Origin of the sequence: Paracoccus tibetensis, from assembly GCF_900102505.1 — a bacterium.
Classification (GTDB): domain Bacteria; phylum Pseudomonadota; class Alphaproteobacteria; order Rhodobacterales; family Rhodobacteraceae; genus Paracoccus; species Paracoccus tibetensis.
Window position 1 is genome coordinate 438,455 of the sequence record NZ_FMVT01000001.1, and the last position, 110,453, is coordinate 548,907.

Sequence of the window (110,453 nt, forward strand, 5' to 3'; positions counted from 1 at the left end):
CGAGGTCATGACCGCATCCGCCCGCACCATCCGCGTCAGCAGCGCGCCCGCGGCATAGGTGAAGGCGCCCGCCAGCGGCAGCAGCGCGGCCGGCTGGAAGACCCCGAGGCCGGGGCGGATGATGATCAGCGCCCCCACCAGCGCCACCGCGATGCCGAGGACGCGGCGCGGCCCGATCCGCTCGCCCAGGAACAGCGCCGCGCCGAGCGTGATCAGGACCGGGTTCAGGTCCATGATCGCGGTTGCCTCGGCCAGCCCGATATAGGCGAGCGAGGAAAAGAACAGCCCGACCGAGCCGAGCTGCATCAGCGCGCGGGCCGCCTGCAGCCCCGGCTGCCGCGTCCGCATCATGGCGGGCAGGCGGGTGCGGAAGATCAGCGCCAGCAGCGCGAGGTTGCCGACGAAGCGCGCCCAGATCACCTGGCCGACCGGGTAGCTTTCGGACAGGTGCTTGGCGGTCGCGTCCATCAGCGTGAAGCCGAGGATCGCGGCCAGAAGAAGGCCGATGCCCGCGCCTTGCCCGCTGAGGGCCGGTTCGCGCGCGGGCAGGGCGACCTCGGGCGCTGGCGCCCGCATCAGGGCGCCGCGCAGTGGGTATTTGAGCAACGAAGAAGCCCCTTCTCCGTTGCCCAAATACCCCCGCCGGAGGCGGCCTTGCGCGTCAAGCCAGCGACTTGGCGCGGGTGACGACCGCCTCGGCCGTGATGCCGAAATGCTTGTAGAGCTCGGGCGCGGGGCCGGAACGGCCGAAGCCCTCCATGCCGATGAAGGCCGACTTGGCTTCCGCGCCGCGCTCGCCCATCAGCAGCCAATCCCAGGGCTGGCGCACCGCCGCCTCGATGGCGATGCGGGCCGGGCCTGCGGGCAGGACGCTTTCGCGATACGAGACATCCTGCTGGCGGAACAGCTCCATCGAGGGGACCGAGACGACGCGGGTCGGCACGCCGTCCGCCTCGAGCGTCTCGCGCGCGTCCACGGCGATCTCGACCTCGGAGCCGCTGGCCAGCAGCACGACGGCGGGGGCGCTGGAGGCCTCGCGCAGGATGTAGGCGCCTTTGGCCGAGAGGTTCTCGCCGATCTCCTCGCGCAGCGTCGGCAGGTTCTGGCGCGACAGCGCGAGGACCGAGGGGGTGTGCATCTGCGAGAGCGCGATCTCCCAGGCCTCGGCGGTCTCGATCTGGTCGGCGGGGCGCAGGGTCAGCGTGTTGGGCGTCGCGCGGCAGATCGCCAGATGCTCGACCGGCTGGTGGGTCGGGCCGTCCTCGCCAAGGCCGATGCTGTCATGGGTCATCACGTAGACGACCGGCGCGCCCATCAGCGCCGAAAGGCGCATCGAGCCGCGGGCGTAGTCGGTGAAGGTCAGGAAGGTCCCGCCATAGGGGCGGAAGCCGCCATGCAGCCAGATCCCGTTCATCGCGGCGGCCATGCCGTGTTCGCGGATGCCGTAATGGATGTAGCGGCCCATGCGGTTCTCGGGCGAGAAGATGCCCATGCCGCCGGTCTTGGTGTTGTTCGAGCCGGTGAGGTCGGCCGAGCCGCCGAAATTCTCGGGCATCTCGGCGTTCAGCACTTCCAGCGTGTTCTCGCTGGCCTTGCGCGTCGCGACCTTGGGCTTGCTGGCGAGGGTCTGTTCCTTGAAGGCGGCGATGGTGGGGGCGAGCTTGGGGCTGACGCCGTTCTCGCTGCGGCGGATGAACTCGTCCTTCGCCGCGAGCTGCTCGACCCGCGCCTTCCAGCCCTCATGGGCCGCGGCGCCGCGGGCGCCGATCTCGCGCCAGGCGGTCAGGATCTCGTCCGGGATCTCGAAATTGCCCGAGACCCAGCCATAGGCATTGCGGGTCGCGGTGATCTCGTCGGCGCCGAGAGGCGAGCCGTGGGCCTTGCTGCTGTCGGCCTTGTTCGGGGCGCCGAAGCCGATGATGGTCTTGCAATCGACCAGCGTCGGGCGGCCGTCGCTGTTCTTGGCCTCGGTCAGGGCGCGGTCGATGTCGGCGGCGTCATGGCCGTCGCAGGAGAGGACGCGCCAGCCGGCCGCCTCGAAGCGCTTGCGCTGGTCGGTCTTGTCCGACAGGCTCACGCGGCCGTCGATGGTGATGTCGTTGTTGTCCCACATGACGATCAGTCGGCCCAGCTGCTGGTGGCCGGCCAGGCCGATGGCCTCGTGGCTGATGCCCTCCATCAGGCAGCCGTCGCCGGCGATAACCCAGGTGCGGTGATCGCAGACCTCGGCCCCGAACTCGGCGCGCATCGCTTCCTCGGCCATCGCGAAGCCGACCGCGTTGGCAATGCCCTGGCCGAGCGGGCCGGTCGTCGTCTCGACGCCCTCGACCTCCTCGGCCTCGGGGTGGCCGGCGGTGATCGCGCCCAGCTGGCGGAAGTTCTTGATCTGCTCCAGCGTCATCTGCTTGTAGCCGGTGAGGTAGAGCAGCGCGTAGATCAGCATCGAGCCGTGGCCCGCCGACAGGATGAAGCGGTCGCGGTCGAACCAGTGCGGCGCGGAGGCGTCGAACTTGAGGTGGTTCTTGAACAGCACCGTCGCGACATCGGCCATGCCCATCGGCATGCCGGGGTGACCGGAATTCGCGGCCTCGACCGCGTCCATCGCCAGCACGCGGATCGCGCTGGCCAGGTTCCAGTGGTCGGGGTTGGCGGTGCGGCGGGCGGCGATGTCCATGCGGGGCTCCCTTGGCGGCAGTTTCCGTGCCCTGTTAGGGGCGATGGGGCGCCGTTGCAAGCGTGAGCGCTATCCGTCCGCCCCGCTTGGCGCCAGCGGGCGCACGCGCAGCCGGGTGATCCGGTTCTCGCGCCGGGTGACCACCTCGAAGCGGTAGCCGTGGAAGCTGAAGACCTGGCCCTGGTCCGGGATCGACTGCGCCATGTGGATGACGAGGCCGGCGACGGTGTTCGCCTCTTCGTCCGGCAGGTGCCAGTCCAGCTGGCGGTTGAGGTCGCGGATCGTCATGCCGCCCTCGATCAGGTAGTCGCCGTTGGGGCCGGGGCGCAGGGTCTGGTCGGCTTCGGTGTCGTGCTCGTCCGCGATCTCGCCGACGATCTCCTCGAGGATGTCCTCCAGCGTGATGAGGCCGCGCAGGCTGCCATATTCGTCCACGACCAGCGCGAAATGGGTGCGGCGCTTGAGGAACTCGCGCATCTGCTCGTCGAGCGCGGTCGTCTCGGGGACGAAATAGGGCGGCATCGCGACGGCCAGAACGTCGAAGCGGCGCGCGGCGGCGGGATCGCCGGCCTCGCGCACGGCACGGTTCACCGCCCGCAGCAGATCCTTGGCGTGGATGACGCCGACCACGTTCTCGCGCTCGTCCTTGAAAACCGGCAGGCGGGTGTGGGGGCTGGCGAGCACGCTTTCCAGGATCTTCTCGGGCGGCAGGGCGGCGTCGATCATCTCGATCTCGCTGCGGTGGCGCATGATCTCCTCGACCGTGCGGTTGCCAAGGTCCAGCGCGCCCAGAAGGCGGTCGCGGTCCTCCTTGTGCACGGCGCCGGCGGCGTGGCCGATGGAGAGGGCGCCCGCGATCTCGTCCTCGATCGAGAACATGTGCTGGCCGGGGTCCGTCCTGAGGCCGAAGATCGCCAGGATGCCGCGCACGATCAGCCGGACAACCGAGACGATGGGCGACAGCAGGATCGTGACCAGCCGGATTGGACGCGCGACGAGCGAGGCGACCTTCTCGGGGGCCGAGATGGCGTAGGTCTTGGGCATCACCTCGGAGAAGATCAGCACCAGCACCGTCATCACCAGCGTCGCGATGGCGACGCCGCTGCCGCCGAGGATGCGGGTGAAGGCCGCTGTCGCAAGGCTGGCCGAGAGGATGTTGACGACGTTGTTGCCAAGAAGGATCGCGCCGATCAGCCGCTCGCTGTCGGCGGTCACCTTCAGGGCGGCGGCCGCCCCGGTCTCACCCCGGTCGGCCTGCGCCCTGAGCTTCGCGCGGCTGGAGGCGGTCAGTGCCGTTTCCGAGCCCGAGAAGAAGGCCGAGATGGCAAGAAGCACCGCAATGGCCGCGCAGGTCAGCCAGAAGGCGGCGTCGAGACTACTGGAAGGGTCGTCCATAGGGTCCTGTAAGGGTTGGGATCAGCCGGTCGGCTTGGCGGCAACGCGGGCCAGCGGGTGGTGGTTCAGCACCAGCTCGCGCATCCGCGCGTCGACGACGTGGGTGTAGATCTCGGTCGTGCCCAGATCTGCATGGCCCAGCAGCGTCTGGATGGCCCGCAGGTCCGCCCCGCCCTCCAGCAGGTGGGTGGCGAAGGCGTGGCGGATGACATGGGGGGTCACGCGCGTCGGATCGAGCCCCGCCGCGACCGCGATCTGTCCCAGAAGCCGCGAGAAGCTCTGCCGGGGAAGGTGGCCCGCGGCGCCGGGGGCGGGAAACAGCCAGCGCGCGCCCTTGCCCGCGACCAGCCGGGCAAGGGCGCTGCCCTCGGGCGCGTTGTCGCGCCAGCGCAGCCAGTCCGTCAGGGCCGCGCGCGCGGGGTTCGTCAGCGGAACCAGCCGCTCCTTGCTGCCCTTGCCGCGGATCAGCAGCACCGCGGGATCGCCCCGGCAGCCGGCGGCGGGCAGGCCCACCAGCTCGCTCACGCGCATGCCCGTGGCATAGAGCAGCTCCATCAGGCAGATGTTGCGCGCGCGTTCCGCCTCGCCGCGCCCAAGCCGGGGGGCGGCGGTCAGAAGCGCCGCGACCTCGTCCTGCGACAGGCTGCGGGGCAGGCGGTGGGTGCGGCCGGGCCCCGAGATGCGGATAGCCGGATCGTCGGGCCGCCAGCCTTCCTCCAGCGCGAAGCGGCAGAACTGGCGGATCGCGGACAGGCGCCGCGCCCGCGTCGCCCGCGACAGCCCCTGCGCGTCGCAGAAGGTCAGGTAGTCCTCGATCACCTCGCGCGTCAGGCCGGCGAGCGTCAGGCTTCGCCGCGACAGCCAGTTCGACAGGTCCTTCAGATCGCGCCCATAGGCCAGAAGCGTGTTGCGGGCGGCGCCGGCCTCGGCGGCCTGAGCGTCCAGGAAGGCGGAGATGGCCGCGCCGTCCGCCATCAGAACTCCTGCCTGACCTGGGGCAGAAGCGTGATCTGCGTCTCGGCCCGCTTCGCGTCCTCGAGAAGACCGAGCGCGCGCAGCATAGCGATGCCCCGGCCGGCGCGCGCCAGATCCCCCTCCAGCGCCGCGTCCACGTCGGCCATGGCCGTCAGCAGGGCCTCGCCGAGCCGCGTCTCGGGCAGGGGCGGCGCCTCGGCCGCCAGTTCGGGGGCGGGCGTCACCGCGAGGCCGGAGGGCAGCCCGTGCCAGAGCCGCAGAAGCCCGGCCAGCTCGGCCGCGCGGCCGTCGCCGGGATAGGCCTCGGGCAGGTCGGGCGCCACCATCGCGGCCAGAAGGTCGGCCATGCCGGCGGCGCGGAACTCGTCGAAGGCGCGGGGCAGGGCCTGCGACAGCTCGCCCGTCTGCAGCGCGGCCTCCAGCGTCCGCATCACGGCCGCCCGCTCCCACACCCCGCCCGAGGCGGCGGGGCGCTGCTCGCCATAGATCGCGCGCAGCCGCGCGGCCGGGATGGCGCCGGAGCGGGCCAGCCGCTCGGCCGCCTCCAGCCGGGCCTTGAAGCCGCTGTTCATCCTGAGGTCGGACTGCGCGAAGGCGACGGGCAGGGTCGGGGTCGGCAGGGGCTGGCCGATCGCCTCGTGGATGCGGAAGTCCAGGGGCGTCATCCGCTCGGCGCCCTCCAGCATGTCGTCGGTGTCGACGAAGGCGTCGTCGAGGAAATGCGTCAGCATGATCGCCTGCCGCTCGTCGATCAGGCCAAGGCTCTCCGCGCCGTGCAGGCTGACGGCGGCCGCGGCCCAGTCCCCGGTCTGCGCCAGGCAGAAGATGCGGGCGGCGAAGCTGGGCGCGATGCCGGGGGTGCCGTTCATGATCGCGCAGGCGCGGATCTCGTCCCCCTCCAGCAGCGCGATGTCGAAGAGGCGGCGGAAGACCTCGGGCTCGCCGGGTCCCGCGGCCAGCAGAAGCGCCTGCGCCTCGTCCAGCGCGCCCATGTCCAAAAGCCGGTCGGCGCGGGCGAGAAACAGCTGGCCCTTGCGGGGCTTGCCATTCGCCTCTGCCCCTGCCGCCGCCGCGGGCGGCAGCAGCTGGGCCGTCAGCACGCGCTTCATGAGCGCCTGCATGGCCTGAAGCCGGGCGGGCGTCGCCAGCAGCATCTGCGCCAGCTCTTCGGGATCGCTGCCCTGCCACAGGTCGGGCGGCAGCCCCGCGCGGCGCGGCGTCAGCGTGCCGGTGCTGTCGGGATCGCCCTGATCCAGCCGCGTGACCTGCACCGGGCCGACCTCGCCCGTTTCGGCGACCGGCTGCGGCTGTGCGGGGCGGCGGGGGGGCGGGGCATCGTCGCCGGGCCGCCAGGCCGAGCTTTCGCGCTGCGGTCCGCGCACGCTACCCGACAGCCAGTCGCTGGCCGACAGCGGCTGCTGCGCCGCGGCGGGCAGGGCCGTCGCCGCGCTCAGCGCCAGAAGCGCCGCGCCAAGGACCTGCGCCGCGCCGGGCGCGCGGCGCGTCACCGGCTCTCCAGCGCCAGGGGCGTGCGCACCTCGCGCCGCACCGGCTCCATGTCTCCCAGATAGGCGTAGCCGGCGAGGCCCGCCGCCACGGCCAGAATCACAACCGCCAGAACCTTGAGTGTGCGCATCGTCTTGCCCCTGCTCGCCTGCTTCCGATCCCGCCCCTCGGGCAGGTGGCCGGTCTGACGCCGGCTCTTCCCGAATATATATGGCATTTTCCGAAAGATCACGCCATTCAGTCACCCGGTCGAGGGGAGTCGCGATGACGAGATCGCTGGCGCGTCATATCGTGCTGATCGGGATGATGGGGGCGGGCAAGTCGGCGCTCGGCGCCGAACTGGCGCGTCGCCTGCGCGTGCCCTTCACCGATTCCGACACCGAGATCGAGACCGCGGCGGCCATGAGCATCGCCGAGATCTTCGCCCGCGACGGCGAGCCCTTCTTCCGCGCGCGCGAGACCGAGGTGCTGCGCCGGCTGCTGGCCGGCCCGCCCGCCGTCATCTCGACCGGGGGCGGCGCCTTCGTGCAGGCGCAGAACCGCGAGTTGATCGGCCGCGCGGCGATCTCGGTCTGGCTGGACTGCGATCTCGAGCTGCTTTGGCAGCGCGTGCGCCAGCGCAGCACGCGGCCTTTGCTAAAGACTGCCGATCCGAAGGCGACGCTGGCCGCGCTGCTGGCCGAGCGCGCGCCGGTCTATGCCCAGGCCGAGCTGCACTTCGAGGGCCGCGCCGGCGATAGCATCGAGGCCGCGACGACCCGGCTTCTGACCGCCCTCCGCGCGGCCGACCCGCAGCTGATCCAGGAGAACGCCCGATGAGCGCCCCCCAGACCGTCCATGTGCCGCTCGGCGCCCGCGCCTATGATGTCCGCATCGGGCCAGGCCTGATCGCGGATGCCGCCACGCATGTCGCGCCGCTGCTGGCCCGGCCGCGCGTCGTGATCGTCACCGACGAGGCGGTCGCGCGGCTGCACCTGCCGGCGCTGGAAGCGGCGCTGGCCGCCAGCGGGATCACCAGCGCGGCCTTGACCCTTCCGGCGGGCGAGGCGACGAAGTCCTGGGCGCATCTGCAGCAGGTCGTGGAATGGCTGCTGGAGCAGAAGGTCGAGCGGCGCGACGTGGTGCTGGCGCTCGGCGGCGGGGTGATCGGAGATCTCGTGGGCTTCGCGTCCGCCATCCTGCGGCGTGGTGTGCGCTTCGTGCAGCTGCCGACGACGCTGCTGGCGCAGGTGGACAGCAGCGTCGGCGGCAAGACAGGGATCAACAGCCCGCGCGGCAAGAACCTGATCGGCGCCTTCCACCAGCCGGCGCTGGTGCTGGCCGATACGGGCGTGCTGGAGACGCTGCCCCCGCGCGATTTCCTGGCCGGCTATGGCGAGGTGGTGAAATACGGCCTTCTGGGCGATGCGGCCTTCTTCGCCTGGCTCGAGGAGAACGGCCCGCGTCTGCGCGAGGACGCTGCGCTGCGCCAGCAGGCCGTCGCGCATTCGGTCGCGATGAAGGCGGGGATCGTGGTGCGCGACGAGACCGAGCAGGGCGAGCGGGCGCTGCTGAATCTTGGCCACACCTTCGGCCATGCGCTGGAGGCGGCGACGGGCTATTCCGACCGGCTGCTGCATGGCGAGGGCGTGGCGATCGGCTGCGCGCTGGCCTTCGACCTCTCGGCCCGCATCGGCCTGTGCAGCCAGGAAGAGCCGAGCCGCGTGCTGGCGCATCTGGCGCGGATGGGGATGCCGGCGCGGCTGTCGGACGTGCCGGGCAGCCTGCCCGACGACGCGGCGCTGATTGGGCTGATGGGCCAGGACAAGAAGGTGGTCGACGGACGCCTGCGCTTCGTTCTGGCGCGCGGCATCGGCGCCGCCTTCGTCTGCGACGATGTCGCGACCGAGGATCTGGCGCAGGTGCTCGCGGCGGCCCGCTGAGAGGGGCGCCGCCCCGTCCCCCATCGAGGGGGACGCGGCGGCGGGGCCGCGCGGCGGCCCGGCGCCAGCCCGGCGCGGCGCGGACCGGCTCTGCCTCAGGCCGCGCGGCGGGGCAGGGCCAGCATCTGCTCGACCATCCCGTCCGCGACCGCGGTCGTCTCGCGCCCTGTCGCGGCCGCCTCCGCGAGCATCTCGGACACGCGGCCCGCGATCGCGCAGAGCCGCTCCAGCCGCCAAGCGTCGCTGTGGCCGTGGATCTCGCTGGCGACGCTGATGATCCCGCCCGCGTTCACGACATAGTCGGGCAGGTAGGTGATCCCGCGGGCGGCCAGCAGCGCCGCCACGTCCGGGCTTGCCAGCTGATTGTTCGCCGCCCCGCAAACCAGCCGCGCGCCGAGCGCGCCGGCCGTCTCGGCCGTCAGGACGCCGCCCAGGGCGCAGGGGGCGAAGATGTCCATCTGCTGCGCGAAGACCTGATCGGGCGCGCAGACCGCTGCGCCGAGCCGCGTGGCGGCCTCGGTCATCGCGGCCTCGTTGATGTCGGTCACCATCAGGCGCGCGCCCGCCGACGCCACCTTCTCGGCCAGCGACAGGCCGACATGGCCCAGCCCCTGCACCAGCACCCGCTTGCCGGCGAGGTCATCGGCGCCGAAGACCCGCGTCGCACCGACGCGCAGGCAGCGGAAGACGCCCTCGGCCGTCCAGGGCGAGGGATCGCCCGAGGCCCCGGCCAGACCCACGGCATGACGCGTCTCGGTCGCGGCATGGGCCATGTCCTCGGGCGAGATGCCGACATCCTCGGCTGTCCAGTAGCTGCCCTTCAGCGCCTCGACGGCGCGGCCGAAGGCGCGCATCATCGCCGGCGTCTTGTCGCGGCGCGCGTCCCCGATGATGACCGCCTTGCCGCCGCCCAGCCCCAGCCCCGCCATCGCGTTCTTGTAGGTCATGCCGCGCGCCAGCCGCGTCACGTCATGGATCGCCGCCTCGCGGCTGGCATAGGGCCACATGCGGCAGCCGCCCGCCGCCGGGCCGAGCGCGGTCGAGTGCAGGCAGATGAGCGCGGTCAGCCCGGCCTCGGCATCCTCGGCCAGAACCAGCCGCTCGAAGCCCTCGGGGCGCTGCAGATCGGTGAGTGTCAGGGCCATCGCGGGCCGTCCTTTCTGTGATCCTCCGCGGGCGCCGCAGCGCCCGGATCAGACCAGAAAGCGCCACCGCGGGCCTGTTGCAAGCGCCGGATCATCCAGAAAGCGCGGGCGCGGGCCGGCGCAACTTCTGCCGCGCGCCCGGGGGCCGGCGCGCAATCTTGCACCCGCGCCGCCCGGCGCGGCACCAAAGAAAAGGGCGGCCGAAGCCGCCCTGGTTCCACTGATTCGCCCGCGGCGATCAGAACGGGATCTCGTCGTCGTAATCGCTGCGCCCGCCGCCGCCCTGGCCGCCGCCGGTGCCGCCCTGGCCGCCGCCCTGACCGCCGCCGCGCCGGTCCATCTCGTCATAGCCGCCGCCATAGCCGCCCGTCCCGCCGCTGCCCTGGCCGCCGCCTTGCCCGCGGCCGTCCAGCAGCGTCAGCTCGCCGCGATAGGGGCGCAGCACGACCTCGGTCGAATAGCGGTCCTGGCCGGACTGGTCCTGCCATTTGCGCGTCTCGAGCTGGCCCTCGATATAGACCTTGCTGCCCTTCTTCAGGTACTGCTCGGCGATCTTCGCCAGCGGCTCCGAGAAGATCGCGACCGAGTGCCACTGCGTGCGCTCCTGCCGCTCGCCCGAGTTGCGGTCCTTCCAGGCTTCCGAGGTCGCGATGCGCAGGTTCACGACCTTGCCGCCGTTCTGGAAGCTGCGCACCTCGGGGTCCTGCCCCAGATTGCCCACCAGAATGACCTTGTTGACGCTGCCTGCCATGACGGAAGTTCCCCGGATCTGTGTTTCCTGCCCGCGGGTGTAGCCTTGCCGCGCCTCCGCTGCAACCGCGCCGGATGGGCGGGCTTCTGCCGCAGGCCGCGGAGCGCGCGAACGCTTCGGCTGGCAGAGCGGCGTTGTTCATGTATAGTCCTGACCAAGAGGCAGCCGGCAAGCTGACAGGAACGAGGGGCGGAAGGATGAGATTTTCCCGGATCGCGAGGACGCTGGTCTGTGCCGGCATGGTGGCCGCGATGGCCGTTCCGGTCTCGGCCGAGGGGCTGCGCCTCTCGGGCAGTTCCTCGAAATCCCGCGCCGACCAGTTCGCGCGCCAGACCCGGCTGATGGACAGCCGCCTCTCGACCCAGTACCAGCAGTCCTCGCGCCTCCAGCCGGCGGGCCGAGAGCAGGCGGTGGCCCTGGCGCCCGAGACGCGCATCCCGCGCTACACGGGACGGCGCAGCGAATACCTGCCCCATGCCCGCGCCGCCGCGCAGCGCCACGGCATCCCCGAGGACCTGTTCCTGCGCCTCGTCCAGCAGGAATCGGGCTGGAACCCGAACGCCCGCTCGCACAAGGGCGCGATGGGGCTGGCGCAGCTGATGCCGGGCACCGCGGCCAAGCTGGGCGTCAACCCGGCCGACCCGGTCCAGAACCTGAACGGCGGCGCGCGCTATCTCAGGATGATGTACAACCAGTTCGGCAACTGGACCTTGGCGCTGGCCGCCTACAACGCAGGCCCCGGCGCCGTGCAGAAATACGGCGGCATCCCGCCCTATCGCGAGACGCGCAACTACGTCCGGATCATCGCCGGCAGCTGAGGCCGGCCGCTCCGTGCGATCAGCCGCGCAGCCCCGTCTGCCGCAGCAGGCCCTTTCGCTTGGCCTCGTAATAGTAGCCGCGCGAATACCATGTCAGCGTGCGGTCGGGATCGCCCTCCGCCACCAGCCAGGCCCCGCGCAGATAGCGCACGCCGTAGCGCAGGTTGGTGTCCGCATCCAGCAGCCCCTGGTCCGGCCCGCGATAGCCCATCGTGCGCGCGGTCGCGGGGTTCAGCTGCATCAGCCCGTAATAGGGCCCGTTGCGCGCCCCGGGCCGGTGCTGCGATTCGCGCAGCACGACCCGCTGCACCAGCGCCGAGGGCAGCTCGTAATGGCCTGCCCAGAAGTTGATCCGCTGACGCAGATAAGGCGTCTCGTTGGGATAGAGGCCGTTGGCCCCCAGCCCCGCTGGCATCTCCGGCCCCCGCCCGCCGCCGCCGCAGCCCGCCAGCGCCAGCGCCCCGAGGATCAGCGCCCGCCGCCCCATCTTCTGTGCGAAAATATCCCGGGGGGAGTCGCCGCAGGCGACGCGGGGCTGGCCCCCCGCTGCCTTGGCCACAAGGGCCTCACGCATGGATCGCCCCGCCGCCGCAGGCCAGCGCCGCCTCGCGCACCGCTTCCGACACGGTCGGATGCGCGTGGCAGGTCAGCGCCAGATCCTCGGCCGCCGCGCCGAATTCCATCGCCACGCAGACCTCGTGGATCAGATCGCCCGCCGAGGGGCCGATGATGTGGCATCCGAGGATGCGGTCGGTCTCGGCATCCGCGATCAGCTTCACGAAACCCTCGCCGAGAAACTGCGCCTTGGCGCGGGCATTGCCCATGAAGGGGAACTTGCCGATCTTGATCTTGCGGCCGTCCTCCTTCGCCTGCTCCTCGGTCAGGCCGACGCTGGCAACCTCGGGGGTCGTGTAGATCACGCCGGGGATGACGTTGTAGTTCACGTGGCCATGCTTGCCGGCGATGACCTCGGCGACGGCCATGCCTTCGTCCTCGGCCTTGTGGGCCAGCATCGGGCCGGGCACCGCGTCGCCGATGGCGTAGATGCCCGCCACGTTCGTCGCCCAGTGCGCGTCGATCTGCACATAGCCGCGATCGGTCATCGCGACGCCCAGTTCCTCCAGCCCCAGCCCGCCGACATGCGGGCGGCGGCCGGTCGCGACCAGGACCGTCTCTGCCGCGACCTGCTGATCGCTGCCGTCCTTGTTCAGCTTGTAGCTGACCTGGGCCCCCGTCTCGGTCGCATCGACACCCTGCACGGCGGCGCCGAGGACGAATTTCAGCCCCTGCTTCTGAAGCATCTTCTGGAACTGCTTCTGCACCTCGCCGTCGAGGCCCGGGGTGATGACGTCCAGATATTCCAGCACCGTCACCTCGGAGCCAAGGCGCGCATACACCGAGCCAAGCTCCAGCCCGATGACGCCCGCGCCGATGACGACCATGGTCTTCGGGATCTTCGGCAAAGCCAGCGCGCCGGTCGAATCGACCACCACGCCCGCCTTGTTGTCGATGTTCACGCCCTTCAGCTGGCTGGGGACCGAGCCGGTGGCGATGACGATGTTCTTCGTCTCATGCACCTCGTCGCCGACCTTGACCTTGCCCGGCTCGGGAATGCTGGCCCAGCCCTTCAGCCAGTCAATCTTGTTCTTCTTGAAGAGGAACTCGATCCCCTTGGTGTTCCCGGCGACGGTCTCGTCCTTGTAGGACTGCATCTTCGACCAGTCGACTTCGACATGGGCGCCCATCAGGCCCATCTTCTCGAAGTTCTCATGCGCCTCGTGCAGCATGTGGGTGCCGTGCAGCAGCGCCTTCGAGGGGATGCAGCCCACGTTGAGGCAGGTCCCGCCAAGGGTGTCCCGCCCCTCGACGCAGGCCACCTTGAGGCCCAGCTGCGCGGCGCGGATGGCGCAGACATAGCCGCCGGGGCCGGCGCCGATCACGATGAGGTCATACATGTCTCGTCCCTTCTTGTTCGGGTCTTGATGGCGAGGCCGCGCCGGGGGTTTTGCACCCCCGGACCCCCGCAGGATATTTGGACACAGGTGATATCACAAAAGGCTCGCCGCGATCATGATCAGCGTCGCCGTCGCCCCGGCCGCCCAGATGACCGAGCGCCAGGGCGTCCAGCCGAAGAGATAGGCAGGCACGTAGAGGATGCGGGCGATCAGGTAGATCCAGGCGCAGGCGGCGGTGAGGCCGCTGGCCTGCCCGCCGAGCGTCACCACGACGACGGCGAGGGTGAAGAGGATCAGCCCCTCGAAATGGTTGTTCAGCGCCCGCTGCGCCCGGCCGGCCTGACCGGTCAGGGCGGGGGCGTGATCGCGCGGGCCCATCGCCACGCGCGGGCCGACCTGCAGGTTCGCCAGCACCGAGAAGATCGCGAATTGCGCGACCTGCAGGAGGCCGGCCAGCGCCAGCACGGTCAGTTCGGGCGTCATCAGGCGGTCTCGACGAAATGCGCCTTGGCCGAGGACACGCCTGCCAGGCTGTTGAAGACCTGCGCGTTGCCGCCGAGCCAGTCCTTCGCCGCCTTCGCGTCGGTCACGGTGAAGAGCGCCCAGGCATTGCCGGCGTCCTCGCGCCAGAGCTGGAGCAGCGAGAGGCCGTGGCGGCCGCGTTCCTCCGCGGCGGCGTCGAAGGCGCGGCGGAAGCTGTCGTAGTCGGCGATCTGGTAGTGGAGGATCAGCTGCATGGGCGTGCCCTTCGCGAAGCGTGGTGCCCGGCCCCAGGAAGGGCCGGGCGACAGGCGGGATCAGAGATCCATCAGCAGGCGGCGGGGGTCTTCCAGCGCCTCCTTGACGCGGACGAGGAAGGTGACCGCGCCCTTGCCGTCGACGATGCGGTGATCGTAGGAGAGGGCCAGGTACATCATCGGGCGGATCACGATCTGGCCGCCGACGACCATCGGACGCTCCTGGATCTTGTGCATCCCGAGGATGCCTGATTGCGGCGGGTTCAGGATGGGCGAGGACATCAGCGAGCCGTAGACGCCACCGTTCGAGATGGTGAAGGTGCCGCCCTGCATCTCGGCCATGGTCAGCTTGCCGTCGCGGCCCTTCGCGCCCAGCTCGCCGATCTCCTTCTCGATCGCGGCGAAGCTCTTCTGGTCGGCGTCGCGCACGACCGGCACGACGAGGCCCGATGGCGTGCCGACCGCGACGCCCATATGGACGAAGTTCTTGTAGACGACGTCGGTGCCGTCGATTTCCGCGTTGACCTCGGGGACTTCCTTCAGCGCGTGGCAGCAGGCCTTCACGAAGAAGGACATGAAGCCCAGCTTCACCTTGTGCTTCTTCTCGAAGGCGTCCTTGTATTCGTTTCTGAGCGCCATGATGCCGCTCATGTCGGCCTCGTTGTAGGTCGTCAGCATCGCGGCGGTGTTCTGCGCGTCCTTCAGGCGGCGCGCGATGGTCTGGCGCAGGCGGGTCATCTTGACCCGCTCTTCGCGGCCGGCATCGTCCGCCGAGGAGGGCGCGCGCGGCGCCTGCGCCGGGGCGGCGGGGCGGGCCTGGGCGGGGGCCTGACCGGCCTTCGCCACGTCTTCCTTCATCACGCGGCCATCGCGGCCCGAGCCCTGGACCTGGTCGCGGCTGACGCCGGCCTCGGCCATGGCCTTCTTGGCCGAGGGCGCATCCTCGACATCCTCGCGCGGCTTCATCTCCTCGGGGCCGGCATTCTTCAGCACCGTGTCCTGCGCGGTCTTGGTGGCATTGTAGGCGGCGCCTTCGCCCGAGGGCGCTTCGGCCTTGGGCGCGCCGGCGTTGCCGGAGGCGCCTTCGGTGATGATGGCGAGGCGGGCCTTGGCGTCCACGGTGGCGCCTTCCTCGGCCAGGATCTCGGCCAGCACGCCGGCGGCGGGGGCGGGCACCTCGACCGAGACCTTGTCGGTTTCCAGCTCGCAGAGCATCTCGTCCGCGGCCACCTGATCGCCGGGCTTCTTGAACCAGGTCGCCACCGTCGCCTCGGTCACGCTTTCGCCGAGGGAGGGGACCATCACATCGACGTTCTTGCCGCTCATCTTGCCTTGTCCTTCCGGAATCGCTTGGGCCGGCTGCGCGGCCTCTTGGTCATGTGCCGCGGTCGCGGCGGGTGCTTTGTCCTTGGCCGGGGCGGCGGCGCCGCCCTCGGAGATCTGCGCGAGCAGGGCGTCCGGGCCGACCGTCTCGCCCTCGGCGGCGACGATCTCGGACAGGGTGCCGGCGGCGGGGCTGGGAACCTCGACCGTGACCTTGTCGGTCTCCAGCTCGCAGAGCATCTCGTCGACCTCGACACGGTCGCCCGGCTTCTTGAACCAGGTGGCGATCGTCGCCTCGGTCACCGACTCGCCCAGGGCGGGCACGCGGACTTCGGTCATCGGATCAACCCTCCAGCGCCAGGGCTTCGGTCACCAGCGCCTCCTGCTCGGCCTTGTGGCGCGAGGCGAGGCCGGTGGCGACCGAGGCGGCGGCGTTGCGGCCGACATAGCGGGCGCGCTTGGCCTCCGAGCCGATCCGTTCCAGCACCCATTCGAGGTTCGGCTCGACGAAGCTCCAGCCGCCCTGGTTCTTGGGCTCTTCCTGGCACCAGATGATCTCGGCACCCTTGAAGCGGCCCAGCTCCTTGGCCATGGCCTGCGCGGGGAAGGGGTAGAACTGCTCGAGGCGCAGCAGGTAGATGTCGGTGATCCCGGCCTCGTCCCGCGCCTTGAGGAGGTCGTAATAGACCTTGCCCGAGCAGATGACGACGCGCTTGATCTGCTCGTCGGCCACCAGCTGGGTCGAGGAGGTGCCGCGCTCGGCATCGTCCCAGAGGACGCGGTGGAAGGTGCTGCCGGTCTGGAACTCCTCGGCGCGGCTGATCGCCTGCGGATGGCGCAGCAGCGATTTCGGGGTCATCAGGACCAGCGGCTTGCGGAACTGCCGCTTCAGCTGCCGGCGCAGGATGTGGAAGTAGTTGGCCGGCGTCGTGCAATTGGCGACGATCCAGTTGTCCTCGGCGCATTGCTGCAGGAACCGCTCGAGCCGGGCCGAGCTGTGCTCGGGGCCCTGGCCCTCGAAGCCGTGGGGCAGAAGCATCACCAGGCCCGACATGCGCAGCCATTTCTTCTCGCCGGACGAGATGAACTGGTCGAACATGATCTGCGCGCCGTTGGCGAAGTCGCCGAACTGCGCTTCCCACAGGGTCAGGGTGTTCGGCTCGGCCAGCGAGTAGCCGTATTCGAAGCCCAGCACCGCGTATTCCGAGAGCATCGAGTCGATGACTTCGTAGCGGGCCTGACCCTCGGCGATGTTGTTCAGCGGGTAGTAGCGGTCCTCGGACTTCTGGTCGATGAAGGCCGAGTGGCGCTGGCTGAACGTGCCGCGGGTGCTGTCCTGGCCGGCCAAGCGCACGCCATGGCCTTCCTGCACCAGCGAGCCGAAGGCCAGCGCCTCGCCCGTGGCCCAGTCAAAGCCCTCGCCGGTCTCGAACATCTTCTTCTTGGCCTCGATGAGCCGGCCCACGGTCTTGTGCAGGTTCAGCCCCTCGGGGACGGTGGTCAGGGCGCGGCCGATCTGGGTCATCGCCTCGGGCGAAATGCCCGTCTCGCCGGCGGTGTATTCGGCGCCCTCGCGGTCCAGGCCCGACCACTTGCCGTCCAGCCAGTCCGCCTTGTTCGGCTTGTAGTTCTTGCCGATCTCGAACTCCTCGTTGAGGTGGTTCTGGAAGGCGGCCTTCATGTCCTCGATCTCGCCCTCAGGGATCAGCCCGTCGGCGGTCAGGCGCTCGGTGTAAAGCTGAAGAGTCGTCTTCTGGCTCTTGATGCGGGTGTACATCGCCGGGTTGGTGAACATAGGCTCATCGCCCTCGTTGTGACCGAAGCGGCGGTAGCAGAAGATGTCGATGACGACATCCTTCTTGAACTTCATCCGGAACTCGGTCGCGACCTTGGCGGCGTGGACCACAGCCTCGGGATCGTCGCCGTTGACGTGGAAGATCGGCGCCTCGACCATCAGGGCGATGTCGGTCGGGTAGGGCGAGGTGCGGCTGAAGGCCGGCGCGGTGGTGAAGCCGATCTGGTTGTTCACGACGATATGGATGCAGCCGCCCGTCCGGTGCCCGCGGATGCCCGAAAGCTGCAGGCACTCTGCCACGACGCCCTGGCCGGCGAAGGCCGCGTCGCCGTGCAGCAGGATCGGCAGGACCGAAGTCCGCTCGGTCGTGTCGCCCAGCTGGTCCGACTTGGCCCGCGCCTTGCCCAGCACGACGGGGTTCACCGCCTCGAGGTGCGAGGGGTTCGCGGTCAGCGACAGGTGCACGCTGTTGCCGTCGAACTCGCGGTCCGAGCTGGCGCCGAGGTGGTATTTCACGTCGCCCGAACCGTCCACGTCCTCGGGCTTGAAGCTGCCGCCCTGGAATTCGTGGAAGATCGCGCGGTAGGGCTTCGACAGCACGTTCGCCAGAACCGACAGGCGGCCGCGGTGGGGCATGCCGATGACGATGTCCTTCACGCCAAGCGCGCCGCCGCGCTTGATGATCTGCTCCATCGCCGGGATCAGCGCCTCGCCACCGTCAAGGCCGAAGCGCTTGGTGCCCATGTATTTCACATGGAGGAACTTCTCGAAGCCCTCGGCCTCGACCAGCTTGTTCAGGATGGCGCGGCGGCCTTCGCGGGTGAACTGGATCTCCTTGCCGTAGCCCTCGATCCGCTCCTTCAGCCATGCGGCTTCCTCGGGGTTCGAGATGTGCATGTATTGCAGCGCGAAGGTGCCGCAATAGGTCCGCTCCATCAGCTCGCAGATCTGGCGGATAGAGGCAACCTCGAGGCCCAGGACGTTGTCGATGAAGATCGGACGGTCCATGTCGCCCGGCCCGAAGCCGTAGGTCGAGGGCTTCAGCTCGCCATGGTCCGGCACGTCGCGCAACCCGAGCGGGTCCAGCTTCGCGTGCAGATGGCCGCGGATGCGGAAGGCGCGGATCAGCATCAGCGCGCGGATGCTGTCCAGCACCGCCTGGCGCATCTGGTCCTCGGAGAGGGTGACGCCCTTCTCCTCGGCCTTGGCGGCGATCTTCTTCATCGCGGCCTTGGCCTCGTCCTTGCCGGACTGCGGCCACTCGCCGGTCAGCGCCGCGAAGGTGTCGCCCGTCGGCGCGGGCGGCCAGTCGGCGCGCTTCCAGCTGGCGCCCTCGGCCTCGCGCGCCGGCGTTCCCTCGTCGTCACCGAGGCCGCGGAAGAACGCGTCCCATGCCTGATCGACCGCTTCGGGGTTCCGGGCCCACTGGCCGTAGAGCTGTTCCACATAGGCGGCGTTCGCCCCTTGCAGGAACGATGAGTCGTGGAAGTCGGTGTTCTTGGGTTGCTCGGTCATGTCAGTCCCCGGTTCAGGGCAGGAGAGGGCGCCTCAGGCGCAATAAATGTCGAAGATCCGCGCGCCGGGATCGGCGGTCGGGTCGAGGCGGGGCAGTTGTTCAATGCGCAGCGGCGCGCGACGTTCCAGCCCGCAGAGGGCGACGGCCGCCCTGCTCTCGGGATTGGGGCCCGCCGCGGCCGGCTGGTAGATCACGCGCCAGCCGTATTGGCGGCGGGCGACGGTGCGCATGGCCTCGGGCGGAAGGCCCGTCGCGGCGTGCAGATCGGTGCGGGCGGGGATGCCGCCCGGCAGGACATCCGTGGTCATGCGCTGGCCGCAGGCGGTCAGGGCCATCAGCGCGGCCAGCGAAAATGGCACGGCGCAGCCGCTGGCGCGGATGCCGGTCCCTTGCTGCCCCTGCGCCTCGGCGCGATGTTCCACGAATGCCTCCCTCGTCCGTTGGCCCGCCCCCTACTTAAGTCGCAGGGGCGAGCCGTTCAAATCATCAACCCTTGATCGCCTTCAGCACGGCTTCGCCAAGGCCCGCCGGGCTGTCGGCAACGACGATGCCGGCCTTCTTCATGGCTTCGATCTTGCTTTCCGCATCGCCCTTGCCGCCCGACACGATCGCGCCGGCATGGCCCATCCGGCGGCCCGGAGGCGCCGTGCGGCCCGCGATGAAGCCAGCGGTCGGCTTCCAGTTGCCCTTGGCCTTCTGCTCGGCCAGGAACTCGGCGGCCTCTTCCTCGGCCGAGCCGCCGATCTCGCCGATCATGATGATCGACTCGGTCTCGGGATCGTCGAGGAACATGCGCAGCACGTCGATATGCTCCATCCCCTTGATCGGATCGCCGCCGATGCCAACCGCGCTGGACTGGCCGAGGCCCACATCCGAGGTCTGCTTGACGGCCTCGTAGGTCAGCGTGCCCGAGCGCGAGACGACACCGACGCTGCCGCGGCGGAAGATGCTGCCCGGCATGATGCCGATCTTGCACTCGTCCGGCGTCATGATGCCCGGGCAGTTCGGCCCGATCAGGCGCGACTTGCTGTTCGCCAGCGCGCGCTTGACGCGCATCATGTCGAGGACCGGGATGCCCTCGGTGATGCAGACGATCAGCGGCACCTCGGCGTCGATGGCTTCCAGGATCGAGTCCGCCGCAAACGGGGGCGGGACATAGATCGCGCTGGCATTGGCGCCGGTCTTGGCCACGGCCTCGTGGACCGAGTTGAAGACCGGCAGGCCCAGATGCTCGGACCCGCCCTTGCCGGGGGTCACGCCGCCGACCATCTGCGTGCCGTAGGCGATCGCCTGCTCGGTGTGGAAGGTGCCCTGGGACCCGGTGATCCCCTGGCAGATGACTTTGGTATTCTTGTCGACGAGAACGGCCATCATGGCCTCCTTGCGTAGGCGGCGCCCCTGCGCCGCGATGTTCCAGAGGAGGGCGCGCCTGCCGCGCGCCCGGATGGATCAGCCCTTGACGGCCTTGACGATCTTCTGCGCGCCGTCCTTGAGGTCATCGGCCGCGATGACGTTCAGGCCGGAATTCGCGATGATCTCCTTGCCAAGGTCCACGTTCGTGCCTTCCAGGCGCACGACCAGCGGGACCTGCAGCCCGACCTCTTTCACGGCGGCGATGATGCCCTCCGCGATGATGTCGCAGCGCATGATGCCGCCGAAGATGTTGACCAGGATGCCCTTCACGTTCGGGTCCGAGGTGATGATCTTGAACGCCTCGGTGACCTTCTCCTTGGTGGCGCCGCCGCCGACGTCGAGGAAGTTGGCCGGCTCGGCGCCGAACAGCTTGATGATGTCCATCGTCGCCATGGCCAGGCCCGCGCCGTTCACCATGCAGCCGATCTCGCCGTCCAGCGCGATGTAGTTCAGGTCGAACTTCGAGGCGGCCAGTTCCTTGGGGTCTTCCTCGGTCTCGTCGCGCAGCGCCATGATGTCGGGCTGGCGGTAGAGGGCGTTGTTGTCGAAACCCATCTTGGCGTCGAGGCACTTGATCTGCCCCTCGGGGGTCACGATCAGCGGGTTGATCTCCAGCATCTCCATGTCCTTCTCGATGAACATGCGATAGAGGTTCTTGACCAGCTGGACACATTGCTTGACCTGCGCGCCCTCAAGCCTCAGGGCGAAGGCGACGCGGCGGCCGTGGAAATCCGACAGGCCCGAGGCCGGGTCAACGCTGAAGCTGACGATCTTCTCGGGCGTGTGGGCCGCGACTTCCTCGATGTCCATGCCGCCCTCGGTCGAGGCGACGAAGCTGACGCGCGAGGTCTGGCGGTCCACCAGCAGCGCCAGATACAGCTCGCGCGCGATGTCGCTGCCGTCCTCGATGTAGATGCGGTTGACCTGCTTGCCGGCGGGGCCGGTCTGGTGGGTGACCAGCGTGCGGCCCAGCATCTGGCGGGTCAGTTCCTCGGCCTCTTCGACCGACTTCGCCAGGCGGACGCCGCCCTTCTCGCCGGCTTCGGCTTCCTTGAAGCTGCCCTTGCCGCGGCCGCCCGCATGGATCTGCGCCTTCACGACCCAGAGCGGGCCGTCCATCTCGCCGGCAGCGGTCTTCGCCTCGTCGGCCTTCATCACGATGCGGCCGTCGCTGACCGGCGCGCCGTATTGACGCAGCAGCGCCTTGGCCTGGTATTCGTGAATGTTCATCGGAACCCCCTCATTCGGTTCGGCAGATTTGCGGCCTATTGGCACAACCGGTGCGGGGGAAGAAATGAAAAGCAGGGAAAATGCGAGAAAGCGGCGGTTACCTGCTGATCGTGATCACAGCCAGATTTGCTGTGATCACAAAGCATCTGTGGCGTCGAGTCGCGTGAGCGCAAACGGAAAAAGCGCGCCCTGAACGGACGCGCTTTTCCTTCAGGATCAAGCCGGATCAGGCGAGCGAGCCGTCGATGCCCTTGCAGGCCTCGACAAGGCCCTTCACCGCGTTCACCGAGTTGTCGAACATCGTCTGCTCGTCCTTGTCGAGCTTGATGTCGATGACCTTCTCGACGCCGTTCGCGCCGATCACGGTCGGAACGCCGACATACATGCCGTTCAGGCCGTAGGCGCCTTCGACATAGGCCGCGCAGGGCAGGACGCGCTTCTGGTCCTTGAGATAGGCCTCGGCCATCTCGATCGCGGAGGTCGCGGGAGCGTAGAAGGCCGAGCCCGTCTTCAGCAGGCCGACGATCTCGGCGCCGCCGTCGCGGGTGCGCTGGACGATGGCGTCCATCTTCTCCTGCGTGGTCCAGCCCATCTTCACGAGGTCGGGCAGCGGGATGCCAGCCACGGTCGAGTAGCGCACCAGCGGCACCATCGTGTCGCCATGCCCGCCCAGCACGAAGGCGGTGACGTCGCGCATCGAGACGCCGAACTCGAGGCTCAGGAAGTGGCGGAAGCGGGCCGAGTCCAGCACGCCGGCCATCCCGCAGACCTTGTTGTGCGGCAGGCCCGAGAATTCGCGCAGCGCCCAGACCATCGCGTCCAGCGGGTTGGTGATGCAGATGACGAAGGCGTCGGGGGCGTGCTTGGCGATGCCCTCGCCGACAGACTTCATGACCTTGAGGTTGATGCCCAGAAGATCGTCGCGGCTCATCCCCGGCTTGCGCGGAACGCCTGCGGTGACGATGCAGACATCGGCGCCGGCGATGTCGGCATAGTCGTTGGCGCCCTTCATGACGGCGTCGAAGCCCTCCGAGGGACCCGATTGCGCGATGTCCAGCGCCTTGCCCTGGGGCGTGCCCTCGGCGATGTCGAACAGGATCACGTCGCCCAGTTCCTTCATCGCGGCCAGATGCGCCAGCGTGCCGCCGATCTGCCCCGCACCGATGAGTGCGATCTTGGGTCGGGCCATGGAGTACCTCCGATTGTCCAGTGGATTATGCCGCGCTGGTTAGAGGCAGACGGCACGAATCGCAAGCCTTCCCGCCGCGCTGCAGCACCGGTAACGCCAACACTTGTCTTTTCTTTCGCACCCGGCCACAGCTTGCACGTTCTGCAGGAGGGCGCATGCTGCACCTGACCCCCGAAGGCTGGGCCATCGCCGCCATTGCCGCCTTTCTCATCGGCCTGTCGAAGGGCGGGCTGGCGATGGTGGCCGTGCTGTCGGTGCCGATCCTGTCGCTGGTGATGTCGCCGGTGCAGGCGGCGGGGCTGCTGCTGCCGATCTACATCGCCTCGGACGTCGGCGGGCTGCTGATCTATCGCCGGCAGGTGGATCTGGGGGTCTTGCGCTCGGCCCTGCCGGGCGCGGTGGCGGGCATCGGCGTGGGCTGGGCGACGGCGTCCCTGGTGCCGACCTGGGGCGTCACGCTGATCGTGGGGGTCATCGGGCTCGTCTTCGCGCTGAACGCGCTGCGGCGTCGGGGCTTGCCGCCGGTGCGGACCATCTCGCCCGTGCGGGGGAATATCTGGGGCAGCCTTGCGGGCTACACGAGCTTCGTCAGCCATTCCGGCGCCCCGCCCTGGCAGGTCTATGCCCAGCCCCTGCGGCTGCCCTCGCTGGTCTTCGCGGGCACGACGACCTGGTTCTTCGCGGTGGTGAACTGGATCAAGCTGATCCCCTATGCCGCGCTTGGCCAGCTCTCGCCCGGCAACCTGACGGCGGCCGCGATCCTGACGCCGCTGGCGCTGCTGGCGGTCTGGATCGGCCAGCGCCTTGTCCGCATCATCCCCGACCTCATCTTCTACAAGCTCATCACCTGGGGGCTTCTGCTGGTCTCGCTGCGGCTGATCTGGCAGGCCCTGTCGTAATGGAGGCTGCGATGACCCGTCCCTGCCGCTCGGCGCTCTATATTCCTGCGGCCAATGCCCGCGCGATGGAGAAGGCGCGCGATCTGCCGGCCGACGCCATCATCTTCGATCTGGAGGACGCGGTCGCCCCGGCCGAGAAGGAGGCCGCGCGGGCTCTGCTGGAAGCGGCGCTGAAGGCCGATTACGGCCGCCGCCTGAAGATCCTTCGGATCAACGCGCTGGAGACGGAATGGGGGCAGGGGGACGCGGCGCTGGCCACGCGCTTGCCGGTGGACGCGGTGCTGCTGCCCAAGGTCGGCGGCCCGGCCGATCTGGACGCGCTGGCCGGGCTGGTCGAGGCGCCGTTCTGGGCGATGATCGAGACCCCGGCGGGCGTGCTGAACGCCGCCGCCATCGCCGCGCATCCGCGGCTGGAGGGGATGGTCATGGGCACCAACGATCTGGCCAAGGAACTGGGCGCCCGCTTCCGCCCCGACCGGCTGCCGATGATCGCGGCCCTGGGCGCCTGCCTTCTGGCGGCACGGGCGGAGGGGCGGGTGATCCTCGACGGCGTCTACAACGCCTTCCGCGACGAGGAGGGGCTGCGCGCCGAGGCCGAGCAGGGCCGCGACATGGGCTTCGACGGCAAGACGCTAATCCACCCGTCGCAGCTGTCGGTCGCCAACGCGGTCTTCGCCCCAACAGAAGCCGAGCTGGACCTCGCCCGCCGCCAGATCGCCGCTTTCGAGGCCGCCGAGGCCGAGGGGCGGGGCGTCGCCGTCCTCGACGGCCGCATCGTCGAGAACCTGCATGTCGCGGCGGCCCGCCGCAGCCTCGCGCGTGCCAAGGCAATTGAAGAGGCGGGTTTTTAGGAGCAAGGTGCCGGCGACAGCCTCCAGCGGAGAGACAGCCAGATGCCCATTCTGATCCTTGGTGTTGCCCTCTGGTGGGCCGCCCATTTCTTCAAGCGCTATGCCCCCGAACGGCGGGCGGCGATGGGGGACCGCGGCAAGGGCCTCGTCGCGATCGCTCTGGCGGTCTCGGTCGTGCTGATGGTGATCGGCTATCGCGGCGTGCAGGACGATCCCTTCTTCTGGGGCCGCACGGCAGCCACGACGGGGATCAACAACCTCCTGGTGCTGGTCGCCTTCTACCTCTACGCCGCCGACGGGATGAAGACGCGGATCACGGCGCATCTTCGCCATCCGCAGCTGACCGCCTTCTCGCTCTGGGCCTTCGCGCATCTGCTGGTCAACGGCACGCTGGCGGGGGTGATCCTCTTCGGCGGCCTGCTGGCCTGGGCCCTGACTGAGATCGTGGTGCTGAACCGCACCACCGCCTGGACCCGCCCTGCGGGCCCCTTCCCCCCGCGCAAGGAGGCCATGGCGGCCGCCGGCGCGGTCATCGTCATGCTGGTCGTCGGCCTGATCCACGGCTGGATCGGCCCTTGGCCCTTCGGAGGTGCCTGACATGCCGACGATCTTCCGCTTCATCACCGAGGACGACACCTCGCAGTTCTGCCACCGCGTCAGCGAGGCGCTGTCCAAGGGCTGGCAGCTTCACGGCAGCCCCAGCATGGCTTTCGACACGGCGCGCGGGGTCATGCGATGCGGGCAGGGGGTCACCAAGGAGGTCGCGGCCGAGTATCATCCGGACATGAAACTGGGGCAGCAGTAACCGCGGGCGCTAACGGCCGAAGGGGCTGTGATCACAGCGCCCGCGCGTGTGATCACGGAGCCGCAGAACCGCGTTCTTTCGTCGCGCGGACTGGAAACTGCGCGTGACAGAGGTCACAAAAGACGACAGACACACGCCGAATGCCAGCCAGGCGGGTCAGCCGCGCCACCGGCGCCTGACCCGCCTGGCTCTGATCGAACCGACAAAGGAGGGCCGCGTCATGGCCGATGTGAACCGGGGTAACCGGCCGCTTTCCCCCCACCTGCAGGTCTACCGCCTTCCCATCCCGGCGGTGACGTCGATCATGACGCGCATTACCGGGCAGGGCCTCGTGGCCGGCCTCGTGCTGCTGGTCTGGTGGCTGGTCGCTGCCGTCGCCAGCCCGGGCGCCTTCGCGGCGGCGGACTGGGTGCTGCGGTCGTGGATCGGCTTCATCGTGATGACCGGCGCCACCTGGGCGCTGTGGTTCCACGCGCTGTCGGGCCTGCGGCATCTGGGCTACGACGCCGGCTACGGGCTGGAGATCGACCACGCCAAGCAGGGGTCCTGGGCGATCATCATCGGCTCGGGCGTGCTGACGCTGCTCAGCCTTGTCATCTTCTTCGTCTGAGCGAGGGTTCATCATGCGCTACATCACCCCCCGCAAGGCAGCCCTCGGCATGGGCTCAGGCCGCTCGGGCACGCAGGAGCACTGGAAGATCACGGTCAGCTCGGCCGCGCTGCTGGTCCTGACGCCGCTCTTCCTGATCGCCGTCGGCGGCGCCATCGGCCTGCCGCGCGAGGGCGTCATCGCCCATTTCGGCCGGCCCTTCCCGGGCATCATCACCGCGCTGTTCATCACGGTGGGCATGATCCACTTCATCAAGGGCACGCGCATCATGCTGGACGACTATCTGCACGGCAACGCGCATCGCGTGGCCATCGTCGTCTCGCACATCTTCGGGTGGGGCATGATCGCCACCGCGCTCTTCGCGCTGGCAAAGATGGCCTTCGCCACCCCCGTGATCTGAGGACGACATGGCAGCTTATCAAACGACTACGCATGACTACGATGTCGTCGTGGTGGGTGCCGGCGGCGCCGGCCTCCGCGCGACGCTTGGCATGGCCGAGCAGGGCCTTCGCACGGCCTGCGTGACCAAGGTCTTCCCGACCCGCTCGCACACCGTGGCAGCCCAGGGCGGCATCGCCGCCTCGCTGTCGAACATGGGGCCGGACAGCTGGCAGTGGCACATGTACGACACCGTCAAGGGCTCGGACTGGCTGGGCGACACGGACGCGATGGAGTACCTCGCGCGCGAGGCCCCCAAGGCTGTCTACGAGCTCGAGCATTATGGCGTGCCCTTCAGCCGCACCGAGGACGGGCGCATCTACCAGCGCCCCTTCGGCGGCCACACCACGGAATATGGCGAAGGCCCCCCGGTGCAACGCACCTGCGCTGCTGCCGACCGGACCGGCCACGCGATCCTGCACACGCTCTATGGCCAGTCGCTGAAGAACAACGCCGAGTTCTTCATCGAGTATTTCGCGCTGGACCTGATCGTCACCGATGGCCGCTGCACCGGCGTCGTCTGCTGGAAGCTGGACGACGGCACGATGCATGTCTTCAACGCCAAGATGGTGGTGCTGGCGACGGGCGGCTACGGGCGCGCCTATTTCAGCGCGACCTCGGCCCATACCTGCACCGGCGACGGCGGCGGGATGGTCGCGCGGGCCGGCCTGCCGCTTCAGGATATGGAATTCGTGCAGTTCCACCCGACGGGCATCTACGGCTCGGGCTGCCTCATCACGGAAGGCGCGCGGGGCGAGGGCGGCTACCTGACCAACTCGGAAGGCGAGCGCTTCATGGAGCGTTACGCGCCGACCTACAAGGACCTCGCCAGCCGCGACGTGGTCAGCCGCTGCATGACGCTTGAGATCCGCGAGGGCCGCGGCATCGGCGCGGACAAGGACCACATCTTCCTGAACCTGATGCACCTGCCGCCGGAAACGCTACACGAGCGCCTGCCGGGCATCAGCGAAAGCGCCAAGATCTTCGCCGGTGTCGACGTGACGCGCGAGCCGATCCCGGTGCTGCCGACGGTGCATTACAACATGGGTGGAATTCCCACGAACTACTGGGGCGAAGTGCTTGCTCCAACGGAAGAAAATCCCGACGCGATCTTCCCCGGCCTGATGGCCGTGGGCGAGGCGGGCTGCGCTTCGGTTCACGGGGCGAACCGGCTCGGCTCGAACAGCCTGATCGATCTGGTGGTCTTCGGCCGCGCCGCCGCGATCCGCGCGGGGCAGGTGGTGGACCGCGAGGGCGCGGTGCCGCCGACCAACCAGGCCGAGGTGGACCGGGCGCTCGATCGTTTCGACGGGCTGCGCCATGCGACGGGCACCGTCTCGACCGCCGAGCTGCGCGACGAGATGCAGCGCACCATGCAGACCGACGCCGCCGTCTTCCGCACGGACAAGACGCTGGCCGAGGGGGTCGAGAAGATGGAGGCCATCGCGGCCAAGCTCGATGACCTGAAAGTGACGGATCGTGGTTTGATCTGGAACACGGACCTGATGGAAACGTTGGAGCTGACGAACCTGATGCCCAACGCCCTGACGACGATCGTCGCGGCCGAGGCCCGCAAGGAAAGCCGCGGCGCCCATGCGCACGAGGATTGGCCTGAGCGGGATGACGCCAACTGGCGCAAGCATTCGCTTGCTTGGGTCGAGGGCAACCGGGTTAAACTTGCCTACCGCCCCGTCCATCTGGAGCCGCTTACCAAGGCCGAGGAGGGCGGGATCGACCTGAACAAGATCGCTCCCAAGAAAAGGGTTTACTGATGCGCTTCAACCTGATCGCCGCCTTCGGCCTCGCCGCTGCAACCCTGTCCGGCTGCGTCGCCGCGGTCCCCGTGGCCGGACCCGCAGTTCCCACCGCCCCGGTGGTGACCGCCCCGGTGACGCCGACTGTGCTCGACGCGGCCTCGCGCCAGGTGGCGACGAACGTCATCAACGCCGAGATGCAGCGCCGCCTGCCGGGCGTGAACGTGCAGCCCTATACCAACTGCGTCGTCAGCAACGCCACCACGGCCGAGCTGATCGACATCGCGCAGGCCTCGCGCGCCGGCGCCTCGGGCACGGCGGACAGCGTGGCCTCCATCGTCTCGCGCCCGGCGACGACGCAGTGCATCGCCGCTGCGGCGCGCACGGCTTAAGGGCCGCATCATGGGCATCGTGCGGACAGTCGCGCTGATCCTGCCCCTGGGCCTGGCCGCCTGCGGCCCGGTCCCGGTGGAGCAGGCCGAGCGCACGTGCCTGCGCGATGCCGAACTGGCGCAGCGTCCGCGCGGCGAGGTCGCCATCGGCGTCGGCACCGGCGGGCGCGGCGGCAGCAGCACCTTCGGCCGCGTCGGGATCGAGATGACGAGCGACTACATCCTGCAGCGCGACCCGTCCGAGGTCTTCACCCGCTGCGTCGTGAACCGCTCGGGCCAGATGCCGACCCGGCCGCTGGTCTCGCAGCCGGGCTGGCGCGGCTGATCATGGCCGAGCGGGGCCCTGCGGCGGACGGACCTGGCGGCGCGCGCCGCCTGATCCTGCATCTGGGGGTGCAGAAGACGGGGACCACCTCGCTCCAGCGGTTCCTCGAAGGCAACGCTGCCGGGCTTGCCGACATCCTCATCGTGAGAACGCCGCGCGATGCGGCGGTGATGCGCCCCCTAGGTCGAGCCTGCATCGCCTACAGCTTGGGGCCGGAGAAGGATCTGGCGGTGCGTCTGCGGGTGGCGTTCGAGGATGTGCTCGATGCCTTACCGGCGGGGCCGCAGACGGTGCTGGTCAGTCACGAGAACATGGCGGGCGCCATGCCCGGCAATGGCGGCGAGACGCGGCTTTTTCCGGCCCTGCCGCGGATCGTGCGGCTTCTGGACGAGGTGGCACGAGAGCGCGGCTTCGCGGCCGAGTTCGCGTTCTACACGCGGCGGATGACGATGTGGAAGCCCTCGGTCTGGGCGCAGGCCATCCGCACCGACGGCTATTGCGGCACCCGGGCCGAGTTCGACCAGGCGACCGCCGCGCTTCCGGGCTGGGGCGATCTGGAGCGGCGCCTTGGCGATGTCGTCGGCCCGGGCCGGCTGCACCGCCTGCGGCTCGAGGACGAGACCGACCCGCACCGCCCCGGCCGGCAGCTTCTGGCCCTCGCCGGCGTGCCGGCCGAGCGGCAGGCGGCCTTGGCGCCCATCGCCGCGCCGGCGATGGAGCGGCTCTCGGAGGCCTCGACCGAATTCCTGCGCCGGCTGAACAAGCTGTCGCTCGCACCACCCGCGCAGCAGAAGGTCGTCGACCTAGTGTCGCGGGCCCAGGATCTGTTCGCGGCCGACGGGCCGCCCAAAGGCACCCTCTGAAAGGAGCATCCCATGGTTCAGTTCACCCTTCCCAAGAACAGCCAGATCCGGGTCGGCAAGACCTGGCCCCGGCCCGAGGGCGCAACCAACGTCAAGAAGTTCAAGATCTACCGTTGGGACCCCGACACGGGCGAGAACCCGCGGCTGGACACGTATTTCGTGGACCTCGACCGCTGCGGGCCGATGGTCCTGGACGCGCTGATCAAGATCAAGAACGAGATCGACCCGACCCTGTCCTTCCGCCGCTCGTGCCGCGAGGGGATCTGCGGCTCCTGCGCGATGGTCATCGACGGCGGCAACCGCCTGGCCTGCATCTACGGCATCGACGAGGTCGCGGGCGACATCGCCATCTACCCGCTGCCGCACATGCCGGTGATCAAGGACCTGGTGCCGGACCTGACGCATTTCTACGCCCAGCACGCCTCGGTGAACCCCTATCTGCAGACCAAGTCGCCGACGCCGGGCAAGGAGTGGAAGCAGTCCATCGAGGACCGCAAGAAGCTGGACGGGCTCTACGAGTGCATCCTTTGCGCCTCGTGCTCGACCGCCTGCCCGAGCTACTGGTGGAATGGCGACCGTTACCTGGGGCCGGCCGCGCTTCTCCACGCCTATCGCTGGATCATCGACAGCCGTGACGAGGCGACGGGCGAGCGGCTGGACGAGCTGGAGGATCCCTTCAAGCTCTACCGCTGCCACACGATCATGAACTGCACCAACACCTGTCCGAAGGGGCTGAACCCGGCCAAGGCGATCGCGGCGATCAAGCACATGATGGTCGAGCGGGCGGCCTGACTGCGTCCCGCGGGGGAAGGGCGGGGGGCCAGCCCCCCGCACCCCCCGCCGGGGGGACTTTGCGTCCCCCCGGACCCCCTGCAGGATATTTTCATGAAGAAGAAGAGCCGGGGGCGGGGGCCTCCGGCTCTTTTCGTTGAGGGATGGGTCGGGGTCAGCCTTCGATTTTGGTGAAGTCGGCGATCTGGCGGCCGGCCTCGCGGATGCGGCTGAGGAGGTTCAGGCGGTTGCGCCGGATGATCTGGTTGTCGCTGTTGACCTGCACCGCCTCGAAGAAGGCGTCGATGGGGGCGCGGAGGGCGGCGATGGCCGACATGGCGGCGGGGTAGTCCTGCGCCTCCATCGCGCGGCGGATCGCCGGGTCGGCGGCGTCGAGGGCGGCGAAGAGGGCGCGTTCCTCCTCGGTCTCGGCGAATTTGGGGTCGGCGCCGAAGCTGTATTCGACGCCGTCCTTTTCCTCGGCTTGGGCGAGAATGTTGCCGGCGCGCTTGAGGCCCTGAGTCAGGTTCTTCCCGTCCTCGGTCTTCAGCATGTCGTTCAGCGCGGTGGCGCGGGCGACCACCTGCACGAGGTCGTCGCTGCCCTCCTGTGCCAGCACCGCGTCGATGATGTCGTGGCGGATGCCCTGCTCGCGCAGGTGGACCTTGAGGCGGTCGTGGAGGAAGGAGAGGAGGTCACGGACCAGTACTTCACCCTTCAAGAGACTGACGGACCATAGGTTCGCGAACGGCCTTTCTAGGCTCGTCACAGCCGCAGCACCCTTTTCGACCGTTTCCGCGACTAGACTTTTCTTCAAAAGATGTCCCTTTAACTCGGCTTCTTTAACAGCGAGAGGCTTGTCGAGTTGAGCGTCCGCATAGTCATCTGGCGCTTCGACCAGACGACCCTGCTCTTTCCAAATGGAAAGCATTTTGTGATAATGATGGGACAGCAGTGCAGCTAACGCTACTTGAGATCTGCTCTGTTGAATCAACCGTATAACGCCCAACGCCGCGCGTCGCAGCGCGAACGGGTCCTTGGACCCCGTCGGCTTCTCGTCGATCGCCCAGAACCCGGTCAGCGTGTCCAGCTTGTCGGCCAGCGCGACGGCCACCGAGACCGGCGCGGTGGGCACCTCGTCCGAGGGGCCGAGCGGCTTGTAGTGGTCGCGGGCGGCTTCAGCGACGGCTGCGGGCTCGCCCGCTTCCAGCGCGTAGTAGCGGCCCATCGTGCCCTGCAGCTCGGGGAACTCGCCGACCATGGCCGAGCGGAGGTCTAGTTTCGCGAGGCGCGCGGCGCGTTCGGCCTGGTCAGGATCAGCGCCGACCAGCGGGGCGATCTCGCGGGCGAGGGCGGCGATGCGCGCGATGCGGTCGGCCTGGGAGCCGAGCTTGCTCTGGAAGGTCACCGACTTCAGGCCTTCGGCCCAGGCCGTCATGCCGGACTTCGCCTCGCGCAGGTCGTTCTGCCAGAAGAAGGCGGCGTCGGACAGGCGGGCGGCCAGCACGCGCTGGTTGCCGGCGAGGATGGTGGCGCCGTCGTCGGGCGTCTCGATGTTCGCGACGGTGACGAAGCCCTCGATCCGGCCGGTGGCGGGGTTCAGGGCCGAGAAGAACTTCTGGTGTTCTTTCATCGATGTCTGCAGGACCTCGGGAGGCAGGGTGAGGAAGCGGTCCTCGATCACGCCCATCAGGGGAACCGGCCATTCGACGAGGCCGGCGACCTCGGCCAGCAGGGCCTCGTCGGAGACGATGTTCCAGCCGCGGGCGAAGGCGAGGTTCTCGGCCTGCGAGCGGATTTCGTCCGCGCGCTCGGTGGCGTCCAGCATGACCTTGGCGCGACGGAGTTTCGCGGCGTAGTCCTCGAACGAGGTGACGGTGAAGGCGTCAGGGGCCATGAAGCGGTGGCCGCGGGTCTGGTTGCCGGCGGTGATGCCCTCGACGGTCAGGGGCACGATCTCGGCGCCGGCCTCGTCCGTGAGGATGCAGAGCACCCCGTGCAGCGGGCGCACCCAACGCAGGGGGCCAGCGCCCCACCGCATGGATTTGGGCCAGGGGAAGGTGCGAATGGCGGCTTCCAGCACCTCGGCCACGATGGCGGCGGCGGGGCGGCCGGGCTTCTCGATCACGGCGAACCAGACCTGGCCTTTCTTGTCGTCCCGCGCCTGAAGCTGCTCGCGCGTCAGGCCTGTGGAGCGCAGGAAGCCCTCCAGCGCGGCCTCGGGGGCGTCTAGGCGGGGGCCCTTGCGTTCCTCGCGGGTGGTCGGGCTGTGGGCGGTCAGGCCCTCGACGGTCAGCGCGAGGCGGCGCGGGGTCGAGAAGGCGCCGGCCGAGGCGTAGGTCAGGCCCGCCTCGACCAGCCCGTCGGTGATCAGGCGCTTGAGGTCCTCGCGGGCGCGGGGTTGCATCCGGGCGGGGATCTCTTCCGAGAAAAGCTCGATCAGAAGGTCGGGCATCAGTCCATCACTCCGCGTTCCGGGTTCTTGTCGTTGTATTCGTGCCAGCCATAGACGCGGCCGTCGGGATAGACCGCCAGGATGCGGTCCACGTTCGGGCGCACCTCGGCCTCGGCCAGATAGGCGGTGGCGGCGCCCGAGACGAGGTCGGCGCCGATGCGCGGCGCGTCGTAGCAGGAAAACCACCGCGGCCCGTTCAGCGGCTCGGAGGCGGGGGCGGGGGCCATGCCTTGCGGCAGGTCCGTCGCCTGCCCGCAGATGCGCCAGCGGATGGGCGAGCTGTCGGCGTTGATGCCTTCGAACCCGGTCAGGTCCAGCGGAACGGGGCCGGCCTGGGTCTCGACGGTGATCCGCGCCTCGGGCGAGGCAGGATCAATGCGGTCGAAGAAGGCGTATTCCTGCGTGTACCAGACGCCCGCGCCGGCCGCGAGGCCGCCGCCGATCAGGACTACCGCCGCGATCTTGCCCCAGTTCATGCCGCTTGGTCCGACCCGGCGCCCGCCGCGTCCGTGGTCAGGAACAGGTCGGCGCAGCCCTTGGCCAGCGCGCGCACCCGGCCGATATAGGCCTGCCGCTCGGTGACCGAGATGACGCCGCGCGCGTCCAGCAGGTTGAAGAGATGGCTGGCCTTGATCGCCTGGTCATAGGCCGGGTGCGCCATCGGGATGCGGCGGCCGGCGCTGTCCTCGGGCGCTGCCTCCAGGATGCGGGCACATTCGGCCTCGGCGTCCTTGAAGTGCTGGAGCAGCATTTCCGTGTCCGCCTGATCGAAGTTCCAGCGGCTGTATTCCTGCTCGGTCTGGCGGAAGATGTCGCCATAGGTCAGCGCGATGGGCGCTTCTGGGTCGTTGAACGGCATGTCCATGACATGCTCGACGCCGAGCACATACATCGCCAGCCGCTCAAGCCCGTAAGTCAGCTCGCCCGAGACGGGGCGGCAGTCATGCCCGCCGACCTGCTGGAAATAGGTGAACTGGCTGACCTCCATCCCGTCGCACCAGACCTCCCACCCGAGGCCCCAGGCCCCAAGGGTCGGGGACTCCCAGTCATCCTCGACGAAGCGGACGTCGTGGATCATCGGGTCAAGCCCGATGGCGCGGAGGCTGCCGAGGTAAAGCTCTTGCAGGTCGGGGGGCGAGGGTTTGATGATGACCTGGTACTGGTAGTAGTGCTGCAGGCGGTTGGGGTTCTCGCCGTAGCGGCCATCTGTCGGGCGGCGCGAGGGCTGGACGTAGGCCGCCGCCCATGCGCGGCCCCCGAGCGAGCGCAGGGTGGTGGCCGGGTGGAAGGTGCCCGCGCCGACCTCCATGTCGTAGGGCTGGAGGATGGCGCAGCCCTGCGCGGCCCAGTAGGATTGCAGCCGCAGGATGATCTCCTGGAAGCTGCGGGGGCGGTTGGGGCTGGTCATCGTGCCATCCTTTTGCGTAGATCGGGCATGCTTGCGCGACTTCTAGGCGCGGGGCAGGGCAGGGTCAATAAAGCCTGGCGGGCGACGGACCTGCGGGCAAGAAGCGGGCAAGGAGACCGGCGATGCGGCGCATGGCAGTGATGGTTCTGGCGGCGGCTCTGCCGGCCGCGGCATGGGCCGAGGACGTGGTGATCCGGCTGGAGGCCAAGCGCACCGCCGAGGCGGCGGCGCAGGCGGCGGCGGCCTATGCCGCGCGGTTCGAGAACGTGGTGACGCTGGACCTGCCCGGCGGCTGGACCGGCATCGCCATCGGTCCCCTGGAGCGTGAGGAGGCGGTGGCCCGGCTCGCGGAGCTGAAGGCCGCCCGTGCGGTGCCCTCTGACGCCTTCGTCAGCGCGCCCCCGACCAGCACGGTGCTGGTGCCAGCGGGGCAGGAGGCAGGCACGACTGCCGACGACGCGGCGGATACGGCGAACGATGCGGCGGAGGCAGAGGAAGCTGCCGCCGCGGATGATGCGGCGGAGGCGGAGGAGATTGCCGCCGACGCCGATCCGGCGGATGCGGGGGCGGATGCGCCGGAACCGGAGCCCGCGGCAGAGCCGGAGCCTGCACCCGAGCCGGAAGCGCCAGCGCTGCCGGAGGGCAGCTTCCTGCGGCTCGAGGCCTATGCGGATGAGGCCGAGGCCCGCGCCGCCCTGGCGCGCTGGTCCGATGCGTTCGGTTCGGCCTGGATGTGGCAGCTGCCGGACGGCTGGTTCGCCATCGCGATCGGGCCGCTGCCGGCCGAGGCCGCCTCGGCCTGGCTGCCGGTCCTCAGGTCGGCCGAGGTCATCCCCTCGGACGCGCTGGCCACCGAGGCCGCCGCCCTCGGCACGCCGGTCGAGGAGGGCGCCGCGCCGAACGGGCTGGAGGCGCCCGGCGAGGCCCAGCCCCTACCGCCCTTGGACGAGGTGCAGCGCGCGCTGCGTTGGGCGGGCCATTACGAGGGCGAGATCGACGGCAAGGACGGGCCGATGACGCAGGCCGCGATCCGGGCGCAGATCGCGACGGCTCGCGCCTCGACCGATCCCGGCACGGCGCTGCGGCTGCTGATCGAGCACCGCAACGCCTGGCGCGCCGAGCTGGGCCTGCGCGAGCTGCGCGACGAGGCGACGGGCCTGTCGGTCACCGCTCCGATGGAGGCGCTGGCCTTCGACCGCGCCGAGCGCGCGCTGTCGATCTACGGGCCGGCGAACGACTCGGGCGCAGCGATGATCCTCTTCAGCCAAGAGGGCGGGCAGCAGGAGCTGCTGGACCTCGCCGGGCTGGTGACCGCGCTTGGCTGGGTGCCCCAGCCCCGACGCGCCATCTCGCAGGGGCGGGTGCGCCTGGACGGGGCCAATGACAGCCATGTCGCCAGCGCCGAGGGCTGGGTGAGGGACGGCCGCGCCGAGGGGTTCGTGCTGATCTGGCCGGCCTCGGACCCCGACACGCAGCGCCGCATCGCCGCCGAGATGTCCGACAGCCTGGCGCGCTTCGCCGAGGCGGGCGAGGATGCCGGCGCTCCCGCCTTACCGGTCAGCGAGTGACGGGGTGACGCTCAGCCGCGCCAGAAGCGTGGCAGCAGCAGCACGAGGACCGAGACCAGCTCGAGCCGGCCCAGATACATCCCGAGGATCATCATCCACTTGGCGGCGTCGGGAAAGCCGGTGACGCTGCCATTGGCGCTGACCTCGGGGCCCCAGACCGGGCCGATATTGGCGATGGCCGTCCAGGCCCCGGTCAGGGCAGTGCGCGGATGCAGCCCGGTCAGCGAGAGGCCCACGATCAGAAGGCCGAAGGTCAGCATGAACAGCGTGAAGAAGGCCATGACCGAGTCGACGACGTCCTTCTCGAGCGGCCGGCCCTCGTAGCGCAGCGGATAGATCCGGTGGGGCGAGTGCATGCGCCGGATCTGCGCGCGCACGGCCTCGAACAGCACGAGGTAGCGGAACACCTTGACCGAGCAGCCGGTCGAGCCGGTGCAGCCGCCGATCAGCCCGACGACGATCAGCAGCGCCAGCGGCAGGTGCCCCCAGGCCAGCATGTCGGTCGAGGCGTAGCCCGTGCCCGAGAAGGTCGAGATCGTGTTGAACACCGTCTCGCGGACCAGCTCCAGCGGGTGCTGGTCCTGGTGCATGTAGAGCAGCCGGTAGAGGGCGATGATCGCGCAGGCGTAAAAGATCCAGCGCAGGTAGGTCCGCACCTGCCGGTCCTGCCAGATCGAGACGTAATCCCCACGCATCGCCTGCACCAGCCGGATGAACGGCACCGAGGCCAGGATCATGAAGACCGAGGCCGCCCATTCCGGCCCGCCCAGATAGGCGCCGAAGCTGGCGTCGTAGTTGGAAAAGCCCCCGGTCGAGCAGGTGGTCATCGCGTGGACGATGGCGTCGAAGCCGGTCATGCCCAGCATCATGTAGGTCAGCGCGCAGGCGACGGTCATGAGCACGTAGATCACCGTCATCTCCGAGGCGATGGCGCCGGCGCGGGGCAGCACCTTGCCGAGCGTGTCGAAGCCCTCGGACCGGAAGAACTGCATCCCCCCGATCTTCATCACCGGCAGGAAGACCATCGCGACGACGACGATCCCCAGCCCGCCCATCCATTGTAGGATCGCGCGCCACAGGTGCACGCCTCGCGGCAGCCCGTCGAGGACCGGAAAGGCGGTGGTGCCGGTGGTGGTGACGCCCGACATGGATTCGAAGAAGGCATCGACCAGCCGCGCGCCGGGCTGGCCCAGAACGAAGGGCATCGCGCCGAAGACCGGGATGACGATCCAGATCCCCGAGGTCAGTAGGAAGGCCTGCTGCAGCTTCAGCGAGGTGTAGCGCCCCCGCGTGACCACCGTGACCAGCATCCCGATCACGACCGTCACCAGGCTGCATTCCAGGAAGACCATCCAGTGCGGATCGCCGTTCCACCAGTCCACCAGCATGGGCGCCGTCATGGCGGCGCCCAAGGCGATGACGATCTTTCCAATAGGATGGGCCACCGGGCGCAGGTCGATCATCCCGCCTGCTTGCCGCCTTGCCCCCGCGCCGTCAAGCGGGCCGCGCGCGGCGCGGCGCCATGACCCGCGCGCCGCCTGCCGGAGGGCCGGCCGCGCTGCCCGCACAAGCGGCTGCGGCGCGCGGCGCGGGGTCACGCTGCGGCAGCGCCCCTTGAACCAGCGCATCCGGCAGGTTACGTTTTGTGCAACTTGTCATCGGAGGGCGTGTGTCATGACGCCCAAGCGTCCTGCGGGTGCGGACGCGTTCCCGAGAAATGCGGTCGAGCCGTCAGGCACCCGACAACCCGAGGAAGGAGCGCTCTATGCCGCGCTCGATCTCGGGACCAATTCGTGCCGGATGCTGATTGCCCGTCCGGCGGGCAGTCAGTTTTCGGTCATCGACAGCTTCTCCAAGCCGGTTCAGCTTGGCCAGGGGCTGGAAGCTTCGGGACGCCTGTCCCGCAGCTCGATGGCGCGCACGGTCCATGCGCTGCAGGTCTGCAAGCGCAAGCTGGAACAGCACAAGGTCCGCAAGATGCGGCTTGTGGCCACCGAGGCGTGCCGCAGGGCCAAGAACAGCCGCGACTTCATGCGGACGATCCGGCGCGAGACGGGCCTTCCGGTCGAGGTCATCGACGCCGAGGAGGAGGCGCGCCTCGCCGTCATCTCCTGCGCGCCGCTGGTCAGCCACAAGACCGAGACGCTGATGGTCGTCGATATCGGCGGCGGCTCGACCGAGCTGGTCTGGATCGATCTCGAGGATGTCGAGCCGAAAGAGCGCCCCCGCGCGATCATGCGCCTGTCGGACGGCTTCGGGAACCCGCAGCCGGGCGGGGCGCGCGTGGTCGACTGGATCAGCGTTCCCCTGGGCGTCGCGACGCTGCGCGACCAGTTCGCCGATGTCGAGGACGACCAGGGCCGCTTCGCCCTCATGTCCTGGTTCTTTGAGGAGGCGCTGTCGGGCTTTGCCCCCTATGCCGACGGCGCGCCGGACGAGGGGTTTCAGATCATCGGCACCTCGGGCACGGTCACGACTGTCGCCGCCAGCTTCCTCGGCCTGCGCCGCTACGACCGCACCAAGGTCGACGGGCTCGAGATGACCTCCGAGCAGATCGACCGCGTCATCCATTCCTACCTGCAACTCGGCCCCGAGGGGCGCCGCACCGATCCGCGCATCGGCCGAGAGCGGCACGCGCTGATCATGTCCGGGGCCGCCATCCTGCAGACCCTGATGCGGGTCTGGCCGACGACGCGGCTCTCGGTGGCGGATCGGGGGCTGCGCGAGGGGTTGCTTTACGCCCAGATGGTGCGCGATGGGGTGCTGGCGCCCGAAGGACTGAACGGAGTGGCCTGATGACGAAACAACCCACCAGCCGCGAGGGCAAGACCAGCGGCCGCGGCACGCGCGATCTGAAGGTGCGCGTGAAGACCGCCAAGGGCCGCAAGATGTCCTCGAAGCTCTGGCTCGAGCGGCAGCTGAACGACCCCTATGTCGCCCGCGCGAAACGCGAGGGCTATCGCGGCCGCGCCGCCTACAAGATCATCGAGCTGGACGACAAGTACCGCTTCCTGACCCCCGGCGCCCGCGTCGTGGATCTCGGCTGCGCGCCCGGCGGCTGGTGCCAGGTGGCCGTCGCCCGCGTCAACGCGCTCGGCGAGAAGTCCGGCAAGAAGATCGGCCGCGTCCTCGGCCTCGACCTGCAGGAGGTCGATCCGATCGCAGGCGCCGAGATCCACCAGCTCGATTTCCTCTCGGAAGGCGCCGACGACCAGGTGAAGGAATGGCTCGGCGGTCCCGCCGACGTCGTGATGTCCGACATGGCCGCCAGCGCCTCGGGCCACAAGGGCACCGACCACATCCGCATCGTGGCCCTGGTCGAGGCCGCCGCCCAACTCGCCTTCGACGTGCTCGAGCCCGGTGGCACCTTCGTCGCCAAGGTCCTCGCCGGCGGCGCCGAGACCGAGATGCAGGCGATGCTCAAGCGCAACTTCGACAAGGTCGCGAACGTCAAGCCGCCCGCGAGCCGCAGCGACAGCTCGGAAAAGTTCGTCGTCGCCACGGGCTTCCGGGGCCGCCCTGACAGCGCAGCCGGCAGCGAAACGGCTGTTTCTCTGTTGTAGAAATACCCCGGGGGTCCGGGGGCGCGAAGCCCCCGGCTTCCGCCTGCCCGGCACGGGCAGGCCATCAAACGTCCAGCTCCTCCACGAAGCGCGCGTTCTCCTGGATGTACTCGAACCGCAGCTCGGGCTTCTTGCCCATCAGCCGCTCGACCAGATCGCCCGTCTCGCCGCCCTCGTCGTCGTCGATGCTGACCCGGATGAGCTTCCTCGTCTTGGGGTTCATCGTCGTGTCCTTCAGGTCCTTGGCGTCCATCTCGCCCAGCCCCTTGAAGCGCTGCACGTCGATTTTGCCGCGCCCGCCAAGGCCCTTGGCCATCATCCGCTCCTTCTCGGCGTCGTCCGAGACGTAAAGCCGATGCGCCCCCTGCGTCAGCCGGTAGAGCGGCGGGCAGGCGAGATACAGGTGCCCCTTGTCGATCATCGGCCGCATCTGCGTGAAGAAGAACGTCATCAAGAGCGAGGCAATATGCGCCCCGTCCACGTCGGCATCGGTCATGATGATGACCTTGTCATAGCGCAGATCGTCCACGTTGAACTTGCTGCCCATGCCCACGCCAAGAGCCTGGCAGAGATCGTTGATCTCCTGGTTCGCGCCCATCTTGCTGGACGCAGCCCCCAGCACGTTCAGGATCTTGCCGCGCAGCGGCAGCAGCGCCTGGTTCACCCGGTCGCGGGCCATCTTGGCGCTGCCGCCCGCCGAATCGCCCTCGACGATGAACAGCTCGGTCCCGTCCCGCGCCGTCGCGCTGCAATCCACCAGCTTGCCCGGCAGGCGCAGCTTCTTGGTCGCGGTCTTTCGGGCCGTTTCCTTCTCCTGCTTGCGGCGCAGCCGCTCCTCGGCGCGCAGCACGAGGAAATCGAGGATCGCGCCCGCCGATTTCGTATCCGCCGCCAGCCAGGTGTCGAAATGATCGCGCACCGCGTTCTCGACCAGACGCGCGGCCTCGGTGGTGGCCAGCCGGTCCTTGGTCTGGCCGACGAATTCCGGCTCGCGGATGAAGCACGACACCAGCGCGCAGCCGCCCGTCAGCAGGTCCTCGCGGGTGATGTTCGCGGCCTTCTTGTTGCTCACGCGCTCGCCATAGGCGCGCACGCCCTTGAGGATCGCGGCCCAGAAGCCTGCCTCGTGCGTGCCGCCCTCGGGGGTCGGGACCGTGTTGCAGTAGGACTGGATGAAGCCGTCGCGGGCCGGGGTCCAGTTGATCGCCCAGTCCACCTTGCCCGGCGCCTTGAAGCGGGCGAAATCGACGGTCCCGGCGAAGGGGCGGTCGGAATAGGTGCTGGCGCCGGACAGCGTCTCGGCGAGGTAGTCGGCAAGGCCGCCGGGGAAGTGGAACGTGGCCTCGCGCGGGGTCTCGCCGTCGTCGATCTCGGTCTTCCAGCGGATCTCGACGCCGCTGAAAAGATAGGCCTTCGACTTCACCATCTTGATCAGCCGCGCGGGCTTGAAGCGGTGATGGCCGAATATCTCCTCGTCCGCGTGGAAGGTCACGGTGGTGCCGCGCCGGTTCGGCGCCGCGCCGATCCGTGCCACCGGCCCGGCCGGAACGCCGCGCGAGAAGCGCTGCTCGTAAAGCTCCTTGTTCCGGGCGACCTGCACCACCATCAGGTCCGACAGCGCGTTGACGACCGAGGCGCCGACCCCGTGCAGCCCGCCCGAGGTCTGGTAGGCATCGCCCGAGAACTTGCCCCCCGCATGCAGCGTGCAGAGGATCACCTCCAGCGCCGACTTGCCCGGAAACTTCGGATGCGGGTCGATGGGGATGCCCCGGCCGTTGTCGCGGACGGTGACGCTGTAATCGGCGGCCAGTTCGACCTCGATCCGGGTCGCGTGCCCCGCCACGGCCTCGTCCATCGAGTTGTCGAGGATCTCGGCCACGAGGTGATGCAGCGCGCGCTCGTCCGTGCCGCCGATATACATGCCGGGGCGCTTGCGGACAGGCTCCAGCCCCTCCAGCACCTCGATCGAGGATGCGGAATAGCTGTCGGCGCCCAGATCGCCCGAAAGAAGGTCGTCGGCCATGTGCTGCTTGTCCTGTCGTCTTGTCTGGGGGGCGTTATCTCACGCAGCAGGGCCATGCGGCAAGGGCTGGTGTCCCGCGCGCGGCCGGACGCCACAGATTGCGCGGGCCTTGAGCAGGCTCAAGCCGGCTCGGCCTCGCGCGCGGCCCACATCGTCTTGAACGCCGGGCGGGACTGGCAGGCGTCCAGCCAGCGGCTGACGGCCGGCCAGGCCGCGCGCAGGCGGTTGTCGGTCCAGCCGTAGCGCACGATCTCGGCCATCATCAGGTCGGCGGCGGTGAAGCGGCCGCCCACCAGATGACCATGCGCGGCCAGGTGATCCTCGAGCACCTTCAGCGGGCGCTTCAGGCGGTCGATGGCGTCGGTGACCAGCGCGCGGTCCTCGGCGCCGGCCGCGGGGCGGTTCAGCATCTGGATGGTCAGCGCGTCCGGCTCGATCGAGGTCGCGGCATACAGCGCCCATTGCAGCATCAGCGCGTCCTCTGCGGCATCGGCGGGCGCCAGATTGCCGCCATGCTTGCGCGTCAGGTGCATGACGGCGGCGAGGGATTCCGAAAGGACCAGCCCCTCGTCCTCGATCACCGGGATCGCGCCGGCGGGCGAGAGCGCCAGGAAGGACGGGCTGCGCGTGTTCGGCGGCGCGCCCCGCGCGTCGGCATTGGCGAGGCGGTAGGCCTGGATCACCGGCTCCTGCCGGAAGGGCAGGTCCAGCTCGTGGCAGAGCCAGATGATGCGCGAGGCGCGCGAGCGGGTGACCCCGTGGATGACAAGCATGTGCGGCCCTTCCGTGGCTTTTGCGGCATGGAAGCCCGCCGGGCCGACCGGCGCAACCCCGCCCATCTGGCGCAGCGGTGATTTGCCAAGCGGCGCGCGCGGCCCTAAACGCACCCCATCCCTGACCAGCCACGGATGGTGCCGATGCCGCGCGTCCCGCTTGCCGCACTTGCCCTTTCGCTTCTGCCCGCCGCCGCCGGCGCGCATCCGCATGTCTTCATCGATGCAGGGCTGGTGCTGAACTACGACCAGCGCGGCCGGCTCGCCTCGGTCGAGGTGGAATGGGCCTATGACGCCTTCTACTCGATGCTGATCCTCGAGGATCACGGCATCGTCCCCGGCCCGGCCGGGCTGGCGCCGGACGAGGCCGCCGCGCTGAACGGCTTCGATTCGGACTGGGAGCCGGGCTTCGAGGGAAGCCTCTATCTGGGTGTCCAGGGGCGGCGCGTGGCACTGGCCCCGCCGCACGGCTTCACGGCCGAGCTTCGGGACGGCCGGCTCGTCTCGCGCCATGTCCGACCGCTGGCCGAGCCGCTGCCGGGCGATCTGCCGCTGCTGGTCGAGGTCTACGATCCCGAGTTCTACGTCGACTTCTCGATGCCGGCCGCCCCGGTCATCCGGGGCCGCGCCGACTGCCGGGCCGATTTCCGTCCCGGCGACAGCTATGCGGCGGCCGACGCCTATGCCGCGGCGCTGCGCGACGCCCTGAGGCGCGAGCTGGGGGCGATGGCCGACGAGGGCGCCGAGGAGATGGTGCAGGTCGACATCGGCTCGGTCGGCGCGGACGAGGTGCGGGTCAGCTGCGCGGGCGCCTCGTGACCGGCGCGGCGGGGCGCGTGCTGGCGCTGGCCGGCCTGGGCGTCGGGCTGGCGCTGATGGCGCTGTGGCTCTCGGGCGGGCTGGCCGGGATCGAGCACTGGGCCGCCGACCGGCAGCGCGAGGTGCAGAACCTGATGGCCGGCGCCCTCGGCCGCCTTCGGGCGGGCGAGCCGGGCGCGGCCCTGTCGCTGATGGGGCTCTGCTTCGCCTATGGCTTTGCCCATGCTGCGGGGCCGGGGCACGGCAAGCTGGTCATCGGCGGCTACGGCTATGGCAGCCAGGTGCCGCTGGCGCGTCTGGCGGGTCTGTCGGTGGCGGCCTCGCTGGCGCAGGCGGGGGTGGCGGTCGCCGTGGTGGCGGGCGGCATCGCGATCCTCGATCTCTCGCGCCAGCAGCTGACCGCGCTGAGCGAGCGGCACATGGCCGATTTCGGCACGCTGATGATCGGCCTCGTAGGCCTGTGGCTGGCCCTGCGCGGGGCGCGGATGCTGCGGGACGCGGGCCGCGCCGCCCCCGCGCAGGGCCATCACCACGGGCATCACCACGGGCATCACCACGCGCACGCTTATGACCATGGCGATCACTGCGGCTGCGGCCATGCGCATGGCCCGACACCCCGGCAGCTGGCCGAAACGCGCAGCTTCCGCGACGGGCTGCTGGTCGTCGCCGGCATCGCCCTGCGGCCCTGCACCGGCGCGCTGTTCCTGCTGATCCTGACCTGGCGGATGGAGATCTTCGCGATGGGCGTGGCCGGCACCTTCGCGATGGGTATCGGCACGGCCTCGGTCACGCTGGCGGTCGCCGTGCTGTCGGTCTGGGCGCGCCGCGGCAGCCTGGCGCTGGCACCCGAGAGCGGCCGCTTCGGCACGCTCGCCCGGGTGCTGCCGGGGGCGATGCAGCTGGGCGCGGGGCTGCTGATCGCGACCGTCTGCGCCGCGATGCTGCTGCGCGTCACTTGATTCAGGTCAAGGAAGCGGGTCCGCCGCGGGCCTAGAAGGGTCCTGCGAAACAGGAGCCTGCCTTCATGGCCAGCGAACAATCCGACGTGCCGAGTCTCTACGCGGCGCGCGAGCCGATCTTTCCCAAGCGCATCTCGGGCCGCTTCCGCAGCCTGAAATGGGCCATCATGGCCGTGACGCTGGCGATCTACTACGTCACGCCCTGGATCCGGTGGGACCGGGGCCCGGCCATGCCCGACCAAGCGGTGCTGGTGGACCTGGCGAACCGCCGCTTCTTCTTCTTCTGGATCGAGATCTGGCCGCACGAATTCTACTTCGTCGCCGGCCTTCTGGTCATGGCGGGGCTGGGCCTCTTTCTCTTCACCGCGGCCCTGGGCCGGGTCTGGTGCGGCTATGCCTGTCCGCAGACCGTCTGGACCGACCTCTTCATGACCGTCGAGCGCTGGATCGAGGGTGACCGCAACGCCCGCATCCGCCTGCATCGCGCGCCCTGGTCGCTGGCGAAGGCCCGGCTGCGCGGGGCGAAATGGGCCGCCTGGCTGCTGATCGCCGTGGCGACGGGCGGGGCCTGGGTCTTCTACTTCACCGATGCGCCGACGCTGGCGCGCGACCTGGTGACGCTGAACGCCCATCCGGTCGCCTGGCTCACCATCGCGATCCTCACCGCGACCACCTTCGTCTTCGGCGGCTTCGCGCGCGAGCAGATCTGCATCTATGCCTGCCCTTGGCCGCGCATCCAGGCCGCGATGATGGACGAGGACACGCTGACCGTCGGCTATCGCGACTGGCGGGGCGAGCCGCGCGGCAAGGCCGCGCCAAGCACGACGAAAGGCGACTGCATCGACTGCATGGCCTGCGTGAACGTCTGCCCGATGGGCATCGACATCCGCGACGGCCAGCAGCTGGAATGCATCACCTGCGCCCTCTGCATCGACGCCTGCGACGAGATGATGGACCGCACCGGCCGCCCGCGCGGGCTGGTCGGCTATCTCGCCCTGTCGGACGAGACGGCCGAGCGGGCGGGGGCCGCGCCGCGCCCGCTGCTGCGCCATGTCCTGCGGCCGCGGATGATCGTCTATGCCGGGCTCTGGTCCGGCATCGGCGCGCTTCTGGTGGCGGGGCTGGTGCTGCGCTCGGCCGTGGACATGAACGTGACGCCCGTGCGCAACCCGCTCTTCGTCACGATGAGCGATGGCGGCGTGCGCAACGCCTACGAGCTGCGGCTGAGGAGCAAGCAGCACGATCCGCGCAGCTACGTCTTCGCCGTGACGGGCGAGGGCGCCGAGGCGCTGACCCTGACCGTCGAGGGCGAGCCGGCCGGCGCCGTCACCGTGCCGGCTGACCAGACCCTGACCCGCCGCATCTACCTGACCGCCCCGCCGGGCGCCGCGCTCGCCGGTGGCGAGACGAGCCCGATCACCCTCACAGTCGCCGATACCGACGGACCCGCACGCAGCAGCGTCCAGACCGTCTTCCACGGAAGGAACCTGCAATGACCCGCGAACTGACCGGCCGGCACGTCCTGGCCATCACCCTGGCCGCCTTCGGGCTGATCATCGGCGTGAACCTCATCATGGCCGTCAAGGCGGTCGGCAGCTTCCCCGGACTGGAGACCAAGAGCAGCTACATCGCCTCGCAGCACTTCCAGGCCGAGCGCGACGCCCAGCAGCAGCTGGGCTGGGAGGCGGGGCTGCGGCTGGTCGAGGGGATGCTGGTCCTGACCCTCGTCGACGCCACCGGCGCGCCCGCCAGCCCCGGGGCGATCCGCGTCCAACTGCGCCGCCCGACCCATCAGCGCGACGACATCGAGCTTGAGCTGATCCCCGAAGCCGCGGGCCGTTGGTCCGCGCCCGCGCGGCTGGCCGGCGGCAACTGGAATGCCGACGTGACCGCCGCCGCGCCCGGCGGGGTCCACTTCCGCCAGCGCCTGTTCCTCGACATCGAGGCGCCGCGCGGCGCGGTCACGGGCGGGCTCTGACATGGCCGAACTTTCCGCCGCCCCCTCTGCCGCGGTCTTCGCCCCCCGCCTCGGCGCCTGCCCGGCCTGCGACGCCGTGCCGCTGGCGCAGAGGCTGGCCGACCGGGCCGAGGCGCAGGCCCCCGCGCGGCTGATCCTGTCGCTGCCGCAGGCGCATTGCGCCATCTGCATCACCGACATCGAGGACGCGCTGGCCGCCCATCCCGGCGTCCGCGGGGCGCGGGTCAACCTGACGCTCCGTCGCGTGACCGTGGACGCGCCGGGCCTGACGGCCGCCGACCTGATCCCCGTCCTCGCCCGCATCGGCTACGAGGCGCACGAGCTGGACCCCGACGCCCTCGCCACGACCACCGCCGACCGGGCCGGGCGCGACCTGCTGATGCGGATCGGCGTCTCGGGATTTGCCATGATGAACGTCATGGTCCTCTCGGTCGCCGTCTGGTCCGGGGCCGAGGCCGCGACGCGCGACCTCTTCCACTGGATCAGCGGCGCCATCGCGCTGCCGACCGTCGCCTTCGCCGGCCAGCCGTTCTTCGCCAGCGCATGGGCCTCGCTGAAGGCGCGGCGCCTCGGCATGGACGTGCCGATCTCGCTGGCGCTGATCCTCGCCAGCGCGATCAGCGTCTTCGAGACCGCCCATTCCGGCCATCACGCCTATTTCGACGCCGCCGTGATGCTGTGCTTCTTCCTGCTGATCGGCCGCTATTTGGACCACCGGACCCGCGCCATCGCCCGCTCGGCCGCGGCCGAGCTGACCGCGCTCGAGGTGCCGCGCGCCACGCGGCTGCAGGGCGGCGCCGAGCATGTCGTCCCCGTGGCCGAGCTGCGCGCGGGCGATCTGATCCGCGTGCGCCCCGGCGGCCGCATCCCGGCCGATGGCGAGGTCGTGGACGGCGCCTCCGAGATCGACCGCGCCCTCCTAACCGGCGAGACACTGCCGGTGCCGGCCCAGCCCGGCATGATGCTCTCGGCGGGCGAGGTGAACCTGACCGGCCCGCTGGTAATCCGTGTGACGGCGGCGGGGCAGGACAGCTCGCTCGCGCGCCTGACCGCGCTGGTCGAGGCGGCCGAGAACGCGCGCGGCCGCTACACCTCGCTGGCCGAGCGGGCGGCGCGCGGCTACTCGCCCGCCGTGCACGCGCTGGCCTTTTCCTCCTTCCTCGGCTGGTTCTGGTTTTCCGGCGACCTGCGGCTGGCGGTGAACATCGCCGCGGCGGTGCTGATCATCACCTGCCCCTGCGCGCTCGGACTTGCGGTGCCGGCGGTGGCGACCTCGGCCTCGGGGCGGCTCTTCCGGCGCGGCCTCCTGATCAAGGACGGCACCGCGCTGGAACGCCTGGCCGAGGTGGACACGGTCGTCTTCGACAAGACCGGCACGCTGACCATGGGCCAGCCGCAGCTTCTGGCCGCCGACCTGCCCGAGGGCCTGCGCCCTGTGGCCCGCGCGCTGGCTCAGGCGTCCTCGCATCCGCTGGCGCAGGCGCTGGCGGCCGGGCTGGCCGAGGTGGAGCCGGCCACGCTGACCGAGGTGACCGAGATCCCCGGCAAGGGCATCACGGCCTGCTGGAACGGGCGCATGGTGCGCCTCGGCCGCGCCGACTGGCTGGACGCACCCGAGGGGCCGGAGGACGCGCTCCTCTCCAGCTGGTTCGGGATCGAGGGCGGCGCGCCCTGCCGCATCACCTTCAGCGACCGGCTGCGTCCGGGGGCGGCGGAATGCGTGGCGGCTTTGGGCGCGGCGGGCAAGCGGGTGATCCTGCTCTCGGGCGACCGCCCGGCGGCGGTCAGCCATCTGGCGGCCGAGCTGGGCATCGCCGAGTGGCAGGCCGGCGTCAGCCCGACCGGCAAGGCCGAGCGCGTCGGCGCGCTGTCGGAGGCCGGCGCGAAGGTGCTGATGGTCGGCGACGGGCTCAACGACACGGCGGCGCTGGCGCGGGCCCATGCCTCGGTCTCGCCCGCCTCGGCACTGGACGCGGCGCGGGTCGCCAGCGACATGGTGCTGACGGGCCAGGACCTCGCTCCGGTGGCCGAGGCCATCGCCATCGCGCAGCGGGCCACCACGCGCATCCGCGAGAACTTCGTGATCTCCTTCGGCTACAACGTCCTGGCCGTGCCCATCGCACTCGCCGGCTTCGCGACGCCGCTTCTGGCCGCGCTGGCGATGTCGATCAGCTCGGTCACGGTCACGCTGAACGCGCTGCGATTGAACAGGTAGGCGGCAATGGACATCCTGACGATCCTCATCCCCGTCTCGCTCGGCCTGGGCGCCGCGGGTCTTCTCGCCTTCATCTGGGCGCTGCGCTCGCGCCAGTTCGAGGACCCCAAGGGCGACGGCGAACGCATCCTCAGCGACCGGTGGGACGACCGGCCGCGCCCGGACTAGGGCTCGATCCTCAGCTGCGCGAGGAAGGCGTCCATCTGCGGCCCCATCGCCGCCCGCGCGGCGAACAGCGTCGCCTGCGAGCGCAGGATGGGCGCCTCGTCCAGGATGCGCAGGTTGTTCGCCCTGAGCGTCTCGCCGGACGAGGTGATGTCTGCGATCGCCTCGGCCGTCTGGTTCGCCACGGTGCCCTCGGTCGCGCCCTGGCTGTCGACCAGCTGGTAGTCGGCGACCTCATGCGCGGCGAGCCACGCGCGGACCAGACGGTGATACTTGGTCGCGATCCGCAGGCGGAAGCCATGCGCGGCGCGGAAATCACGGGCGATGGCGGCGAAATCATCCAGGTCGCGGCAGTCGCGCCAGCAATCCGGCACGGCAAGGATCAGATCGGCATGACCAAAGCCCATCGGCGCCAGCTCGGCCACGTCCGAGGACCAGCCGGCCAGCTTCTCGCGCACGAGGTCCGTGCCGGTCACGCCCAGCTCGATCCGCCCCGCTGCCAGCTCGCGCGGAATCTCGCCGGCTGACAGAAGGACCAGCGAAACGCCCTCGGCGCCCTCGACCCGGCCCGCATATTCCCGGTCCGACCCGGCCCGCGACAGGCGCACGCCGCGATCCGCGAACCAGTCGAAGCTCTGCTCCATCAGCCGGCCCTTCGAGGGGATGCCAAGCCGGATCATGCCGCGCCCTCCAGTTCGGCCAGCAGGCCCGGCCGGATGATCCCGCCCACCGCCGGGATCTCGCGCCCCTTGCCCAGCACCCGCGTCAGCGCGTCATAGCGTCCGCCCGAGGCGATGGGCGGCCAGCCCTCGCGAGAAGCGTGGAAGTTGCCCACATGAAAACTGAACGTGAAGCCGTCGTAATATTCCAGCGTGGTGCGGCCGTGGCTGGCGTCGAAGATCACCGCCTCCGGGTCGATCCCGTGCCCGGCGATGGCCGCCATCTGCGCGCCGATGCGTGCCACGGCGCCCGCGATGGCGGGCATGTCCTCGGCCAATTCCGCCAGCTGCGCCTGCACCTCGGGTGCGGGGCCGCGCAGGCGGAACAGGCGCTCCAGCCGCTCGGTCCAGATGGCGGGCAGGGGGGCGACGGCGGCGTCGGCGTTCAGCCGGGCGATGCGCCGGATCATCTCGGCCTCGGACCGCATCCCGGCCCAGGGCGCGTCGGCCTCGGGGAAGTGGCGCGGCACCGAGGGGGTCGAGAACCGCGCCAGCATCCGCCGGAAGCGGCCGGGCCGCCAGACGTGATGCAGCAGCGCCTCGCGCCGCGCCTCGGGCAGGGGCAGGCCGCGCACGGCGTCCAGCACGAGGCCCATGTCGCCGATTTCGGCCCTCAGGCGGTGCGGCGCCAGCAGGCGGTGGAACAGCGCGAAGACCTCGGCATCGGCGGCCGGATCGCGGCTGAACAGCTCGAAGCCCGCCTGAAGATACTCGTTGTCGCGAAGGGTTGCGGGGCGCTGATCGCCCATGTCCTGCTTGCGGAAGACCTCGCCCAGATAGCAGTAGCGCGCAGGCTCGGCGCCGTTCGTCATATGCGCCTCGACCACCGGCACCGTGAAGTCGGGCCGCAGCATCATCTCGCCCCGGATCGGGTCGGCGGTGACATAGGCGCGGGCGCGGATATCCTCGCCGTAAAGGTCCAGCAGGCTGCCGGCGGGCAGCAGGATGTCCGGCGCGACCTCCTCGGCCCCCGCCGCGCGGAAGGCCTCCAGAAGGCGCTGGCCGACGGCCTGCTTGGCGCGCTTGGGGATCATCCGAGGATCCGCCGCACTTCTGCGACGAGATCCGCGCGCGCGACCTCGGTCTGCGCCGGCTGCGCCTTCCACTCCTCGACCGAGGCCTCGGCGGCGATCTTCGCGCCAAGGATCAGGTCCTTGACCTGCACGACGCCGCGCGCAGCTTCATCCCCGCCCTGGATAACGGCCACCGGTGCACTGCGCTTGTCGGCATATTTCAACTGGTTGCCGAAGTTCTTGGGGTTGCCCAGATAGACCTCGGCCCGGATGCCGGCGGCGCGCAGCTCGGCCGCCATCGTTTGGTAATCGGCCATCCGGTCGCGGTCCATCACCGTCACGACGACCGGCCCCGCGGCTTCCGCCCCCGCCAGCCCCTTGGCCCGCAGCGCGGCCAGCAGCCGGTCCACGCCGATGCTCACCCCCGTCGCCGGCACCTTCTGCCCGGTGAACCGCTCGACCAGCCCGTCATAGCGCCCCCCGCCCGCGACGCTTCCGAACTGCCGCTTGCGGCCCTTTTCGTCGAGGATCTCGAAGGTCAGCTCGGCCTCGAAGACCGGCCCGGTGTAATAGCCGAGGCCCCGCACGACCGAAGGGTCGATCACCGCCCGGTCTTCGGCGACTCCCGCCGCCGCCAGCAGCGCGGCGATCTCGGCCAGCTCGTCCACCCCCTCGGCACCGATGGCCGAGCTGCCGATGGCCGCCCGCAGGTTCGCCAGCGTCTCGGCATTCCCGGCGCCTTTCGAGGTCAGGAAGGCCAGCACCGGCGCCGCCTGCGCCTCGCTGAGGCCCACGCCGTCGATCTGGGCGCCGCTGTCGTCGCGCCGCCCGGTGGTCAGCAGGGCCAAGACGCCGTCCCGCCCTACCTTGTCGAACTTGTCGATCTGCCGCAGCACGTCCTCGGCCTGATCAGGACGGACCTCGGCGGCCTCCAGCACCCCGTTCAGCACCTTGCGATTGTTGATCCTCACCAGATAGTCGCCGCGCGCGATGCCGACCGCCTCCAGCGCATCCCCCAGCATCCCGCAGATCTCGGCATCCGCCGCGACCGAGGCCGCCCCAACCGTGTCCGCATCGCACTGATAGAACTGCCGGAAGCGCCCCGGGCCTGGCTTCTCGTTGCGCCACACCGGCCCCATCGCATAGCGGCGATAGGGCGTCGGCAGATCGTTGCGAAACTGCGCCGCCACCCGCGCCAAGGGCGCCGTCAGGTCGTAGCGCAAGGCGAGCCAGTCGCCCGAGCCGCCGCCCGGCACCGCCTCCTCCTGCCAGGCGAAGACGCCGGCATTCGGCCGGTCCACGTCGGGCAGGAATTTCCCCAAAGCCTCGACCGTCTCGACGGCGCTCGTCTCCAGCGGATCGAAGCCATGGCGGTGATAGACCTCGGCGATGCGGTCCAGCATGGCCTTGCGCTCGGTGACGTCCGCGCCGAAATAGTCGCGGAAGCCCTTGGGCGTCTCGGCCTTGGGGCGGGGCTGCTTCTTTTGATCTTTCGCCATGGTCTTGCTTGCCTTTTGGGGGCCAATTCCGTGGCTGCTCTAGCGGAAGGACGGAACATGGACAAGGACGCAACAGGCCGCCTGACCGCGCTGGAGGAAACCCTGGCCCACCAGGCCCGCATGATCGACGACCTCTCCGAGATCGTCGCGCGCCAGGGCGCGGAGCTTGACCGCCTCGCCCGCCGCCTCGGGATGCTGATGGAGGCCGAGGCGCAGCGCCAGCTCGACACCGGCGGCACCATCCCCCTGGCCGACCAGCGCCCGCCGCATTACTGACGGACGCCCCATCTTCTGTGCGAAAATATCCCGGGGGTCCGGGGGCTGGCCCCCGGCCGCCGCCGCCGGCAAGCTCTGGACAAAGCCGCTTTCACCCAAGCCCGCGATGCGCTAGAGGCGGGGCGAAAAGAGCTGGCGGAACGGAAGGATCGCTTCAATGGCCAATGTGGTGGTTGTCGGCGCGCAATGGGGCGACGAGGGCAAGGGCAAGATCGTGGACTGGCTCTCCGAGCGGGCCGACGTGATCGCGCGCTTCCAGGGCGGCCATAATGCGGGCCACACGCTGGTCATCGGGGACAAGGTCTTCAAGCTGTCGCTGCTGCCCTCGGGGATCGTGCGCGAGGGCAAGCTGGCCGTGATCGGCAACGGCGTGGTGCTGGACCCCTGGGCGCTGTTCTCCGAGATCGACAAGCTGGCGGCGCAGGGCGTGAAGATCTCGACCGAGAACCTGATGATCGCCGAGAACACGCCGCTGATCCTGCCGCTGCACCAGGATCTCGACAAGCTGCGCGAGGAGGCCGCGGGCAAGGCCAAGATCGGCACCACCGGCCGTGGCATCGGCCCCGCCTACGAGGACAAGGTCGGCCGCCGCACGATCCGCGTCGCGGACTTGGGCGACGAGGAGACGCTGGACGCGCGTCTCGACCGGCTGCTCGCGCATCACGACGCGCTGCGCTCGGGCCTCGGCGCGACGCCCATCGACCGGGAGGAGCTGAAGGCCAAGCTGCTGGAGATCGCGCCGAAGCTGCTGCCCTACGCCCAGCCCGCCTGGAAGATCATGGCGGATGCCCGCAAGGCCGGAAAGCGCATCCTCTTCGAGGGCGCGCAGGGCTCGCTGCTGGACATCGACTTCGGCACCTATCCTTACGTGACCTCGTCCACCACGACGTCTGGCGCGGCGGCCTCGGGCACCGGGATGGGACCGGGCGCGATCGGCTTCGTACTCGGCATCGTCAAGGCCTACACGACCCGCGTGGGCGAAGGGCCCTTCCCGACCGAGCTGCATGACGCGGACGGCCAGCGCCTCGGCGAGCGGGGGCACGAGTTCGGCACCGTCACGGGCAGGAAGCGGCGCTGCGGCTGGTTCGACGCGGTGCTGGTGCGCCAGACCTGCGCCATCTCGGGCGTGAACGGCATCGCGCTGACCAAGCTCGACGTGCTGGACGGGTTCGAGACGCTGAAGATCTGCACCGGCTACGAGATCGACGGCACGCGCTACGACTACTTGCCCACCGCCGCGGCGCTGCAGGCGAAGGTGACGCCCATCCACGAGGAGATGGAGGGCTGGCAGGAATCGACCGAGGGCGCGCGCAGCTGGGCTGATCTGCCGGCGGCCGCCATCAAGTATGTGCGCCGGGTCGAGGAGCTGATCCAGTGCCCGGTCGCACTGCTCTCGACCTCGCCCGAGCGCGACGACACGATCCTGGTCACGGACCCCTTCGCCGATTGAGTTGCGTCCCGCGCCGCCGGGGGGCGATGCCCCCCGGACCCCCCGAGGATATTTGGACACAGAAGATGAAAGGGCGGCCGTCATGGATCTGAAGACGCGCAAGCGGCTGTCGATGCTGGTTCTGGTCGTGTTGCTGCCGGTCTACATCATCGTCGCGGTGACGCTGATGAACTGGCTTGACGCACGCTTCGGGCGCCAGCCGATCCTGATCGAGGTGCTGGTCTATCTGGGCCTCGGCATCCTCTGGGCCCTGCCGTTCAAGCGGGTCTTCTCGGGGGTCGGCCGGGGCGAGGAATGAGCGGCGCCGCGCGGCCGGCGCTTCGCAGCGCCGGTGGCGTCACGGTGATCGGCGGCGGGGCGGTCTCGCAGGCCGATCTCGCCGAGGCGCTGGAGGCGGCGCCGCTGCTGGTCGCGGCCGATGGCGGGGCGGACCGGGCCCTGGCCCTGGGGCGGATGCCCGACCTGGTGATCGGCGATCTCGACAGCCTGACGCCGGAGGCGCGGCGGCTGATCGCAGCGGACCGCATCCTGCATGTGGCCGAGCAGGACAGCACCGATTTCGCCAAGTGTCTGCAGCGGATCGAGGCGCCCTTCGTGATCGCGGTCGGCTTCACCGGGCTGCGGCTCGATCACACGCTGGCGGCGCTGACGGTCATGGCGGGGCATCGCGCCTGCCCGGTGCTGCTTCTTGCCAGCGACGACGTGGTCTTCCTGGCGCCGCCCGTGCTGCGCCTGCCGCTCGGGGCGGGCACGCGGGTCTCGCTGTATCCGATGGGCCCCGTGCGGGGAAGCAGCGCGGGGCTGGAGTGGCCGATCGACGGGATCGAGATGGCGCCCGGCGGGCGGGTCGGCACCTCGAACCGCGCGACAGGGGAGGTGACGCTTCGCAGCGAGGGGCCGCTGCTGGTGATGCTGCCGCGCGACAGTCTGAGCGTCGCTCTGTCGGCGCTCGGTCTGCCGGGGGCGGCCATCGCGGGGCTTTGAGGCGGGGCCTGTTGTAGGACCCGGCCATCTGGCCTATCTCTGGGCCGTAGCTGCGAGAGGGCTCCCATGTCGCTGAACCCCATCCGTCCCTGGCGCAACATCGAGCGTCGCAAGTCGCGCCAGATCATGGTCGGGAACGTCCCCGTGGGGGGCGACGCGCCGATCAGCGTGCAGACCATGACCAACACGGACGGCCATGACGTGAAGGCGACGCTGGCGCAGGTCATCGCCAGCGCCGAGGCCGGGGCCGACATCGTCCGCATCAGCGCGCCCGACCAGGAGACGACGCGCGCGCTGCGCGAGATCTGCCTCGAAAGCCCGGTGCCGATCGTGGCCGACATCCATTTCCACTACAAGCGCGCCATCGAGGCGGCCGAGGCGGGCGCGGCCTGCCTGCGGATCAACCCCGGCAACATCGGGGACGAGAGCCGCGTGCGCGAGGTGATCCGCGCAGCCAAGGATCATGGCTGCTCGATCCGGATCGGGGTGAACGCAGGCAGCCTCGAGCGGCACCTGCTGGAGAAATACGGCGAGCCCTGCCCGGATGCCATGGTCGAGAGCGGCCTCGATCACATCAAGATCCTGCAGGACAACGATTTCCACGAGTTCAAGATCAGCGTGAAGGCCAGCGACGTGTTCCTGTCCGCGGCGGCCTACCAGATGCTGGCCGATGCCACCGATGCGCCGATCCACCTGGGGATCACCGAGGCGGGGGGGTTCGTCGGCGGCACCGTGAAGTCGGCCATCGGCCTCGGGAACCTGCTGTGGATGGGGATTGGCGATACGATCCGGGTGAGCCTCTCGGCCGATCCGGTGCAGGAGGTGAAGGTCGGCTTCGAGATCCTGAAGTCGCTCGGCCTCAGGACGCGGGGCGTGCAGATCATCAGCTGCCCCTCCTGCGCGCGGCAGGGTTTCGACGTGATCAAGACAGTCGAGGCGCTGGAGCAGCGGCTGGAGCATATCAAGACGCCGATGAGCCTGTCGATCATCGGCTGCGTGGTGAACGGGCCGGGCGAGGCGCTGATGACCGATCTCGGCTTCACCGGCGGCGGGGCGGGCAGCGGCATGGTCTACGTGGCCGGCCGGCAGAGCCACAAGATGTCGAACGAGCAGATGATCGACCATATCGTCGGCCTCGTGGAGGCCCGCGCCGAGACGCTGGAGGCGCAGGCGGCGGCGGATCAGACCGCCGCCGAGTAGGTGCTACTGGCTGGGCGCCGGGGCGGCCGGGGCCGTGCCGGCCTCGCCATCGGGCGTCGCGCCGGGGACCGGTTCCTGCAGGGCGGGCGGGGCCTGGGCGCCGGAATGGTCCGGACCGTCGCTGGTCCGCGCCAGCAGCAGCATCGCCGCCACCAGCAGCAGGAAGCCCGCAGGCACGAGCACGAACAGCAGGCTGCGCAGGGTGTTGCGCTTGGGCTGGGGATCCCTCAGACCGCGGTCATGGGGGTTCGGCTGCTTGGCGTGCGGCGTGTTCAGGTTGGGGTCATGTGTCATGGAGCCTCCGGGCTGTGGATGACCCTCAACCCGTCAGGAGCCGCGATGTTTCCGCCTGCGCGCATCGGCCGCCCGTTTGCGGCCTGCCGGTGGCCGCTCAGCCGCCCGTATGGCTCATGTGGCGGCTCATCTGGCCGCCCACGCCCTGCCGTGAATAGTCGAAATCGTGACCCTTTGGCTTGCGGGCGATGGCCGCGCGGATGGCCTCGTGGAGCGGTGCGTCCGCGGCGCTGGCCCGCAGCGGGGCGCGCAGGTCCTTCATGTCCTCCTGCCCGAGGCACATGAACAGCTCGCCCGTGCAGGTCACGCGCACGCGGTTGCAGCTTTCGCAGAAATTGTGGGTCAGCGGGGTGATGAGGCCGATCTTCTGCCCGGTCTCGGCCAGGCGCAGGTAGCGGGCCGGACCGCCCGTGCGTTCTGCCAAGTCGATCAGGGTGAAGCGCTCGGCCAAGCGCGCCCGCAGGTCCGACAGGGGCCAGTACTGGTCCAGCCGGTCCTCGGCGCCCAGATCGCCCATTGGCATGACCTCGATGAAGGTCAGGTCATGCCCCTCCTCGCCGCACCAGCGTACGAGGTCGAACAGCTCGCCGTCATTGACGCCCTTCAGCGCGACGGCGTTGATCTTGACCTTGAGGCCCGCTGCGGTGGCGGCGCGGATGCCCTCCAGCACCTGCGGCAGGCGGCCCCATCGGGTGATGGCGGCGAACTTGTCCGCGTCCAGCGTATCCAGCGAGACGTTCACGCGCCGCACGCCGCAATCGGCCAGCTCGGCGGCGTAGCGCGCGAGCTGGCTGCCGTTCGTGGTCAGCGTCAGCTCGTCGAGCCCCGCCCCCAAGTGGCGCGACATGCCACGGAAAAAGCCCATGATGCCGCGCCGGACCAGAGGCTCGCCGCCCGTGATCCGCAGCTTCCGCACCCCCAGGGAGATGAAGGCGGTGCAGAGCCGGTCCAGCTCTTCCAGGGTCAGCAGCTCGGCCTTGGGCAGGAACTGCATGTGCTCGGCCATGCAGTAGACGCAGCGGAAATCGCAGCGATCCGTCACCGACACCCGCAGGTAGGTGATCGGGCGGGCGAAGGGATCGATCAGGGGCGCGGCGCTATGGGTCATCCCCTTATCTTAGGCATGCGGTGCTCCGCCCACAAGCGCGAGAGGCGCGCGTGCGCCCGTGGACCTTTGCGTCCGCGCCGGGCTAGGCTTTTCCGAGACGCCATGAAGGAGACCCAGATGGTCCGACTGCCCCTTGCCCTGCTGCTGCCCGCCGTCGTGGTCCTGGCCGCCTGCCAGCCGATGACGCAGGACCAGCGCCCCGGCGCCGCCCCCGCCGCCACCGCGACGCCCGAGCAGGTCGCCGCGGCCACCGCCGTCACCCGCGCGCCGGCGCCGCGGCCCTCGGCCCGCGCGACGGCCGCGCAACTGGACACCACGACGCCCGAGCAGCGCGCCGCCGCCGCGGCCCGGCCGACGACGGCCGAGGCGCGGCTCGGCACCACCGTCGCCTCGCTCGGCAACCCGACCGAAAGCGGCCTGTGGATCCGCACGCCCTTGGTGCGCGAGCGGGCGATGGGCCGGATCGTGAACCCGGCCAACGGCCGCTCGGCCCAGGTCGAGCTGATCCCGCTGACCTCGGGCGGCAGCGGCAGCCAGGTCTCGCTCTCGGCCTTCCAGCTGCTGGGCGTGTCGCTGACCGACCTGCCGACGCTGGAGGTCTACCGCTCGGCCTCGGGCGCCTGAGGAAGACCGGCCGCGCGGCGGGCGGCCGGCTTCAGCCCATGCGCGGCCGCGAAGGCCTCGGCGCGGGCCGGATCGCGCCGCGCGAGGTCCCTGAGCCAGGCGCCGAGCGCCTGCTGGATGGCGCCGTGCCCGGCCCCGGCCAAGGGCGCGGCGGCGTCCAGCACCTGGTCGCGCAGGGCGAGATCGACGGGCTTGGGATGCGGCATCCGCGCCAGCGGCTGCGTCATTGTCAGAAGGCTGCGCCGCGCCCAGGGGTTCGGATGCGCGGCCCAGGCCAGCATCGCGGGCAGCCGCTCGGCCGTGACCCGGCGCTGGCCGGCGGCGCTGACCGCATCCGCGAGGGCCGACCCGTCCAGCTGCGGCACCCAGGCCTCGATCAGCGCCCAGACCCCCTCGTCGGGGCGAATGCGCGCCTGCGTCAGCAGCTTTGCAGCCGCGATCCGCGCCTCGTGGAGGTCCGCCTTCCACAGCGCGTCCGCCAGCGCCACGCGCCCGTCGACATCGCGGGCGGCGCGCCATTCGGCGACCAGCGTGTCGATTTGCGCGGGGCGCAGGCCGAGCGTCTCGCGCCCCGACTTGTGCTGGGCGGCGATCTTGGCGGCATGGGCCGGATCGGCAAGGGCGCGCATCTGCGCGAGTTCTTGGGTCGCATCATGTTCCATGGCCGCGCTTCTAGGGCAGGGGCCCGCGCCGGGCAAGAAGCGGTGGCAGGCGCGACGTGGTGGCGCTAAAAGGCGGCAAACGCATGCCGAGGGACCCCATGTCGCATGATGCAGAACCCCGCCCGATGACCTCCCGCGCCAGCGGCCCCCTGACGGGCGAGGCGCAGGTGCCCGGCGACAAGTCGATCAGCCACCGCGCGCTGATCCTGGGCGCGCTGTCCGTGGGCGAGACGAAGATCACCGGGCTTCTGGAGGGGCAGGACGTCCTCGACACCGCCGCCGCCATGCGGGCCTTCGGGGCCGATGTGGTGCAGCACGGACCAGGCAACTGGTCGGTGCATGGGGTTGGCGTCGGCGGCTTCTCCTCGCCCGAAGGGGTCATCGACTGCGGCAACTCCGGAACCGGCGTGCGGCTGATCATGGGCGCGATGGCGACGACGCCGATCACCGCGACCTTCACCGGCGACGCCAGCCTCTCGCGCCGCCCGATGGCGCGGGTGACTGACCCGCTGTCCCAGTTCGGCGCCCGGATCACCGCGCGCGAGGGCGGGCGGCTGCCGATCACCATCGAGGGCGCGGCCGACGCCCTGCCCATCCGCTACCGCAGCCCCGTCGCCAGCGCGCAGATCAAGTCGGCGATCCTGCTGGCGGGCCTGAATGCGCCGGGCGAGACGGTGGTGATCGAGCCCGAGCAGACGCGCGATCACTCCGAGCGGATGCTGGCGGGCTTCGGGGCGCAGGTCCATGCCGAGACCGCCGCCGAGGGTCATGTGGTGACGCTGCAGGGCCAGCCAGAACTGCGCGCGCAGGCCGTGGCGGTGCCGCGCGATCCCTCTTCGGCGGCCTTTCCGGTGGCGGCGGCGCTGATCGTGCCCGGCTCGGACATCCTCGTGCCCGGCGTCAGCCGCAACCCAACGCGGGACGGGTTTTACGTCACTCTGCTGGAAATGGGCGCCGACATCAGTTTCGAGAACCCGCGCGAGGAGGGGGGCGAGCCTGTCGCCGACCTCCGCGTGCGCCATTCGCGCCTCAGGGGCGTGACGGTGCCGGAAAGCCGCGCGGCGAGCATGATCGACGAGTTCCCGATCCTCTCGGTCGTCGCGTCCTTCGCAGAGGGGAAGACCGTGATGAACGGCGTCTCCGAGCTGCGCGTGAAGGAAAGCGACCGCATCGACGCGATGGCGCGGGGCCTGGAGGCGAACGGCGTTACCGTCGAGGAGACGCCGGACAGCATGACCGTCCACGGCGCGAGCGGCGTCCGGGGCGGGGGACGCGCGGTGACGCATCTCGATCACCGCATCGCCATGTCCTTCCTGGTGCTGGGCCTCGCCGCCGACCAGCCCGTCGAGATCGACGATGCCGGGCCGATCACGACCTCCTTCCCGGATTTCGTGCCGCTGATGACCCGGCTCGGCGCGCGCTTCGACTAGCTGTCGGCGCGGGCGCGTTCCAGCAGCGCCTCGACCTCGGGGCCGATGGCCTCGACGATCTGGCGCACGCCTTCGGCATTGGGGTGGATGCGGTCGTCCTGCATGAGGTCCGCGAGCGACAGGCCCTGCGTGGCCTTCTCGCCGATCGGGCCGAGGAAATCCGGGTAGAGGATCGCGTCGTATTCGGCGGCGAGATCCACATACATCCCCTCGAAGTCGCGGGTGAAGTCCGGGCCGTAGTTCCCCGGCGCGGGCAGCCCGGCCAGCAGCACCGGCACGCCGGCCGCATCAGTCGCCTGCAGGATCGCGTCCAGATTGGCGCGGCTGGCCGCAGGGTCCACTCCGCGCAGAAGGTCGTTCCCGCCGAGCGCCACGATCATCGCGTCGGGCTGCTCGGCCAGCGTCCACTCGATCCGCGCCGCACCGCCGGCCGTCGTGTCGCCCGAGACGCCCGCGTTGATCACCCGCACGTCATGGCCCCGCGCTGTCAGCCATCCCTCCAGCACCGGCACGAAGCCGTCAGCCTGCGGCAGGCCGTAGCCCTGCGTCAGACTGTCGCCAAGCGCGGTCAGCACCAGCGGCTCGGCGGCAGCGGGGGCAGGGCCGGCGACGAGCAGCGCGGTCACGACTGCGGCAGCAGCGGCGGGCGCGCGGTTGCCTTTCCGCAACGCGCCGCCATATGGTCGCGCAGGACCGACACCGCCCCGCACAACCCCGCGCCCTGTGACCCCCCGCCACCAGCCGAGGACCTTGCCGATGCCCGATCCCGTCATCTCCCTGACCGATGCCCGCCTCACCCTGGCCGGCAATGCCGGGCCGGTCGAGATCCTGAGGGGCATCACGCTGGACGTGGCCAAGGGCGAGACGGTGGGCTTGGTCGGGCCTTCGGGGTCGGGCAAGTCGTCACTCCTCATGCTGATGGGCGGTTTGGAACGCGCCACGGGGGGGCGGGTTTCCGCGCTCGGCCGCGACCTGACGGCGCTGGACGAGGACGCGCTGGCCCGCTTCCGCCTCGGCAATATGGGGGTGGTGTTCCAGTCCTTCCACCTTATCCCGACGATGACGGCCCTTGAAAATGTCGCGACCCCGCTGGAGCTGGCGGGCAAGCGCGACGCGTTCGACCGCGCCGCCGACGAGCTGCGCCGCGTCGGCCTCGGCGCCCGCATGGACCATTATCCCGGCCAGCTGTCGGGGGGCGAGCAGCAGCGCGTGGCGCTCGCCCGCGCCGCCGCGCCGCGTCCGGCGCTGTTTCTGGCCGACGAGCCGACGGGCAACCTGGACGGTGCCAACGGTGAGGCGATCATGGAGCTGCTCTTCGATCTGCGCCAGCAGCACGGCGCCACGCTGGTCCTTGTCACCCACGCGCCCGAGCTGGCTGCCCGCTGCGACCGCGTGATCCGCCTGCGCGACGGGCAGATCGACGCCGAGGACCTGCGGAGCGCGGCGCAATGAACCTGCCCCTCGCATGGCGCCTCGCCCGGCGCGAGCTGCGCGGGGGCCTAGGCGGCTTCCGCATCCTGCTGATCTGCCTCGCGCTTGGCGTCGCAGCCATCGCCGGCGTCGGCTCGGTCCGCGCGGCCATCGAGGCGGGGCTGGCGCGCGAGGGCCGCGCGATCCTCGGCGGCGACATGCAGGTCAGCCTGACCTACCGCTTCGCCGAGCCGCCCGAGCGCGAATGGCTCGAGGAACGCAGCGCAACCCTCTCGGGAATCGTGGATTTCCGCTCGATGGTCGTCGTGGGCGAGGGCGAGGTGGCCGAACGCGCCCTGAGCCAGGTCAAGGGCGTGGACGATGCCTGGCCGCTGGTCGGCAGCGCCGAGTTCGACCCGCCGATGAGCGTCGCCGAGGCGCTCGGGCCGACCCCGTCCGGCCTGCCGGGCGGCGTCATGGACCCGCTTCTCATCAACCGTCTCGGCCTCGCGCCCGGCGACACCTTCCGCCTTGGCGCGCAGGAGTTCCAGCTGACCGCCGCCCTGACGCGCGAGCCCGATGCCGGCTCGGCCGAGTTTGGCCTCGGCCCGCGCACGCTGGTCCTGCGGCAGTCGCTGGAGAACAGCCAGCTTCTCGGCGCCGGCACGCTTTTCGACAGCCGCTACCGCCTGCTCCTGCCCGAGGGCACCAGCGCCGCCCAGGTCCGCGAGGACTGGCGCGCGGCCTTCCCGGACAGCGGCGCCCGCTGGCGCGACAGCAGTCGGGGCGCGCCGGGGATTGAGCTGTTCGTCGAGCGCATCGGCGCCTTCCTCGTGCTGGTCGGGCTGACGGGCCTCGCCGTCGGCGGCGTCGGCGTCTCGGCCGCCGTGCGTGCCTATCTGCAGCGCAAGACCGAGGTGATCGCGGTCCTCAAGACCCTCGGCGCGAGCGGCGGCACCATTCTGGCGCTCTACTTCATCCAGATCGGCCTCCTGTCGCTGCTCGGGATCGCGGCGGGTCTCGTGCTTGGCGCGGGCGTTCCGCTGGCCCTCGCCCCGCTGCTGGAGGAGGGGCTGCCGCTGCCCGCCATCTTCGCGATCTACCCCTCGGCCCTGGCCGAGGCGGCGCTCTACGGCCTGCTGACCGCCTTCATCTTCACGCTCTGGCCGCTGGCGCGCACGCAGACCATCCGGGCGGCCGCCCTGTTCCGCGGGGGCTTCGGCGAAAGCCGCGCCCTGCCGCGCCTGCCGCTGCTGGCCGTGCTGGTCCTGTCGGTCGCCGTCCTGATCGGCGCCGCCGCCTGGTTCTCGGGCGTGCCGGAACTGGCGGTCGGGACGGCCATCGGCATCCTCGGGGCCTTCGGCATCCTCGTCCTCGCCGCGCTTCTGGTGCGGCTGCTGGCGCGCATTCTCGCCCGTTCGGGCGCGCTGCGCGGCAAGCCGTCGCTGCGGCTGGCCCTGTCGGCCATCGGCGGGCCGCGGGAAGAGGCGCTGCCGGTGATCCTGTCGCTCGGCCTTGGCCTGACGGTGCTGGCGGCGGTGGGGCAGGTCGGCTCGAACCTGCAGCGCGCCATCTCCGAGGAGCTGCCGGACCGCGCGCCGGCCTATTTCTTCCTCGACATCCAACCTGATCAGCTGCCGGTCTTCCTGCAGCGGCTCGAGGATGACCCGCTGGTCACCAACGTCGAGACCGCGCCCATGCTGCGCGGCATCATCACCCAGATCAACGGCCGACCCGCCGCCGAGGTGGCGCCGGATCACTGGGTCATCCGCGGCGACCGGGGCATCACCTATGCGGCCAGCCCGCCCCCCGGCACGACCCTGACGCTTGGCGAATGGTGGCCCGAGGATTACGACGGCCCGCCGCTGGTCAGCCTGTCGGACGAGGTCGCGACCGAGATCGGCCTCGGGCTTGGCGACACGATCACCGTCAACATCCTCGGCCGCGACTTCACCGCCGAGATCGCCAGCCTGCGCGAGGTCGACTTCTCGACCGCCGGCATCGGCTTCGTGATGGCGCTGAACCCCTCGGCCCTCGCCGGCGCGCCGCATACGCATATCGCGACCGTCTACGCCCCGCCCGAGGCCGAGGCGCCGATCCTGCGCGACCTCGGCAGCCGTTTCCCGAACATCACCGCCATCCCCGTGCGCGAGGCCATCGACCGCGCGGCCGAGGCGTTGGCGGGGATCGCGGCGGCGACGTCGTGGGCGGCGGCGGCGACGCTGGCGACGGGCTTCGTCGTGCTGATCGGCGCGGCGGCGGCGGGCGAGCGGGCGCGGGTCTACGAGGCGGCGGTGCTGAAGACGCTCGGCGCCTCGCGCGGGCGCATCCTCTTCAGCTTCGCGCTGCGCTCGGCGCTGCTGGGCGCGGCGGCGGGCGCGGTGGCGCTGGCCTGGGGCGCGCTGGCAGCCTGGGCGGTCATGCACGGCGTGATGGAGGCGCCCTTCACCTTCGACCTGCGCTCGGCCCTGTCGATCATCCTCGGCGGGATCGCGGCGACGCTGCTGGCGGGCCTCGCCTTCGCCTGGCGCCCGCTGGCCGCGCGCCCGGCGCAGGTGCTGCGGGCGCAGGACTGAGGCGGCTCAGCCGAAGACCTCGGGCCGGTCGATCTTGAGCCGGGAGATGATGTCCTCGATCCGGCTCAGGTGGTCGCGGATCGCGGCCACGGCGGCCTCGGGGTCGCGGGCGCGCAGGGCCGCGAGGATCTGCCCATGCTCGATCCAGGCGGTCGAGGCGCCGTAGGAGAGCGAGAGGTAGCGCGCCCGGTCCATGTGGCCCTTGTTGTCGCGCACCAGCGTCCAGACAAATTCAAGCCCCGCGGCCGCGCAGATGTCGTGGTGGAACTGGTCGTCGAGCGCGTGGAACTGCGCGCGGTCACCGGCGGCATTCGCCGTCTCCTGCAGTTCGATCAGCCGCTCCAGCCCGTCCCAGTCCGCGGGCGTCAGCCGCAGCGCCGCCTCGCGCATCGTCGCCTCTTCCAGCGCGCGGCGGATGAAGTAGGCCTGCATCACCGCCTCGACCGAGATCGGCGTCACCGTCGTCGCCCGCTGCGGCCGGATCTGGATGAAGCCCAGCTGCGACAGGCGGTAGAAGGCGTCCCGCACCGGCTGGCGCGACACGCCCATCTGCGCGGCGACCTCGGCCTCGGAAAGCTTCGCGCCCGGCGGCAGGCTGAGGTTCACGACCCTCTCGTAGAGCACGTCGAAGACTTGGTCGGTGACCGTCGGCGCACGCTGCTCGTCCAGCGTCGGCAAGGCGTCGGGCTGGCGCAGCTGCATCTGGTGGCTCCTGTTGACCGCTCCTGTAAACTAGCATATTAGCTGACCAGAAGCTTGGCAAGCGAGTCGGGGAGGACGCATGGCGCTGCTGGATGAAGACCGCCTGTTCCCTCTGGAAGGCCGCGCCAGGGACTTGGCGCGCGCGCTTTACAACGAGGTCCGCGACCTGCCGATCCTGTCGCCGCACGGCCATACCGACCCGCGCTGGTTCGCCGAGGACCAGCCCTTCCCGGACCCCGCGCAGCTGTTCGTGACGCCCGACCACTACGTCTTCCGCATGCTCTGCTCGCAGGGCATCGCGCTGGCGGATCTGGGCGTGCCGCGCGTCGATGGCGGCCCGGTCGAGGCCGACGGGCGCAAGATCTGGCGGCTCTTCGCCGAGAACTACCACCTGCTGCGCGGCACGCCCTCGCGGCTGTGGCTGGATCACGGCTTCCAGCATGTCTTCGGCATCGACCGGCGCCTGACGGCGGAGACGGCGGACTGGTATTACGACCACATCGCGGACTGCCTTGCCCGGCCCGAGTTCCGGCCGCGCGCCCTGTTCGACCGTTTCGGGATCGAGGCCATCGCCACGACCGAGCCTGCCACCGACGATCTGCGCTGGCACCGGATGATCCGCGAGTCGGGCTGGCAGGGTCGGGTTCTGACCGCCTACCGCCCCGACGGCGTCATCGACCCCGAGATGGCGGGCTTTGCCGAGAACGTCGCGCTGATGGGCGAGCAGACCGGCTTCGACACGACGACCTGGGCGGGCTATCTGGACGCCCACCGCGCCCGCCGCGCCTTTTTCATCGAACACGGCGCGACCTCCAGCGATCACGGCCACGCCTCGGCGCGGACCGAGGACCTGCCGCAGGAGGACGCCGCCGCGCTTTTCGAGAAGGCCCTGCGCGGCCAGTTCACGACTGACGAGGCCGACGCCTTTCGCGGGCACATGCTGACCGAGATGGCGCGGATGAGCCTCGAGGACGGGCTGGTCATGCAGATCCATCCCGGCTCGCGCCGCAACCATTCGGATCAGGTCCTGGCGACCTTCGGCCGCGACAAGGGCTTCGACATCCCCGGCCGCACCGATTACGTCGCCGCCCTGCGCCCGCTTCTGAACGCGGTCGGCATGGACCCGCGCCTGACCGTGATCCTCTTCACGCTGGACGAGACAGCCTACGCGCGCGAGCTAGCGCCCTTGGCCGGCGTCTGGCCCTGCCTGCGCCTCGGCCCCGCCTGGTGGTTCCACGACAGTGCCGAGGGGATGCGCCGCTTCCGCGAGATGACGACGGAAACGGCGGGCTTCTACAACACCGTGGGCTTCAACGACGACACCCGCGCCTTCTGCTCGATCCCGGCGCGGCACGACGTCGCCCGGCGGGTGGATTGTTCCTATCTGGCGACCCTGGTCGCCACGGGACGCCTCGCAGAAGACGAGGCGCCCGAGGTCGCACGCGACCTGACCTATGGCCTGGCGAAACGGGCCTACAAGCTCTGAGCTTCACACTGGGAGGATAAGATGAAGTTCCTGACCACGACTGCCCTGGCCCTTGTGGCTTCTGCCAGCTTTGCCGCCGCCTGCGAGGTGACGCTGCGCTCGTCCGACACCCACCCGGATGGCTATCCGACCGTCGAGGGCGTGAAAGCCATGGCCGAAGAGGTGCGCGAGCGCACCGAGGGCCGCGTTTGCATCGAGGTCTTCCCCTCGGCCCAGCTGGGCGAGGAGCGCGACACGATCGAGCAGACGCAGTTCGGCGTGATCGACATGGTCCGCGCATCCTTCGGCACGTTCAACGACATCGTGCCGGTGACGCAGACCTTCTCGCTGCCCTACCTCTTCCGCGACGTGAACCACATGCATGCGGTCATGGACGGCCCCATCGGCGAAGAGATCGGCGCGGCCTTCGAGGAGCGCGATCTGGTCGTCCTGGCCTTCTACGACGGCGGCGCGCGCAGCTTCTACAACTCGCAGCGCCCGATCAACGGCATCGAGGATCTGGCGGGCATGAAGATCCGCGTCATCCAGAACGACGTCTTCGTGGACATGATGGACGCCCTCGGCGCTACCGCGACCCCGATGCCCTATGGCGAGGTCTACTCGGCCATCCAGACCGGCGTCATCGACGGGGCGGAAAACAACTTCCCCAGCTATGACAGCTCGGGCCATGCCGAGGTCGCCAAGTACTACACGCTGGACGAGCACCTGATGGTGCCCGAGCTGGTGGCGATGTCGAAGACCACCTGGGACGGCCTGTCCCCGGAAGATCAGGAGATCATCCGCGAGGCGGCGCGCAACTCCTCGACCACGCAGCGCCAGCTCTGGGCGGATGCCGAGGCGGCGTCGCGCGCGAATGTCGAGGCCGCGGGCGCCGAGATCGTCGAGGGCATCGATAAGCAGCCCTTCATCGACGCGATGGCCCCGGTCTACGAGAAATACGCGACCTCGCCCGAGTCCCAGGACCTGGTCGAGCGCATCCGCGCGACCGAGTGACGCCTTCGGGCCGTCCCGCCCCCTAGCAGGCGGTGGGGCGGCCCTTTTCCTTGGGGGGCGCGATGCGCAACGCCTTGATCTCGATGGCCCGCGCGACGGGTGCCTTGGCGCAGCTTGGCCTGTGGCTGGCCGGCATCGGCCTCGTGCTGATGTGCGCCTTCGTCTTTGCGCAGGTCGTCTCTCGCTACCTGCTGGGCTTCAGCCTGTTCTGGGCCGAACCCGCCGCCGTCATGCTGATGGGCTGGTTCATCTTCATCGGCGCGGCCGTGGGCGTGAAGGAGGGCTATCACCTGTCCTTCGACGTCGGCCTGATGGTGGTGCCGGAAAGCTGGCGGCCGTGGTTTCACACGCTGTCGGACCTGGTGGTCACCGCCTTCGGCGTCGGCATGGTCTGGTTCGGCTGGCAGCTCGCGGTGCGTGCCTCCAGCGGTCTCGTGCCGGGCCTCGGCATCTCGCGCCTGTGGGATTTCGCGCCGCTGATCGGGGGCGGCGTGCTGCTGGTCCTCTTCTCGATCGAGCGCATCCTGCGCCGGGCCGCGGGCCTGCGGACGCGGCGCTTCGGGGACATGGACGATGCGGGCGACGGCGCCCGCGACGCGCAGGGCGAGCCCGGCCGGGCCGAGGCCATGCTGGAGAGGAAGAAGTAGGATGGAATACTGGATTCTCTTCGGCAGCTTCGCCGGCCTCCTGCTGATCGGCACGCCCGTCGCCTTCTGCCTGGGCGCGGCCAGCTTCGCGACGGTGCTTTATCTGGGCCTGCCGCCGGTGGTGGTCTTCCAGCGCCTGAACTCCGGCATCTCGGTCTTCGCGCTGATGGCGATCCCCTTCTTCATCTATGCGGGCGACCTGATGGTGCGCGGCGACATCGCGCGCCGGCTCGTGGCCTTGGCGGGCGCGCTAGTCGGGCACATGCGCGGGGGCCTCGGGCAGGTGAACATCACCGCCAGCCTGATGTTCGGCGGCGTCTCGGGCTCGGCCGCGGCGGATGCCAGCGCAGTGGGCGGCCTGATGGTCCCGCAGATGAAGGCCAAGGGCTATGACGTCGACTACGCGGTCAACATCACCGTGGTCAGCTCGATCATCGCGCTGATGATCCCGCCCAGCCACAACATGATCATCTACTCCATCGCCGCGGGCGGGCGCCTCTCCATCGCGGACCTCTTCACAGCCGGCATCATTCCGGGCCTCGTTCTGGCGGGGATGCTGATGATCGCCGCCTGGTGGGTTGCCCGCAAGAAGGGCTACCCGACCGAGCCTTTCCCCGGCCTGCGGATGCTGGGCATCCTTTTCGTCTCGGCACTGCCGGGCCTCATCCTCATCGCGATCATCTTCGGCGGCGTGCGCTCGGGCGTCTTCACCGCCTCGGAAAGCAGCAACATCGCGGTGGTCTATGCGCTGGCGATCACCGCGCTCGTCTACCGCAGCCTGCCCTGGTCCGAGTTCGTCGAGGCCACCAAGGGCGCGGTCCGCACCACCGCGATGGTGCTGCTGGTGATCGGTACGGCGGCCTGTTTCGGCTGGCTGCTGGCCTATCTGCGCGTGCCGACCCAGCTGGTCGAGATGCTGCAGAACGTGTCCTCGAACCCCATCGTGATCCTGCTTCTGATGAACATCATCCTGCTGATCCTCGGGACGTTCATGGACATGTCGCCGCTGATCGTCATCACCACGCCGATCTTCCTGCCCGTCGCGATGGCCTTCGGCGTGGACCCGGTCCATTTCGGCGTCATCCTGATCCTGAACCTCGGCATCGGCCTCTGCACCCCGCCGGTCGGCGCGGTCCTCTTCGTCGGCTGCGCGGTCGGGCGGATCAGCATCTGGCAGGCGATGCGGACCATCTGGCCCTTCTACGGCGCCGCCTTCGCGACCCTGATGCTGGTCACCTACATCCCCGCGCTGTCCCTGTGGCTGCCGTCGCTCTTCCGCTGAGGTTTTTCCCAATGCCCGATCCCGTCCGCACCGTCCTGGCCCATGCGCCGGACCTCATGGTCGTCCGCTTCGCCTTCAACCAAGGCGACGCGGGCGCGCTGCACAGCCACCCGCATGTGCAATCGACCTATGTCGAAAGCGGCCGCTACCGCTTCACCATCGACGACCGCGATTTCGAGATCGCGCGGGGCGATGCCTTCGTTATCCCGTCGAATGCGGTCCACGGCTGCCTCTGCCTCGAATCGGGCGTGCTGATTGACAGCTTTACCCCCCGCCGCGACGACTTCCTCTGAAAGGACCACCCATGACCCATGTCGAGACCCGCCACGCGGTTCACCCTGACCACGCCAAGGCCATGGACACCGCCCAGCTGCGCCGGCATTTCCTGGTCGAGGGCCTCTTCGCCGTGGGCGAGATCCGCCTGACCTACAGCCATTACGACCGCTTCGTCGTGGGCGGCGCGGTGCCCAATGGCGCCAGCCTGACCCTTGACCAGATCGCGGAGACGAAGACGCCGTCCTTCCTCGACCGCCGCGAGATGGGAATTGTGAACATTGGTGGCCCGGGCCGTGTCGAGGCCGCCGGCGAGACCTGGGACATGGCCGAGGGGGACGTTCTTTATCTCGGCATGGGCGCGGGCGCGGTGAGTTTCTCGGGGCAGGGTCGGTTCTACATCACCTCGGCCCCCGCGCACCGGGCGCTGCCGCATCGGCTGGTGACCGTGGCCGAGGCCAAGCACGTTCACATGGGCGCGGTGGAGACGAGCAACAAGCGCACCATCAAGCAGTTCATCCACCCGCTGGTGATGGAGAGCTGCCAGCTGGTGCTCGGCTACACGACGCTGGAGGACGGCTCGGTCTGGAACACCATTCCGTCTCACCTCCACGACCGCCGGATGGAGGCCTATCTCTACCACGGCATGGCCCCCGAGGCGCGCGTGCTGCACCTGATGGGCGAGCCGCAGGAGACGCGCCACCTGTTCGTCGCGAACGAGCAGGCAGTGTTGTCGCCCTCCTGGTCGATCCATTCGGGCGCGGGAATCGGCGGCTACACCTTCATCTGGGCGATGGCCGGCGACAACGTGGACTATACCGACATGGACTTCATCCAGCCGGAGGACCTGCGGTGAGCCCCTTCTCGCTGGAGGGTCGCACCGCGCTGGTCACGGGCGCCAATACCGGCATCGGGCAAGCCATCGCGGTGGCCTTGGCGCAGGCGGGGGCCGAGGTCATCGCATCGGGCCGGCGCGACTGCGACGAGACGGTGGCGCTGATGGGCTCTGGCCGCTCGCTGCGTCTGGACTTCGCCGACCCGATGGCCGCGCGCGACGTCTTCGCGAGCGAGCGCATCGACATTCTGGTGAACAACGCCGGCATCATCCGCCGCGACGATGCGGTGAACTTTTCCGAGGCCGATTGGGATGCCGTGATGGACACGAACCTCAAGGCGCTGTTCTTCACCTGCCAGGCCTTCGCCAAGGCGGCCCTGCCGCGGGGCATGGGCAAGATCGTCAACATCGCCTCGCTGCTGTCCTTCCAGGGAGGCATCCGGGTGCCGTCCTACACGGCATCCAAGCACGGCGTCGCGGGGCTGACGAAGCTGATGGCGAACGAATGGGCCGCGCGCGGCCTCAACGTCAACGCCATCGCGCCCGGCTATATCGAGACCAACAACACCGAGGCCCTGCGCGCCGACCCGGACCGCAGCCGCGCGATCCTCGAGCGCATCCCCGCCGGCCGTTGGGGCCGCCCCGAGGACATCGCCCAGACCGCCGTCTTCCTGGCCGCCCCGGCCTCGGACTACGTCAACGGCGCGATCCTCAATGTCGATGGAGGCTGGCTTGCCCGCTAGACTGACCCGCACCCCGTCCGAAGCGCCTGCCGGCATCGTCCATCTGGGCCTCGGCGCCTTCTTCCGCGCGCATGGCGCGATCTTCGTGGCCGAGGCGATGGAGGCCTCCGGCGGGGACTGGGGCATCATCGGGGTCTCGCTGCAATCGACAGGCACGCGCGACAAGCTGGCCCCGCAGGGATGGGCCTATACCGCGCTGGAGCTGGGGCCGCAGGGCGAGACGCCGCAGGTGGTGAGCGTGCTGCGCGACGTGCTGGTCGCGCCCGAGAACCCGCAGGCCGTCCTTGACGCGATGGCCGCGCCCGAGGTGCGGATCGTCAGCCTGACGGTGACGGAGAAGGGCTACTGCCATGAACCCTCGACCGGCCGCCTGAACGAGCACCACCCCGACATCCGGCATGATCTGGACAACCCGCTGCCGAAGTCGGCGCCGGGCTTCCTTGTGCGCGCGCTCCAGGCGCGGCGCGAGGCGCGCCTGCCGCCCTTCACTGTCCTCTGCTGCGACAACCTGCCGGAAAACGGCCGCGTCGTGCGGGGCGTCGTGCTGGACCTGGCGCGGCTGATCGACCCGGCGCTGGCCGACTGGATCGCGGCGAACGGCGCCTTCCCCTCGACCATGGTCGACCGCATCGTGCCGGCCACCACGCCGGCCGATCTGGACCGGCTGGAGGCGCTGACGGGCGCGCGCGACGAGGCGCCGGTGATGCACGAGCCCTTCCGGCAATGGGTCATCGAGGACGACTTCTGCGCCGGCCGCCCGGATCTGGGCGCGGTGGGGGTGCAGCTGGTCGCGGACGTGACGCCCTTCGAGCACATGAAGCTGCGGATGCTGAATGGCACCCATTCCAGCCTCGCCTATCTGGGCTATCTGGCCGGGCACGAAACCATCGCCGACACGGCCCGCGACCCGGTCTTTGCCGCTTTCGTCCGCCGGCTCTGGCAGGACGAGATCATTCCCGCGCTGGCGCCCCCGCCGGGCGAGGACCTTGGCGCCTATGCCGAGGCGCTGGCCGCGCGCTACGAGAACCCGGCGATCCGGCACCGGACCTGGCAGATCGCGATGGACGGCAGCCAGAAGCTGCCGCAGCGCATCCTCGGCACCATCGCCGAGGGGCGGGCGGCGGGGCGGGAGGTCGCCGGCCTGACGCTCGCGGTAGCGGCGTGGATGCGCTACGCCTCGGGCACGGACGAGAAGGGCGCGCCGATCGAGGTGAAGGACCCGCTGGCCCCGCGCCTTGCCGCTTTGTGGCGGGACGACCCGGCCGAGACGGTGGCGGGCTTTCTGGCGTTGAGCGAGGTCTTCCCGCCCGCGCTGCGCGAGGATCAAGGCTTTGCCGCCGAGCTGACGGCGGCGCTGGACGGGCTGGTGCGGCGCGGCGCGCGCGAGATGGCGGCCGCGATCTAGCGCTCGGGCGGCGTCCGCGGGGCAGGGGGCACGGCATCCTGTTCCGCATCGGTTGCCGGCTCGACCCGGGGCGCGGACGCGGCGGGCAGGGGCGACGCCGCCTCGGGCAGGGGCGGGGTGGCCTGCGGCCGCTGCGCCGGCGAGGCGGTCACCGGGTATTCCGGCATCGGCCGGGCGGCCTCGGGCGCCTCTCGGACGGCCAGCGGGCGGCGGAAGACCAGCAGGTTGTGATAGATGGTCGTGCGGCCGGTCAGACCGCTGCGCTCTTCGCTCGGCAGCACGTCGGCGCGGACATACTCCCAGCCTTCGCGCGCCATCCGGTTCAGCTCAGCCGCCACGGCCAGGGCGTAGCGGTCCGTCGGCGTCTTCGCGCCCGGCGCCTTCTCGGCGCGCAGCGGCGCCGGAAGGACGGTGTACTCGTAGCTCATCGCATGTCCCCCGGGCGGCGGCGCATCAGAGGCCGAGCTTCTTCGCGACCAGCTCGTTGACGGCGGCCGGGTTGGCCTTGCCGCCCGTCGCCTTCAGCACCTGGCCGACGAACCAGCCGGCCAGCTTGGGATTGGCCTTGGCCTTCTCGACCTGCGCGGGATTGCCGGCGATGATCTCGTTTACCGCCGCCTCGATGGCGCCGAGATCGGTGACCTGCTTCATCCCGCGCGCCTCGACGATGGCCGCCGGATCGCCGCCCTCGGTCCAGAGGATCTCGAAGAGGTCCTTGGCGATCTTGCCCGAGATGTCGCCCTTGGCGATCAGGTCGATCACGCCCCCCAGCTGCGCCGCCGAGACCGGGGATGCCGCCACCGACAACCCCTCCTTGTTGAGCCGGCCGAACAGCTCGTTGATGACCCAGTTCGCGGCCATCTTGCCGTCGCGCCCCGCGGCCACGGCCTCGAAATAGTCGGCATTCTCGACCTCGGCGGTCAGCACGCCCGCGTCATATTCCGACAGGCCCAGCTCCTTGACGAAGCGCGCCTTCTTCTCGTCCGGCAGCTCGGGCATGAGGGTCGCGATGTCGTCCACCCAGGCCTGCTCGATCTCGAGCGGCAGCAGGTCGGGATCGGGGAAGTAGCGGTAGTCATGCGCCTCTTCCTTCGAGCGCATCGACCGCGTCTCGCCCTTGTCGGGATCGTAGAGCCGCGTCTCCTGCACGATGGTTCCGCCATCCTCGATGATGGCGATCTGCCGACGCGCCTCGTATTCGATGGCGGCCTGGATGAAGCGCAGCGAGTTCATGTTCTTGATCTCGCAGCGCGTGCCCAGATGCGAGAAGTCGCCCGTCGCCTGATACCGCTCGTAGGCGCCGGGCTTGCACACGGAGACGTTGACGTCCGCGCGCAGGTTGCCGTTCTGCATGTTCCCGTCGCAGGTGCCGAGGTAGCGCATGATCTGGCGCAGCTTCGCGACATAGGCAGCCGCCTCCTCGGGGCCGCGGATGTCGGGGCGGCTGACGATCTCCATCAGCGCGACGCCCGTGCGGTTGAGGTCCACGAAGGACATCGTCGGGTCCATGTCGTGGATCGACTTGCCTGCGTCCTGCTCCAGGTGGATGCGCTCGATCCGGACGCGGCGGGCGACGCCCGGGCCCATGTCGACGATCACCTCGCCCTCGCCGACGATGGGATAATAGAGCTGGCTGATCTGGTAGCCCTGCGGAAGGTCGGGGTAGAAATAGTTCTTCCGGTCGAAGGCCGAGCGCAGGTTGATCGCGGCCTTCAGCCCCAGCCCCGTGCGCACCGCCTGCGCCACGCAGAACTCGTTGATCACCGGCAGCATCCCCGGCATCCCGGCATCGACGAAGGCCACGTTGCTGTTCGGCTCGGACCCGAACTCGGTCGAGGCGCCGGAGAACAGCTTGGCGCGGGAGGAGACCTGCGCATGCACCTCGAGCCCGATCACCAGCTCCCAATCGCTTTTCGCGCCCTGGATCACCTTGGGCTGGGGTTCGGCATAAGAGAGGTGGTCAAGCATCGGCGGGCCCTTTGTCTGCGCTGCGGCGGCTGGTCCGCCTTCTAGGCCAAGGCTGCGGCCTTGTCACGGGTCGCGGCGCGCCCGTGGCGCCGCCTGCGGGAAGGGCGGCGAATCATGCCGGCGGCGTTCACGCCTCGTTAAGGAAGCTGACTTGTGCGTGAGAAGAAGCTGAAGATGACCCGCCCGGCCGGCCATCGGCGGATTCCCGATCATGCGAAATGGCGCAAGGGCGTGATCCCGCGCACGTTTTGGAGGCCGGCTTGCCAGATCATCTACCTAGGGTAATGCAGACGCGACGAAACGGTTCCCAAGGCCACACATGCGCGTTCTCCCGTCCCTTGCCGCAATCGCCGCCCTCGCCCTGATGGCCGCCTGCTCGACCCCTGCCATGCAGGACGATGTCGCCGCCGCCGAGCAGATGTCGCTGGCCGAGCAGCCGCCGATGCGGTGGGACGAGCGGCGCGGCTCGGACGAGTGGACGCGCGCGACGCTGGCGGCGCTGGACCGCGAGGGCGTGACGATGCTGTCGAACGTGCCCGCCGATATCTCGGAATTCTGCCCCAACTACCGCCAGCTGGCCGAGCCGGGCCGCAAGGCCTTCTGGGCCGGCCTGTTGTCGGCGGTGGCCAAGCACGAGAGCACCTACAACCCGCAGGCCGCCGGCGGCGGTGGGCGCTGGCTGGGGCTGATGCAGATCGCGCCGGCGACCTGGCGGCATTACGGCTGTTCGGGCAACATCAAGGACGGCGCGGACAACGCGGCCTGCGCGGTCAAGATCATGTCGCGCCAAGTCGGCCGCGACAATGCCGTGGCCCGCGACGGCAGCGGCTGGCGCGGCGTCGCCCGGGACTGGGCGCCGATGCGCAACGCCTCCAAGCGCGCCGACATCGCGGCCTGGACCTCGAGCCAGAGCTACTGCGCGCCGCGGGCCTGAGCCGCCGCGCCGACGGGCGGGGCCGGTGACCTCGGCCCGTGCCGGACCTCACCTAGGACATGACCGTGACGACGAAGGGGCGTGCCGCGGGGCTCGCCCTTCTGCATTGGCGCGGCGGGGAACAATGGGGGGGCCGCGCCGTTGAGCCGGGGAGATGGCAGGGGCGCGCCGCCCCGGCCGCCGCTTGCCCCAGCCAGCCGCGAGGTGCCCCATGAGCAACGACCATCCCATCGAGACCGCCGAATACGAGGGGCCCGTGGGTGGCTGGGGCTCGATGCGCGGCATGGCCGCGATCGCGCGGATCGCCAAGGCGCGGCCCTCGGCGATGGAGACGCTGAAGAACCAGAACAAGCCCGCCGGCTACATGTGCAGCTCCTGTGCCTGGGCCAAGCCGCCGAACCCGCACCCGGCCGAGTTCTGCGAGAACGGCGCGAAGGCGACGCTGTGGGACCTGACCACCGCGCGCTGCACGCCCGAGGTCTTCGCGAAGCACAGCGTGGCCGAGCTGGCGACATGGTCCGACCACGACCTCGAGATGCTGGGCCGGCTGACCGAGCCGATGCGCTATGACGCCGCCACCGACCGCTATGTCGCGGTCAGCTGGGCCGAGGCCTTCGCTGACATCGGCGCCAGGCTGAAGGCCTCGACACCGAAGAAGACCTGCTTCTACGTCTCGGGCAAGGCGGCGCTGGAGCCGTCCTTCCTCTTCGGCCTCTATGCCCGCGCCTACGGGCATCACAACCTGCCCGACAGCTCGAACATGTGCCACGAGACGACCTCGGTCGGGCTCAAGCAGAAGGTGGGATCGCCCGTCGGCACCTGCACCTTCGACGATTTCGAGCATGTGGACGCGATCTTCTATGCCGGCCAGAACCCCGGCACCAACAGCCCCCGCATCCTGCACCCGCTGCAGAAGGCGGTCGAGCGGGGCTGCCGCATCATCGCCTTCAACCCCCTGCGCGAGAAGGGCCTGCTGGAATTCGCCAGCCCCCAGAACCCGTGGCAGATGACCCTCGGCGCGCCGACCGAGATCGCGGACTGCTACTATCAGGTGAAGCCGGGCGGCGACATCGCGGCCCTCACCGGGGTCGCCAAGCACGTCCTGGCGCTGGAGGAGGCCGAGGGCGGCATCCTCGACCGTGCATTCCTCGCCGAGCACACGCACGGGATGGAGGAATGGATGGACTGGGTCCGCGCCACCTCGTGGGACGATCTGGAACGGGTCAGCGGCATCACCCGGCGGCAGATGGAGGCCGCGGGCGAGGTCTATGCCCGCGCGGGCGCGGTGATGGGCATCTACGGCATGGGCCTGACGCAACATGTCCACGGCTCGGACGCGATTGGCGCGCTGGTGAACCTGCTGCTGCTGCGCGGCAATATCGGCCGCAAGGGCGCGGGCTGCACGCCGATCCGGGGCCATTCCAACGTGCAGGGCCAGCGTACCGTCGGAATCACCGAGAAGCCCGAGCTGGTGCCGGTGGACAAGCTGCGTGAGCTCTTCGGCGTCGAGACCCCCGAGGACGAGGGCTGGACCACCGTCACCTTCCTCGAGGCGCTGCTGAAGGGCGAGGTCGAGGCCTATATCGGCTTTGGCGGAAACCTGGTGCGCGCGGTGCCCGACCAGGACCGCGTGACCGAGGTCTGGGGCAAGATGCCGCTGACCGTCCATGTCGCGACCAAGCTGAACCGCACGCACCTGTTGCCCGGCAAGGTCTCGTACATCCTGCCCTGCCTCGTGCGGGCCGAGGAGGACATCCAGGACAGCGGGCCGCAGCAGGTCTCGATCGAGGACAGCTTCAGCCATATCTACGGCTCGATCGGCAAGCGCAGCCCGGCGAGCGAGGACCTTCTGTCCGAAACCGCCATCGTGGTGGGGCTGGCTAAGGCCACCCTGGCGCCGGACCCGCGCCTGCCCTGGGACGCGTGGCTTGCCGATTACAGCCGCATCCGCGCGGACATCGAGAAGACCTGGCCCGACATGTTCGCCGACTACGAGGCGCGGATGAACCAGCCGGGCGGTTTCTACCGCGGCAACCCGGCCAACCAGCGCATCTGGAAGACCGAGAGCGGCAAGGCCGAGTTCACCGTGCCGGAATGCCTGGACGCGACGGGGCTCGAGGACGCGCCGGGCCTTTACAGGTTGGTGACGCTGCGCTCGAACGACCAGTTCAACACCACCGTCTACGGCATGTCGGACCGGCTGCGCGGGATCGAGGGCGAGCGGACGATCGTCATGATGTCGCCCGAGGACATCGCGGCCGAGGGGCTGCAGGCAGGCCAGCGCATCGCGCTGAAGACGGATGCCGATGACGGGATCGACCGGCAGGTGGGCGGGCTGAAGATCGTGGCCTACGATCTGCCCCGCGGCTGCGTCGTCGGCTATTTCCCCGAACTGAACCCGCTCTCGCCGCTCTCGCGCTACGACCTCGCCTCGCACACGCCGGCGGCCAAGGGGATTCCGGTTCGGCTGGTGCCTTAGCGTCCCCACGCCGGCCGGGGGGCGCTGCCCCCCGGACCCCCCGGGATATTTGGGGACCAAAGCAGGAGGAAGGCTGGACTTCCGCGGCGCGGGGGCGTAGGGACCCCTCTTTGGCTCCGCAGCTTCGGGGCGGCCGGGAGGGTGCTGGGCCGCGATCCGCGAAGAGGGGTGCCGTTCACCGGGTGATCCGCACCCCCGTTCTTGGCGAGACCATGACAGAGATGACCATTCCCGCGCCGCTTCAGGCGGCGCTGGCGGGCAAGGGCTATGACAGCCTGACCGCCGTTCAAACCGCCATGCTGGCGCCTGAACTTGCCGGGCGCGACGCGCTGGTGTCGGCGCAGACCGGCTCGGGCAAGACCGTGGCCTTCGGCCTAGCCATCGGGCCCGACCTGATGGAGGGCGATGTTCTGCCGCCCTCGGACCTTCCCTTGGCCCTTGCCATCGCGCCGACGCGCGAGCTGGCGCTGCAGGTCGCGCGCGAGCTGGAATGGCTTTACGCCGGCACCGGCGCGCAGATCGCCACCTGCGTCGGCGGCATGGACTATCGCAACGAGCGCCGGGCGCTTCAGCGCGGTGCGCAGATCGTCGTCGGCACGCCCGGGCGCTTGCGCGATCATATCGAGCGGGGCAGCCTCGACATGACGGCGCTGCGCGCGGCCGTGCTGGACGAGGCGGACGAGATGCTGGATCTGGGCTTCCGCGAGGATCTGGAGTTCATCCTGGGTTCTGCCCCCGCCGAGCGGCGCACGCTGATGTTCTCGGCCACCGTGCCCCCGGCCATCGAGGCGCTGGCTCGCGACTTCCAGCGCGATGCGCTGCGGATCGCCGCGATGGGCGAGGCGCGCCAGCATGGCGACATCTCCTATCGCGCCTATTCCGTCACCGCCCGTGACCGTGAGCCCGCGATCTTCAACCTCTTGCGCCTGCATGACGCGCAGACGGCGATCATCTTCTGCAAGACCCGCGCCAACGTGAACCACCTGCTGGCGCGCATGTCGAACCGCGGCTTCAAGGTCGTGGCCCTGTCCGGCGAGCTGAGCCAGTCCGAGCGCAACCACGCGCTTCAGGCGCTGCGCGACGGGCGGGCGCGGGTCTGCATCGCGACCGATGTCGCGGCGCGCGGGATCGACCTGCCGGGGCTGGAGCTGGTGATCCATGCCGACCTGCCCACGAACCCCGACACGCTGCTGCACCGCTCGGGCCGGACGGGTCGGGCCGGGGCCAAGGGCGTCTCGGCGCTGATCGTGCCGGCGGCGGACCATCGGCGGGCGCAGAGCATCCTGAAGCGGGCGCAGGTCGTGGCCGAATGGGGCAACGCGCCCTCGGCCGACGAGGTGCGGGCCGAGGATGACCGGCGAATGCTGGAGCATCCGGCGCTGCGCGCTGAGGCCGGCGAGGAGGCCGAGCTGGCCGGCAAGCTGCTGGCCGAGCTGTCGCCGGAGCAGGTCGCCGCCGCCTTCATCCGCCTGTGGCGCGAGGGGCGCCCGGCGCCCGAGGAGCTGATGGAGCCGCAGGCGGCGCGCGTGCGTGAGCCCGCCGCTCCGCGCGAGCCGCGGGAGTTCGGCGAATCGGTCTGGTTCAGCCTGTCGGTCGGCCATACCGGCCGCGCCGAGCCGCGCTGGCTGCTGCCCAAGATCTGCGATGCCGGCGGGATCGGCCGCGAGAGCATCGGCGCCATCCGCATCCGGCACGAGGAGAGCTTCGTCCAAGTCGCGGCGGATGTGGCGGACCGCTTCGGGGCCGAGGCGGCGATCAACGACGAGATCACGATGACGCGGCTCGACGGGCAGCCCTCGCTGGATGCGCCCGCGCCGCGGGGGGAGCGGGCCGACCGGGCCGAGCGTCCGGCGCGCAAGCCCGCCCCGCGTCCGCGCGATGCGGGCCACGAGGCACGGGTGAAGTCGGCCCGCGGGGGCTGGGTGCCGGACGACGCGCCCGTGCCCGAGGCCGACCGGCCGGTGAAGGCCTGGAAGAAGAAGGAGGGTGCGGCGGCGCCCAAGGGCAAGGTGGCATGGGCCAAGCCCAAGCCCAAGGCGGCGGCCAAGCCGCATCGCAAGGGCACCCGCCGCCCCGAGTGATCCCAAGCCCTGCCTTAAATTCAGGCAGGGCTTTTTCTTTGCCGTTTGGGCCGGAGCACGGTGCACGAACGGTGCACAGTCGGTGCATCCTCGGGGGACCGGAGGTGCAGGCGGGCGGGGCAAGGCCGCTGCGCGACATGAACAGGTCGCAAATGGGATTGCCAGCTTCATGATCCGGTGCGTAACCTGACCGGGCGCTGAATAACCATATAAACCCAGGGAGAGCGCTTTTGCTGGACGACCGCCATGGCGACGCTTTCGTCGCCTTTGAGCATGTGCAAAAAAGCTATGACGGACAGACACTTGTCGTCAAGGATCTGAACCTCGCCATCGGCAAGGGAGAGTTCCTGACCATGCTCGGGCCGTCCGGCTCGGGCAAGACGACCTGCCTGATGATGCTGGCCGGCTTCGAGACCGCCACCCATGGCGAGATCCGCCTGGCCGGCCGCCCGATCAACCAGGTCCCGCCCCACAAGCGCGGCATCGGCATGGTGTTCCAGAACTACGCCCTGTTCCCGCACATGACGGTCGGCGAGAACCTGTCCTTCCCGCTGGAGGTCCGCGGCATGGCCAAGCCCGACCGCGAGGCGCGGGTCAAGCGCGCGCTCGACATGGTACAGATGGGCCGCTTTATCAGCCGCCGCCCGGCGCAGCTGTCGGGCGGGCAGCAGCAGCGGATCGCGCTCGCCCGCGCGCTGGTCTTCGATCCCGAGCTGGTGCTGATGGACGAGCCGCTCGGTGCGCTGGACAAGCAGCTGCGCGAGCATATGCAGTTCGAGATCAAGCACCTGCACGAGGAACTTGGAATCACCGTCGTCTATGTCACGCATGACCAAGGCGAGGCGCTGACCATGTCGGACCGGATCGCGGTCTTCAACGACGGCCGCATCCAGCAGCTCGCGCCGCCTGCCGAGCTTTACGAGCGGCCCGGCAACAGCTTCGTCGCCAGTTTCATCGGCGAGAACAACAGCTTGCCGGGCGTTATCGAGGAATTTCAGGGCGACAAGGCGCTGGTGCGCCTGGACGGCGGCGGGGTCATCGACGCCACGGCCGTCAACATTCGCGAGAAGGGGCAGCGCACCACCGTCTCGATCCGGCCCGAGCGGGTCGAGTTCAAGCCCGAGATGATGCCGCCCGGCGCCCACACGATCGAGGCGAAGGTCGCCGAGGTCGTCTACATGGGCGACATCCTGCGCGCGCGGCTGGCCGTCGCCGGCAGCGACAATTTCGTGATGAAGATGCGCAACACGATCGGCCAGACCCGGCTGGAGCCGGGGCAGGTCATCCGCATCGGCTGGCACCCGCAGGACGCGCGGGCGCTGGAACCGACCGCCTGAGCCAATACAGCCACCAATTACCAAGGGCGAAAATGCCCGATCAAGTCCAAGGGGAGCTACCAACGTGAAGACCACTCTGATCCTGTCCACCGCCCTTTCCGGCCTCGCCTTCGCCGCCACCGCGCAAGAGGTGAACGTCGTCTCCTGGGGCGGCGCCTACGAGACCAGCCAGGTCGAGGCCTACAACAAACCCTTCACCGCCGAGACCGGCATCCGCGTCAACATGATCGCGGCCGACAACCCGGCGACCCCGCTGAAGGCGCAGGTCGAGGCCGGCAACGTCACCGGCGACGTGTTCGACGTCGAGGTCTCGGACGCCATCCGCCTGTGCGACGAGGGCGCGCTGATGGAGATCGATCCGGCCATGCTGCCGGCCGCGCCGGACGGAACGCCCGCGGTGGACGATTTCGTGCCGGGCGCGCTGCAGGATTGCGCCGTCGCGAACATCGTGTGGGGCACGGTGATTTCCTACAACACGACCAAGTTCGAGGGCGAGATGCCCCAGACCGCGGCCGACTTCTTCGACACCGAGACCTTCCCCGGCAAGCGTGGCCTGCCCCGCAACCCCAAGCGCACGCTCTACCTGGCGCTGATCGCCGACGGCGTGCCCGCCGCCGAGATCTATGACGTGCTGGGCACCGACGAGGGCGTGGACCGCGCCTTCGCGAAACTCGACACGATCAAGAACGATGTCGTCTGGTGGGAGGCCGGCGCCCAGCCCGTGCAGCTTCTGGCCGATGGCGAGGTCAGCATGACCACCGTCTATAACGGCCGCGTCTTCGACGCGATGGTCGCCGAGAACCAGCCCTTCGAGATCATCTGGGACGGGCAGTACATGGACATGGACATGTTCGTGATCCCGAAGGACGCCCCGAACCTGGACGCCGCCGTCGAGTACCTGAAGTTCGCGACGGACACGCAGCGGCTGGCCGATCAGGCGCGCTACATCGCCTATGGTCCGGCGCGCCAGTCCTCGGCCTCGCTGGTGGGGCTCTACCAGGACGGCGTGACCGAGATGGCGCCGCACATGCCGACCTCGCCCGAGGCGCTTGAGAACGCCGTGATGGACGATCCCGAGTTCTGGGCCGACCGCGACGCCGAGATGGTCGAGCGGTTCAACGCCTGGCTCGCCTCGTCCTGATCACGCGCCGCCCCTGCGCGCGGCGCGGGGGCGGCCTCTCTTGCCGGAAGAACGGGCCCCGACGCTGATGGCGAATGTCGCTCTTGATCCCCATGCCGCCGTTGTGTCCACCGCTTCGGGCGGGCCGGCGGCGCTGACCTCTGCCGACGGAACGCCGCTGGCCCGCGCCCTGGCCCGCAGCCAGCGCCGCGCCCGCCGCCGCGCCTTCCTGCTGGTGCTGCCGCTGCTGGCCTTCATCCTGATCACCTTCGTGGTCCCGATCGGGCAGATGCTGCAGCGCTCCTTCTACAACGCGGGCTTCTCGGCCAACATGCCGCAGGTCTCGGCCTGGTTCGCCGAGACCGAGCGCGGGACCGATCCCGATGACGCGGCCTGGGCCGCGCTGGCCGCCGACCTGACCGCCGCGGCCGAGGCGCGCACGGTCGCCATGGTCGGCACACGCATCAACTATGACCTGTCGGGGACGCGCTCGCTTTTCACCTCGACCGGGCGGGCGCTGCGGGGCGGGATCGAGCCGCCCTATCGCGAGAACCTGCTCGAGATCGACCAGAAATGGGGCGACCCGCAGCTGTGGTCGGTGATGCGCGAGGCCTCGCGCCCCGTCACCGCGAACTTCTACCTGGCGGCGGTGGACCGCGCCCGCGACGCGGAAGGCAACATCGTGCAGGTGGACGAGCGGCAGCGCGTCTACACCATGCTTTTCGGGCGGACCTTCTGGCTGTCGCTGGTCATCACCGCGCTGACCTTCGTGCTGGGCTTTCCCATCGCGCATCTTCTGGCGACGCTGCCGCTGCGGAAGTCGAACCTTCTGATGATCCTGGTGCTGCTGCCCTTCTGGACCTCGCTTCTGGTGCGGACGACCAGCTGGATGGTGCTGCTGCAGCAGCAGGGAGTGGTGAACGACCTGCTGGTCTGGACGGGCATCATCGGCGCCAGCGGGCGGCTGCAGATGATCTACAACCAGACCGGCACGATCATCGCGATGACGCATATCCTGCTGCCCTTCATGATCCTGCCGCTTTATTCGGTGATGCGGACGATCAACCCGTCCTATGTCCGGGCGGCGCGCAGCCTCGGCGCCTCAAGCTGGACCGCGTTTCGGCGGGTCTATTTCCCGCAGACGCTGCCGGGCCTCGGGGCCGGGGCGCTTCTGGTCTTCATCCTGGCGGTCGGCTACTACATCACGCCGGCGCTGGTGGGCGGCTCGTCCGGGCAGCTCATTTCCAACATGATCGCGATGCACATGACCTCGACCCTGAACTGGTCTCTGGCGGCGGCATTGGCGGCGCTGCTTCTGGCGGCGGTGCTGGTGCTCTACTGGGTCTACGACCGCATGGTCGGCATCGACAACCTGAAGCTGGGATAGCGCCATGGCCCTTCCGTCCTATGCAAGCCCGCTGGAGCGCGCCTGGCACTACGCCTACCTGGTGATCTGCGGGCTGATCTTCTTCTTCCTGATCGCGCCGATCATCGTGATCATCCCGCTGTCGTTCAACGCCGAGCCGTTCTTCACCTTCACCCCCGCCATGCGCGCGCTTGACCCCGACGGCTTCAGCCTGCGCTGGTATCAGAGCCTGCTGCATTTCGGGATGGAGAACCCGCAGGCCGAGGGTTGGGCCTTCTGGTCCGATGCCTGGGCGAACGCCAACTGGATCAAGGCCGCGAAGAACTCGATCATCATCGGCTTCTTCTCGACGCTGGTCGCGACGGTGCTGGGCACGCTGGCCGCGCTCGGCCTCGCGCGGCCCGAGATGCCGTTCCGCCGGACGATCATGGCGATCCTGATCTCGCCCATGATCGTGCCGCTGATCATCACGGCCACGGGGATGTTCTTCTTCTACTCGAACCCGTGCGACCTGCTGGTGCTGATCGGGCTCGAGCCGCAATGCGGGCGGCTGGCGGGCACCTATCTGGGCGTGATCCTGGCCCATGCGACGCTTGGCATCCCCTTCGTCATCATCACGGTGACGGCGACGCTGATCGGCTTCGACCAGTCGCTGAACCGCGCCGCCGCCTCGCTCGGCGCCAATCCGCGGGTGACCTTCTTCCGGGTGACCATGCCGCTGATCCTGCCGGGCGTGATCTCGGGCGCGCTTTTCGCCTTCGTCACCTCGTTCGACGAGGTGGTGGCGGTCCTGTTCATCGGCGGGCCCGAGCAGCAGACCATCCCGCGCCAGATGTGGAACGGCATCCGCGAGCAGATCAGCCCGGCAATCCTGGCCGTGGCGACGCTGCTGGTGGTCTTCTCGATCGCGCTTCTCACCACGGTCGAGCTGCTGCGGCGGCGGTCCGAGCGGATCCGCGGCGTCACGCCGCGATGACCCCCGAAGAACTGGAAGACGAGGCCGCGCGGCCCCGCCCGCCGGCCTATCCCGGCATCACCACGACCGAGCGTGCGCATGGCCGGCGCCTCGCCGCGATCCACCAGATGTACCGGGCCGAGTTGTCGGCGCTGGCGCGGCTGATGGGCGAGATTCGGGATGAGCTGGCCGGGCCCGAGGCGCTGGCGCCGGCGGTAGCCGGCACGCAGCTGGCGCGGAACTTCGCGCTGTTCGGCACCGCCTGCGGACGGGACTGCGCGCTCTTGCAGAACCACCACGACATCGAGGAGGGCTGGATGTTCCCCTCGCTGGCCGAGCGGGGCGGGGCGGTGCTGGCCCCGGTCATCGCCCGGCTGAAGGCCGAGCACGAGGTCATCCACCGCCTGATCGGCGATCTGCACGCGGCTGCGCAGATGCTGGTGGCGAACCGCAGCGCCGACGTCTTCGCGAACTGCGCGGCGCGGTTCGAGGCGCTGGACCGGGCGATCCGCTCGCATTTCGGCTACGAGGAGACGGTGCTGGAGGAGCCTCTGGGGGCGCTTCGGGTGCCGATCTGAGCTGGTCCTTGCGTCCCGCGGCGGCCGGGGGCGCTTCGCCCCCCGGACCCCCCGAGGATACTTCCGCACAGAAGATGGGCGGCGTCAGGGCAGGAGGGTGAGCCACATCCAGATGCTGAGGGTCGAGAGGGCGGTCGCGATGAGCACGGCCGAGGCCGCGACGCGGCGGGCGGCGCCGTAGATGTTGGCGAAGAGATAGGCGTTGACGCCGGGGGCCATGGCCGCGGTCATCACGGCCGAGCGCAGGCCGTTCGTGTCGAGGCCGAGGGCGAGGGCCGTGCCGAAGGTGATCGCCGGGTGCAGGATCAGGCTGGCGGCGCAGCACATGGCGATGGCGCCCATGTCGCCCTCGGGGCGGTAGCGGTAGAGAACGCCGCCGAGGCCGAAAAGCGCGGCGGGCAGGGCGGCGCGCGCGATCATGTCCACCGCGTCCCAGAAGGCCGCGGGCATCACCAGGCCCGCCTGCATCAGGAGGTTCATCGTCAGCCCCGCCATGATGCCGATGACCAGCGACGTGCGCAGCACGCCCGTCAGCGCGCGCAGCGCCACGCGGCCGGTCGAGAGGTTCTGGCCGCGGGCGCGGGTGAACTCCATCACCGTGATGCCGAAGGTGTAAAGGAGCGGCGAGTGGATCGCGATGATCGCCCAGTTGCCGTCGAGGGCGGCGGTGCCGTAGGCGCGCTCGGTGATGGGGATGCCGAGGAGCAGCGAGTTGGAGAAGAGGCACACGAAGCCGATCGCGACGCAGTCCATCGGCGGGCGGTGGAAGAGGTAGCGGGCGCCGCTCCATCCAAGGGCGAAGCTGGCGAAGGCGCCGAGATAGAAGGGGATGAGCAGCGTGGCGCGGAACTCGGTCCCGAGGTCGAGCCGCGCCATCGAGGCGAAGAGCAGGACCGGGACGGCGAAGTTCTGGGCGAAGTTCATCAGCCCGTCGACGGCGCTTTCCTTGAACCAGCCGCGCCAGGTCACGAGATAGCCGAAGCCGACCACCAGGAAGACCGGCAGGATGATTGTGACGAGCGCGCTCACAGGGCCGGCGGCAGGTCGGGACTCTCGGCGGGCGCCTCGATCTGCATGCCGTCGAAGGCGGGGTCCACATGGAGCGGCGTCTGCCGGGCGACGGTGGCGTAGTCCATGTCGAAATGCATGTTCGTCAGGATCGCGCGGTCGGGCCGGGCGCGCGCGATCCAGTCCAGCGCCAGCGCCAGATGGGCATGGCTGGGATGCGGCTGCGGGCGCAGGGCGTCGATGATGAAGACCGAAGCGCCCTCGATCAGCGGCCAGGCGGCGTCCGGGATGGCCGAGACGTCGGGCAGGTAGACGAGGCCGCCGATGCGGAAGCCGAGCGAGGTGATGTCGCCATGCTGGACGCGGAAGGGGATCAGGGTGATGGCGCCGCCGGGGCCGTCCACGGTGACGGGCCCCTCGATCAGGTTCAGGGCGCAGATGGGGGGATATTGGCTGCCCTCGGGCGTTGCGAAGACGTAGCCGAAGCGCTTGACCAGCGCCTCGGCCGTGGGCGCGTCGGCCCAGAGCGGCAGGATGCGGCGGGCGTTGAAAACGACCTGCCGGAGGTCGTCGATGCCGTGGCAGTGGTCCGCATGGGGGTGGGTGTAGACCACCGCGTCCAGCCGGCCGACACCCGCGTCCAGAAGTTGCGGGACAAGGTCGGGGCCGGTGTCGATCAGCACAGTGGTCGTGCCGCGCGGGCCCTGACGCTCGAGCAGAAGCGAGCAGCGGCGGCGGCGGTTCCTCGGCTCGGACGGATCGCAATCGCCCCAGATCCCGCCGAGCCGCGGCACGCCGCCCGATGAGCCGCAGCCGAGGATCGTCGCGCGGATCATGCCGCCTTCCAGAACAGGCGGTCGAAATTGGCGCTGCTATGTGCGGCGAACTCGGCGGGGGTCAGGCTGAACAGGTCGGCGGCAACAGTGGCGGTGTGGGCGACATAGGCCGGCTCGTTGCGCCGGCCGCGTTGGGGGGGCGGGGCGAGGTAGGGGCTGTCGGTCTCGACCAGGATGCGGTCGAGGGGGGCGGCCCTGAAGATCTCGCGCAACTCGGCCGAGCGGGGAAAGGCCGCGATGCCGGACATCGAGAGGTAGAAACCGAGGTCGAGCGCCGCCTCGGCCAAGGCCGCGGTCGAGCTGAAGCAGTGCATGACGCAGGTGTAGGCGCCGGCGCGGTGCTCCTCGGTCAGGATGCGGGCCATGTCGTCATCCGCGTCGCGGGCGTGGATGATGAGGGGCAGGCGGGTCTGGCGCGCGGCCTCGACATGCAGGCGCAGGCTCTCCTGCTGGGCGCCCGCGCTTTCGGCGGTGTAGTGGTAGTCGAGGCCCGTCTCGCCGATGCCGACCATCTTTGGGTGCTGCGCGATGGCGACAAGCTGGTCCACCGTCGCCATCGGCTCGTCCGCGACGCTCATCGGGTGGGTGCCGGCGGCATAGAAGACGCCCTCATGCGCCTCCGCGATGGCGCGGACGGCTGGCTCGTTGCGCAGGCGCGTGCAGATCGTGACCATGCGGGTGACGCCGGCGGCGCGGGCGCGGGCGATCAGGGCGTCGCGCTCTCCGTCGAAGTCGGGGAAGTCGAGGTGGCAGTGGCTGTCCACGAGGGCCGGGCCATTGTCCATGTCCTATCCTTTGCCGGGTGGTGCCGAGCGGGCGGGCGGCAGCTGCGCGAGCCCGAGGACCATATCCATCACCAGCGCGGCAGGGTCAAGGTTGACCGCCCGGCCCGTGCGGGCCCGTGCCGACAGATGCGCCTGCGTCTCGGCCCAGGCCCGCGCGGCCAGATCGTCGGGCGCCAGCCGCGCCATCAGCGCGGCCTCGCCGCGCGCCGCCTGGATCAGCGGCGCGCCCATCAGCCCGGCACGGGCGAGGCGGGACAGGAAGCGGTCGAGGATGGTGATGGTCAGATCGAAGGGATCGCCCTCGGCCGTGGCGCGGCCCGCGGCGCCCTCGGCGAACTTTGCCGCCGCCATGCGGTCGAAGCGGGGCAGGGTGGCGAAGAGGTCGACGAGCTGCTGGTAGCGGTCCAGCCCGTCCTGGCCCGCGAGCCGCAGCGCCTCGCCGACCGAGCCGCCTGACAGCTCGGCCAGCGGCTCGGCATCCTCGTGAATGCCCAGATCGCCGAGGATGCCGCCCATCTGCGCCGGGTTCAGCGGCGACAGGCGCAGGGTCCGGCAGCGCGAGCGGATCGTGGGCAGCAGGCCCGCCGGCTGATGGGCGATCAGCAGGATAACGGCGCCGGCCGGGGGCTCCTCGAGCACCTTCAGCAGCGCGTTGGCGGCGGCGGGGTTCATGTCGTCGGCGGCGTCGACGATGGCAACGCGGCGCCCGCCTTCGGCCGCGCTCATGTGGAAGAAGGACAGCAGCTTGCGGATCTCGTCCACGGTGATCTGGGCCGAGAGGCGCCCGGCCTTCTCGTCCCAGGGCCTGCGGACGAGGTGCAGCCGCGGCTCGGACAGGGCCGAGACGCGCCGCGCCTCGGGCGCCTCGGGATCGGTGCGCAGGTCGGGCGAGGTCGCATCCGCCAGCAGCCAACGGGCGATGGCCCAGGCCAGCGTCGCCTTGCCGGTGCCGCGCGGGCCGGTCAGCAGCCAAGCGTGGTGCAGCCGGTCGTCGCGCGCGGCCTGGGTGAAGGCGGCAATGGCGGCGTCCTGGCCGATTACGCGCGGCGCATGGCGCGGATGCGGCGCGCCGGGCACGCGGTCGGCTTCGGGGATGTCCTCGACGGCGGTCTTCACGAAAAGGGCCTCACAGCGCGGTGCGGACGCGGGCGGCGACCTCGGCCTGGCTGCCGCGGCCGTCGACCAAGCGCACGCGGCCCGGCGCCTCCAAGGCGAGGGCGTGAAAGCCCGCGGCGAGGCGGCGCTGGAAGTCGAGGCCGAGGCTCTCGAACCGGTCCTCGGCTCCGCCGCGGGCGCGGCCGCGGCTGAGGCCGGTCTCGGGGTCGATGTCGATGACGAAGCTGCGGTCCGGCTCGATGCCGATCATCAGCTCGTGCAACCGGTCGACCATCTGCCGCAGATCGCCCCGCGCCGCGCCCTGGTAGACGCGGGTGCTGTCGGCGAAGCGGTCGGTGATCACGGTCTTGCCCGCCGCCAATGCGGGGCGGATCGTCCGCTCGAGGTGGTCGCGGCGGGCGGCGGTGAAGAGCAGGCATTCTGTCTCGGGCGACCAGCGTTCGCCGGCGCCCTCGACCAGAAGGCGGCGGATCTCCTCGGCGCCGGGGCTGCCGCCGGGCTCGCGCGTCAGCACGACCTCGCGCCCCTCGGCCGTCAGCGCCTCGGCCAGAAGCCGGGCCTGCGTGGACTTGCCGCTGCCGTCGATCCCCTCGAAGCTGATCAGCATCAGATGCCAGTGGCGGCGACGGCGCGCTGGCCCAGCTGCATCACCGCGCCGCGCATCCGGCCGACGAAGCCGGCCTCGGGGACGTCGGTATTGGCGATGAGCGGGGTGATCGCGTCGCGGCTGCCGGGCACGGTCACGACCAGCCGGCCGACGGGATCGCCCTTGGCGATTGGGGCCGGGATGGGGCTGTCATAGACGACCTCGACCCGCACGCGGTCCTGCGCGCCGGCCGGGACAAGAACGTTCACCCCCGCCTCGGTCGTCAGCGGCACGCGCGAGGCCGAGCCCAGCCAGACCGGCGCCTCGACGACGGTCGAGCCCGCGGGAACCAGCGTCTGCATCGTGAACTCGCGGAAGGCCCAGTTGACCAGCCGCTCGGATTCGGTGGCGCGGGCGCGGTCCGATTGCAGGCCGCTGATCACGAAGATCACCCGCCGGCCGTCCTGGATGGCCGAGCCGACGAGGCCGTAGCCGGCCTCCTGCGTGTGGCCGGTCTTCAGCCCATCGGCCGTCCACTCGCCGGTGCCGATGGCCAGAAGCGGGTTGCGGTTGCGCGCATTTGAGGGGACGCGGTCCTTGTAGTTGAACTCGGTCTCGGCAAACAGGGGATAGAGGTCGGGGAACTCGCGGATCATGTAATCGGCCAGAAGGCCCAGATCCTCCATCGACATGCGGTGGCCGGGATCGGGCCAGCCCGAGGAATTTGTCAGATGCGTGTGGGTCAGGCCCAATTCTGCCGCGCGCTCGTTCATCTGGCGGGCGAAGGCCTCCTCGGTGCCGGCCAGGCCCTCGGCCACGGCCACGCAGGCGTCGTTGCCCGAGTTGATGATGATGCCCTTGATCAGCTCCTCAACGGTGGGCCGGTCGGCGGGCTCGATGAACATCTTCGAGCCGCCCATGCGCCAGGCCCGCTCGGAGACGGGGAAGGTCGTGTCCATGGTGACGCGGCCGTCGCGGACCGCCTCGAACAGCATGGTCAGCGTCATCAGCTTGGACATCGAGGCCGGGGGCAGGGGGATGTCGGCATCCTTCTCCATCAGCACCGTCCGCGAGGCCACGTCATAGACCCAGGCCGAGGTCGCGGTGGTCTCGAAGGCGCGCGCCGGCGCCGCCAGGCAGAGCGAGGCTGAAAGCCACAGAAGAAATGCCCGCATGAGGTGTCCCTTTGCCCCGTTTTCGTGGAATGGTTACATCAAGCCCCGCCACCTCGCAACGCGCGCGAGGTCGCAGCCGGCAGATTTGATGTCACGGATCTGTTGTCACGGGTGCGGTGTCATCGTCCGACCGCCTCGCGCCAGTGGCGGCGGCAGAGCGAGACATAGGTCTCGTTTCCGCCGACCTGGACCTGCGCGCCCTCGGTGATGGCGCGCCCGTCCTCGCCGCGCCGGATCACCATCGTCGCCTTGCGCCCGCAATGGCAGATGGTGCGGACCTCGCGCAGGTCGTCCGCCAGCGCCAGAAGCGCGGCCGAGCCGGGGAACAGCTCGCCCCGGAAATCGACGCGCAGGCCATAGGACATGACCGGGATGGAGAGGTCGTCCGCGATGCGGGCAAGTTGCCAGACCTGCGCGGCCGAGAGGAACTGCGCCTCGTCCACGAAGACGCAGGCGCAGCCGGCGCAGTCCGCCTGGACCAGCGCGAAGAGGTCGGTCTCGGGGTGGAAGACGGTGGCGTCGGCGCCGATGCCGATGCGGCTGCCGATCCGGCCCGCGCCCGCGCGCCCGTCGATGGCGGCGGTCAGCAGCAGCGTCTCCATCCCGCGTTCGCGGTAGTTGTAGGCGGCCTGCAGAAGCAGCGTGCTCTTGCCGGCATTCATGGTCGAGTAGTGAAAATAGAGCTTGGCCATGGCGCTGCGCCATAACGCCCCGGCGCCGGCTCCTCAAGCGAAAGCGGCCGGAGCATCTCCCCCGGCCGCTTCCCTGTCGTCTTCAATGCGCGTCAGCCGCGACGCTTGGCGTTGCCGCCCTGCTGCGGCTTGCGCGCCGGGCGGGCATTGCCGGCGCCGAAGGGGCGCCCGCGCTGCGGACGGCCGGCCGGCGCCGGAGCCGAGGCCCAGGGCTCGCCGCCGATCACGGGGATCGTGGTCTTCATCGCCTTCTCGATGGCGCGCAGCTCGTCCATCTCGGCCGGCGCGCACAGCGCCACGGCCCGCCCGTCACGGCCGGCACGCGCGGTGCGGCCGATGCGGTGGACGTAGTTCTCGGGCACGTTCGGCAGGTCGTAGTTGTAGATATGCGCCACCTCGGGGATGTCGAGGCCGCGCGCGGCCACATCCGTCGCCACCAGCACCTTGGTCTGGCCCTGGCGGAACGCTTCCAGCGCGCGCTCGCGCTGGCCCTGGCTCTTGTTGCCGTGGATCGCGGCGACGGCGAAGCCCCACTTCTCCAGCAGCTTGGCCAGCTTGTCGCAGCCGTGCTTGGTGCGGCCGAAGACCATCGCCAGCTCGTTCGTGTGCTTGGACATGTATTCGGCCAACAGCGTGGCCTTGTCGCCTTGCCCGACGAAATGGACGCCCTGCTCGATCTTCTTGGCTGCCTGCCCCGGAGGGTTCACGGCCACGCGGACCGGGTCCGTCAGATAGGTGTCCGACAGTTCCTGCATCAGCTTCGGCATGGTGGCCGAGAACATCAGCGTCTGCCGGTCCTTGGGCAGCATCCGCGCGATCTTGCGCAGCGCGTGGATGAAGCCGATGTCCAGCATCTGGTCGGCCTCGTCCAGCACCAGGTAGGTGGTGGCCGAGAGGTCGATCGCGCGGCGTTCGATCAGGTCCATGAGCCGGCCCGGCGTCGCGATGAGCACGTCGACGCCCTTGGACATCCGCTCGGTCTGCACGTTGATCGAGGCGCCGCCGACGACGCGGAAGCTGCGGATCGGCGTGCCCTCGGCATAGGCGTCGATGTTGGTGGCGATCTGGGTGGCCAGCTCGCGCGTCGGTGCCAGGATCAGGGCCCGGCAGGTGCGCGGGTCGGGCTTCTTGCCGTACTTGATCAGGCGCGTCAGCATCGGCAGGCCGAAGGCGGCCGTCTTGCCGGTGCCGGTCTGCGCCAGGCCCAAGACGTCGCGGCCCGCGACGACCGAGGGGATGCCCTGCGCCTGGATCGGCGTCGGCGTGGTCAGGCCCATCGCCGTGATGTTGGCGTTGATGCGGTGATCGATGCCCATGTCCGCGAAGGGACCGGTGGGCAGCGGCTCGCGCGCCGTCACGCGGCGGCCTTCATTGGCGGCCAGGGGCGCGGCCGGGCGGGGGTTGCTGTTCTGGCCGCGGTTCGGGCGGCGGCGGGTCGTGGTCTGTTCCATGGTCAATGTCTTTCGTCCCTCGCATCCCCCGTATCGGACGCAAAGGCAGGGGCCGCGCATCGTGGCGCGGCTCGTGGCAGGGGTGCAGGCGCTATACGAGGATGCCTGCTGCCTCCCCGCGTGAATGGGAAACTGGAAAATGCCGCGCCTTCTGGCAGGAACCTGCGGCTGCTCACGCGGCAGCAAGGGGCGACAGCCGGTAGATGGGGCAGGGGGGCGCCGAAGTCAAGCGCGGTCGCTGCTGTCCAGCCAGATCGTCACCGGCCCGTCATTGACAAGCCGCACCTTCATGTCGGCGCCGAAGACGCCGGTCTCGGCGGCGATGCCCTGCTCGCGCAGCGCCGCGGCGAAGGCCTCGTAGAGGCGCCGCCCGTCCTCGGGCGTGGCGGCGGACGAGAAGCCGGGGCGGTTGCCGGTGCGGGTGTCGGCCGCCAGGGTGAACTGGCTGACGACCAGCGCGCTGCCTTGGGTGTCCAGAAGCGAGCGGTTCATGCGCCCCCGATCGTCGCGGAAGATCCGCAGCTTGGCGACCCGCGCGGCCAGCTTGGCCGGCGCTGTGTCGTCGTCACCCGCCATCGCGCAGACGAGGATCATCAGCCCCGCGCCGCAGCGGCCGACGACCGCGCCCTCGACCTCGACCGAGGCTTCGGTGACGCGCTGGACCAGCGCCCTCATGGCGCCAGCACGACGCCGACGACCACCATCATCAGCCCGATGACCGAGGCGGCCAGCGCGCCCATGTTGACGGCCAGCACGCCGCGCATCTTCTCGCGCAACGCCGCGTCCTCCATGCCCGCGCGCTTGGCGCGCGAGACGGTGACGATGCACCAGACCAGCCCGGCCAGCCCGGCCAGCGTCAGCGCGGCCCCGATCCAGATGATGGCGTCGAACAAGGTCATGGCGGTCGTCCCCCGAGAATGCAGGGACGGGTTAGCGGTGATTGCACCCTTCGGCAAGACGGCCTAACAGGGCGCGAAAAGCGGAAGGGGACATCCGATGCAAGACGATCAGGCCTATGGCGTCGCAGCCGACGAGCTGCGCCAGTTCATCGAGCAGTTCGAGCAGCTCGAGGCCGAGAAGAAGGACATTGCCGAGCGGCAGAAGGAGGTCATGGCCGAGGCGAAGGCGCGCGGCTACGACACCAAGGTGATGAAGAAGATCGTCGCGCTGCGAAAGCGCCACCGCGACGACATCGCCGAGGAAGAGGCCATCCTCGAGATGTACAAGACCGCGCTCGGCATGGTCTGAGCCGGGCAGGCGGGCCGGTCAGGGCAGGATGAACTCCACCCCCGGCAGGACCGCGATCTCGGCCACGTCGGCGCGGTAGTTCCGCGTCACCTCGTCCACGATCTCCTGCGTCCAGCCGGGCAGCTCAATCACCTGGTCCAACATCCCCGGCAGGGCGTGCAGGGCCAGGACCTCGGCATAGATCTGGCGGCGGCGTGCGACGGTCAGCTGGTCCTGGCCCGCCATCGCCTCGCGCAGGCGGGCGATGCCCAGGTCGCCGAGCAGCTCGTGCATGTAGAGAAGGCTGCCGGCCAGCGGCACGTCGGCGGGCATGCCGCCGACGAGGCGCACGACCTCGGGCCAGATCAGCGGCACGTCCTCGTGGCACCAGATCACCACACGCCGGCCGCCCGCGGCCTGCACCAGCTGGCGGATCGGCTCGCGCCAGCGCAGGTCCTGCGGGCCGCATCCCTGCACCAGCTCGTCATAGCCGCCGCCCGCAAATTGCGGCAGCACCTCGGCCAGCAGCGTGGCCGGGTTGCGGATGGCCAGGAAGAACTCGGTCTCGGACGAGGGAAACAGGCGCATCAGCGCCGCCACCCGCGCCGCCATCTGCGGATAAAGCCCCTCGCGGCCGCAGACCCGCCCCGGCGCGCCCATGAAGGTCGGCGTCGACATGACCACGCGGGCCGGCGCGTCGCTTTCCAGCATCGCGTCCAGCATGATCCCCTCCATCTCGCCGCTGGCCGCGCCGCCGTCCAGCGAGGCCAGCGCCTCGTCGATGATGCCGCGGTGGCGGTTGGGGGTCACGACCTCGGTGCCGTTCTTCAAGAGCCAGTTCCGGTTGTTCAGCAGGGTCTTCAGCATCCGGTCGCCATCGGTGCCATGCACCCCCACGTGAAAGACCAGTTGCATGAAGTGGACCGCCTGTCTGCCGCTTGTTCCCGCCCCCAAGGGGCAGCGCGCAGACTAGCCATCCGGCGTGGACAGTCAAACCGCTTTCCATTAACCGCTGCTGCCATGACGGACGGGGCAGCACAGGCATCGGAGGCGCGGTCGCTCCAGCACGGCCTGCGGCAGGGCGGCGGGCGGCGCTGGTCGGTGGCGGCCGCGCTGGTCGCGGCGCTGGTGCTGCTGCCGGTGCTGTCGGTCCTGTGGATGGCGGCGCGCCCCACCGACAACATCTGGCCGCATCTGATGGCGACGGTGATGCCGCGCTACTTCACCGCGACGGTGGTCCTGGCCGCCGGCACCGGGCTTCTGGCGGCGGCGATGGGGGCGGGGGCGGCCTGGCTCGTCAGCATGTACGAGTTTCCGCTGCGCCGCCCGCTGCAATGGCTGCTGCTGCTGCCGCTGGCCGTGCCCGCCTATATCGGCGCCTACGCGCTGGCCGACTTCCTCGACTATTCCGGGCCGGTGCAGACCGCGCTGCGCGGCTGGTTCGGCTGGCAATCCTCGCGCGATTACTGGTTTCCGCGCATCCGCTCGATCGAGGCGGCGATCGTCGTGCTGGCCGCGGCGCTTTACCCCTATGTCTACCTGCTGACCCGCGCCGCCCTGAACGAGCAGTCGGGCAGCGCCTACGAGGTCGCGCGCGCGCTCGGCACCGGGCCCTGGGCGATGTTCTGGAGGCTCGGCCTGCCCCTGGCGCGTCCGGCCATCGTCGCCGGCTCGGCCATCGCCATGATGGAGGCCGTCGCCGATTACGGGGTCGTCACCTATTTCGGCGTGCAGACGCTGAACACCGGCATCTTCACCACCTGGCTCGAGCGGCGCAACGCGGGCGGCGCGGCGCAGATCGCCTGCGTGATCCTGCTGGTCGTCGTCATCCTGGCCCTGTGGGAGCGGTTCGGCCGCCGCGGCGCCCGCTTCCATCAGAGCGCGCGCCAGCCGCGCCCGATCCAGCCGCAGCGCCTGCACGGGGCCGCGGCGCTTCTGGCGACGGCGGCCTGCCTCTTTCCGTTCCTGCTGGGCTTCGTGCTGCCGGTCGGCGTCATCCTCAGCTACGCGCTGTCCTACCCGCAGGGCTGGCTGACGCCGGGCCTGGCGCGGGCGGCCTGGAACACCGTCAGCCTCGGCTCGGTCGCGGCGGTGCTGACGGTGGGGCTGGCGCTGGTGATGGTCTATGGCGTGCGCATCTCGGGCCGCCGCCTGCCGCGCCTGCTGCTGCCGATCACCACCATCGGCTATGCCGCGCCCGGCGCGGTGCTGGCGGTGGGCATCCTGATCCCGCTGGCCGCGCTGGACCACCGCCTGGCGGACGGCTGGCTGGCGCTGACCGGCACCGATCCCGGCCTCATGCTGACCGGCACGGGCTTTGCCATCATCCTGGCCTATGTCGTCCGGTTCTTCGCGATCGGGCAGGGGGCGCTGGACGCGGCCTTCACGCGCGTGCCACCCTCGCTGCCGATGGCGGCGCGCTCGCTCGGGCGCAGCCATGCGGGGGTGCTGCGCGACGTCTTCCTGCCGATGATGCGCGGCTCGGTCGGCGCGGCGCTGCTGCTGGTCTTCGTGGATTGCGTCAAGGAACTTCCCGCCACGCTGCTGCTGCGCCCCTTCAACTTCGAGACCCTCGCCACCCGCGCCCATCAGCGCGCCAGCGTCGAGGATCTGGGCAATGCCGCGCCCGCCGCGCTGCTGGTCATGGCCGTGGGCCTTCTGGCCGTGGGGCTTCTGGCGCGCACGAGGCTTGGCTTGCAGAACGGCGGCCGGCGCGCTATCGCAGGCAAGGGTTCGCCGGTTTAGCTCAGCGGTAGAGCGTCTGCCTTGTAAGCAGGGGGTCGGGGGTTCAAGTCCCTCAACCGGCACCATCGCCCACCCGTGGGCAGGCGAAAGCCCGCGCGGGCGCGCAAAGGCCACCGGGCGGCCTTGAACATCGCCGCGCAAGCGTCTATCTTGACCGTGCTTCGGTGAATTCTCTGCATCCTGTCTGCGTCTGCCTTCAGTCTGCTTTGTTAATCTGACTGGGCCAAGCCGCTGCATGTCGCGAGCGGTATCTAAGACAGGAGATCTCACGATGGCCAACGGCACCGTGAAATGGTTCAACAGCACCAAAGGCTTCGGCTTCATCCAGCCGGAAGCCGGCCGCCAGGACGTGTTCCTGCACATCTCGGCTCTCGAGCGCGCGGGCCTGTCGGCTCCGGCCGATGGCCAGAAGGTGACCTACGAGCTCGAGCGTGGCCGCGACGGTCGCGAATCGGCGACGAACATCCAGTTCGTCTGATCTTTCGGATCATCGCATTCAGGAAGGCCGCCCTCGGGCGGCCTTTTGCGTGGCCGCGGCGGCTTGAGCCGCCGGTGAAACTGTCTTAGCAGGAAGCGCATGAAGATCCTTTTCCTCGGCGACGTCATGGGCCGTGCGGGCCGCCGCGCGATCTCGGAACGGCTGGCGGCCCTGCGCGCGCGGCTGAAGGCGGACCTGGTCATCGTCAATGCCGAGAACGCCAGCGGCGGCCGGGGCATCACCGCGGGCCATGCCCAACTGCTGCTCGAGTCGGGCGCCGACTGCCTGACGCTCGGCGATCATGCCTTCGATCAGAAGGACATGCTGGCCTTCATCGACCGCGAGCCGCGCATCGTCCGCCCGCTGAACTTCGCCAAGGAGGCGCCGGGCCGCGGCCATGCCGTCATCAGCGACGCGCGCGGGCGCAAGGCGCTGGTGGTGCAGGCGCTCGGGCAGGTGTTCATGTCGCGGCCCTATGACGACCCGTTCTCGGCGCTGGACGCGGTGCTGCGTGCGCATCCCCCTGGCGGGATGGTGCAGGCGGCGGTCGTCGACATCCATGCCGAGGCGACCAGCGAGAAGATGGCGATCGGCCACTTTTGCGACGGCCGCGCCAGCCTCGTCGTCGGCACGCACACCCATGTGCCCACCGCCGACGCGCAGGTCCTGCCGCGCGGCACGGCCTTCCAGTCCGATGCCGGCATGTGCGGCGACTATGACAGCGTCATTGGCATGGAGAAGACCGAGCCGCTGCGCCGCTTCGTCACCGGCATGAGCCGCGACCGCTTCACCCCGGCCGAGGGCGAGGCGACGCTGGCGGGCGTGCTGGTCGAGACCGACGATCGCACCGGCCTGGCCCGCGCGATCCATGCCGTGCGCGACGGCGGCCGGCTGGCCCCGGCGGGTCCGGCCGCTGGCTGAGCCTTGCGAGCGGCGGTCCAGTTCGCGCAGGATGCCGCAGGCGCGGCGGCGCCGCATCCACAGAAGACGAATCGAGTTGTGAATGTTCGGATTTGAACTGGCCGGCACGACCGGCGCCGTGGTGACGATCTTCGTCATCATCGGGATGCTGATCCTCTTCGTGCGCGAGACCTACCCGCCCGAGGTCACGGCCATCATCGGCGCGGTCGTCCTGCTGCTGCTGGGCCTGCTCGACCCCGCCCGCATCCCGGCGGTGCTGTCGAACTCGGCGCCCTGGACCATCGCCTTCATGTTCATCATCGTGGCCGGCCTCGTGCGGACCGGGGCGCTGGACTGGATGGGCCAGCGCGCCTCGCGCCATGCGGGGGATCACCCGGTGATGACGCTGGCGCTGCTCTCGATCGTGGTCTGCATCATGTCGGCCTTCGTGAACAACACGCCGCTGGTCGTCGTGATGGTCCCGATCTTCATGCAGCTGGCCAAGGAACTTGGAACTTCCCCCTCCAAGGTCATGATTCCGCTGTCCTATTTGTCGATCCTCGGCGGCACGATGACGCTGATCGGCACCTCGACCAACATCCTCGTGGACGGCGTCGCGCAGGCCCAGGGCCTGCGCCACTTCACCATCTTCGAGATCACTTGGGTCGGCCTGCCGATGGCCATCGTCGGCGTCGCCTACCTGCTGGTCTTCGGCCCCAAGCTGCTGCCCGAGCGCGATTCGATGTCGCAGCTGCTCTCCGGGCGCAGCAAGATGAAGTTCTTCACCGAGGTCGCCATCCCTGAGGATTCCTCGCTGGTCGGCCGCGCGCTGGACGAGGTCGACATCTTCGCGCGCGACAATGCCCGGGTGATCGACGTCCTGCGCGGGGACGCCTCGCTGCGCCGCGACCTGCCCGCCGTGCGGTTGGAGGAGGGGGACCGCGTGGTCCTGCGCACCCCCATGTCCGAGGTCCTGGGCCTTCAGACCCACAAGGACCTGCGGATGGTGGACAAGCTTTCCTCGGTCGAGACGACGACGGTCGAGGTGCTGATCACGCCGGGCTGCCGGATGGTCGGCCGCTCGCTCGGCTCGATGCGGCTGCGGCGGCGCTATGGCGTCTACGTGCTGGCGGCGCACCGCAAGAACCAGAACATCGGCCGGCAGCTCGACGACCTCGTCGTCCGCGTCGGCGACACGCTGCTGCTGGAGGGCGCGATGGGCGACATCCAGCGCCTCGCCGCCGACATGGAGATGGTCGAGGTGAACGCGCCCTCGGACCGCGCCTATCGCCGCCGGCATGCGCCCATCGTGGTCGCGACGCTTCTGGCGGTGGTGATCCTCTCAGCCTTCGAGGTGGCGCCGATCCTGCTTTTGTCGTTCATCGGCGCGGCGGTGGTGCTGGGAACGCGCTGCATCGACGCGGACGAGGCGCTGTCCTTCGTAGACGGCCGCCTCATGGCGCTGATCTTCGCCATGCTCGCCGTCGGCGCGGGGCTGGAGAACAGCGGCGCGGTGCAGCTGATCGTCGATCAGGTCGCACCCTGGCTCGCGACGCTGCCGCATTGGGCGCTGGTGCTGGCGATCTACCTTCTGGCGACCATCCTGACCGAGACGGTGACGAACAACGCCGTCGCGGTCATCGTGACGCCGCTGGCGATCAGCCTCGGCACGACGCTTGGGGTCGACCCGCGCCCGCTGGTGATCGCGGTGATGATGGGCGCCTCGGCCAGCTTCGCGACGCCGATCGGCTATCAGACCAACACGCTCGTCTACGGGCCGGGCGGCTACCGCTTCACCGACTTCCTCAAGATCGGCGTCCCGCTGAACCTGTTGATGGCGCTTGTCGCCTCGGTGCTGATCCCGATCATCTGGCCGCTCGGTTAAGGCGCGTTAACCCGCCCTTCGGGAGGCGCAATGCTGCCATGCAGCATCGGCGGTTGCGATCCGGGGCCCGAAGGCCGATCTAGGTCGCAGGGGAGGAAACGCCTGACCGAGTTGCAAGGAGTTTCCACATGGCGACCATCACCACCAATGCTCAGGCCGGCGGCTTTTCGTCCTCGGTTCTGCTGGCACCGTTCCGCGCCATCGGGCGCTTCATGATCATGCTGGCCGAAGCCAGCCCGCAGATGCGCGCACTGCACCGCCTGAGCGAGGTCTCGGACGAGGAACTGGCCGCGAAGGGCCTGACCCGCGACGGCGAAGTCCGCCGCATCCTGGGCGGCGCTGCCGCCATCTGACCGCTGCGGCGCTGCGGCCATCTTGTCCGCCTCTGGCGCGGACAGTCCAACGCGGCCCTCAGGGCCGCGTTTTGCGTATGGATGCGCTAGAACGGCCAGACGATCGGCAGCAGTGGGACCGAGACGGCCAGCACGATGAGCTCCAGCGGCAGGCCCATGCGCCAGTAGTCCCCGAACTGGTAGTTGCCGGGGCCGAGGATCAGCGTGTTGTTCTGGTGCCCGATCGGCGTCAGGAAGGCGCAGGAGGCCGCGACCGCGACGCCCATCAGGAAGGCGTCGGGCTGCACCCCGATCTCTTCGGCCAGGCGGATGCTGACCGGCGCGGCGATGATCGTCGTCGCGTTGTTGTTCAGGATGTCCGACAGCATCATCGTCGCCGCCATCAGCAGCAGGAGCGTGATCGACGGGCCGTAGCCCTCGGTCAGGCTGGCAAGGCCGCCGGCGATGAGGGCGGTGCCGCCCGTCTCGTCCAGGGCCAGCCCGAGCGGGATCATCGAGCCGAGCAGCACGATGACCGGCCAGTCCACGTGGGAGTAGATCTCGTTCACCGACAGCACGCCGAAGAGCACATAGGCGATGATGACGACGCCGAGGGCGATGGGCATGGTCGTCAGCCCGAGCGATGTCGCCAGCACCGCCAGTGCGAAGAGCGTGATGGCCGTGCGCATGTGCCGCTCGCGCTGGACGGGCAGGCTGCCGCCGTCGATCCGCAGGAGGCTGGCGGCCTGGAGCACCTCGTCGCTGCGCCGCTCGGGCATCAGCATCAGCAGCAGGTCGCCCGACTGCACCTCCTGACGGGCCAGCGCCTCGCGCAGGGCGACGCCGCGCCGGCGCATCCCGATCAGCACGCTGTCATGGCGGTTCAGCATCCCGAAGGACTGCACCGAGCGGCCGACGAGGTCCGAGGCGGCCGGCACGAGGCATTCCACCAGGTGCTGCCCCTCGCTGTCGGGCCGGGCGCGCGGCTCGGACCGGCCGTCGGGGAAGGCGAGGTTCTGGGTCGAGCGGTATTCGTCCAGCGCCGCAGGGTCGGCGCGCAGGATCAGCACGTCCCCGTCCTCGATTTGCTGCTCGTCGAGATTGCCGGCGATGTCCTGCCCGCGCCGGCGCACGCCGGTGATGCGGACGGAGTGCTTCTGCGCCTCGGCCCGCGCATCGGCGACGCGGCGCAGGTTCGGAAGGCTGCCGGGCGCGACCACGAGGGCCGCGATGTAGCGGCGCTGCGGGCCGTCGTTGCCGCCGGCCTCGGCCGTGCGCTGCGGCAGGAGGCGCCAGCCGATGAGCGCGATGAAGGCGATGCCGGCCAGCGCCACCGCGCCGCCCACGGGCAGGAAGTCGAACATCCGGTAGGGCTCGCCCAGCACGTCGGCCCGAAAGCCCGAGACGATCAGGTTCGGCGGCGTGCCGATCAGCGTCAGCATCCCCCCGAGGATGGTGGCGAAGGCCAGCGGCATCAGCGTCAGCCCCGCCGCGCGCTTGGCCTTGCGCGCCGCCTGCAGGTCCACCGGCATCAGCATGGCAAGGGCCGCGATGTTGTTCATGAAGCCCGACAGGAAACCGCCGACCGAGCCGAAGACGAGGATATGGCCCGTCGTCCCCCGCTCGGTCCCCGCGATCAGCCGCGTCAGCCGGGAGACCGCCCCCGAGCGCGAGAGGCCCGCCGTCGCGATCAGCACCAGCGCCACGATCAGCGTCGTCGGGTTGCCGAAGCCCGAGAAGGCGTCGGCCGAGGGCACGATGCCCAGCAGGACCGCCGTCATCAGCCCGGCGAAGGCCACGAGGTCGTGCCGCCAGCGCCCCCAGAACATCAGCACCATGATTGCTCCCAGAAGAGCAAACAGCACCGCCTGCGGATATGTCATGAACTGTCCCTTCGCCGGGCGCCCCTGCGGCGCCTCTTGGGGTGCAACGTGGCGAAAGCCGCGCCGGTTCGTCTTGCGATGCGAGGGGCGGCTGGACTATGAAGCCGTGCAACACGTATTGACAGGCTTGAAGGACGACCGGACATGGCAGGCCATTCCAAATGGGCCAACATCCAGCATCGCAAGGGGCGGCAGGACAAGCTGCGCTCGAAGCTGTTTTCGAAGCTCGCCAAGGAGATCACCGTCGCCGCCAAGATGGGCGATCCTGACCCCGAGAAGAACCCGCGCCTGCGGCTCGCCGTGAAGGAGGCCAAGTCGAAGTCCGTGCCCAAGGACGTGATCGACCGCGCCATCAAGAAGTCGCAGGGCGGCGACGCCGAGAACTATGACGAGATCCGCTACGAGGGCTACGGCCCGAACGGCATCGCGCTGGTGGTCGAGGCGATGACCGACAACCGCAACCGCACGGCCTCGAACGTGCGGAGCTATTTCACCAAGGCGGGCGGCGATCTGGGCCAGACCGGCTCGGTCAGCTTCATGTTCGACCGGGTGGGCGAGATCATGTACCCGCTCTCGGCCGGCGACGCCGACACGGTGATGCTGGCCGCGCTGGAGGCCGGGGCGGACGACGTGCAGTCGGACGAGGAGGGGCACTGGATCTATTGCGCGGACACGGCGCTGAACGACGTGGCCGTGGCGCTGGAGGCGAGCCTCGGCGAGTCCGAGACCGCCAAGCTGATCTGGAAGCCGCAGGCGCCGACCGAGGTGACCGATGCCGAGACCGCCGCGAAGCTGATGAAGCTGATCGACGCGCTCGAGGACGATGACGACGTGCAGAACGTCACCGGCAATTTCGACCTGTCCGACGAGGTCGCGGCCCAGATGTAGTCCTGCGTCCCGCGACGGCCGGGGGGCGCTGCCGCCCGGACCCCCCGGGATATTTCCGCACAGAAGATGGGGGCGGGGCCTCATTCTTCTTGCGCGCGGAGCGCTTTGGCGGCATTTGCAGATGATGCAAGCGCCTTTGGAGACTCGCCGCGATCTTGTCGGCATCGGCTGGATGGTGGCGACGGGCCTGTGCTTCGTCGCGGTGAACGCCATCGTCCGCAGCCTCGACGGGGCCGTGCCGGCGCCGCAGGCGGCCTTCATCCGGTTTCTCTTCGGCCTCGTCTTCCTGTTCCCGGTCATCTGGGCCTCGCTGCGCGGGGGCTTTCCGCGCGGGACCTGGGGCCTTTTCGGCCTGCGTGGCGCGTTGCACGTGGTGGCGGTCATCGCCTGGTTCTACGCCATGTCGCGCATCACCGTGGCCGAGGTGACGGCCATCGGCTTTCTCAACCCGATCATCGTGACCATCGGCGCGGCGCTCTTCATGGGCGAGCGGCTGGCGCTGCGGCGCATCGCGGCCATCGCGGTCGCGATGCTCGGCGCGATGATCGTGCTGCGGCCCGGGCTGCGGGTCATCGATCCGGGGCATCTGTCGCAGGTCCTGGCCTCGGTGGCCTTCGGGGCCTCGTATCTCGTCGCCAAGCGCCTGTCCGAGCGGGTGCCGGCCTCGGTGGTCGTGGCGATGATGTCGCTGACGGTCGCGGTCGGGCTGGCGCCGCTGGCCTGGGCGGTCTGGGTGCCGCCGACGCTGGCGCAGGTCCTGTGGCTGGGACTTGTCGCGGTCTTCGCCACCGCGGGGCATTACACGATGACCCGGGCCTTCGCGGCCGCGCCCCTGACGGTGACGCAGCCGGTGACCTTCCTGCAGCTGATCTGGGCGGCGCTGGTTGGTGTCCTGGTCTTCGCCGAGCCGCTCGACCCCTGGGTGATCCTTGGCGGGGCGTTGATGATCGGGGCGATCTGCTACATCACTTGGCGCGAGGCACGGCTGCGGGGCGCGGCGCAGACGCCGCCGCCCGAGGCCGCCAAGGTCTAGAGATCGCAGCTGCCCATCGCGTCATCGAACGCGGCTTCGGCCGGCTCCAGCGTGCCGCTGTCGATCTGGATGCCGCGGAAGGGCGGGGTCTCCTGCGCGGCGGGCTGCACCTGCGTCAGGCGGTAGCAGCCCGCGAAGACCTCGGTCGTGCCGTCGGCGCGGCTCGCCTCAATCGCGACGGGGACGGCGGAATGGGTGGTGCCGGCCGCGCCCTCGGTGATGATCTCGCCGGTGCGCAGGCGGACGCTGGCGGTGTCCTGGTAGCCCTCGCGGAAGGCGGGCCATTCGGGCGCGGTGCCGGGATCATAGTAGCTGTGCGCGCGCAGATATTCCTGCCGGTTGATGGCGTTGTACATCGAGGTAACGACCTGTTCGGGGGTCGAGCGGTCGTCGAGATAGGCGGGAACCGCGCTCTCGCCCTCGGTCTGGGCGAGGGCGGCGAGGGGCAGGGCCGCCAGCAGGGCGGCGAAGGGGGCGAGGCGGGAGAGGCAGATCATGGGGGCGGCTCCTTGGCTGCTGCGGAAGAACCCGCCGAAGCCGCCCGCCGTTCCCTCAGCGGTTCGGCCAGAGCGGCGCGTGCCGGTTCACGTCCTTGTAGAGCAGGTAGCGGAAGCGCCCCGGACCGCCCGCATAGCAGGCTTGTGGGCAGAAGGCGCGCAGCCACATGTAATCGCCCGGTCCGACCTCGATCCAGTCGCGGTTCAGGCGGTAGACGGCCTTGCCTTCCAGCACGAAGAGGCCGTGCTCCATCACATGCGTCTCGGCGAAGGGGATCGAGCCGCCGGGCTTGAAGGTGACCACCGTGATGTGCATGTCGTGGCGCAAGTCGGCCGGGTCCATGAAGCGCGTCGTGCCCCAGGCTCCGTCCGTGTCGGGCATCATCGAGGGGGCGATGTCCTGCTCCTGCACCACGATCGGGTCGGGCTTCTGGGTCCCGGCGAAGGGCTGCCAGCGCTTGCGCCACCAGTGGAAACCGGCGGGACCGGCCGTGCGGTTGCGGATCTTCCACGGCGTTGCGGGTGGGATATAGGCGAAGCCGCCGGGGGTCAGCAGGTGCTCGGTCCCGTCGATCACCACCTGCATGTCGCCGCCGGTCACGAAAAGGGCGTGCTGCACCTCGGGGTCGTCGTCGGGCGTGTCGCTGCCGCCGCCCTCGGCCAGTTCCACGATGTACTGGCTGAAGGTCTCGGCGAAGCCGGTCAGCGGGCGCGCCAGCATCCACATCCGCATCCCCGTCCAACCGGGCAGGTAGGAGGTGACGATGTCCCGCATCACGGTGCGGGGGATGACGGCATAGGCCTCGGTGAAGACGGCCGTGTCCGTGGTCATCCCGGTCTGCGGCGGCAGGCCCGCGACGGGGCCGGCATAGGGGCCGGTGTGCTGGTCGGGGAGGACGCGGGCGATGTCGCCGGTCGGGGCGCCCTTCGGCGGCTGGTCGGTCATTTCAGGGCCTCTTGCAGGCGGAGGGTGGCGATGCGGACGACCTGCGCTTCGGCGGTAGCGCGTTCGGTCAGCGTGTCGTTGTCGACGCGCGCCTGCATCGCGGAAAGGATGCCGGCCTTGTCGTGGTCGCGCACCGCGATGATGAAGGGGAAGCCGTGCTTGGCGACATAGGCCTCGTTCAGGCGGGTGAATTCTGCCCGCTCGGCATCGGTCAGGGCATCGAGACCGGCGCTGGCCTGCTCGGCCGTGCTCTCGGCGGTCAGGCGCTTGGCCTGCGCCAGCTTGCCGGCAAGGTCTGGGTGGGCGGCCAGCAGGCCGAGCCGTTCTTCGTCCGAGGCCTGCCGGAAGACCTGCGCCATGCGGGCGGCCAGGCCTGCGGCATTGTCATGGACCGCTCCCATCTCGTTGTCCCAGACCCGCTCGGCGATGAAGGGCGAGTGCTCGTAGATGCCCCCGAAGCGGTCGACGAAATCGGCGCGCTCCATCTGCGAGGGGCGGGGGCGGGGGGCATGGGGATGCTCGGCCGCCCAATGGCGCGCGATGTCGAGGCGGGTGGCGAACCACACCCCGTCATGCGCGCGGGCATGGTCCAGAAACCGCTTCAGCGCCATCGCCCGGCCGGGGCGGCCCGCAAGGCGGCAATGGAGGCCGACGGACATCATCTTGGGCGCCCCCGCCGCGCCCTCGGCATAGAGCATGTCGAAGCTGTCGCGCAGATAGTCGAAGAAGTCCGTCCCGGTGCCGAAGCCCTGGCCTGAGGAGAAGCGCATGTCGTTGGCGTCCATCGTGTAGGGCACCATCAGCTGCGGGCGGCCCTCGTGGACGTGCCAATAGGGCAGCTCGTCCGCGATGGTGTCGGCGAGATACGCGAAGCCCCCTTCCTCGCAGCCGAGCGCGACCGTGTTCATCGAGGTGCGCCCTTGGTAGAAGCCGCGCGGCCGCTCGCCGCAGACCGCGGTGTGCAGGGCCACGGCCTCGGCGATGTGCCGCGCCTCGTCCTCGCGCGGGACGTTCCTGTAGTCGATCCACTTGAGGCCGTGGGTCGCCATCTCCCATCCCGCGGCCTGCATGGCCGCGACCTGCTCGGGGCTGCGCTCCAGCGCGGTGGCGACGCCGTAGCAGGTGACGGGGATGCCCTCGAGCAGGCGCAGCAGGCGCCAGAATCCCGACCGCGCGCCGTAGTCGTAGATCGATTCCATGTTACAGTGCCGCTGGCCGGGCCAGGGCTGGGCGCCGATGATCTCGGACAGGAACGCCTCGGAGGCGGCGTCGCCATGCTCGATGCTGTTCTCGCCGCCTTCCTCGTAATTGACGACGATTTGGACCGCGATCTTGGCGCCGCCGGGCCACCGGGGATCGGGCGTTGTCCGTCCATATCCTCGCAAGTCGCGGCTGTAGCGCATCGGGTCCCTCCGGTCTGACTTCGCGTCACCTTTTCGCGCGCGCGGGGCGCATGCAAGGCGCAAGCTGCCGAATTCTCTATCAAGGAATCGGCGAAGATGGCGGTGCTTTTCAAAAAGGCATTGAAAGACTTGCGGCGCCAGCGCGATTGCGGCGACGGTCCCGAGCACCCAAGCTGCGCGCCGGAGCGGCCCGGCAGATGCGGCGGGCCGGAGAGGAACCCAAATGGAACGATATTTCAAGCTGTCCGAGAAGGGCAGCACCGTCCGCACCGAGGTGATCGCGGGCGTCACCACCTTCCTGACGATGGCCTATATCATTTTCGTCAACCCCGACATCCTGGCGACGACGGGGATGGACCGGAACGCGGTCTTCGTGGCGACCTGCCTTGCCGCCGCGCTCGGCTCGCTGATCATGGGTTTCTGGGCGAACTGGCCCATCGGCATGGCGCCGGGCATGGGGCTGAACGCCTTTTTCGCCTTCACGGTCGTCGGCGTCATGGGCTTCACCTGGCAGCAGGCGCTCGGCGCCGTGTTCATCAGCGGGGTGATCTTCCTGATCCTGACGGTCACGGGCGTCCGGCGCTGGCTGATCGCGGGCATCCCCACATCCATGCGCAGCGCCATCGCGGCGGGGATCGGGCTGTTCCTGGCGATCATCGCGCTGCAGGGCTCGGGGATCGTGGTCGGCAGCCCGGCAACGCTGGTCGCGCTTGGCGATCTGACGGCGACGGGCACGCTGCTGACCATCGCGGGCTTCTTCCTGATCGTGACGCTGGACGCGCTCAAGGTGACGGGCGCGATCCTGATCGGCATCCTCGTCGTCACGGTGGCGGCGATCGCCCTCGGCGTGTCGACCTTCGGAGGGATCGTGTCGATGCCGCCCTCCATCGCGCCGACCTTCCTGCAACTCGACCTGATGGGCGCGCTGACCTACGGCATCTTCCAGGTCGTGCTGGTCATGGTGCTGGTCGAGGTCTTCGACGCCACCGGCACGCTGATCGGCGTCGCCAAGCGCGCCGGCCTGCTGACCGAGGGGCCGACGCACACCAACCCCAACCTGGGCCGGGCGCTGATGGCGGATTCGACGGCCATCACGGCGGGCTCGCTGCTGGGGACGTCCTCGACCACCGCCTATGTCGAAAGCGCCTCGGGCGTGCAGGCGGGCGGGCGCACGGGACTGACGGCTGTCGTGGTGGGCGTGCTGTTCCTGGCGGCGATGTTCTTCGCGCCGCTGGCGGGTGCGGTGCCGGTCTATGCCACTGCGCCGGCGCTGCTTTATGTCGCGACGCTGATGGTGCGCGAATTGGCCGAGGTGATCTGGGACGACGTCACCGAGGCCGCGCCGGCCGTTCTGACCGCCATCGCCATGCCCTTCACCTATTCCATCGCGAACGGGCTGGCCTTCGGCTTCATCAGCTACGCCGTCATCAAGCTGCTGACCGGCCGCGCGTCCGAGGTTCATGCCGCGACCTGGGTGATCGCGGCGCTGTTCGTGGCCAAGTTCGCCCTGTTCGGCGGGCACTAGGCCCCACGCTAGGACAGCGGGCCGCCGCCCATCACCTCGGACAGCTCGGCCGCGGCGGCGGCCACTGTCGCGCCGAGCGTCTTGACGTGCTCGTGCCCGATCCGGTGAGACGGGCCGCTGACCGAGATGCCGGCGATGGCCTCGCCCGACAGATCGAAGACCGGGGCGGCGATGCAGCGCATGCCGCGTGTGCGCTCCTCGTCGTCGAAGGAGAAACCGCGATGGCGGATGCGGACCAGGTCGGCGGCCAGCGCGGCCGGTTCGGCCAGGGTGGTGGGTGTGAACCGGGGCAGGGCGCAGCGCGCGGTCAGCGCCTCCTGCACGTCGGGGCTGCCGAAGGCCAGCAGCGCCTTGCCGATCCCCGAGGCGTGCAGCGGCGAGCGCGTGCCCGGCGGGAAGAAGGCGCGGATCGTCTCCTGCGTCTCGGCCTGCGCCACGAACAGCACCGCGTCCCCGTCGAGGATCCCCAGGTTCGCCGTCTCGCCCGTGTGCCGCATCAGCGCGCGCAGGATCGGGCGGGCGCGTTCCACCAGTCCCGAGCGGCGCATGAAGGCCGAGCCGAGCCGGAAGGTCGCCGGTCCGATGTTCCAGGCCTGCGTCGCCTGATCGCTCTCGACCATCCCGCGCCGTGCCAGCGTGTGCAGGACGCGGTGCACGGTCGAGGGCGCCTGGCCCGAGGCCTCGGCCACCTCGCTCAGCGTCAGGCCGGGCCGTGCGGCCAGCAGGTCCAGCAGGTCCAGCGCGCGGGCCAGCGCCTGCACGGTGCCGGGCGCGTCGGCCCCGTCCTTCTTCGGGCGGCCCCTGCGCCGGATGGGTTCAGCCATGTCTCTTGCTCCGTGACGACCGCCGCGAACGGCGGGAAGACCGGCGGCCGGGCGGGCCGCCTGCTGCGACTCATAAAGGATCGCGGAAAAGCCTTCCACGGGAATTGCCGCCGCCCGCGAAGCTTCTGCCCGGCGCGCCGGCAGCCGCGCGGGCCGCTGCCGAAGTTGCGGATTATCCACGTTATCTAAAGAGTGGTTCGCACGCCTTTGCACTCGCCCGCGCGGCGGGATCGGCTATCACGGCAGAAAGACATGAAGAGGGGACGCAAGATGCCGGGCTATCTGACGACGCATGTGCTGGACACCGCGCGGGGGCGCCCGGCCGAGGGGATGGAGGTCGTCCTCTACCGCCTCGAGGGCGGCGCGCGCGAGGAGCTGGCGCGGCTGGTGACCAACGCCGACGGCCGCACCGACCGGCAGATCCTGCCCGCCGAGAGCTACGCGACCGGCCGCTACGAGCTGGAGTTCCACGCCGGGGCCTGGATGGACCGGACGGGCGTTCCGGCCGAGGCGCCGCGCTTTCTGGACGTGATCCCGATCCGCTTCGGCATGTCGCAGGATGATCACTACCACGTGCCGCTGTTGGTCTCGCCCTTCGGCTATTCGACCTATCGGGGCAGCTGAGATGATCCCCGACACCGTCATCATGTGGGAATGGCTGGCCTTCGCGATCCGCTGGCTGCATGTTATCACCGCCATCGCCTGGATCGGCAGCAGCTTCTACTTCATCGCGCTGGACCTGGGCCTGCAAAAGGCGCCCGACCTGCCCGCGGGGGCGCATGGCGAGGAATGGCAGGTCCATGGCGGCGGCTTCTACCACATCCGCAAGTATCTGGTCGCGCCCGAGCGCATGCCCGAGCACCTGACCTGGTTCAAGTGGGAGAGCTACTCGACCTGGCTGTCCGGGGCGGCGCTGCTGGCGGTGACCTACTGGGCGGGGGCGAACCTGTTCCTGATCGACCCGGCCAAGGCGGATCTGGCGGTCTGGCAGGCGGTGGCGATCTCGGCCGGCTCGCTGGCGGTGGGCTGGCTGATCTACGACACGCTCTGCAAGTCGCCCTTGGGCGAGCGGCCGACGGCGCTGATGCTGCTTCTCTTCGTGGCGCTGGTCGCCATGGGCTGGGCCTATGACCAGGTCTTCACCGGCCGCGCGGCGCTGCTGCACCTCGGCGCCTTCACGGCGACGATCATGACGGCGAACGTCTTTCTCATCATCATGCCGAACCAGAGGATCGTGGTGGCCGACCTCAAGGCCGGGCGGGCGCCCGATCCGAAATACGGCAAGATCGCCAAGCTCCGCTCGACCCACAACAACTACCTGACGCTGCCCGTCGTCTTCCTGATGCTGTCGAACCACTACCCGCTGGCCTTCGCCAGCCAGTGGAACTGGCTGATCGCGGCGCTGATCTTCCTGATGGGCGTGACGATCCGGCATTTCTTCAACACGATGCACGCCCGCAAGGGCTATCGCTGGTGGACCTGGGCTGTCACCGTCATGCTGTTCTTGGGCGTGATGTGGCTCTCCTCGGCCGGCCTGACGCAGGACAGCTACGAGGAAAGCGAGGCGCGCGCCCTGACCCCGGTCGAGACGCGCTTCGCCGAGGCCCCCGGTTTCGAGGAGGTGACGCAGACCGTCATCGGCCGCTGCTCGATGTGCCATGCGCGCGAGCCGGTCTGGGACGGCATCCACCACGCGCCGAAGGGGGTGATCCTGGAGACGCCCGCCGACGTCGCCCGCGCCGCGCGCGAGATCTACGTCCAGGCCGGCCTCACCGGCGCGATGCCGCCCGCGAACCTCACGAGCATGACGCTGGAGGAGCGGCGGGCGATC

109 protein-coding genes and 1 tRNA gene (2 of these 110 running past the window's edge) are annotated in these 110,453 nt (G+C 69.8%); 60 read left to right on the top strand and 50 right to left on the bottom strand.

Going from position 1 to position 110,453, the window contains the following annotated elements:
• From BLP73_RS02185 to BLP73_RS19875, 6 genes are all read right to left on the bottom strand, one after another.
• Positions 1-606: the 5' portion of a DMT family transporter gene (locus BLP73_RS02185; protein ID WP_245686506.1), read on the bottom strand. It extends 324 nt beyond the left edge of the window; only the first 606 of its 930 coding nucleotides appear in the window; its start codon is at positions 604-606; its stop codon lies off the left edge, out of view.
• 55 nt (positions 607-661) lie between these two features.
• Complete coding sequence (tkt, locus tag BLP73_RS02190) at positions 662-2,674, bottom strand: transketolase (protein ID WP_090739858.1); 2,013 nt, start codon at positions 2,672-2,674, stop codon at positions 662-664.
• A 69-nt stretch (positions 2,675-2,743) separates the two neighbouring features.
• The gene (locus tag BLP73_RS02195) at positions 2,744-4,069 is read right to left on the bottom strand and encodes an HlyC/CorC family transporter (RefSeq protein ID WP_090739859.1); all 1,326 of its coding nucleotides are present in this window, start codon (positions 4,067-4,069) and stop codon (positions 2,744-2,746) included.
• Positions 4,070-4,090: 21 nt separating this feature from the next.
• Positions 4,091-5,044, bottom strand: a complete 954-nt coding sequence (locus BLP73_RS02200; protein WP_090739860.1) for a tyrosine recombinase — start codon at positions 5,042-5,044, stop codon at positions 4,091-4,093.
• Positions 5,044-6,552, bottom strand: a complete 1,509-nt coding sequence (locus tag BLP73_RS02205; protein ID WP_245686507.1) for a hypothetical protein — start codon at positions 6,550-6,552, stop codon at positions 5,044-5,046. The genes BLP73_RS02200 and BLP73_RS02205 overlap by 1 nt, the downstream gene beginning before the upstream one ends.
• Positions 6,549-6,680, bottom strand: a complete 132-nt coding sequence (locus BLP73_RS19875) for a hypothetical protein (RefSeq protein WP_281179904.1) — start codon at positions 6,678-6,680, stop codon at positions 6,549-6,551. Before BLP73_RS19875 ends, BLP73_RS02205 begins: the two co-directional genes overlap by 4 nt.
• Before the next feature lie 80 nt (positions 6,681-6,760).
• On the opposite strand from BLP73_RS19875, the gene BLP73_RS02210 reads away from it, so the two are divergent.
• Together BLP73_RS02210 and aroB are read left to right on the top strand one after the other, a co-directional pair.
• Positions 6,761-7,369, top strand: coding sequence for a shikimate kinase (locus BLP73_RS02210; protein ID WP_090739861.1), 609 nt, complete (start codon positions 6,761-6,763; stop codon positions 7,367-7,369).
• Positions 7,366-8,472, top strand: a complete 1,107-nt coding sequence (aroB, locus tag BLP73_RS02215) for a 3-dehydroquinate synthase (RefSeq protein ID WP_090739862.1) — start codon at positions 7,366-7,368, stop codon at positions 8,470-8,472. The genes BLP73_RS02210 and aroB overlap by 4 nt, the downstream gene beginning before the upstream one ends.
• A 95-nt stretch (positions 8,473-8,567) precedes the next feature.
• On the opposite strand, the gene BLP73_RS02220 is transcribed toward aroB, so the two are convergent.
• Both BLP73_RS02220 and ssb read right to left on the bottom strand, forming a co-directional pair.
• The gene (locus BLP73_RS02220) at positions 8,568-9,617 is read right to left on the bottom strand and encodes a Glu/Leu/Phe/Val dehydrogenase dimerization domain-containing protein (RefSeq protein WP_090739863.1); all 1,050 of its coding nucleotides are present in this window, start codon (positions 9,615-9,617) and stop codon (positions 8,568-8,570) included.
• 238 nt (positions 9,618-9,855) lie between these two features.
• Entirely contained in the window at positions 9,856-10,368 is a 513-nt protein-coding gene (gene ssb / locus BLP73_RS02225; protein WP_090739864.1) for a single-stranded DNA-binding protein, read from the bottom strand.
• 239 nt (positions 10,369-10,607) lie between these two features.
• On the opposite strand from ssb, the gene BLP73_RS02230 reads away from it, so the two are divergent.
• Positions 10,608-11,186, top strand: a complete 579-nt coding sequence (locus BLP73_RS02230) for a lytic transglycosylase domain-containing protein (RefSeq protein WP_245686524.1) — start codon at positions 10,608-10,610, stop codon at positions 11,184-11,186.
• Positions 11,187-11,205: 19 nt separating this feature from the next.
• Here BLP73_RS02230 and BLP73_RS02235 read toward each other — a convergent pair whose 3' ends face one another.
• The 10 genes from BLP73_RS02235 to mdh all read right to left on the bottom strand — a co-directional run bounded on the left by BLP73_RS02235 (position 11,206) and on the right by mdh (position 22,344).
• Positions 11,206-11,673: a lytic transglycosylase domain-containing protein gene (locus tag BLP73_RS02235; protein ID WP_090739866.1), complete on the bottom strand. Its 468-nt coding sequence runs from the start codon at positions 11,671-11,673 to the stop codon at positions 11,206-11,208.
• Positions 11,674-11,752: 79 nt separating this feature from the next.
• Positions 11,753-13,141 (bottom strand): dihydrolipoyl dehydrogenase, encoded by a 1,389-nt coding sequence (lpdA, locus tag BLP73_RS02240; protein ID WP_090739867.1) that lies wholly within the window; start codon positions 13,139-13,141, stop codon positions 11,753-11,755.
• A gap of 93 nt (positions 13,142-13,234) precedes the next feature.
• Positions 13,235-13,624 carry an MAPEG family protein gene (locus BLP73_RS02245; RefSeq protein ID WP_090739868.1) on the bottom strand — a complete coding sequence of 130 codons (390 nt, stop codon included), beginning with the start codon at positions 13,622-13,624 and terminating at the stop codon, positions 13,235-13,237.
• The gene (locus BLP73_RS02250; protein WP_090739869.1) at positions 13,624-13,878 is read right to left on the bottom strand and encodes a hypothetical protein; all 255 of its coding nucleotides are present in this window, start codon (positions 13,876-13,878) and stop codon (positions 13,624-13,626) included. The genes BLP73_RS02245 and BLP73_RS02250 overlap by 1 nt, the downstream gene beginning before the upstream one ends.
• 60 nt (positions 13,879-13,938) lie before the next feature.
• Positions 13,939-15,540 carry a 2-oxoglutarate dehydrogenase complex dihydrolipoyllysine-residue succinyltransferase gene (gene odhB, locus BLP73_RS02255; RefSeq protein ID WP_090739870.1) on the bottom strand — a complete coding sequence of 534 codons (1,602 nt, stop codon included), beginning with the start codon at positions 15,538-15,540 and terminating at the stop codon, positions 13,939-13,941.
• Between the two features lie 4 nt (positions 15,541-15,544).
• The gene (locus BLP73_RS02260) at positions 15,545-18,511 is read right to left on the bottom strand and encodes a 2-oxoglutarate dehydrogenase E1 component (RefSeq protein ID WP_090739871.1); all 2,967 of its coding nucleotides are present in this window, start codon (positions 18,509-18,511) and stop codon (positions 15,545-15,547) included.
• Positions 18,512-18,544: 33 nt separating this feature from the next.
• A complete protein-coding gene (locus BLP73_RS02265) occupies positions 18,545-18,934 on the bottom strand; it encodes a hypothetical protein (protein ID WP_090739872.1) in 390 nt (129 codons plus the stop codon).
• A gap of 64 nt (positions 18,935-18,998) precedes the next feature.
• Positions 18,999-19,883, bottom strand: a complete 885-nt coding sequence (sucD, locus tag BLP73_RS02270) for a succinate--CoA ligase subunit alpha (protein WP_090740073.1) — start codon at positions 19,881-19,883, stop codon at positions 18,999-19,001.
• Between the two features lie 78 nt (positions 19,884-19,961).
• Entirely contained in the window at positions 19,962-21,155 is a 1,194-nt protein-coding gene (gene sucC / locus BLP73_RS02275; protein ID WP_090739873.1) for an ADP-forming succinate--CoA ligase subunit beta, read from the bottom strand.
• A gap of 226 nt (positions 21,156-21,381) precedes the next feature.
• Positions 21,382-22,344 (bottom strand): malate dehydrogenase, encoded by a 963-nt coding sequence (gene mdh / locus BLP73_RS02280; RefSeq protein WP_090739874.1) that lies wholly within the window; start codon positions 22,342-22,344, stop codon positions 21,382-21,384.
• A gap of 155 nt (positions 22,345-22,499) precedes the next feature.
• Between mdh and BLP73_RS02285 the strand changes: the two genes are divergently transcribed.
• The 11 genes from BLP73_RS02285 to BLP73_RS02335 all read left to right on the top strand — a co-directional run bounded on the left by BLP73_RS02285 (position 22,500) and on the right by BLP73_RS02335 (position 30,073).
• Positions 22,500-23,243: a sulfite exporter TauE/SafE family protein gene (locus BLP73_RS02285; RefSeq protein WP_090739875.1), complete on the top strand. Its 744-nt coding sequence runs from the start codon at positions 22,500-22,502 to the stop codon at positions 23,241-23,243.
• 11 nt (positions 23,244-23,254) lie between these two features.
• Positions 23,255-24,094 carry an HpcH/HpaI aldolase/citrate lyase family protein gene (locus BLP73_RS02290; protein ID WP_090740075.1) on the top strand — a complete coding sequence of 280 codons (840 nt, stop codon included), beginning with the start codon at positions 23,255-23,257 and terminating at the stop codon, positions 24,092-24,094.
• A gap of 42 nt (positions 24,095-24,136) precedes the next feature.
• Positions 24,137-24,691 (top strand): NnrU family protein, encoded by a 555-nt coding sequence (locus BLP73_RS02295; RefSeq protein ID WP_090739876.1) that lies wholly within the window; start codon positions 24,137-24,139, stop codon positions 24,689-24,691.
• Between the two features lies 1 nt (position 24,692).
• Positions 24,693-24,899 (top strand): DUF1737 domain-containing protein, encoded by a 207-nt coding sequence (locus BLP73_RS02300; RefSeq protein ID WP_090739877.1) that lies wholly within the window; start codon positions 24,693-24,695, stop codon positions 24,897-24,899.
• 220 nt (positions 24,900-25,119) lie between these two features.
• Positions 25,120-25,509 (top strand): succinate dehydrogenase, cytochrome b556 subunit, encoded by a 390-nt coding sequence (gene sdhC, locus BLP73_RS02305; protein WP_090739878.1) that lies wholly within the window; start codon positions 25,120-25,122, stop codon positions 25,507-25,509.
• Positions 25,510-25,522: 13 nt separating this feature from the next.
• On the top strand, positions 25,523-25,909 hold the full coding sequence (locus BLP73_RS02310) for a succinate dehydrogenase, hydrophobic membrane anchor protein (RefSeq protein ID WP_090739879.1): 387 nt from the start codon (positions 25,523-25,525) through the stop codon (positions 25,907-25,909).
• A gap of 7 nt (positions 25,910-25,916) precedes the next feature.
• A complete protein-coding gene (gene sdhA / locus BLP73_RS02315; protein WP_090739880.1) occupies positions 25,917-27,719 on the top strand; it encodes a succinate dehydrogenase flavoprotein subunit in 1,803 nt (600 codons plus the stop codon).
• Complete coding sequence (locus BLP73_RS02320) at positions 27,719-28,093, top strand: hypothetical protein (RefSeq protein WP_090739881.1); 375 nt, start codon at positions 27,719-27,721, stop codon at positions 28,091-28,093. Before sdhA ends, BLP73_RS02320 begins: the two co-directional genes overlap by 1 nt.
• Positions 28,094-28,103: 10 nt before the next feature.
• Complete coding sequence (locus BLP73_RS02325; protein ID WP_090739882.1) at positions 28,104-28,418, top strand: hypothetical protein; 315 nt, start codon at positions 28,104-28,106, stop codon at positions 28,416-28,418.
• A 2-nt stretch (positions 28,419-28,420) separates the two neighbouring features.
• Positions 28,421-29,281: a hypothetical protein gene (locus BLP73_RS02330; protein ID WP_090739883.1), complete on the top strand. Its 861-nt coding sequence runs from the start codon at positions 28,421-28,423 to the stop codon at positions 29,279-29,281.
• Between the two features lie 12 nt (positions 29,282-29,293).
• Positions 29,294-30,073: a succinate dehydrogenase iron-sulfur subunit gene (locus BLP73_RS02335; protein WP_090739884.1), complete on the top strand. Its 780-nt coding sequence runs from the start codon at positions 29,294-29,296 to the stop codon at positions 30,071-30,073.
• A gap of 154 nt (positions 30,074-30,227) precedes the next feature.
• Here the strand turns inward: BLP73_RS02335 and glyS are convergent, their stop codons facing one another.
• The 3 genes from glyS to BLP73_RS02350 are packed head-to-tail and all read right to left on the bottom strand — an operon-like array spanning position 30,228 to position 33,915.
• Positions 30,228-32,507: a glycine--tRNA ligase subunit beta gene (glyS, locus tag BLP73_RS02340; RefSeq protein WP_090739885.1), complete on the bottom strand. Its 2,280-nt coding sequence runs from the start codon at positions 32,505-32,507 to the stop codon at positions 30,228-30,230.
• On the bottom strand, positions 32,507-32,983 hold the full coding sequence (locus tag BLP73_RS02345; RefSeq protein WP_090739886.1) for a DUF6446 family protein: 477 nt from the start codon (positions 32,981-32,983) through the stop codon (positions 32,507-32,509). The genes glyS and BLP73_RS02345 overlap by 1 nt, the downstream gene beginning before the upstream one ends.
• A complete protein-coding gene (locus tag BLP73_RS02350; RefSeq protein ID WP_090739887.1) occupies positions 32,980-33,915 on the bottom strand; it encodes a glycine--tRNA ligase subunit alpha in 936 nt (311 codons plus the stop codon). Before BLP73_RS02350 ends, BLP73_RS02345 begins: the two co-directional genes overlap by 4 nt.
• Before the next feature lie 122 nt (positions 33,916-34,037).
• Between BLP73_RS02350 and BLP73_RS02355 the strand changes: the two genes are divergently transcribed.
• Positions 34,038-35,483, top strand: coding sequence for a peptidoglycan-binding domain-containing protein (locus BLP73_RS02355; RefSeq protein WP_245686509.1), 1,446 nt, complete (start codon positions 34,038-34,040; stop codon positions 35,481-35,483).
• Between the two features lie 11 nt (positions 35,484-35,494).
• On the opposite strand, the gene BLP73_RS02360 is transcribed toward BLP73_RS02355, so the two are convergent.
• Positions 35,495-36,946: a TrkH family potassium uptake protein gene (locus BLP73_RS02360; protein WP_090740078.1), complete on the bottom strand. Its 1,452-nt coding sequence runs from the start codon at positions 36,944-36,946 to the stop codon at positions 35,495-35,497.
• A 211-nt stretch (positions 36,947-37,157) separates the two neighbouring features.
• Between BLP73_RS02360 and BLP73_RS02365 the strand changes: the two genes are divergently transcribed.
• Entirely contained in the window at positions 37,158-38,279 is a 1,122-nt protein-coding gene (locus tag BLP73_RS02365) for a Ppx/GppA phosphatase family protein (protein ID WP_090739888.1), read from the top strand.
• On the top strand, positions 38,279-39,046 hold the full coding sequence (locus BLP73_RS02370; protein ID WP_090739889.1) for an RlmE family RNA methyltransferase: 768 nt from the start codon (positions 38,279-38,281) through the stop codon (positions 39,044-39,046). Before BLP73_RS02365 ends, BLP73_RS02370 begins: the two co-directional genes overlap by 1 nt.
• Positions 39,047-39,110: 64 nt before the next feature.
• Here BLP73_RS02370 and parE read toward each other — a convergent pair whose 3' ends face one another.
• Together parE and BLP73_RS02380 are read right to left on the bottom strand one after the other, a co-directional pair.
• Positions 39,111-41,069 carry a DNA topoisomerase IV subunit B gene (parE, locus tag BLP73_RS02375; protein ID WP_090739890.1) on the bottom strand — a complete coding sequence of 653 codons (1,959 nt, stop codon included), beginning with the start codon at positions 41,067-41,069 and terminating at the stop codon, positions 39,111-39,113.
• A 119-nt stretch (positions 41,070-41,188) separates the two neighbouring features.
• Positions 41,189-41,842 carry a glutathione S-transferase family protein gene (locus tag BLP73_RS02380; RefSeq protein WP_090739891.1) on the bottom strand — a complete coding sequence of 218 codons (654 nt, stop codon included), beginning with the start codon at positions 41,840-41,842 and terminating at the stop codon, positions 41,189-41,191.
• Positions 41,843-41,986: 144 nt separating this feature from the next.
• Between BLP73_RS02380 and BLP73_RS02385 the strand changes: the two genes are divergently transcribed.
• The 6 genes from BLP73_RS02385 (at position 41,987) to ccoS (ending at position 47,981) form a co-directional block, all read left to right on the top strand.
• Positions 41,987-42,661, top strand: a complete 675-nt coding sequence (locus BLP73_RS02385) for a DUF1007 family protein (RefSeq protein WP_175453209.1) — start codon at positions 41,987-41,989, stop codon at positions 42,659-42,661.
• Complete coding sequence (locus tag BLP73_RS02390; protein WP_245686510.1) at positions 42,658-43,620, top strand: nickel/cobalt transporter; 963 nt, start codon at positions 42,658-42,660, stop codon at positions 43,618-43,620. Before BLP73_RS02385 ends, BLP73_RS02390 begins: the two co-directional genes overlap by 4 nt.
• 65 nt (positions 43,621-43,685) lie before the next feature.
• Positions 43,686-45,116: a cytochrome c oxidase accessory protein CcoG gene (gene ccoG / locus BLP73_RS02395; RefSeq protein WP_090739893.1), complete on the top strand. Its 1,431-nt coding sequence runs from the start codon at positions 43,686-43,688 to the stop codon at positions 45,114-45,116.
• On the top strand, positions 45,113-45,598 hold the full coding sequence (locus BLP73_RS02400) for a FixH family protein (protein WP_090739894.1): 486 nt from the start codon (positions 45,113-45,115) through the stop codon (positions 45,596-45,598). The genes ccoG and BLP73_RS02400 overlap by 4 nt, the downstream gene beginning before the upstream one ends.
• A gap of 1 nt (position 45,599) precedes the next feature.
• Positions 45,600-47,813, top strand: coding sequence for a heavy metal translocating P-type ATPase (locus BLP73_RS02405; RefSeq protein ID WP_090739895.1), 2,214 nt, complete (start codon positions 45,600-45,602; stop codon positions 47,811-47,813).
• A gap of 6 nt (positions 47,814-47,819) precedes the next feature.
• Positions 47,820-47,981, top strand: a complete 162-nt coding sequence (gene ccoS / locus BLP73_RS02410) for a cbb3-type cytochrome oxidase assembly protein CcoS (RefSeq protein WP_090739896.1) — start codon at positions 47,820-47,822, stop codon at positions 47,979-47,981.
• Here ccoS and hisG read toward each other — a convergent pair.
• From hisG to hisS, 3 genes are read right to left on the bottom strand one after another with little or no spacing between them, the layout of a single operon-like run.
• A complete protein-coding gene (gene hisG, locus BLP73_RS02415; protein WP_090739898.1) occupies positions 47,978-48,658 on the bottom strand; it encodes an ATP phosphoribosyltransferase in 681 nt (226 codons plus the stop codon). The genes ccoS and hisG overlap by 4 nt on opposite strands.
• A complete protein-coding gene (locus BLP73_RS02420) occupies positions 48,655-49,728 on the bottom strand; it encodes an ATP phosphoribosyltransferase regulatory subunit (protein ID WP_090740082.1) in 1,074 nt (357 codons plus the stop codon). Before BLP73_RS02420 ends, hisG begins: the two co-directional genes overlap by 4 nt.
• Complete coding sequence (hisS, locus tag BLP73_RS02425; protein WP_090739900.1) at positions 49,728-51,209, bottom strand: histidine--tRNA ligase; 1,482 nt, start codon at positions 51,207-51,209, stop codon at positions 49,728-49,730. Before hisS ends, BLP73_RS02420 begins: the two co-directional genes overlap by 1 nt.
• Before the next feature lie 57 nt (positions 51,210-51,266).
• Here hisS and BLP73_RS02430 point away from each other — a divergent pair, with 57 nt between their 5' ends.
• The 5 genes from BLP73_RS02430 (at position 51,267) to ispG (ending at position 55,119) form a co-directional block, all read left to right on the top strand.
• The gene (locus BLP73_RS02430; RefSeq protein WP_090739902.1) at positions 51,267-51,485 is read left to right on the top strand and encodes a SlyX family protein; all 219 of its coding nucleotides are present in this window, start codon (positions 51,267-51,269) and stop codon (positions 51,483-51,485) included.
• Between the two features lie 157 nt (positions 51,486-51,642).
• Positions 51,643-52,935 (top strand): adenylosuccinate synthase, encoded by a 1,293-nt coding sequence (locus BLP73_RS02435; protein ID WP_090739904.1) that lies wholly within the window; start codon positions 51,643-51,645, stop codon positions 52,933-52,935.
• 82 nt (positions 52,936-53,017) lie between these two features.
• A complete protein-coding gene (locus tag BLP73_RS02440; RefSeq protein WP_090739906.1) occupies positions 53,018-53,233 on the top strand; it encodes a DUF2842 domain-containing protein in 216 nt (71 codons plus the stop codon).
• The gene (locus BLP73_RS02445) at positions 53,230-53,919 is read left to right on the top strand and encodes a thiamine diphosphokinase (RefSeq protein WP_090739908.1); all 690 of its coding nucleotides are present in this window, start codon (positions 53,230-53,232) and stop codon (positions 53,917-53,919) included. The genes BLP73_RS02440 and BLP73_RS02445 overlap by 4 nt, the downstream gene beginning before the upstream one ends.
• A 66-nt stretch (positions 53,920-53,985) precedes the next feature.
• Positions 53,986-55,119, top strand: a complete 1,134-nt coding sequence (gene ispG, locus BLP73_RS02450) for a flavodoxin-dependent (E)-4-hydroxy-3-methylbut-2-enyl-diphosphate synthase (RefSeq protein ID WP_090739910.1) — start codon at positions 53,986-53,988, stop codon at positions 55,117-55,119.
• Positions 55,120-55,122: 3 nt separating this feature from the next.
• Here ispG and BLP73_RS02455 read toward each other — a convergent pair whose 3' ends face one another.
• Both BLP73_RS02455 and moaA read right to left on the bottom strand, forming a co-directional pair.
• Positions 55,123-55,413, bottom strand: coding sequence for a hypothetical protein (locus BLP73_RS02455; RefSeq protein ID WP_090739912.1), 291 nt, complete (start codon positions 55,411-55,413; stop codon positions 55,123-55,125).
• 97 nt (positions 55,414-55,510) lie between these two features.
• Positions 55,511-56,521, bottom strand: coding sequence for a GTP 3',8-cyclase MoaA (gene moaA / locus BLP73_RS02460; protein WP_090739913.1), 1,011 nt, complete (start codon positions 56,519-56,521; stop codon positions 55,511-55,513).
• Between the two features lie 117 nt (positions 56,522-56,638).
• Here moaA and BLP73_RS02465 point away from each other — a divergent pair, with 117 nt between their 5' ends.
• Entirely contained in the window at positions 56,639-57,145 is a 507-nt protein-coding gene (locus tag BLP73_RS02465; RefSeq protein ID WP_090739915.1) for a hypothetical protein, read from the top strand.
• Here the strand turns inward: BLP73_RS02465 and BLP73_RS02470 are convergent.
• Positions 57,121-57,807 (bottom strand): DNA alkylation repair protein, encoded by a 687-nt coding sequence (locus BLP73_RS02470; protein ID WP_090739917.1) that lies wholly within the window; start codon positions 57,805-57,807, stop codon positions 57,121-57,123. The genes BLP73_RS02465 and BLP73_RS02470 overlap by 25 nt on opposite strands.
• 98 nt (positions 57,808-57,905) lie before the next feature.
• Between BLP73_RS02470 and aroA the strand changes: the two genes are divergently transcribed.
• Positions 57,906-59,237 (top strand): 3-phosphoshikimate 1-carboxyvinyltransferase, encoded by a 1,332-nt coding sequence (gene aroA, locus BLP73_RS02475; protein WP_090739919.1) that lies wholly within the window; start codon positions 57,906-57,908, stop codon positions 59,235-59,237.
• Here aroA and BLP73_RS02480 read toward each other — a convergent pair.
• A complete protein-coding gene (locus tag BLP73_RS02480; RefSeq protein WP_245686511.1) occupies positions 59,234-59,863 on the bottom strand; it encodes an arylesterase in 630 nt (209 codons plus the stop codon). The genes aroA and BLP73_RS02480 overlap by 4 nt on opposite strands.
• Positions 59,864-59,993: 130 nt before the next feature.
• Between BLP73_RS02480 and BLP73_RS02485 the strand changes: the two genes are divergently transcribed.
• Together BLP73_RS02485 and BLP73_RS02490 are read left to right on the top strand one after the other, a co-directional pair.
• The gene (locus BLP73_RS02485) at positions 59,994-60,689 is read left to right on the top strand and encodes an ABC transporter ATP-binding protein (RefSeq protein ID WP_090740083.1); all 696 of its coding nucleotides are present in this window, start codon (positions 59,994-59,996) and stop codon (positions 60,687-60,689) included.
• Complete coding sequence (locus BLP73_RS02490) at positions 60,686-63,223, top strand: ABC transporter permease (RefSeq protein WP_090739923.1); 2,538 nt, start codon at positions 60,686-60,688, stop codon at positions 63,221-63,223. Before BLP73_RS02485 ends, BLP73_RS02490 begins: the two co-directional genes overlap by 4 nt.
• A 6-nt stretch (positions 63,224-63,229) precedes the next feature.
• On the opposite strand, the gene BLP73_RS02495 is transcribed toward BLP73_RS02490, so the two are convergent.
• Positions 63,230-63,925, bottom strand: a complete 696-nt coding sequence (locus BLP73_RS02495) for a GntR family transcriptional regulator (protein WP_090739925.1) — start codon at positions 63,923-63,925, stop codon at positions 63,230-63,232.
• A 79-nt stretch (positions 63,926-64,004) separates the two neighbouring features.
• On the opposite strand from BLP73_RS02495, the gene uxaC reads away from it, so the two are divergent.
• The 8 genes from uxaC to BLP73_RS02535 all read left to right on the top strand — a co-directional run bounded on the left by uxaC (position 64,005) and on the right by BLP73_RS02535 (position 71,589).
• Positions 64,005-65,411 carry a glucuronate isomerase gene (uxaC, locus tag BLP73_RS02500; protein WP_090739927.1) on the top strand — a complete coding sequence of 469 codons (1,407 nt, stop codon included), beginning with the start codon at positions 64,005-64,007 and terminating at the stop codon, positions 65,409-65,411.
• A 21-nt stretch (positions 65,412-65,432) separates the two neighbouring features.
• Positions 65,433-66,404 (top strand): TRAP transporter substrate-binding protein, encoded by a 972-nt coding sequence (locus BLP73_RS02505; RefSeq protein WP_090739928.1) that lies wholly within the window; start codon positions 65,433-65,435, stop codon positions 66,402-66,404.
• Between the two features lie 62 nt (positions 66,405-66,466).
• Positions 66,467-67,051, top strand: coding sequence for a TRAP transporter small permease (locus BLP73_RS02510; protein WP_090739930.1), 585 nt, complete (start codon positions 66,467-66,469; stop codon positions 67,049-67,051).
• A gap of 1 nt (position 67,052) precedes the next feature.
• Entirely contained in the window at positions 67,053-68,333 is a 1,281-nt protein-coding gene (locus BLP73_RS02515; protein ID WP_090739932.1) for a TRAP transporter large permease, read from the top strand.
• 11 nt (positions 68,334-68,344) lie between these two features.
• Positions 68,345-68,626, top strand: a complete 282-nt coding sequence (locus BLP73_RS02520; protein WP_090739933.1) for a cupin domain-containing protein — start codon at positions 68,345-68,347, stop codon at positions 68,624-68,626.
• An 11-nt stretch (positions 68,627-68,637) separates the two neighbouring features.
• On the top strand, positions 68,638-69,462 hold the full coding sequence (gene kduI, locus BLP73_RS02525) for a 5-dehydro-4-deoxy-D-glucuronate isomerase (RefSeq protein ID WP_090739935.1): 825 nt from the start codon (positions 68,638-68,640) through the stop codon (positions 69,460-69,462).
• Positions 69,459-70,184, top strand: coding sequence for a 2-dehydro-3-deoxy-D-gluconate 5-dehydrogenase KduD (kduD, locus tag BLP73_RS02530; RefSeq protein ID WP_090739936.1), 726 nt, complete (start codon positions 69,459-69,461; stop codon positions 70,182-70,184). The genes kduI and kduD overlap by 4 nt, the downstream gene beginning before the upstream one ends.
• A gap of 1 nt (position 70,185) precedes the next feature.
• Complete coding sequence (locus BLP73_RS02535) at positions 70,186-71,589, top strand: mannitol dehydrogenase family protein (protein ID WP_425415682.1); 1,404 nt, start codon at positions 70,186-70,188, stop codon at positions 71,587-71,589.
• Here BLP73_RS02535 and BLP73_RS02540 read toward each other — a convergent pair.
• Together BLP73_RS02540 and gatB are read right to left on the bottom strand one after the other, a co-directional pair.
• Positions 71,586-72,017, bottom strand: coding sequence for a DUF4177 domain-containing protein (locus BLP73_RS02540; protein ID WP_090739940.1), 432 nt, complete (start codon positions 72,015-72,017; stop codon positions 71,586-71,588). The two genes, BLP73_RS02535 and BLP73_RS02540, sit on opposite strands and share 4 nt — an antisense overlap.
• Before the next feature lie 25 nt (positions 72,018-72,042).
• Positions 72,043-73,557 carry an Asp-tRNA(Asn)/Glu-tRNA(Gln) amidotransferase subunit GatB gene (gene gatB / locus BLP73_RS02545; RefSeq protein ID WP_090739942.1) on the bottom strand — a complete coding sequence of 505 codons (1,515 nt, stop codon included), beginning with the start codon at positions 73,555-73,557 and terminating at the stop codon, positions 72,043-72,045.
• A 319-nt stretch (positions 73,558-73,876) separates the two neighbouring features.
• Here gatB and BLP73_RS02550 point away from each other — a divergent pair, with 319 nt between their 5' ends.
• The 8 genes from BLP73_RS02550 to BLP73_RS02585 all read left to right on the top strand — a co-directional run bounded on the left by BLP73_RS02550 (position 73,877) and on the right by BLP73_RS02585 (position 84,407).
• Positions 73,877-74,491: a lytic transglycosylase domain-containing protein gene (locus BLP73_RS02550; protein ID WP_090739943.1), complete on the top strand. Its 615-nt coding sequence runs from the start codon at positions 73,877-73,879 to the stop codon at positions 74,489-74,491.
• A 211-nt stretch (positions 74,492-74,702) separates the two neighbouring features.
• Positions 74,703-76,970: an FdhF/YdeP family oxidoreductase gene (locus BLP73_RS02555; RefSeq protein ID WP_090739945.1), complete on the top strand. Its 2,268-nt coding sequence runs from the start codon at positions 74,703-74,705 to the stop codon at positions 76,968-76,970.
• Positions 76,971-77,182: 212 nt separating this feature from the next.
• Positions 77,183-79,051 (top strand): DEAD/DEAH box helicase, encoded by a 1,869-nt coding sequence (locus BLP73_RS02560; RefSeq protein ID WP_090740085.1) that lies wholly within the window; start codon positions 77,183-77,185, stop codon positions 79,049-79,051.
• A 230-nt stretch (positions 79,052-79,281) separates the two neighbouring features.
• Positions 79,282-80,388 carry an ABC transporter ATP-binding protein gene (locus BLP73_RS02565; protein ID WP_090739947.1) on the top strand — a complete coding sequence of 369 codons (1,107 nt, stop codon included), beginning with the start codon at positions 79,282-79,284 and terminating at the stop codon, positions 80,386-80,388.
• Between the two features lie 64 nt (positions 80,389-80,452).
• Positions 80,453-81,529 (top strand): ABC transporter substrate-binding protein, encoded by a 1,077-nt coding sequence (locus BLP73_RS02570; RefSeq protein ID WP_090739949.1) that lies wholly within the window; start codon positions 80,453-80,455, stop codon positions 81,527-81,529.
• Between the two features lie 67 nt (positions 81,530-81,596).
• The gene (locus BLP73_RS02575; protein ID WP_090739951.1) at positions 81,597-82,895 is read left to right on the top strand and encodes an ABC transporter permease; all 1,299 of its coding nucleotides are present in this window, start codon (positions 81,597-81,599) and stop codon (positions 82,893-82,895) included.
• 4 nt (positions 82,896-82,899) lie between these two features.
• Complete coding sequence (locus BLP73_RS02580) at positions 82,900-83,850, top strand: ABC transporter permease (protein WP_090739953.1); 951 nt, start codon at positions 82,900-82,902, stop codon at positions 83,848-83,850.
• A complete protein-coding gene (locus BLP73_RS02585) occupies positions 83,847-84,407 on the top strand; it encodes a hemerythrin domain-containing protein (protein WP_090739955.1) in 561 nt (186 codons plus the stop codon). The genes BLP73_RS02580 and BLP73_RS02585 overlap by 4 nt, the downstream gene beginning before the upstream one ends.
• Positions 84,408-84,491: 84 nt before the next feature.
• Here BLP73_RS02585 and BLP73_RS02590 read toward each other — a convergent pair whose 3' ends face one another.
• The 10 genes from BLP73_RS02590 to BLP73_RS02635 all read right to left on the bottom strand — a co-directional run bounded on the left by BLP73_RS02590 (position 84,492) and on the right by BLP73_RS02635 (position 92,955).
• Positions 84,492-85,436, bottom strand: a complete 945-nt coding sequence (locus BLP73_RS02590; protein WP_090739957.1) for an AEC family transporter — start codon at positions 85,434-85,436, stop codon at positions 84,492-84,494.
• On the bottom strand, positions 85,433-86,251 hold the full coding sequence (locus BLP73_RS02595) for an MBL fold metallo-hydrolase (protein WP_090739959.1): 819 nt from the start codon (positions 86,249-86,251) through the stop codon (positions 85,433-85,435). The genes BLP73_RS02590 and BLP73_RS02595 overlap by 4 nt, the downstream gene beginning before the upstream one ends.
• The gene (locus BLP73_RS02600; RefSeq protein WP_090739960.1) at positions 86,248-87,036 is read right to left on the bottom strand and encodes a TatD family hydrolase; all 789 of its coding nucleotides are present in this window, start codon (positions 87,034-87,036) and stop codon (positions 86,248-86,250) included. The genes BLP73_RS02595 and BLP73_RS02600 overlap by 4 nt, the downstream gene beginning before the upstream one ends.
• A 3-nt stretch (positions 87,037-87,039) precedes the next feature.
• Complete coding sequence (locus BLP73_RS02605) at positions 87,040-88,152, bottom strand: DNA polymerase III subunit delta' (RefSeq protein WP_090739962.1); 1,113 nt, start codon at positions 88,150-88,152, stop codon at positions 87,040-87,042.
• A 10-nt stretch (positions 88,153-88,162) separates the two neighbouring features.
• The gene (tmk, locus tag BLP73_RS02610; protein WP_090739963.1) at positions 88,163-88,759 is read right to left on the bottom strand and encodes a dTMP kinase; all 597 of its coding nucleotides are present in this window, start codon (positions 88,757-88,759) and stop codon (positions 88,163-88,165) included.
• Positions 88,759-89,913, bottom strand: coding sequence for a D-alanyl-D-alanine carboxypeptidase family protein (locus tag BLP73_RS02615; protein WP_090739965.1), 1,155 nt, complete (start codon positions 89,911-89,913; stop codon positions 88,759-88,761). Before BLP73_RS02615 ends, tmk begins: the two co-directional genes overlap by 1 nt.
• A gap of 119 nt (positions 89,914-90,032) precedes the next feature.
• Positions 90,033-90,605, bottom strand: a complete 573-nt coding sequence (locus tag BLP73_RS02620) for a thymidine kinase (RefSeq protein ID WP_090739966.1) — start codon at positions 90,603-90,605, stop codon at positions 90,033-90,035.
• Positions 90,606-90,697: 92 nt separating this feature from the next.
• Positions 90,698-91,921 carry a DEAD/DEAH box helicase gene (locus tag BLP73_RS02625; RefSeq protein WP_245686526.1) on the bottom strand — a complete coding sequence of 408 codons (1,224 nt, stop codon included), beginning with the start codon at positions 91,919-91,921 and terminating at the stop codon, positions 90,698-90,700.
• Between the two features lie 360 nt (positions 91,922-92,281).
• Positions 92,282-92,731 carry a D-aminoacyl-tRNA deacylase gene (gene dtd / locus BLP73_RS02630; RefSeq protein WP_090739970.1) on the bottom strand — a complete coding sequence of 150 codons (450 nt, stop codon included), beginning with the start codon at positions 92,729-92,731 and terminating at the stop codon, positions 92,282-92,284.
• Positions 92,728-92,955 (bottom strand): hypothetical protein, encoded by a 228-nt coding sequence (locus BLP73_RS02635; RefSeq protein ID WP_175453211.1) that lies wholly within the window; start codon positions 92,953-92,955, stop codon positions 92,728-92,730. The genes dtd and BLP73_RS02635 overlap by 4 nt, the downstream gene beginning before the upstream one ends.
• A gap of 97 nt (positions 92,956-93,052) precedes the next feature.
• Here BLP73_RS02635 and BLP73_RS02640 point away from each other — a divergent pair, with 97 nt between their 5' ends.
• Positions 93,053-93,304 carry a DUF2312 domain-containing protein gene (locus tag BLP73_RS02640; RefSeq protein WP_090739972.1) on the top strand — a complete coding sequence of 84 codons (252 nt, stop codon included), beginning with the start codon at positions 93,053-93,055 and terminating at the stop codon, positions 93,302-93,304.
• An 18-nt stretch (positions 93,305-93,322) separates the two neighbouring features.
• Here BLP73_RS02640 and BLP73_RS02645 read toward each other — a convergent pair whose 3' ends face one another.
• Positions 93,323-94,198, bottom strand: coding sequence for a hypothetical protein (locus BLP73_RS02645; protein ID WP_090739973.1), 876 nt, complete (start codon positions 94,196-94,198; stop codon positions 93,323-93,325).
• Positions 94,199-94,303: 105 nt separating this feature from the next.
• Here BLP73_RS02645 and BLP73_RS02650 point away from each other — a divergent pair, with 105 nt between their 5' ends.
• The 6 genes from BLP73_RS02650 to BLP73_RS02675 all read left to right on the top strand — a co-directional run bounded on the left by BLP73_RS02650 (position 94,304) and on the right by BLP73_RS02675 (position 99,644).
• Positions 94,304-96,028, top strand: coding sequence for an ABC transporter permease (locus tag BLP73_RS02650; protein ID WP_090739975.1), 1,725 nt, complete (start codon positions 94,304-94,306; stop codon positions 96,026-96,028).
• Positions 96,019-96,093 (top strand) — tRNA-Thr (locus BLP73_RS02655). Before BLP73_RS02650 ends, BLP73_RS02655 begins: the two co-directional genes overlap by 10 nt.
• A 206-nt stretch (positions 96,094-96,299) precedes the next feature.
• On the top strand, positions 96,300-96,506 hold the full coding sequence (locus BLP73_RS02660; protein ID WP_090739976.1) for a cold-shock protein: 207 nt from the start codon (positions 96,300-96,302) through the stop codon (positions 96,504-96,506).
• A gap of 99 nt (positions 96,507-96,605) precedes the next feature.
• Positions 96,606-97,427 (top strand): TIGR00282 family metallophosphoesterase, encoded by an 822-nt coding sequence (locus BLP73_RS02665; RefSeq protein WP_090739978.1) that lies wholly within the window; start codon positions 96,606-96,608, stop codon positions 97,425-97,427.
• A gap of 82 nt (positions 97,428-97,509) precedes the next feature.
• The gene (locus BLP73_RS02670) at positions 97,510-99,291 is read left to right on the top strand and encodes an SLC13 family permease (RefSeq protein WP_090739980.1); all 1,782 of its coding nucleotides are present in this window, start codon (positions 97,510-97,512) and stop codon (positions 99,289-99,291) included.
• Positions 99,292-99,419: 128 nt separating this feature from the next.
• Positions 99,420-99,644, top strand: coding sequence for a hypothetical protein (locus tag BLP73_RS02675; RefSeq protein ID WP_245686512.1), 225 nt, complete (start codon positions 99,420-99,422; stop codon positions 99,642-99,644).
• 86 nt (positions 99,645-99,730) lie between these two features.
• Here BLP73_RS02675 and BLP73_RS02680 read toward each other — a convergent pair whose 3' ends face one another.
• Entirely contained in the window at positions 99,731-101,506 is a 1,776-nt protein-coding gene (locus tag BLP73_RS02680; RefSeq protein ID WP_090739981.1) for an SLC13 family permease, read from the bottom strand.
• Positions 101,507-101,650: 144 nt separating this feature from the next.
• Between BLP73_RS02680 and BLP73_RS02685 the strand changes: the two genes are divergently transcribed.
• Both BLP73_RS02685 and BLP73_RS02690 read left to right on the top strand, forming a co-directional pair.
• Complete coding sequence (locus BLP73_RS02685) at positions 101,651-102,394, top strand: YebC/PmpR family DNA-binding transcriptional regulator (RefSeq protein ID WP_090739983.1); 744 nt, start codon at positions 101,651-101,653, stop codon at positions 102,392-102,394.
• A gap of 124 nt (positions 102,395-102,518) precedes the next feature.
• Positions 102,519-103,427 carry a DMT family transporter gene (locus tag BLP73_RS02690; protein WP_245686513.1) on the top strand — a complete coding sequence of 303 codons (909 nt, stop codon included), beginning with the start codon at positions 102,519-102,521 and terminating at the stop codon, positions 103,425-103,427.
• On the opposite strand, the gene BLP73_RS02695 is transcribed toward BLP73_RS02690, so the two are convergent.
• From BLP73_RS02695 to puuE, 3 genes are read right to left on the bottom strand one after another with little or no spacing between them, the layout of a single operon-like run.
• A complete protein-coding gene (locus BLP73_RS02695; protein ID WP_090739984.1) occupies positions 103,424-103,924 on the bottom strand; it encodes a hypothetical protein in 501 nt (166 codons plus the stop codon). The genes BLP73_RS02690 and BLP73_RS02695 overlap by 4 nt on opposite strands.
• Before the next feature lie 55 nt (positions 103,925-103,979).
• Complete coding sequence (locus tag BLP73_RS02700; protein ID WP_090739986.1) at positions 103,980-104,870, bottom strand: bifunctional allantoicase/(S)-ureidoglycine aminohydrolase; 891 nt, start codon at positions 104,868-104,870, stop codon at positions 103,980-103,982.
• On the bottom strand, positions 104,867-106,273 hold the full coding sequence (gene puuE, locus BLP73_RS02705; RefSeq protein ID WP_090739988.1) for an allantoinase PuuE: 1,407 nt from the start codon (positions 106,271-106,273) through the stop codon (positions 104,867-104,869). The genes BLP73_RS02700 and puuE overlap by 4 nt, the downstream gene beginning before the upstream one ends.
• A gap of 223 nt (positions 106,274-106,496) precedes the next feature.
• Between puuE and BLP73_RS02710 the strand changes: the two genes are divergently transcribed.
• A complete protein-coding gene (locus BLP73_RS02710) occupies positions 106,497-107,798 on the top strand; it encodes an NCS2 family permease (protein ID WP_090739990.1) in 1,302 nt (433 codons plus the stop codon).
• A gap of 8 nt (positions 107,799-107,806) precedes the next feature.
• Here BLP73_RS02710 and bhcR read toward each other — a convergent pair whose 3' ends face one another.
• Positions 107,807-108,622 (bottom strand): HTH-type transcriptional regulator BhcR, encoded by an 816-nt coding sequence (gene bhcR / locus BLP73_RS02715; protein ID WP_090739992.1) that lies wholly within the window; start codon positions 108,620-108,622, stop codon positions 107,807-107,809.
• 270 nt (positions 108,623-108,892) lie between these two features.
• On the opposite strand from bhcR, the gene uraH reads away from it, so the two are divergent.
• Positions 108,893-109,246, top strand: a complete 354-nt coding sequence (uraH, locus tag BLP73_RS02720) for a hydroxyisourate hydrolase (protein ID WP_090739994.1) — start codon at positions 108,893-108,895, stop codon at positions 109,244-109,246.
• A 1-nt stretch (position 109,247) separates the two neighbouring features.
• On the top strand, positions 109,248-110,453 hold the 5' portion of the coding sequence (locus BLP73_RS02725) for a urate hydroxylase PuuD (protein WP_245686514.1). The gene runs 48 nt beyond the window's last position; only the first 1,206 of its 1,254 coding nucleotides appear in the window; its start codon is at positions 109,248-109,250; its stop codon lies beyond the right edge, outside the window.

Bases quoted from the DNA above. Each gene is read 5' to 3' on its own strand.
- BLP73_RS02295 (WP_090739876.1), top strand. From the start codon at position 24,137: ATGCCCATTCTGATCCTTGGTGTTGCCCTCTGGTGGGCCGCCCATTTC.
- BLP73_RS02615 (WP_090739965.1), bottom strand. From the start codon at position 89,913: ATGCGGGCATTTCTTCTGTGGCTTTCAGCCTCGCTCTGCCTGGCGGCG.
- BLP73_RS02625 (WP_245686526.1), bottom strand. From the start codon at position 91,921: ATGGGCATCGATCACCGCATCAACGCCAACATCACGGCGATGGGCCTG.
- ispG (WP_090739910.1), top strand. From the start codon at position 53,986: ATGTCGCTGAACCCCATCCGTCCCTGGCGCAACATCGAGCGTCGCAAG.
- BLP73_RS02555 (WP_090739945.1), top strand. From the start codon at position 74,703: ATGAGCAACGACCATCCCATCGAGACCGCCGAATACGAGGGGCCCGTG.
- sucC (WP_090739873.1), bottom strand. From the start codon at position 21,155: ATGAACATTCACGAATACCAGGCCAAGGCGCTGCTGCGTCAATACGGC.
- BLP73_RS02335 (WP_090739884.1), top strand. From the start codon at position 29,294: ATGGTTCAGTTCACCCTTCCCAAGAACAGCCAGATCCGGGTCGGCAAG.
- BLP73_RS02580 (WP_090739953.1), top strand. From the start codon at position 82,900: ATGGCCCTTCCGTCCTATGCAAGCCCGCTGGAGCGCGCCTGGCACTAC.
- BLP73_RS02550 (WP_090739943.1), top strand. From the start codon at position 73,877: ATGCGCGTTCTCCCGTCCCTTGCCGCAATCGCCGCCCTCGCCCTGATG.
- BLP73_RS02520 (WP_090739933.1), top strand. From the start codon at position 68,345: ATGCCCGATCCCGTCCGCACCGTCCTGGCCCATGCGCCGGACCTCATG.
- BLP73_RS02665 (WP_090739978.1), top strand. From the start codon at position 96,606: ATGAAGATCCTTTTCCTCGGCGACGTCATGGGCCGTGCGGGCCGCCGC.
- BLP73_RS02485 (WP_090740083.1), top strand. From the start codon at position 59,994: ATGCCCGATCCCGTCATCTCCCTGACCGATGCCCGCCTCACCCTGGCC.
- tmk (WP_090739963.1), bottom strand. From the start codon at position 88,759: ATGCTGATCAGCTTCGAGGGGATCGACGGCAGCGGCAAGTCCACGCAG.
- BLP73_RS02540 (WP_090739940.1), bottom strand. From the start codon at position 72,017: ATGAGCTACGAGTACACCGTCCTTCCGGCGCCGCTGCGCGCCGAGAAG.
- ccoS (WP_090739896.1), top strand. From the start codon at position 47,820: ATGGACATCCTGACGATCCTCATCCCCGTCTCGCTCGGCCTGGGCGCC.
- hisS (WP_090739900.1), bottom strand. From the start codon at position 51,209: ATGGCGAAAGATCAAAAGAAGCAGCCCCGCCCCAAGGCCGAGACGCCC.
- BLP73_RS02345 (WP_090739886.1), bottom strand. From the start codon at position 32,983: ATGAACTGGGGCAAGATCGCGGCGGTAGTCCTGATCGGCGGCGGCCTC.
- BLP73_RS02515 (WP_090739932.1), top strand. From the start codon at position 67,053: ATGGAATACTGGATTCTCTTCGGCAGCTTCGCCGGCCTCCTGCTGATC.
- BLP73_RS02245 (WP_090739868.1), bottom strand. From the start codon at position 13,624: ATGACGCCCGAACTGACCGTGCTGGCGCTGGCCGGCCTCCTGCAGGTC.
- BLP73_RS02290 (WP_090740075.1), top strand. From the start codon at position 23,255: ATGACCCGTCCCTGCCGCTCGGCGCTCTATATTCCTGCGGCCAATGCC.
- BLP73_RS02355 (WP_245686509.1), top strand. From the start codon at position 34,038: ATGCGGCGCATGGCAGTGATGGTTCTGGCGGCGGCTCTGCCGGCCGCG.
- BLP73_RS02595 (WP_090739959.1), bottom strand. From the start codon at position 86,251: ATGATCCGCGCGACGATCCTCGGCTGCGGCTCATCGGGCGGCGTGCCG.
- moaA (WP_090739913.1), bottom strand. From the start codon at position 56,521: ATGACCCATAGCGCCGCGCCCCTGATCGATCCCTTCGCCCGCCCGATC.
- sucD (WP_090740073.1), bottom strand. From the start codon at position 19,883: ATGGCCGTTCTCGTCGACAAGAATACCAAAGTCATCTGCCAGGGGATC.
- BLP73_RS02670 (WP_090739980.1), top strand. From the start codon at position 97,510: ATGTTCGGATTTGAACTGGCCGGCACGACCGGCGCCGTGGTGACGATC.
- BLP73_RS02560 (WP_090740085.1), top strand. From the start codon at position 77,183: ATGACAGAGATGACCATTCCCGCGCCGCTTCAGGCGGCGCTGGCGGGC.
- BLP73_RS02585 (WP_090739955.1), top strand. From the start codon at position 83,847: ATGACCCCCGAAGAACTGGAAGACGAGGCCGCGCGGCCCCGCCCGCCG.
- aroB (WP_090739862.1), top strand. From the start codon at position 7,366: ATGAGCGCCCCCCAGACCGTCCATGTGCCGCTCGGCGCCCGCGCCTAT.
- BLP73_RS02660 (WP_090739976.1), top strand. From the start codon at position 96,300: ATGGCCAACGGCACCGTGAAATGGTTCAACAGCACCAAAGGCTTCGGC.
- parE (WP_090739890.1), bottom strand. From the start codon at position 41,069: ATGGCCGACGACCTTCTTTCGGGCGATCTGGGCGCCGACAGCTATTCC.
- BLP73_RS02690 (WP_245686513.1), top strand. From the start codon at position 102,519: ATGCAAGCGCCTTTGGAGACTCGCCGCGATCTTGTCGGCATCGGCTGG.
- kduI (WP_090739935.1), top strand. From the start codon at position 68,638: ATGACCCATGTCGAGACCCGCCACGCGGTTCACCCTGACCACGCCAAG.
- BLP73_RS02250 (WP_090739869.1), bottom strand. From the start codon at position 13,878: ATGCAGCTGATCCTCCACTACCAGATCGCCGACTACGACAGCTTCCGC.
- BLP73_RS02440 (WP_090739906.1), top strand. From the start codon at position 53,018: ATGGATCTGAAGACGCGCAAGCGGCTGTCGATGCTGGTTCTGGTCGTG.
- BLP73_RS02220 (WP_090739863.1), bottom strand. From the start codon at position 9,617: ATGGCCCTGACACTCACCGATCTGCAGCGCCCCGAGGGCTTCGAGCGG.
- BLP73_RS02350 (WP_090739887.1), bottom strand. From the start codon at position 33,915: ATGACCAGCCCCAACCGCCCCCGCAGCTTCCAGGAGATCATCCTGCGG.
- BLP73_RS02465 (WP_090739915.1), top strand. From the start codon at position 56,639: ATGGTCCGACTGCCCCTTGCCCTGCTGCTGCCCGCCGTCGTGGTCCTG.
- sdhA (WP_090739880.1), top strand. From the start codon at position 25,917: ATGGCAGCTTATCAAACGACTACGCATGACTACGATGTCGTCGTGGTG.
- BLP73_RS02405 (WP_090739895.1), top strand. From the start codon at position 45,600: ATGGCCGAACTTTCCGCCGCCCCCTCTGCCGCGGTCTTCGCCCCCCGC.
- BLP73_RS02210 (WP_090739861.1), top strand. From the start codon at position 6,761: ATGGCATTTTCCGAAAGATCACGCCATTCAGTCACCCGGTCGAGGGGA.
- lpdA (WP_090739867.1), bottom strand. From the start codon at position 13,141: ATGTATGACCTCATCGTGATCGGCGCCGGCCCCGGCGGCTATGTCTGC.
- BLP73_RS19875 (WP_281179904.1), bottom strand. From the start codon at position 6,680: ATGCGCACACTCAAGGTTCTGGCGGTTGTGATTCTGGCCGTGGCGGCG.
- BLP73_RS02600 (WP_090739960.1), bottom strand. From the start codon at position 87,036: ATGGACAATGGCCCGGCCCTCGTGGACAGCCACTGCCACCTCGACTTC.
- BLP73_RS02260 (WP_090739871.1), bottom strand. From the start codon at position 18,511: ATGACCGAGCAACCCAAGAACACCGACTTCCACGACTCATCGTTCCTG.
- BLP73_RS02435 (WP_090739904.1), top strand. From the start codon at position 51,643: ATGGCCAATGTGGTGGTTGTCGGCGCGCAATGGGGCGACGAGGGCAAG.
- BLP73_RS02285 (WP_090739875.1), top strand. From the start codon at position 22,500: ATGCTGCACCTGACCCCCGAAGGCTGGGCCATCGCCGCCATTGCCGCC.
- BLP73_RS02365 (WP_090739888.1), top strand. From the start codon at position 37,158: ATGACGCCCAAGCGTCCTGCGGGTGCGGACGCGTTCCCGAGAAATGCG.
- uraH (WP_090739994.1), top strand. From the start codon at position 108,893: ATGCCGGGCTATCTGACGACGCATGTGCTGGACACCGCGCGGGGGCGC.
- BLP73_RS02300 (WP_090739877.1), top strand. From the start codon at position 24,693: ATGCCGACGATCTTCCGCTTCATCACCGAGGACGACACCTCGCAGTTC.
- BLP73_RS02505 (WP_090739928.1), top strand. From the start codon at position 65,433: ATGAAGTTCCTGACCACGACTGCCCTGGCCCTTGTGGCTTCTGCCAGC.
- BLP73_RS02360 (WP_090740078.1), bottom strand. From the start codon at position 36,946: ATGATCGACCTGCGCCCGGTGGCCCATCCTATTGGAAAGATCGTCATC.
- BLP73_RS02695 (WP_090739984.1), bottom strand. From the start codon at position 103,924: ATGATCTGCCTCTCCCGCCTCGCCCCCTTCGCCGCCCTGCTGGCGGCC.
- BLP73_RS02645 (WP_090739973.1), bottom strand. From the start codon at position 94,198: ATGCAACTGGTCTTTCACGTGGGGGTGCATGGCACCGATGGCGACCGG.
- BLP73_RS02700 (WP_090739986.1), bottom strand. From the start codon at position 104,870: ATGACCGACCAGCCGCCGAAGGGCGCCCCGACCGGCGACATCGCCCGC.
- BLP73_RS02230 (WP_245686524.1), top strand. From the start codon at position 10,608: ATGGTGGCCGCGATGGCCGTTCCGGTCTCGGCCGAGGGGCTGCGCCTC.
- BLP73_RS02510 (WP_090739930.1), top strand. From the start codon at position 66,467: ATGCGCAACGCCTTGATCTCGATGGCCCGCGCGACGGGTGCCTTGGCG.
- BLP73_RS02310 (WP_090739879.1), top strand. From the start codon at position 25,523: ATGCGCTACATCACCCCCCGCAAGGCAGCCCTCGGCATGGGCTCAGGC.
- mdh (WP_090739874.1), bottom strand. From the start codon at position 22,344: ATGGCCCGACCCAAGATCGCACTCATCGGTGCGGGGCAGATCGGCGGC.
- BLP73_RS02325 (WP_090739882.1), top strand. From the start codon at position 28,104: ATGGGCATCGTGCGGACAGTCGCGCTGATCCTGCCCCTGGGCCTGGCC.
- BLP73_RS02235 (WP_090739866.1), bottom strand. From the start codon at position 11,673: ATGGGGCGGCGGGCGCTGATCCTCGGGGCGCTGGCGCTGGCGGGCTGC.
- BLP73_RS02195 (WP_090739859.1), bottom strand. From the start codon at position 4,069: ATGGACGACCCTTCCAGTAGTCTCGACGCCGCCTTCTGGCTGACCTGC.
- BLP73_RS02575 (WP_090739951.1), top strand. From the start codon at position 81,597: ATGGCGAATGTCGCTCTTGATCCCCATGCCGCCGTTGTGTCCACCGCT.
- BLP73_RS02430 (WP_090739902.1), top strand. From the start codon at position 51,267: ATGGACAAGGACGCAACAGGCCGCCTGACCGCGCTGGAGGAAACCCTG.
- BLP73_RS02635 (WP_175453211.1), bottom strand. From the start codon at position 92,955: ATGACCTTGTTCGACGCCATCATCTGGATCGGGGCCGCGCTGACGCTG.
- BLP73_RS02650 (WP_090739975.1), top strand. From the start codon at position 94,304: ATGACGGACGGGGCAGCACAGGCATCGGAGGCGCGGTCGCTCCAGCAC.
- BLP73_RS02370 (WP_090739889.1), top strand. From the start codon at position 38,279: ATGACGAAACAACCCACCAGCCGCGAGGGCAAGACCAGCGGCCGCGGC.
- BLP73_RS02490 (WP_090739923.1), top strand. From the start codon at position 60,686: ATGAACCTGCCCCTCGCATGGCGCCTCGCCCGGCGCGAGCTGCGCGGG.
- BLP73_RS02200 (WP_090739860.1), bottom strand. From the start codon at position 5,044: ATGGCGGACGGCGCGGCCATCTCCGCCTTCCTGGACGCTCAGGCCGCC.
- ccoG (WP_090739893.1), top strand. From the start codon at position 43,686: ATGGCCAGCGAACAATCCGACGTGCCGAGTCTCTACGCGGCGCGCGAG.
- ssb (WP_090739864.1), bottom strand. From the start codon at position 10,368: ATGGCAGGCAGCGTCAACAAGGTCATTCTGGTGGGCAATCTGGGGCAG.
- odhB (WP_090739870.1), bottom strand. From the start codon at position 15,540: ATGACCGAAGTCCGCGTGCCCGCCCTGGGCGAGTCGGTGACCGAGGCG.
- BLP73_RS02380 (WP_090739891.1), bottom strand. From the start codon at position 41,842: ATGCTTGTCATCCACGGGGTCACCCGCTCGCGCGCCTCGCGCATCATC.
- BLP73_RS02320 (WP_090739881.1), top strand. From the start codon at position 27,719: ATGCGCTTCAACCTGATCGCCGCCTTCGGCCTCGCCGCTGCAACCCTG.
- BLP73_RS02640 (WP_090739972.1), top strand. From the start codon at position 93,053: ATGCAAGACGATCAGGCCTATGGCGTCGCAGCCGACGAGCTGCGCCAG.
- BLP73_RS02680 (WP_090739981.1), bottom strand. From the start codon at position 101,506: ATGACATATCCGCAGGCGGTGCTGTTTGCTCTTCTGGGAGCAATCATG.
- BLP73_RS02385 (WP_175453209.1), top strand. From the start codon at position 41,987: ATGCCGCGCGTCCCGCTTGCCGCACTTGCCCTTTCGCTTCTGCCCGCC.
- BLP73_RS02675 (WP_245686512.1), top strand. From the start codon at position 99,420: ATGGCGACCATCACCACCAATGCTCAGGCCGGCGGCTTTTCGTCCTCG.
- BLP73_RS02455 (WP_090739912.1), bottom strand. From the start codon at position 55,413: ATGACACATGACCCCAACCTGAACACGCCGCACGCCAAGCAGCCGAAC.
- sdhC (WP_090739878.1), top strand. From the start codon at position 25,120: ATGGCCGATGTGAACCGGGGTAACCGGCCGCTTTCCCCCCACCTGCAG.
- BLP73_RS02330 (WP_090739883.1), top strand. From the start codon at position 28,421: ATGGCCGAGCGGGGCCCTGCGGCGGACGGACCTGGCGGCGCGCGCCGC.
- BLP73_RS02710 (WP_090739990.1), top strand. From the start codon at position 106,497: ATGGAACGATATTTCAAGCTGTCCGAGAAGGGCAGCACCGTCCGCACC.
- aroA (WP_090739919.1), top strand. From the start codon at position 57,906: ATGTCGCATGATGCAGAACCCCGCCCGATGACCTCCCGCGCCAGCGGC.
- BLP73_RS02495 (WP_090739925.1), bottom strand. From the start codon at position 63,925: ATGCAGCTGCGCCAGCCCGACGCCTTGCCGACGCTGGACGAGCAGCGT.
- BLP73_RS02445 (WP_090739908.1), top strand. From the start codon at position 53,230: ATGAGCGGCGCCGCGCGGCCGGCGCTTCGCAGCGCCGGTGGCGTCACG.
- BLP73_RS02620 (WP_090739966.1), bottom strand. From the start codon at position 90,605: ATGGCCAAGCTCTATTTTCACTACTCGACCATGAATGCCGGCAAGAGC.
- puuE (WP_090739988.1), bottom strand. From the start codon at position 106,273: ATGCGCTACAGCCGCGACTTGCGAGGATATGGACGGACAACGCCCGAT.
- bhcR (WP_090739992.1), bottom strand. From the start codon at position 108,622: ATGGCTGAACCCATCCGGCGCAGGGGCCGCCCGAAGAAGGACGGGGCC.
- BLP73_RS02470 (WP_090739917.1), bottom strand. From the start codon at position 57,807: ATGGAACATGATGCGACCCAAGAACTCGCGCAGATGCGCGCCCTTGCC.
- uxaC (WP_090739927.1), top strand. From the start codon at position 64,005: ATGGCGCTGCTGGATGAAGACCGCCTGTTCCCTCTGGAAGGCCGCGCC.
- tkt (WP_090739858.1), bottom strand. From the start codon at position 2,674: ATGGACATCGCCGCCCGCCGCACCGCCAACCCCGACCACTGGAACCTG.
- BLP73_RS02400 (WP_090739894.1), top strand. From the start codon at position 45,113: ATGACCCGCGAACTGACCGGCCGGCACGTCCTGGCCATCACCCTGGCC.
- hisG (WP_090739898.1), bottom strand. From the start codon at position 48,658: ATGATCCGGCTTGGCATCCCCTCGAAGGGCCGGCTGATGGAGCAGAGC.
- glyS (WP_090739885.1), bottom strand. From the start codon at position 32,507: ATGCCCGACCTTCTGATCGAGCTTTTCTCGGAAGAGATCCCCGCCCGG.
- dtd (WP_090739970.1), bottom strand. From the start codon at position 92,731: ATGAGGGCGCTGGTCCAGCGCGTCACCGAAGCCTCGGTCGAGGTCGAG.
- gatB (WP_090739942.1), bottom strand. From the start codon at position 73,557: ATGCTTGACCACCTCTCTTATGCCGAACCCCAGCCCAAGGTGATCCAG.
- BLP73_RS02685 (WP_090739983.1), top strand. From the start codon at position 101,651: ATGGCAGGCCATTCCAAATGGGCCAACATCCAGCATCGCAAGGGGCGG.